Consider the following 114,337-nt stretch of genomic DNA (forward strand, 5'->3'; position numbering starts at 1 on the left):
TGTCGCCAGCGGCCAGCGCGACCTGCCCTTGTGGCGTGACGATGGTGCCCGCGTTGCTCACCTCACGACCCACCAGCATGACGTAGCCACCGCCCTGCGTGACCGACGTCGGCGTGCGCGTCACGATGTTGGCACCGGCCTGCACTTCGACCTTACCCAGCGCATCGGTGAACGTCGGCGTCGTGCCATTCGCGCCGTACAGCCCGTTGGTAGTGAACTGGGCATCGGTCATCTTCGCTGCTGCGACGACCAGATTGCGCGTATCGACTTGACTCGTGCCGCCGAAGATCACGCCGTTGCGGTTCAGAATCAGCACGGTGCCGTCGCCGTGAATCTGGCCTTGAATCTGGCTCGGACGTGCATTCGGATCGTTCACCCGGTTAAGCACCGACCAGTCGCTCTGCTGGGCGAAGTTGACCGACGTGTTGCGCCCGACGTTGAACGTCTCCCAGTTCAGGATCGCCTTGTCGGCCGTCTGCTGGATGTTGACGTTGGTCTTGCCGTTGGATGCCGATTGCGTCGGCGCGTTGGCGTTGATCCAGCCCTTCGTCAGGCTGTTCGTATCGACTTTGAGACCGCCCTCGGCAAGGCCGTCGGGGATCGTGGCATCGGTGTTGGCGGCCGCTGCGCGCGCGTTCGCCTGCGTCGCCTGCATCGCTGCGATGTTCTGCGCGGCCGAACTCAGATTCGCAATCGAGCGTTGCAGTTGCGCGTTGGCTTGTTGTTGCTGTGCCGACGGGTCCATCAGCGTCGTCACCGGCATGCCGTTCGGCAAACGACCCGTTTGCGTTGCCGTCGCCTGCGCTGCACCGCGTGCGGCGAACCATGCGCTGCTGAACGCCTGTTGTGCGTGCGCCGCCGACGAAGCAAGCAGTGTCAGCGCGGCGGCCTGAACGAGCGGTTTGCGATGAAGCGTACGGATGACACGACCGAGCCGGTGACGCTTGCGTGGCGCGTCGGCACTGGGGTTGGCAGCGGAGTCTGAAGCGGGCGAAGCGAGCGAAAGCAAAGGGTTCGGTTGCATGTCGGGTTTGCAGTGGCAATCGGCAATCGGTTAGTGACCGCTGCCATCGCATCGATGCAAGCGGCCTTCCCTTTGATGACGACGCTCATTTCCGAAACCCGCAAAGCCGCACTCGAAATTGTTGCGCCTCCGAACCCGTCCCGCGCTCCGACCTATAACTTCCGCTAGCCGACGACGACCACACCGCCCGGCAATTGCGTCACACGCGCACCGAGCACTTCCTGCATCTGCGCGAAGACTTCGTCAAGGCGATCGATACGGAATCGCCCGCTCAGACGACTCTGCGCGAGGTGGCTGTCGAACACCACCACACGCCCCGCACGATAGCGGTTGATCTCGCCAATCACGTCGGACAACGGCGTGTCGCGGAAGATCAGTACGCCGGAGCGCCACGCGGTGGCGACGGTCGTGTCGACGGTCGTTGCACGCCCAAGACGTTGGCCCTGATAGATCACTTGCTGGTGCGCGGCCAGTTGCACGCTGTTGCCGCCGAGTTCGACGCGTACGTTACCGGACACACATGTCACGCAGACAAGCGTGTCGAGATTGCGCACTTCGAAATTGGCTTGCGTGCCGATGGCGCGGCCGTCGCCCGCCGTGACGACGAACGGTGCGGCACTGCGCGAGTTGTCGACAGCAATCTCGCCATCGAGCAGATCGACGCCCCGACGCACGCCTTGCGACGACGTTGCGCCAGCGTCCCCGCCCTTGTCCGTCAGCGCGATGCTCGTGCGCGTGTTGAGATTGACGGTCACATCGCTGGCAAGCGCGATCTGTCGCTGCTCCCCCGCCGACGTGCGGTAGTCCGCATGCGCGAGCGACGTCATCGCCCCCCACAGCCCTGCGGGCGCGATCACCGCTGCACCGACGCCCGCCACGGAGGCCAGCGCACCGCCCAGGAACACGCGCCGCCCCACACGCGCGGGGCGACGTGACTCGGCACGCTCGCGCGCACGCACCACCTCGCCAGCCGGGCCGAGATCGCGCCACAGACGCCGCGCGTCGGCAAACGCCGCGGCATGCGCGGGGCTTGCGTCGCACCATTGCTGGAGCGCCTGCGCGTCGGCCACGGTGGCTTCGCCGGACGTGAGACGTCGCACCCACGCGTGGGCGTCGCGCTGCATACGCTGCGCGTCGTGCGAGGCCTGCGCCGTGCCAGCGCCGGTCGGGTTGTCGGGTGATGCCTTCATATCGGGTGTGTCTGTCGATCCTCTGCCTGCGGGAACGCTTCGCCGTGGCGCGCGCCCTGAATTCTGCCTTCGATCTCGCCCACGCATTCATGGGTTCGCGGGTCGTCCTGATTACATGACGTTTCCCATCGGCAGAATCCGCAGTTTTTTTGCCATTATTTTTTGTCGCGTCGCACAACCGTCATAAAACCGTGTCACGCGCCGCGTCACACGCTTACCGTTCGATGTGCGCTGCGCAGAATTCCTGCGCCTTCTTCAACTCCAGTTCGACCAGCCGCAGCGAGATGCCGAAACGCTCCGCGACTTCGCGCTGCGCGAGGCCGTCCAGACGCACCGCCAGCAGAATATCGCGACGGCGCTGCGGCATCTGCTCCAGCACCCGCGCGAGTTCATGCAGGTCGGAATTCGCTTCTGCGATCTGCGCGGGTCCGGGATCGGGGCTGACGAGATCGAGCATCGTCTCGATCTCGCCGACGCTCAGTCGCCGGTCCTCCGCGCGTTGTTTGTCGATGGCGGCGTGGTACGCCATCCGGTACAGATACGCGCCCGGATTGCGCACCGGTTCGATGTTCTCGGTGTTCTCCAGCCGCACCCACGTGTCTTGCAAGGCGTCGCCCGCGAGGTCGGACGACCCGAGCTTGCGCGAGAGCAGCGTCTTGAGTTGCCCGTAACGCTCGACGAGCAGTTCACGCAACGTCGCGCGGGCGCTATCGGCCATTCCGGCCTCCCGTGCGAGGCGGCTTGTCGGCGGTCACGGCCGTGGGATCGTTGGCGGAACTACAGCCCCAGCTACGTCCCGACGCCTTGGGCAGGATCACGAACGTGAACGGCTGTGCGAGCGACGACGGTACCGGCTCACCGACGCTCACGCCCTGCAACGCACCGACGGCGAGCCTGTCGACAGTGCTGTCGCCGCTCGTCCCGAGCACGCTCACCGGCCCGATCCGCCCCGACGCATCGATCCGCCCCGACGCATCGATCCATAAGCGCAGCGCGATGCGTCGCGCACCCTGTGCCAGCACCGGCTGCGCACAGAACGCATCGTGAACGCGCGCCTGCACGAGTCCGAAATAGCGACGCGCCGTATTCGCTTCGACCTGAATGTCGTCCGCGCTGTCGGGCAGACTGCGTCGCAACGGCACCAGCGCGACCGTCTTCGCTCCGGTATAGCGCGCAGCGAGGCCGCTGCCTTCGAGCAGCACGCGCAGCGCGGCACGCGCCGTCATGTCGCCCTGCACCGGTGCGGAGACGCGACCGGCGGTCAGCGAACTGTCATACAGGAGGGAGACGTCGGTGAACGCGCCGTACGATTCCAGCGCGGATTGAAGCGGTTGTGACGCGATGTCGAAGCGCAACGACGGCTCGGCAGCAAGGCCGCCCGAAGCGCCTGGCGTGGCAGAGGCGACGGATGTCGCAGCGCCGGGCGCGACATCCGTCGCCCAGGCACGGGCAGAGCAAGCGCAGTAGCAGATCATCGCGATGCACAGTAACAATATCGGCTGCGGCGTGCTTTTCGCTTTGGTTCTGAGCATGTCCGCGCTACTTGGCGCACGGCGGCTCCGGGTCGAGGCGGGTGCCGCCGGGCGCGTGCGAATGGGAAATCTGCGCGCAGGCTAGCAGTCCGATATGAATTTTTTGTTACATCCTCAATCCGTCCCGATGCGAAACCGTCTGACATCCATGCGCTGCGACCTCCGACAGATGGCGTCGATCACCGGGTGGCAGGCGGGTCGAACGACTCGAAGGTTTCGGCCGTCACCGGTCCGCCGAAGCCGTACTTTGCACGCGGTCGCAGCATGAACGCCTGCGTGCGCTGCTCCATGACGTGCGCCACCCAACCCGCCGAACGGCCGATGATCCACATCGCCGTCGACGTGCCGTCCGGCAGTCCCAGCGCACGGGCAAGCGCGACCAGTCCCGTCGCCAACCCGGCATGCGCGTTCACTTCGGTGCGCATGCGCTCGAGGAAGTCGAGCGTCAGACGTGTGTTGGTGCGCAATGCGTCGTCGATGGTGACGTCGTCCGTCTCGCGCATCAAATCGCCGGCCATCTGCATCATCAGATCCGCACGGGCATCGCCGCCCGGATACAACGGATGATTGAACCCGAGCAGGCTCGCGCCGTATTCCCGCACTCGGCCGATGCGCGAGTCGAGCGCATCGAACGGCTCGCACAGAAGCATCGTCTCGATCTTCTCGGTGCTGGTGCCGGTGGTGAAACCGATGTGCGAGCCGATGGCCGCCGCGACGCAGCCGAACAGATCCGCATTGGTGGACGCCGCCACGCGCGCCGAAAACGTCGCCGGTGCGAGCTCGTTGTCGGCCAGCACGACCAGTGCGGCATTCATCGCGCGCAGTCGTGCGGGTGTCACCGCACTGCCCGCTGAACGCAGCACATGCGACGCAACACTCTCACCGGTCTCACGCGCAACGAAGCGCTGCTGTGGCCCGAGAAACCCTACACATCCGACCATGCAATGCAGCATCGCGCGGGCCGCTTGAACGGCGGTGCCGTCAGCCAACTCGCGTGCGCCGCGTCCGTGCATGGCGAGTGCGAACGGCACCATGCCGAGCAGATTACCGATATCGGCGCTCGCCACTTCGCCGTCGTATGTCGACAGAAAGCGCAGCACGTCGGACGGCGTTTCCTGCATCGGCCATTCGGCAATGCCGTCCTGCCAGATCCCCGTCATCAGCAAATGCACGACCGACTCGAACGACGCTCCGCCGCTCGCCAGATCGATCGCCAGACGGTTGCGATAGCGCGGACCGTGCGGCGTGATCTGGGTGATGGCCGAATGCAGCACGGGATCGCCGAAGCGCATGGTGGATTCGGCCACCGCGCCGGTCGGTGCACGCCCGCGCTTGCGCGTGGCCAGACGCTCGACGTCGCGACGCAGATACAGGCTCTTGCGACCGTCCTCATGCGGACGCGCCCGGATCAATCCCCGGCTCACGTAGGCGTACAACGTCGCCGGTTTGATATCGAGCAGCGCCAGGACTTCTTCGCGTGTCATCAAGTCGGTTTGCTGCGTCATCGGTGTCTGCGGCTCCCTCGGTCGTGCTGCGTCGCCCCGTGGCAACGCGTTTGCGGGTCATCATGCCACATTCATATTGACTTTAAAAATCAATATTGATAAACAAAAAATCGCTCAGTAAAGTCGTCTCCGGAACACAGACAAAGACACTGCGAATCGGCACTCGCCGGTATTCGACAGGTCGCCCATCCGGAGACAACGCATGGCCCATGACCTTCCGCCGCGACACGCCGAGCGCATCGACGTTCGCGAAGCGCTGCAATCCGCCCCGCTAGGGGCCTTTCACTATCGGCTCGCCACCCTGCTGGCGCTGATCCTGCTGTTCGACGGCTTCGATCTCTACAACGCCGCGTATATCGTTCACGACGTCACCAAGCTGTGGCTTCTGTCGCCGAGCCAGATTGGCGTTCTGCTCTCGTGCGGGTTGGCAGGCTTTGCTGCGGGCTCGGCCGTCTCGGGACCGTTCAGCGACCGCATCGGACGCCGCCGCGTGCTGCTCACCGGCATCTGGCTGTCCGGTGTGATGAGTCTCGCCATCGCGCTCTTCGCCCACGACTTGCGCACGTTCATCGCCCTGCGCTTCGTCATGGGGATCTCGCTGGGCTTGCTGATGCCGGTGGCCGTCACGTACATCAATGAAATCGCGCCCAAGCGCAGCGCCAACGTCTTCACCATCGTGTTCTTCTCGTGCGGATGGATCGGTGGCGCGACGGCGTCGGGCTTCATCGCGGCGTGGCTGATTCCGCAGTACGGCTGGCAGAGCATGTACTACGTCGGTGCGCTGTCGGTCGTGTTGGCGCTCGCACTGCAATTCGTGCTGCCGGAGTCGGTGTCGTTTCTCGCGAGCCGTGGCCGTCAGGACGAGGTGCGCGCGCAACTGACCCGCCTGTGGCCCGCACGTGCCGCCGAGTTTGCGACGGCGACCTTCACGTCTCCCGATGCCGGTGTGAAAGCCGGTTCTGTCGCCGCGCTCTTCTCGCCCGAATTCCGCCGCCAGACGATCTGCCTCTGGTCGATGGGCGCGCTGTCGCTGTTCTCGTCGTACGGTCTGTCGGGCTGGCTGCCGACGATCATGCTCAAGCGCGGCGAGAACCTCTCGACGAGCTTCGCCTACGGGTCGTTGCTGGTCTTCGCGTCGGCGTTCGGCAGCCTGCTCACGGGCGTGGTCGCCGACCGCATCGGCAATCGTCGGCTCGCCATGTCGCTTGCGTGGCTGTGCGGTGCTGCGGCCATCGGCGTGCTCGCGACGATCACCGGCAGCTCGGTGACGTTCGTCGGCATTGTGGTGGCGGGCATGTTCGTCATCGGCACGCAGACAGTGCTCAACAACCTCGTCGCCGTGAGCTATCCGACCGAGATTCGCAGCACCGGCGTCGGGCTGTATCTCGGTATCGCCCGCGTGGGTGCCATGTGCGGCCCGGCCATCGCCGGGGTGCTTCAACAGGCGACGGGCGGCGCGGGCACGATGTTCTTCGTACTTGGCGCAGCACTCGTGACCGCAGCCGCACTCGTGTTCCTCGTCGCACGCCCCGAAAACCTGCCGAAAGCACCGGCCTTCGGTCACTGACAGTCCCTTCGGAACGTTCCATGTCCAGACTCTCGCTGTCTCTCGCCATCAACGACTACGACCACGTGCGCGATCTGCTCGACGCTCGCATCGCCGTCACCGGCATCGATCTCGTGCCGTCGGTCTTGCCGGTGGAAGAGATCTTCTATCGCACCACGCATTTTCAGGAGTGGGACCTCTCGGAGATGTCGCTTGCGAAGTACGCGTCGCTGCGCTCGCAAGGCGACGACCGGCTGATCGGCCTGCCGGTGTTTCCGTCGCGCGTCTTTCGCTTGTCGTCGCTCTACGTGAAGGCAGATGGCGGCGTGGCGTCGCCCGGCGACTTGCGCGGCAAGCGCATAGGTGTGCCGGAGTGGGCGCAGACGGCATCGGTCTACTCGCGCGGCTGGCTCGCCCACGATCAGGGCGTTGCGCTCACCGAGGTCGAGTGGGTGCAGGCCGGTGTGAATCAGGCGGGACGCCGCGAGAAAGTCGCCGTGCGCGTGCCGGAAGGCGTGCGCTATCGGCCGTCGCCCGACAAGTCGCTCACCGCCCTACTGCTCGACGGCGAGATCGACGCCATTCTCAGCGCGCGTCCGCCCGCGCCGCCAGCCGGACGCGAGCACGAGATTGTGCGTCTGCTGCCGGACTTCGAGACGGCAGAGCGCGCTTATTTCGAGCGCAGCGGCATCTTCCCGATCATGCATCTGATCGTCATGCGACGCGATGTCTTCACGGCGAATCGCTGGATCGCCAACAACCTCGTCAAAGCGTTCACGCAGGCGAAGGACGCGAGCATCGCCCGTCTCGAAGACATCACCTGCTCGCACTTCCCGCTGCCGTGGATGAGCCAGCGTGCCGCCGAAGCGAGAGCGATGTTCGGCGGTGATCCGTGGCCCTATGGCGTCGCGCCCAATTGCGTCACGCTCGACGCCTTCCTGCATTTCGCGTTCGAACAAGGCGTTTGTCATCGCCCGATGCAGGCCGACGATCTGTTTCCTCCCGAGGTGAGCGCCGCCGTGCGGGTGTGACGTCCGCCCCGCACATCGCCCCACTTTCCGACCATCGATACCCACTGCCCAACACCACTATGCAAGCCACGACCCCCTACACACCGGCGATCACCGAACACGACGCCGCATCCATCGCACAACTGCGCGAGGACCTCGCCGCTGCCAACCACATCCTCGCGCATCACGAAGTGCTCGACGGCTTCGGGCACGTAAGTGTGCGCGACCCGCGCAACGCGGCGCACTTCCTGATCGCGCAATCGATGGCACCCGAGCTGGTCACGCCGGACGACATTCTTACGCTCGACCTCGATTGCCAGCCGGTCGACGGCGACACGCGCAAGCGCTATCTGGAGACGTGGATTCACAGCGAGATCTATCGCGCGCGCCCGGACGTCAAGGCCATCGTGCACAGTCATTCGCCGTCGGTGATTCCGTTTGCCGCGTCGTCGGTGCGGCTGCGTCCCGTTTATCACATGGCCGGTTTTCTCGGCAGCGGTGCGCCGGTGTTCGACATCCGTCATTGCTTCGGCTGTACGGACATGCTCGTGCGAAACGGCGAGCAAGGTAAAGCACTGGCCGACACGCTGGGCGACGCGGACGTGGCGCTCATGCGCGGGCATGGCTTTGTGGCGACCGCCCCGACCTTACCCGCCGCCGTGTATCGCGCGATCTACACGGAATTGAACGCCGGTATGCAATCGACCGCCATCGCACTGGGCGGCGAGGTGACCTATCTCGACGAAGAGGAAGGCCGCCTCTCAACGGAAACCAATCTCGGCGTGATGGAGCGTCCTTGGACGTTGTGGAAACGTCAGGCCGCCGCCTTGCGCGGTGACTGATCAGCCTCATGGGTCTGACGCGCCCGCGTGCGCCATTGCGCGGGCGTTACGCCGACAACCTTCTTGAACACACGCTGAAACGCGGCGTCGGACTGATAGCCGACCGACTCGCCGACGTCCGCCACCGACGCCGTCGTGCTCGCGAGCTTTCGCCCCGCGATGGCCATGCGGATCTCGGCAAGGAAGTCGTGCGCCGAACAGCCAGCGGCCTCGTCGAAGCGTCTGGAAAACGTGGCGCGCGACATATGACACAGCGACGCCAGATCGGGGAGTGACCACGTCCGCTCCGGCGCATCGAACATCGCCGCGAGCGCCGGTTGCAAACGCGGCTCGCGAGCCAGCGCCAGCAGCCCGCGAGACGCCCCCTCTCCCTCGCTCGCCGCGCGCAGCGTCATCGCGAACAACGCACCGGAGAGATTGCCGACGAGGGCTTCGCATCCCGGCTCCTGCGCCATCGTCTCGTCGCGCATAAGGGCGATCAGACGCGCCAGCCGATCCCCGATGCTCCCGGGCGCGGGGGCTTCATCCCCGTGCGCCCCCAGACGGCCACCACGCACGACCATACGTGCGGGCAGATACGTCTGAAGCAAGCCGTAAGGCACCGGCCCGAAGAAGAAGCGGCCGCACAACACATCGGCGGCATCGGCCCCCGCGTCGTTGCCCTGCCGCACGATGGTGAAACCCGCGCCCGGCTCGAAGCGCGGCGGCTCAGTCGGTCCGCCCTCGCCCTCGCTCAATGAGTGCGCGTCTCCCGTCGGAAACATGACGATATCGCCCGCCGTCATGACGACCGGCGGCCCGTCGCCGGACGCGACCGTCGCTGTCCCGCTCAGCAACAGATGCCAGACGATCTGGCTGTCGGCCGAGCGCCCCTCGTCGATGCGCCAGGGCGCACCGAAGTGGCAACGGAAATCGAGCTGCCCGGTCACGGGAATCAGCGTCAGCAGACGATCCAGCAAATTCATACGACCTCGGTCACGAAGCGACATTGAGACGATTGAGCATGATACCGACAAAATCAGGCATTAAAGATATCACCAATCCTCCCTAAGATGTGATCCATGCCGTCGTCACTGTGACGCGGTATCTCAAACCCCTTAGGAGCAAGTCATGAGCCGTATCTCTGCCATCTCGCCGCAAGACGCCACCGGTCAAACTGCCGAACTGTTCGCCAAGATCAAGGCGGGCGCGGGCAAGGTGCCGAACCTGTACGCCACCATCGGCGCTCACGCCCCCGACGTGCTCGCCAGCGTTCTCGCGCTCGATGCCGTGATCGGCAAGACCAGCCTCGCGAAGAAGGACATCGAGACGATCCGTCTCGTCGTGAGCGAGGTCGGCGGTTGCGACTACTGCGTGGCAGCGCACACGCTGATCGGCAAGATGTCGGGACTCGCACCGGAAGCCATGCGTGCAGTGCGTGCGGGTGTCGTCTCGGGCGACGACCATCGCGACGCCCTCGCTCACTTCGTGCGTAATCTGGTCACCACGAACGGCACCATCGACAAGGACGAATACCAGCGCATTCGCGACGCCGGTTTCACGGAGCGTCAGGTCATCGAGATCGCGCTGGTGATGTCGGGCATTACGTTCACGAATCTGGTCAACCGCATCAACGACACGGATCTCGACTTCCCGCGTGCGGACTGATTCGTGACGGCCTGTCACGGACGGTGAAAAGACAAAGCGCCTCCCGGTCTCCCGGAGAGGCGCTTTTGCACTTGACTTGAACGCGTAACCGCCAATCGTTACGGCATGACCGGCGGGTGATACGTCAGCGTCTGCGCCAGCAACCAGAGCATTACGATGACCACCGGGAAGTGCACGAGCAATTGCGTGAACGTGTAGCCGACCACGTCACGGGCACGCAGGCCGAGCACGCCCAGCAGCGGCAACATCCAGAACGGGTTGATCAGGTTCGGCAACGCTTCGGCCGCGTTATACACCGTCACGGCCCAGCCAAGGTGCACGTGCAGATCGTTCGCGGCTTGCATGACATACGGCGCTTCGATGATCCATTTCCCGCCGCCCGACGGCACGAAGAAGCCCAGCACGGCCGAGTACACCCCCATCACACCCGGGAACGACTCCTGCGACGAGATCGCCACGAAGAAGCTCGACAGATGGTGCGAGAGCGTCTGCCCGTCAAGCCCCGGGGCCTTGGTCAGCAGGTAAGCGATGCCACCGTACAGCGGGAATTGAATCAGCACGCCCGCCACCGACGGCACCGACTTGGCGATGGCGTCGAGGAATCGGCGCGGACGCCAGTTCAGCAACATCCCCAGCATCAGGAACAGGAAGTTGTACGTGTTCAGATTCGAGATGGCGAGCAGCGGGTCCTTGGTGGTGAACTCATGCCCGATCCACAACGCACCGAGCGCCACGATCAGCACCGTCACGAGCGGGCTGTATTCGAGCCAGTCGCCGGGACGCTGCGGACGCACGTACGGCTTCGACGCATCGTCGAGCGACACGCCGAGATCGGCGGCTACCTTCGCACGTTCGTCGCGCGGCGCGGAGTAGTACGCGAGGATCACCGAGACGACCGTCAGCACGACGGCGATCGCCATCGACTGCGGCAGGAAAATCGTGTCCGAGAACGGAATGACGCCGGTGATTTCGATGAGCGCCTTGGGCAAGCTCGCCGGATTCGCCTGCAACTGCGCGGCCGACGAACTCAGACCCAGCGCCCACGTCGCGCCCATGCCCAGATACGCCGCTGCGCCACCCGCACGGTAATCCATGCGGATGTCCTCGCGTCGCGCAATCGCGCGCACCAGCAGGCCGCTGAACACGAGACTGATGGCCCAGTTGAACAAGGAGAGCACGATACTCACGAACGCCACATACGCGACAGCGCTGCGACCGCTGCGCGGCACGGCGGCCATCTTGCGAATCAGCACGGCCGCCGGCGGCGAGACCGCCACCACATAGCCCGAGATGGCGACGATGGCCATCTGCATCGTGAACGGGATCAGGCTCCAGAAGCCGTCGCCGAACGCGACACCGACCTTGACGGCGGGCACCCCGATGGCGAGCGCCCCGCCCGCGCACACGATGACGGCGAGTGCGGCGAACAGATAGGCGTCAGGAAACCAGCGCTCGGACCAGCGTGTGACCGATGCCGCCAGACGTTCGAGGAGCCCGCCGTCGTGCGGCGCCTCCGTCGTGCTCGATAGTGAAGTTCCCGGTTTCATTTCCTGCGTTCCCCTTGCTTGATGTTGCTTGAATTGGATGGGTCAGGTGCCCTGCGTCGCTCGCCAGACCAGCATGGCGGCAGCAAGGTCTTCTAGTGCGGTGCCCACGGCCTTGAATACCGTGCGCTCGTCTTGCGTGCTGCGGCGAATGCGTCCCTCGCGGCACAGATCGGCGAGCGTGCCGCGCACGTCCTCTTTCGCGAAAACACCACGCGACATCGGTCCGAGCAACTCGCCGGACTTCGCCAGCGCTTCCTCGGTGTCGACGAACAGCGTCGCACCGGCAAAGCAGGCGTCGTCCGCCTCGCGCATCTGCGGCGTGAAGCTACCGATCAGATCCAGATGCACGCCCGGCTTGAGCCATTCGGCCTGAACGACCGGCTCGGTCGCGAGCGTGGCGCAGGTCACGACGTCGGCATTCGCCACGGCCTCCTTGGCGGTTGCGCTCACCTGCGCCTCGAAACCCTGCTCACGCAGGCCGTCGACCACACGGGCAGCGGCTTGTGCATCACGATCCCACACGCTCACGTGCGTGATCGGGCGCACCGTGCGATGCGCGGGCGGCACCAGCGAGCCGACGCGTCCCGCGCCCAGCAGCGCGAGATGCGACGCGTCTTCACGTGCCAGATAGGCGGCCCCCAGCGCCGAAGCAGCCGCCGTGCGGCGCGACGTGATCTCGTTGCCGTCCATCTGCGCGAGCGGGACACCGGTCGCAGCGTCGTAAAGCAAGTAGGTCGAATGCAGTCCCGGCACGTTGCGCTGAGCGTTGGCCGGTGCGATGTTGACCGTCTTGATGCCGAGGAAACCGCCCGGCTGCCATGCGGGCATGATCAGCACGGTCACGGACGCGCCCGTCGCCGGATCGGGAATCACGTGCGTATGGCGCAGCGGCACTTCGCATCCTTCCACGAACATGGCGTTCAGCGCGTCGAGCAGCGAGCCAAACGCGAGCGCGTTGCGGGTGGCGGCGGCGTCGATGATTTTCATGGATTGCGTCCTCTTCAGAATTGGGGGGATGAAATTCGGATAAATCTGCGTTCGATCTCAGGCGTCAATCACCACGGCTTCGCGCGGTATGGCCTGACACGCCAGACACATGCCCGGCTCGTCGAGCGCAACGTCGCCCATGTGATCGACTTCGCCTTCCAGCACACGCACGGCGCAGCTTTCGCACTGTCCGACACGACATCCGCTCGGCAGCGACAGGCCCAGCGACTCGGCGAACGACAGCAGGCTGCCGTGCGACGGAGTCCACACCGCCTGACGACCCGAGCGCGCGAACGTGACGGGCCACGCCGCATCGGCATCGACGCGCGGTGCAGCCGGCGAGCGGAACGCTTCCTTGAACATGTCGAATGCCGGAACGCCGCGAGCGGCCAGACCGCCCATCACGGCCACCATCATCGGCTCGGGACCGCAAAGATAGACGCGGGCTCGGCGAGCGATCAGGTCATCGGACACCACAGCTGCCGACAATCGCTCGGACGACGCGTAGTCGCGCCCGAGCACGTCGACGTCGCGCGGTGCGTCGTAGTAGTTGACGATATGCACGTCGGGCAAGTGCTGCGCCAGCGCGGCCAGACGATCACGAAACGCGTGCGTCGCGCCGTTCCGGTTGGCGTAGTGCAGCCAGACTTCCGGCGTCTGCGTCAGTCCGCGCTCGACTTGTTCGGCCAGCGATTCCAGATAGCAGAGGAATGGCGTGATGCCGATGCCACCGGCGAAGCAGATCACCGGCTGACGGCTTTGCAGCGGCATGACGAAGCGTCCCGACGGCGCGCCGAGTTCGATCACGTCGCCCACGCGCGCGCCTGTGTTGAGCCAACTGGAGACGACACCCGCGAACGGCTCGCCGCTGGCGGTGCGCCCCTGCTGATGTCGCACGGCAATGCGATAGCCGCGTCGCGCGGACTCATTGGCGGGGCCGGTCAGCGAGTAAGCGCGTGTGACCGGTTTCGTGTGACCGGGAATGGGTAAGCGCACGGTGACGTGTTGTCCGGCGAGATAGTCCGGCAGGCCCACGTCGTCCAACGGTTCGAACGCAATGGCGCGCACACCGTCGGCGGCTGCATCGAGTTCGCTGATGCGAAAGCGCGCCAGCCCCTCCCACGGGCGACGTGCGGGATCGCTGGCGGGATCGCGCGCCACGTCGCAGCGGAATGAGCGCAACGGCGACGAGCCGCTGATCGGGTCGATGTCCTGCGTCGTCACCAGCGCGTTGTAGTTGCTCGACTGCTCGCCTGCCATCGTGAAGCCGCGACGTCCGACACTGTCGCACGCCTGCCACCAACCGTACTCGGCGAGCAGCACGTCTTCGCCGACACCCGCGTCGAATGCCGCGCGAAAACGCGCAACGCCCGCAGGCGTCGTCACGCGAACCCAGTCGCCTTCGGCGATCTGCTTGCGCTGCGCCAGCGCGGGGTGCAGATGCACCAACGGGTCCGGCGCGCGCATGCGCAGACTGGCCAGTCCGCGATGCTGGCTATGACAGTAGTAGCCGTTCTTCGTCGAGCCGAGTACCAGCGGGAAACGACGCGCTTCGTCGTCGGTGAGTGCATGCGAAGCGACGTGCACCGGCACCGGCGAATAGCCATGGCGCAGCAGACGCTCGGAATACAGTTCGACGCGACGCGTCTCGGTCGCGAAGCCGCGAACGCCGCCTGATTCACTGCGCGCGTACTTGCGTTCGTATTGCGGTTGCGGGCGCGAGATGCCTTCAGGATGCGCGCGCAGCGTCTGCACATCCAGCCCCGTCGGCGCGAGTTGATGATTCCATCCCGCTTCCAGGCTGCCGCCGAAGAATGCATCGCCCATGCCCAGCCGCACGGCGAGGTCGAACACGATGTCGTTGTCGCTGCGCGACTCGCCACGCGGCGACACCATGCGCTGGCGCAACTGAATCAGTGCGTCCGCCTGATCGTCGATCTCGAAGCCAGGACGCAGGCCCTCGCGCTCCCACGGCGTATTCACCGGCAGCACGATGTCGGCGTAGCGCGACGACGGCGTTTCGAACAGATCGCAATGGACGTGGAATTCGAGCGCTTCGAGCGCGGCGCGCGCCATCTCGTAATCGGCCTGCGACGCCAGCACGTTGGTGCCGAAGCAGAACAGCGCGCGCACGCGATACGGGTCGCCTTCGAGGATGGCGCGATAGGTGTCGCGCGCCGTGACCCAGCCGCGCGCAGGCGGCCCCAGCGGACGCTCGTCGATGCCCAGCGCCTTCGCCTGTTGTTCGGGACTGAGGAGGTCGTGCTGTGCGACGGCATTCACCGGCTGACGTGTCATCACCCGGTTGCCGCCCCGCCGGTCGAAGCTGCCGGTGAGCGCGTAGAGCACAGCGATGGCACGCTCGATCTGCGTGGCATTCGCGTGCTGAGCGACGCCCGACCACGCGTGATACGCGACGCGTTGCGTGCCGTCGAAGAGCGCAGCGGCCGCGTCGAGTTGTTCGGGCGACACGCCGCATAGTTCGCTGACGGTCGCCGGGTCGTACGGGGCAAGGCCCTCGCAGAGCAGATCGAAAGCCGGACGGCAGACGATGCGCGCGCCGTCGCGGCCATCGACGGTGAATTCGCCGCGCAGTGCCGCGCGGTTGGCGACGTCGCGCGTCAATGCATGCGTCGTGTCGTGGCGCTGTGGTGCTGCGGCGGCTTCGTCCCATATGACGAAGGCGTCCGACGATGCGCTTGGCTCGAACGTCGCCAAATCCTGCGCCCGCAGAAAGTGCCCGTTGTCGTTGCGCACGAGCAAGGGCGCGTTGGTCCAGCGACGCACGAAAGTCTCATCGAAACGGTTGTCGTCGATCAGACGACGCGCGAGCCCCAGCGCCAGCGCCGCATCCGTGCCGGGACGCACCGGCAGCCACGCATCGGCCGCAGCGGCGAGCGGTGTTTTGCGCGGATCGACGACGAGCATACGCGCGCCACGCGTGCGGCCGCGTCCGATGGCGTTGGCCTGACTCAGCCACGTGCTCGTCGGGTTATGCCCCCAGAGCATGATGACGTCCGCTTGCGAATAGTCGGCCGTCGGCATGCCGCAGCCGAACGTGAACGCGTGCGCGAAGTCCTTGTGCCAGTTACAGATTTCCGTCGCGTAGACGGTGTTGGGGCTGCCGAAGACCCGGATGAAGCGCTCGATCCAGTCGATGCTGTCCGACAGCGGCGTGCCGCTCGGTGTGGTGACGCCGAAGGCGACAGCATGCGCCCCGCTCTCGCGACGGATGTCGCCCAGACGCGCGGCAATCTCAGTCAGCGCCTCGTCCCACGAAATGCGCTCCCAGCGCGGATCGTCGGCGCCTTTGGGTGCCGTGCGGCGCAACGGCGTGGTCAGGCGATCCGGGTGATGCACCAGCTCCGGCGCGGCCTTGCCCTTGCGGCACATGGCAGCGCCGTTCGGATGCGACGGATCGGGCTCGACCGCGATCAGCGCATCGTTTTCCACGCGATTGAGTGTGCCGCAGCGGGACCTGCAAAGCGTGCAGAACCCGGGCTTGACCTCCTGAACCATGTCCCGTGCATCTCGTATATGAAGCGATGTTCCGATGCTATACAGGCGATAGTTTTATTACTAATATAAAAAATATAGTTTGCAATATTGATTTCTTAAATGAAGCCAACCCTGCGTCAGATCGAGTATTTCGTGGCGGTCGCCGAGACCGGGCAAGTGATGCGCGCCGCCGAGCGGTGCAGCGCGTCGCAGTCGTCGCTGACGATTGCCTTGCAGAATCTGGAGGTGATTGTCGGCACGCCGCTGTTCGTGCGGCACGCGAAGGGATTGCGTCCGACGGAAGCTGGCGAACGGTTCCTGCGGCACGCCTATCGCATCCTTAACGCGACGGACGACGCCCTACATGAAGCCCGCACGCTGCCCGACGACGCGGGCGGACGGCTACGACTGGCCGTCACGGAGACGATCTCAGCTTATCTGTTGCCATCGGTGGCGAGCACGTTGTCCAAGCGTTTCCCCAACGTCGAACTCACGCTGATCGAGGGCGACCGTCGCGAACTGGAAGCGGCCGTACTCGCGGGAGATGTGGATCTGGCCTTGTTGCTGGTGTCCAACGTTGTCGCCGACGGGCTCGTCTCGCACACGTTGCTGCGCTCTACGCGGCGGCTCTGGACGAACCCGGGGCATCCGCTGCTCGACAAGTCGACCGTCACGCTGGACGACGTGCGTGGGCAGCGCTTCTTGCTGCTCGACATGGACGAGCATGTGCAGACGGTCGAGCGTTACTGGCATGCGGCGCACGTCGAGCCGGTCGTGCATTTCCGCACGCGCTCGATCGAATCGATTCGCAGCATGGTGGCGCAGGGATACGGGGTGTCGATTCTGTCGGACCTCGTCTATCGGCCGTGGTCGATCGATGGCGGACGAATTCTGCGACGGGATCTCAGCACGGGTGTGCCGTCGATGGATGTGGGACTGGTGTGGGCGGAGCGACGTCCACCGCAAGGGCTGACCGAGCGTATCGTCGGCGCGCTACGCACGCTCATCCGCGAAATCAACGATCGCGGTCATATGGGCGTGGAGTGATCGAAGACGCGAGGCGCTGACAGTCGTCAACGCCCCACGCCCTCCTGATGCATCAGCCGCGACGCGTCGCCAGCTCAGCCCCCTGACGCAGCGCTTCGAGCAGACTGCCTTCGTCGGCAATGCCCTTGCCTGCGATGTCGAACGCCGTGCCGTGATCGACCGACGTGCGCACCACTTGCAGACCAACGGTGACATTCACGCCCGCCTCCAGACCCAGCACCTTGACCGGGCCGTGGCCCTGATCGTGGTACATGGCGACGACCAGATCGAAGTCGCCACGGCCAGCGCGGAAGAACAGCGTGTCGGCCGGGAGCGGGCCCTCGATGTCCCAACCGCGCTCGCGCAGCAGTTGCACGGCGGGCACGATCTTCTCTTCCTCTTCGCCGTAACCGAACAGACCGTTCTCGCCAGCATGCGGGTTGATGCCGCACACGGCGATGCGCGGATTCGCAATGCCCGCCTTCACCAACGTGGCGTGACCGCGCTCGATCGTGCGCTGCACCAGCCCCGGCTCGATCTTGCGAATCGCGTCGATGATGCCGATGTGCGTCGTCACGTGGATCACCCGCAGTTGCGGCGCGACCAGCATCATCGACACTTCTTCCACGCCCGTCAGATGCGCCAGCATTTCGGTGTGACCCGGGAACTTGTGGCCGCCCGCGTGCAGCGCTTCCTTGTTGAGCGGTGCGGTGCAGATCGCGTCGATCTCACCGGCTTCGGCCAGTTTCGCGGCATGCGCGATGTACTGGTACGCCGCGTCGCCCGCAATCGCCGACAGCTCGCCGAACGGCAGGTCTTCCGGGATCAGATCGAGGTCGATGCATTCGATCACGCCGCGTGCGAACGTCGCCTCTGCAACCGTCTTGATACGACGCACGGTGAGCGGCTGCTTTACGATGGCGATGGCTTGTTCCAGACGGCGCGCGTCGCCGATCACGACCGGACGGCACTGCTGATAAACGCTCTCGTGCGCCAGACTCTTGACGATGATTTCGGGGCCAACGCCCGCCGCATCACCCATGGTGATGCCGATAACAGGGAGGTAAGGGTTCATGGCGTTTGCGTTCATATCCGTTTTGTTGGGTTGCCCGGCGCACAGGCCGGGGCGATTTCCAGATGTTCGTTTGTGGACGGCGTCACGTCTTGCGTCAACCGACGCTCGCGTCCGCCGCCGCGCGCAAGTGGCGATAAGCGCTATGTAGCGCAGCTTCACCGCCGAATGCACCGGCCTTCGTGACAATGCGCATGGGCGCACCGTTGGCGGGACGTCCGACGGCCACGCCCGGCTCCACTTCCGACAGCAGTTCCAGCGCGCCGATGTTCGCCGCGCTCAACATGGCACGGGCCGTTTCGCCGCCCGTGACGATCAGTCCCGACAGCTTCGTGAAGTGCGGCGCGATCAGCGCCGCCAGTGCCGTCGAGAGTTGCGCGCCCTCGGCGGGATCGAACGCGTCGTCACGTCCGATACGCACGAGCAGGTCAGTGCCTTCCTCGATAGCTTCGCCGATGCGCTCGCACCACACGGCGCTCTGCGGATGCGCATCGCCTGCACGCAATACGGCAGGCGGTACAACCCACTCCACGACCGCATTGTCTTCGCACAGTCGCGCGCATTGCTGGCGCGAGACCGCCGACAGACTGCCGACGAGCGTCAACACGCGGCCGTTGCCGTTATCGGTGTCAACGTTGCTCGCAGCCTCTACTGACTGCGTAGCGCCTTCCGGCACCTCGAACAATTCCGGCAGTTCGGCCAGTTCCCGTGCGAGACCGCCCGAACCGACCCAGAAGATCTCCGTGAGCGACGTGCTGGCGCGCGCGAGCATGGCAAGATCGTCATCCGTCTGCGCGTCGACGATCAGCGCCGTCACGCCCGCCGCGCGAGCCTGCGCGACGATGCTAGCCAACGCCGATGTCACTTGCGCGAGTTCGTTGCGCAGCGTCTCGACGGACACCGTCTGCGTGACCATTCCGGCAGCGCTCAGCATGGGTGCTAGACGCGCTTCCTGCCCTTCGTGCTCCAACTGCCACGTGTCCGTCTCCGCCAGCGGTACACCGCGCACGAAGACTTCGCCGTTGCGCACGGTGCGACCCGTCGCGGGAAACGCGGGCGCTACGACTGCCAGCCCCGCAAGCGGCTGCAAGGCTGCCACTTCAGCGACCCAGTTGCCGCGTAAAGTCGAATCGATTTTCTTGTACAGACGACGGCCCGGTGCCGCCAGTCGCTGCCAGGCCGCGACCGCGCGTGCAGCCGCTTCACCCGGCGCGAGACGCCGCGTGTCGGTGTCGATGGCGACGACCTGTGCCGAGGCGCTGAAGCCGTCGACGTCGAGCGACACCACACTGCGCCGTCCGGCATTGGTAAAGCCAATGGCACAGTCGGCAGCGCCGGACAGATCGTCGGCGACAATCAGAACACTCACTGCACCGCTCCCTTACCCGAGCCCGCTGCGTTTGCCGTGTTGCGCGCCATCGCACGCTAGGCGACGGCCGCCGTCAGGATCGGCGAGACGATGGCGGTCACCACTACACACGCTGCCACGAGCAGCGTCGCGCTCTTGGCGGCTTCTTCATAGACGGGGTTCGCGGCCGCAATCAGCGCAGGCACTGCCGCCGCATTCCCCGCCGTGTTGGCAGCGGCCGTACCGGCCACGCCCGTGCCGCCCGTCAGACGGTCGACGATGTACAGCGGAATGCCGGTCACGACGACAACGGCGAAACCGAGCAGGATGCCCAGCAGACCCGCTTGCCAGACCTTGTGCAGATCGAGGCCAGCGCCGAGTGCCAGCGCGAAGAACGGAATCATGACGGGAACAGCACGGCCCAGGAAGTCGCGCATTTCGCGATCGAGGTTACCGAGCAGCATGCCTACGGCCAGCGGCAGAATGCTGCCGACCAGCGTCGGCCACGGGAACGCCGACAGACCGGCCACGCCCAGTGTGACCATCGTCAGGAACGGACCCGATTCGAGCGACATGATCGTGTACGCACCCACGTCTTCCGAACGGCCGTACTGGCCCATCAGCGCCATGTACAGGCCACCGTTGGTGTCGTTCATCGCGGCGACCACGGCCAGCGTGGAGATGCCCGCGAACATGCCCGACGTCACCGGCGCTTCGCCCAGGAAGTGACCCAGCACGATGCCCACGACAATCGCCGCGCCCACCTTGGCGGCGAACAGCGCGCCGCCCTTCTTGATGAGGTACGGCGTGGCCTTCACGTCGATGCTCGCGCCCATGCAGACGTAGAACACCGCGAGAATCGGCAGCGCCCCCGTGAACAGCGCGTTCGTGAACGAGCCGAAGAACTTCGGCATGCCCGGCATGAACGTGGCAATCAACGAGCCGATCAGCAGGGGGACAATCATCATCCCGCCCGGTACGCGTTCGATGCCGCGCTTGATACGAATTTGAGCCATTGTTGTCTCCCGACTGATATCGATATTGATTAATCGATCATTATTTTGATCGATTTGAGCAGACGGAAGTCTAATCGCTGCCAGAAAAATGTGCAAACTTTGTGACTAGGGGTTTATCCTTGGGTGAAATCGGTCAAAACGGGGGCATCAGGATCGTCAAAATGATTGAATCGATCATTTTTGATGAGCGACACGCCTCATGCCCCCTCACCCGCCCGTTGGCCAGCAACGTCACCGGTTTGCGGACGCCGCAAGCTACACTATGCGCGCCGTGCGGCGAACCCGCTGTCAGACCGACGGCATTGCGCTCGCCCGCGAGACTTCGTCATTCGTATCACTGAGCGATCCCTCCATGAAAGTTGCTAACCGCCGCGAGGCGATTTTCAAAGCTGTCCTGTCGGGCATGACCGATGTGGCTGCGCTGTGTGCGCACTTCGGCATGTCGGAGGCGACGGTGCGGCGCGACCTGCGCGCGCTGGCCGACGAGCGTCGTATCGTGCGCACTTACGGTGGCGCCGCAGCGCCCGTGCGCATGCACGAGCCGGAAGAATCTCTGGAATTGCGTCGCGAGAGTTTTCGCGAACAGAAGGACGCCATCGCGCGTGCCGCAGTCGCGCACGTCGCCGACGGCGACACGATCTTTCTCGATGGCGGCACGACGACCGAAGCAATGGCGCGTTTCCTTGCCGGGCGCGAGAGCGTTCAGGTCGTCACGAACAATTTGCTTGCCGTCGGTGCGCTTGCCGCGAACAAGGTGCCGGTGACGCTCATCGGCGGCGACGTGCGTCCGTCGAGCATGAGCGTGCTCGGACCGCTGGCGCAGCTCGCGCTCTCGCGCGTGTCCGTCGACAAGGCGTTTCTCGGCGCGGATGGCGTCGTCGCCGGACGCGGACTGTGCGAAGCCTCTGCCGAGCAGGCGTGGCTCAAGGAATGCATCATCCGCCAGTCCGCCAGCGTCTATGTATTAGTGACGGCGAACAAACTCGACCGCGCGAGTCAGCAGCACTGGACGCCGCTTGAGCGCGCATGGACGCTCGTCACCGACGCGCGCCCGGACGACGGCGCGCTCGCCAGCTTCCACAAGCATCCGGAAATCGCCGTCGAATCGGTGAACGGCTGACAACCCACTGGCGCGAGGCTTCACCCTCGCGCGCGCCTCAGTCCGCCTGACTTCTCGCCGCCGGTCCGTGAACCAGACGGGAATAAGAGACGAGCATCGAGACCAGTTCCTGCGTCGCCAGGGTGAACGGCGCCGAGCGGCGTGCCACGAGACACACGTCGCGCGGGTCGAACGCCTCGCGAATGGGAATGCTAGTCAACGCCCCGGAGAATAACGTCAGTTCCGAGAGCACACGAGGCTCGATGGTCAGATAGTCGGATTCGCAGACGATGTGCAGCGTCTCCAGCAACGACTCTGCGGTGAGCACGATCTTTGGCGCACCGAGGTTCTCGGTGTTGAACAGACTGATCAGCCGGTTCTCCGCACCACCCACAATCCCCGCAGGACGAATGCTCACCCACTCGCAATCGACCAGATCGCGAATCGATGTCACGTGCGCCTTCGGATGCCCCTTGCGGGCAATCACGCTGGGGATCGACCGGTACAGACGTTCGATGGACAGATCGACGTCGCTCACTTGCGGAGCAAGCGGCGCCAGCGCGAAATCGAGCCGCCCGTCGCGAATGCGCTCGATGAGCATCTTCGTGTAGCCGCTCGTCACATGGACCTTCACACGCGGGAAGCGCTCGACGAAGCGCTTGACGACCGGCAGCAGCAATTCCGCCAGCGGCTCTGAGGTGACGCCGAGTGTGATGTTGCCTTCCTCTTCGCCACGCGATTGCATGACGTCCTGCGAGGCAAGCTCGCAATCGCGCAGAATCGCGTTCGCACGCACGAGGAACCGCTCGCCGATGGGCGTCAGACTGATGCCCTGATGCGAGCGGTTGAGCAGCGTCACGCCCAACTCACCTTCCAATCCCTGAATCGCCTGCGTGAGCGTACTTTGCGCGATATCGAGCGTGCGGGCCGCAGCGCGGAAGCTACCCTGCTCCACCACGGCGCAGAACACGCGAAGCTGGACTAAAGTCATTGGACCTCTCATCGTCTTGACCGGCCGACGCGATGACGCGCTCACCGGGCGGCCTGCGCCGCAAACGCGTCATCCTACCTCAGGGCCCGCCTGGGCCGTGGCACCAGGTCTCAGGCAGCGCGAACCGCCGAGGGTGCCGAGGGTGCGACCAGTTGATACAGATCCTTGCAGTTGACGAGTTCGGGGATCAGGTCGATCACGCGGCCCACGCCCGAATTGCGCGCCAGATCGTACAGGCAGCGCAGCGTCGAGAAGTCTTCCAGCGCGAAGCCGACGGAATCGAACACGGTGACCTGGTCGGCCGTCTCGCGCCCGACTACCACGCCCGACAACACCTGCCAGAAGTGGATGACCGGCGAATCATCCGGCAAATGCTGGATCTCGCCTTCGATGCGCGTTTGCGGCTCGAACTCCACCATGACGCGCGCGTTCGTCACGATATCCGCGTGCAACTCGGTCTTGCCCGGGCAATCGCCACCGACCGCGTTCAGGTGCATGCCCGGCTCGATCATGTCCGGGGTGAGGATGGTGGCGTTCGCCTTGTCTGCGGTGACCGTTGTCACGATGTCGGCGCCACGCACGGCCTCCCGGGCGGAGCTTGCGCACACAAGGCGCAGGTTGGGCACATGCGACAGATTGCGCACCAGTTTAGCCGTGGCTGCGGGATCGACGTCGAACAGACGGATCTCCTGAATGCCCAGCATGGCGTGGAACGCAATCGCCTGGAATTCGCTCTGCGCGCCGTTACCGATCAGCGCCATCACGCGGCTGTCGGATCGAGCTTGCATCTTCGCTGCCAGCGCCGAGGTCGCCGCTGTGCGCAACGCGGTCATCAGCGTGAATTCGGACAGCAGCAACGGCGCGCCGGTGTGCACGTCGGCCAGCACCGAAAACGCCATCACGGTCAGCAAGTTCCGACGCGTATTGACCGGATGACCATTGACGTACTTGAAGCCGTACAGATCGCTGTCGGAGACGGGCATCAGCTCGATGACACCGTCTTTGGAGTGGTTGGCGACGCGCGCAGACTTGTCGAACTCGGGCCAGCGCAGGTAGTCGTCGCGGATGTAATCGGCCAGCGTCGCGATGAACGGCGCGACACCAGTATTTCGTAACAGCTGTTGAACGTCGTGAATGTCGATATAGCGAGTCATAAATTGCCTCGTTGTTGGAATGGGGTTCGACCTACATTGGCGGAAGCAGCCTCGGAGTTCTTGATGCGCAGAGTCAGGCACCGAGCAACATGCCGGTGCGTTGCGAACGATGGCCCGTGACGCGGCCGAGCGGGTCGCCGGCGTTGACGAATCGCACGTCGCGGCGCATGTACATCACGCCCTCGGTACGGCTCGCAAGCGTCGTCACGTCGCCGGTGATCGGGTCGACGATGTCGAAACCGGGCTGGCCGACTTCGATCAGCGCGCCCAGCGTCGCGCGGTGGACCAGCACCCCGGCGCACGGTGCGCGGAACTGTTCGCTACCGGCAAGCGGTGTGGCCGGGTACGGCAGGTCGGGCAACGGCGACACGTGCCCGTCGGCGTCGCCCGTATAGGTGAGGTATTGCATGATGGCGCTCGCATCGGCTTCGGCCTGCTCGTAAGACACGTCGCGCTGACCGCGATGCTCGATCGTCACCGATACGGGACCCGACGGCATCGGCACCGTCGCGCCGAAGTGCTGGCGCACCCGATGCCACGTGAAACTCTGCGCTTCGTCGAACGAATGCGCACCGGAATCCAGCGCCAGCAGGTTCGCCTTCGAGCCGAGGTAGCGGGCCAGCGGCTCGGCGGCGGGCCAGCATTCATCGCCGGTGTAAAGATGCATGGCCGCTTCGCGAGAGCAATGCAAATCGAGCACGATGTCCGCGTCGTGCGCCTGCAGCATCAGCAGTGATTGCAGCGCGCCGAAGGCATCGGTCACCGGGCGTGCCAGCAATGCCTCACGCCATGCAGCACGCACGCGGTCGCGGTTGCGTGCGACGTCATCCGTCAACTGGCCTTCGAGTTTGTCCCGAATCGCCTCGAACAGCATGGGGAAACCGCGGTTGTAATTGCGTCCGCTCGCCAATTCGAATCGCCCTTGCGGTGCGCCCATCAGCCATTGATTCAGGCCCAGCGGATTCGCAACGCTCAGCAACACAACCTCCGCGCGCAAACGGCCCTGCGCTTCGAGCACGAGCAGCTTCTCGCGAAGCCGTGTGGCGACGAGCATCGCGGGGATCTCGTCGGCGTGCAGGGCCGCCTGTATGTACACCTTGCGCCCACAGTTCGCTTCGCCGAAGTGGTGTGCCACGACGGATTGCGCAGTGCCGGTGCCAACGAACGGAAGGGAGTGAATTACGCTTTGCATGAATGAAATCGAATCAGGTCGAACTACGGTGTCGCATGCGGCGCGTGAGCGCCATGTCTTGTCAGTCAGTGTAGGCAGTCCGGCGTTGTTCAGGAACGCGGACACACCGATCAGGATCGCGTTTGCCAATCACCCGGGCGATCGGCAAACCGATGCACCCGGGCCGGTCATCGTGCTCAGACGGCGTCCAGCAGCGCCACCCGATGCGTGGCATCGACGCTGCCAACCACGGCCGTCAATCGCGGCATGGCCTGCGGCGCACGCTCGGGATCGAAATACGGCAACGAGGTGTCGTGCGGCCCCAGCGAGCGCGTCTGCACTGCGAAGCCTTCGTCGCGATTGCCGCGCAACTCCGGCACGGCCTGAAGCAGACGCCGCGTGTACGGATGCGCTGGCATGTCGAAAATCGCGTCGCGTGAGCCCGCTTCCACCACGTGCCCCCGGAACATCACGATGACCTGATCGGACAACTGCTCGACCACCCCCAGATCGTGCGAAATCAGCAGGCAGGCGAAACGGTAGCGCGCCTGCAGCGACACGAGCATCTCCAGCACCTGCTTCTGGACGGTGACGTCCAGCGCCGAAACCGGCTCGTCTGCAACGATGATCGCCGGGTGGCTGGCCAGCGCGCGGGCAATCGCCACCCGCTGACGCTGTCCACCGGAGAGCTGGTGCACAAAGCGAGGTCCAAAGCCGCTCAGGCCAACGTCTTCCAGCACCTGCGCCACCCGCTCACGACGCTCGACCGCCGAGAGCGAGGTGTCCAGACGAAGGGCCTCTTGTACCAACGCCTCGACGCGCATGCGAGGGTCCAGCGAGGAGTACGGGTCCTGGAACACCATCTGGATCGAGCGGCGCGCCTCGCGCAACTCACTGCGCGTGCCGTCGCCCGGAAACGCCTTGCCCAGCACTTTCACGCGCCCGTCGGCAAGCGGCAACAGGCCCATGATCGCCTTGGCTATCGTGGTCTTGCCGCTGCCGGACTCACCGACGATGGCCAGCGTCTGTCCCGCGCGCACCGAGAACGTGCACGGGAACACCGTCGGCACACGCGTCTTCCCCCAAAGGCGGGTCGGCACCAGGTAATCGATGGCCACGCCGTCGACTTCAAGCACACGATCCCCGGCGGGCATGCCGGTGTCCTGCGAGGCGTCGCGCGCCTCACGACGCGGCAGCGATTCGAGCAGGCGCTGCGTGTAATCGTTGGACGGATGCGCCAGCACGCGCTCGACCGGCCCGGTTTCCACGAGGTCGCCGCGCCGCACGACCATGACCCGCTCCGTGTACGCGGCGACGAGCGCGAGGTCGTGACTCACGAAGATCAGTGCCGTGCCCTCTTCGCGCGTGAGGCCGATCATCACGTCGAGCACTTCCTTTTGCACGACGCAATCGAGCGCGGTTGTCGGTTCGTCCGCAATCAGCAGACGTGGCTTGAGCAGCATCACCGCCGCGAGTAGGATCCGTTGACGCATGCCGCCCGAGAACTCATGCGGAAATCGGTTCATGCATCCCTTCGGATCACGAACGCGCACCCGTTCGAGCATGGCGATGGCGCGCTCGCGGGCCTGTGCCTCGGGCACGCCGCGGCGTCGCACCAGCGCTTCGACCATCTGCTCGCCAATCCGGATCGCCGGGTTGAGCGACACCATCGGCTCCTGAAACACCATGCCGATCTCGGTGCCGCGCAGCTCACGCCACGCCTGCGGTGTGAGATCGAGCAGCGATTGGCCGTCGAACCGCATCGACGTCGCCTGCACGGTCGCCGAATCGGGCAGCAGGCCCAGCAGCGCCTTGCCGATGAGTGTCTTGCCGCTGCCGGACTCGCCGACGATGGCCAGCGACTCGCCTGGGCGCAAATGCAGATCGATGGCGCGCACGACATCGCGCTGGCCGCCCTGACCGTCCGGAAACGCGATGCGCAAGCCCTCGATAGCGAGCAACGCGCCAGTCGCTTCGGCAGGAGGTGTCTGCGAGGTTTGCGGATTGTGAGAAGTCGTCGGCGTCATTTCGCCTCCTTCATACGAGGGTCCAGCAGATCGCGCACGGCGTCTCCCAGCAGGTTGATGCCGAACAACGCCAGCGAGATGGCAGTGCCGGGGAACAGCACGAGCCAGAACGCCTGTTCGATGGACGAACGGCCGTCGGCCAGCATGCCGCCCCACGTCGGTTCGGGCGCGGGCACGCCAAGGCCGAGAAAGCTCAGCGCACTTTCGGCGAGCAAGGCCGATCCGAACAGCGACGTCGAGAAGATCAGCAACGGCTGCACACAGTGCGGCAGGATGTGACGGATGAAGGTCCACACTTCCGAATTGCCCATCGTGCGCGAGGCGACCACGTAGTCGCGAGTGCGCAGCGACAGCACCGCGCCGCGCGCGATACGGCTCACGGACGGCGTATAAGCGAGTCCCAGCGCCAGCACCACGCCCCACTTCGACGGACCGAGCACAGTCATGATGCCGAGCGCCAGCAGCAGACCGGGGAACGCCATCAGCGCGTCGACGAGCATGCCCGCAATGCGGTCGAGCCAGCCTCCGACATAGCCACAGATGGCGCCGATCAGCGTGCCGCATGCGAGCGCGAGCAAAACCGAAGCCAGGCTCACTGTGATGCTCACCCCGGCACCGGCCATCAGGCGCGAGAGCACGTCGCGACCGAACGCATCGGTGCCGAACCAGTGCTGCGCGCTCGGCGCGGCGTAACGCGCATAAAGATCCACGTCGATCGGGTTGTACGGCGTGTATACGAGGTCGATGGCGGCGATCAGCACCAGCAGCCCGACCAGGAAACCGCCAATCCACAGATTGGCGCGATGGAGAGATTTCATGACGTTCAGTGTTTGAGTCGGGGATCAAACAGCGGATAGAGCAGATCCACCAGCAGATTGATGACGACGTAGATGAGCGCGATCACGAGCAGGCACCCTTGCACGACGGGGTAATCGCGCGCATAGATGCTCTCGACCAGCAGACGTCCCATGCCCGGTAGCGTGAACACAGTTTCGATAACCGCGCCGCCCGCGAGCAAGTGGCCCACGACGAGTCCAATGACCGTCAGCGCCGGTCCGAACGCGTTCGGCAGGGTGTGACGCCCCAACACGCGCGCCTCGCTGAGCCCCTTGGCACGTGCGTGGGCGATGTATTCGAGACGCAGCACGTCGATGCTGCTCGCGCGGATCATCCGGGTGACGACGGCAATCTCCCCGAGGCTCACCGCAACGACCGGCAACACGAGGTACTTGAACGAGCCCCATCCCGCTTGCGCAAACGTCTGATAGCCAAACGTCGGCAGCCAGTGCAGCTTCACGCCGAACACCCAGATCAACAGAATGCCGGACCAGAAGCTCGGAATCGACACCAGCAAAATCGTCGTCATCACGACGGCCAGATCGCTGCGATGGTTCTGACGCCACGCCGCAAACAGGCCCGCCGGAATCGCCACGAGGCACGCGATCACCGTGGCGCACAGCACGATCTGCGCCGTCACGGGGAACGCTTCGGCGATGAGCGTGGACACCGGGCGGTGACGCGCGATGGACATGCCCAGATCGCCACGCAACAGATGCTCGATCCAGTGCAGAAACTGCATGGGCAGCGATTCGTCGAGGCCGAACTCGTGGCGCAGGTGGACGAGCAAGGCGGGGTCGTGAATGTCCCCCAGCATGAGTGTGGCCGGATCGCCCGGGATGGCGCGAATCATCGCGAAGACGAGCACCGCCACGATCACCACCGTAGGGAACGCCATGGCGATGCGTTTGAACAGATACGTCGGCATGGCCTCAGTCCTTCGTCACGTTAAAGAAGCGCTTCAGACGCAGCGGCCACGTTGTCACGCCGTGCAGGCGCTCGCTGACCAGAATCAGGTCGGGCGAGTCGTAGAGCACGAGCATCGGGGCGTCGGCCAGCATGCGTTCATGCAGCTCGGCTAGCACCTTTGCGCGTACGGTCTCATTGGTTTCGCCGGAGATGCTTCGCAGCAGGGCCAGCGCGTCCGGGTCCTCCCATTGCACGAGCGGGTTGCGCGACTTATCGCCCAGCACGTCGGCAAAGATCAGCGCCGGATCGGTACGCGCCGTGTAGCCGAAGGCCATCAGTTGAAAGCGTCCGGCGCGATAGTCCGCCAGTTGCTTACCCCACTCGACCACCTGCAACTTGACGTTAATGCCCGCATGCGTCAGCAACGATTGCAAGTACACCGCCATGGTGAACATGTGCGAATAGCGGCGATTCGTCTCCAGCGTAATTGGCTGACCGTGATAACCCGCTTCCTGGAGCAGACGCTTGACCTCGGGAAGCGACTGTTTGTAGCCGCCCTTCGTGATGTCGGTGGCCAGTGCGCTGGCGTTCGGCACGAGCGACGGGTTGTAGCCCGTGCGCCCTTCCGTCACCGCGTTCGCAATGCCCGGCAGGTCGGCGGCCAGCGCAATGGCGCGGCGGATACGCACATCGGAGAGAAGCGGGTCGCGGTTCTGTATCAGCAGCGTCGCCGGATCGGCGCCCGGACCGGCCACGATGTGCCAGCGCGGGTCCTTCGGCGGCACGATCTGCTCGGACATGTTCATCGCGTCGATCTGCCCGGCCATGAGCGCCGAGAGCTGCGACGTCTCGTCCGGAATCACCACGAAACGCACATCTGCATGCGCGATCTTGCTGCCCGCGAGACCGCTCGCCTCTTCCTTGCGGGGACGGTAACCGTCGAACGGCTTGAGCAGCACGTACTGTCCGGGGCGCCAGTCGCTGAACAGATACGGCCCGGTGCCGATCGGATGCACCCACTTGCCCTTCGCGTCGACACTCTCCGGGCTGAGCACGGCCATCGGACAGCGCGGGTCGGTCATGTGATTGAGAAACAGCGCCGAGGGCTTGTCGAGCGAGAACACCACGGTGTGCCGGTCCGGCGCTTGCACGCCCAGTACCTTCGCCCCCGCGTGACCGTCATAGGCACGGCGGCAGTAGAACCCGGTGCGCGGGTTCATGTAGTACTCGTAGCTCCACTTCACGTCAGCTGCAGTGACCGGCTTGCCGTTCTGGAAGTTCACGCCGTGGCGCAGATGGAACGTGTAGGTCTTCCCGTCGGGCGAGATGTCCCACGAGTCCGCCAGCATCGGGCCGATGCTCATGTCCGCGCGCAGCGCGACGAGCGACTCGACCACGTGCGCCAGAATCGTATCGGTCGCGGTGTTGCGCAGAATGCTGCCCGGCATGGACGTGGGCGTATCGGTACTCAGCGCGAAGCGGATCTCGCGATGCGGCGGCGGCGCAGACGTGTCGGCGACCACCGCGCTGGCCGTGGGCGCAGACGCCTGCGCCATCGCCGTGCCCGAGAGTGCGGCGGCGGTCGCAAACACAGCGGCGGCCAGACACGCGCGGACGCTGCGGCGCGGGAATGTCTTAGTTGTTGTAGGGAACATCGGAAATCGGTTGGATTGGGAGAGCCTTCGCCGGGACGTCGTCTCCTTGTGACGTCCCCGGCGCACCGGAACGAACGGCGTGCGGCGTGCGAAGTTCAGCGCAGCCGGTATTCGACGAACTCGCGAGATTCGTATGGCTTGCGCGCGATCCACAGCACGCCCTCGGCGGCGTCCATCAAGGTGGTCGAGACGGTGGCCGCAATGCTGTCGAAGCTGATCTTTCGCGGCACGCGCAACACGCCGACGGGCGCACCGAAATCGTCTGCCAGTGCGGCCTTGATGACCGGCCAGTCGATCTTGCCGTGTGCGCGGCGCGCGTCTTGCAACGCCTGAGTCACGCGGCGCTGGCGGTAGATCGAGTCCGGGCTCTTGGCCAGCCCGAGGTCGCGCAGCTTGGTACGTGCCACCGGACACATCCAGTGGTTCGCGTGCACCAGCACATCGTCTTGCGGCGTGAGCCAGAAAATCTCGTCAGGTGCGCATTCGAGATCGACGGCTTCTCCCTTGGCATCGGCCAGCATCAAGTTATTCGACGCGTAACGGCGCGTGCTCCATAGCGCCTTCATGGCATCGGCCATGCTGGCCGAGTCGAGCATGCGGCGACGAATCAGCGCGAGCGGCGTGTCGGCTTCGCTGGCATTCACGTAATCGCGCTCGGACGTGAGGAAGTTGCCCGAGAGCGACAGCCCTGCGCTGTTGATGCCGTGACGGCCAAGCGTGCCCGCTTCGGTGAACACCAGCAGATCGGGACCGTCGTCGCGACGCATGCGCAGCACGATGCCCGTATCGGCACACTCGGCACGCCAGTCCCAGTTATGTGCGTGCATCAGACGGCCCGTTGCGCTGGCCTGCGGCATCACGATCAGGCCGGTACAACCGTCGTCGAGCGCTTTGCGTGCCTCTCCAATCTCCTGGTGACCGTACATCATTTCCGTGCGGCAGTTGATCAGCACGATATCTTCGATCGTCAGCCCTGCGCCTTCAGCGATGCCGCGCATTTCTTCGAGATAGGTCGCATCGAAGGCTTCGATGATGGGGATCATGCGCGCCGACAAGGCACGCTGACGCTCGTGCGACACGCCACGCTTGTCGAGCTGCGAGCGATAGAGGTCGAGGCTGCGCGCGACGCGCTCCGGCACTTGCCGACCATGCGCCAGGCCGCGCTCGAAGGGGGCGCCGCTGACATCGACCAGGGGAAAGACTTCATTGGCATTCATCGTGATTCTGCTCCGTCAAATATCACACCCAATCATCGTAAGAGGCCAAATCTCGGCCGGGAAGCACGGTCTCGGCGATCGGTATCGCTTTTGCCGATCACGGGGTCGAAGCCTGCCCGCGAAACCGGTCCTCCGAACGATTGCCCTCGCCGCGAAGGCCCACCTGCATCCCCGTGCGCACTGATCCCCAGAATGCTTCGAATCAGGGTTTTCCCGAAGACTCATCCCCTATCGGAAAAATCGATCGTGAACCACAAAACTCGGCTTCCGCGACATTTCTTTTTCTTGAAAACTCTGCCCTCGCCGCTCCCGTCACGGTCGCCGGACCCACGGTGCACACGCGAGCGGCGAACCACTCTTACAACATCCCCGACAGCGCGGCACGCTTGCAAACGCCGCGTTTTCGAGGGTTCAGGTCCCATGGAGATGTCACGATGAAGTATGGAATGCCCGCGATGGCCATCGCCGGTTGTCTGGTTTGCGGCAGCGCATTCGCACAAAGCAGCAACGTGCGGTTGTACGGCCTGATCGACAACGGATTTGTCTACAACAACAACGCGAAGGGCGCGTCGCCATCCCAACTGGCTTCCGGCAACCTGCAAGGCAGCCGCTGGGGCATCGCAGGCACGGAGGACCTCGGCGGCGGGCTGTCGGCTGTATTTCGTCTTGAGAGCGGCTACAGCATCGACACCGGGGCCATGGGTCAGGGTGGCTCGATGTTCGGCCGTCGCGCGACGATCGGGCTGGCGAATCGCTTCGGCACGCTGTCCATCGGGCGTCAGTACGATGCGCTGACCGATTACATGGCGGGTTATTCGGCCGCCGGATCTGCGCGTAACGGCGTGGTGAAGTCGTGGGCCGGTGTCTATGGCGCACACCCGGGCGACCTCGACAATCTCGGCGGCTCGAACCGCACCAACAACGTCATCAAGTTCTCAAGCGCGAGCTTCAACGGCCTTTCCGCCGAAGCGGCTTACAGCCTCGGCAACAAGGCTGGCGACTTCACCAGCAGCCAGAGCCTCAGCTTCGCTGGCGCGTACCGCAACGGGCCGCTCGATGTGGGTGCCGCCTATCAGAACGTGCGCAATCCCAACTATGCGAGCTGGGGGGTGAATCCCAGCGCCAACAACGCGACCTCGGCCAGTTCGCTCAATATGAACAGCCCGGTCTACAGCGGTTTTGCATCCGCCAAGACGATGCAGTCGATTGCCGCAGGCGCGTCATACCAGATCGGTACGGTGCGCGTGGGCGGCATCTTCACCAATGTCCAGTTCCAGCATCTGGGCGGCACGCCGGGCAACGGGCTCAATCCGCTGCAACTGAGCGGCACAGCGACGCTCAGCACGTATGAAATGAACGTGGCCTGGCGGCCGATTCCGGCGGTTCAACTCGGCCTGTCCTATGCGTTCACGCATGGCAGCTCGGTCGGCAGCGTCTCCGGCGCGAACTACGGCCAGTGGAACCTCGGTGCCGACTACGCGCTGTCCAAACGCACCGACCTGTATGCCGTGATGGTGTATCAACGTGCGACAGGCGTCGATTCGACGGGCAAGGCTGCGGTCGCGGCCATCGCCAATTTCACGGCGTCGTCCACCAATTCGCAAGTGGGTGGCACGGTCGGTATTCGTCACATTTTCTAAGACGGCTTCGCGCGATCGAAACGCCGCTTCCCATATGCAACGCTTCTCCAGAACGTCACGGACCCTCGCACTGCTCGGCGACAGCTGGGTGCGTGGCTCCGGTTTCCCTTCCACGGCGACCGGCCATGCACCGACGTATTTCGTCCCCGAACTCGCGCGCGCACTCCGTGAGCGCTTTGGCGATGCCGGCGGCGGCTGGTGCGGCCTGTCGTACACCACCGCGTCCGACCGGCGCGGTGGCGCGGCAGAGCCTGACCGGCTCAGTCAGGCAGGCACGGGCAACTGGCGTACGAACGTGCGCAATCAGCCGACGCCCGACATCTGCACCAGCATGAGCGACACGCCCGGCGACCTGATTCGCGTCACATGGCGCGGCGAGGCGACGTCGGCCGTCGTGTTGCATGCCTTTGTAGGTGGAGCGATCAACTACCGATGGAATGGCGGGCCGTGGCATGGTCTGACGCTGGGTGGCATCGCCGGACAGGCTCGCTACGGGTTGACGGACTTTCCCACGCACGGCGCGTGGGAACTGGACATTGCCGTCGCACAGGGCACGGTGACGCTCTCGGGCATCGAGCACCGTGCCGAGGTGCCTGGCAAGCCGGGCATTCGCGTGCACAATCTCGGCGCAGGGGGAAGTACCACCGCCGACTGGCTGGCTGCCATGCGTTCCGGCGCGTGGTTTGCAGGCGCGCATTCGCTGGGTCTCGACGCCGCAATTCTGCTGCTCGGCACGAACGACCAGCGCGACTTCGACGCTCGCGTCTACGGGCAAAATCTCGACGCCATCGTCGACCGGCTGCGCAGTCAGTTCCCTTCGCTGCATCTGGTACTCGCTTGCTCACCGGAAAACAGTGGCAACGAGCCCCAGCGACGCGAGCGTCCGATGACCGCCTATCAGGACGCTGCCGCGAAAGTGGCGGCACGTCACGAACTGGCAATCGTCGACTTGCAGGCAGCTTTCGGCGACGTTGCGGACTACGGCCTCGAAGGCACGCGTCCGCTGCTCGACGCGTCGCGTATTCATCCCAACGCCGCAGGCAGCGCAGTGCTGCGCGCGTGCATGATGGATGCCTGCCTCGCGCTTATCGATCGGATCTGACGATCACATGTCCCGTGTGCGCGGAATGACGACGGCCTGCCCGTGCAGCTTGCCGTCGTCGTCGATCAACTGCCACAGCGTGGCCTCTTCGATCATGAAACGCTCACCGGTCTTGGTGATGCGTACCCCTTTGTAGCCCGACTCATAGCCCAGACGCTGAACGCGTTCGAGGAACTGCTGACGCTCCTCGCGGTTCGGCGCTTCGGCCGACAGGCGCGACGGCAGACGGGTGATCTCCTCCCAGTCGTAACCAAAGCGGCGCTGCGCCATCTTGTTGCCGTACACGAACACCGGATCGGCGGCCGTGTTGTGCGCGAGCACGGCAAACGGCGCGTGCTCATAGAGCCATTCGACGGCGTCTTCGGAGGGGATGTCTTGCGGGACGAGCGGGCGGCCGAGCAGTCGTGCGCGGCTATCCGCCAGTAGTTGAAAAAACGCTGGATCGGAGTGAAGCGGCATCATCGGGGGGACTTCGACAACAAATTACGGGAGCCCTGACGATACAACATCCGCGCAATTTTCCGGGGGCAGGTCCCAGACAAAACAACGGCGTCCGAGGACGCCGTTGGCTTACCGATGGCCCCTGTTTTACTGAGTGAGCATCAGGTCCAGATTCTGAATCGCCGCCCCCGACGCGCCCTTGCCGAGGTTGTCGAGCACCGCTGCAAGCAGGATCTGGCCTTTTTCCGGGTGCGCGAAGACGCTCAATTGCAGGACGTTCGTGCCGTTCATCGCCTCCGGATCGAGCTGTTTCACAACGCCGGACGCTTCCATCGGCATCACTTGGACGAATTTTTCATCGGCGTAATGAGCCGACAAAGCGTCGTGCAACGCACGGCCGTCGACGCCCGGTGCCAGCAAGCGCGCCTGAAGCGGAATCGTCAGCACGATGCCTTGGCGGTACGAGCCGTACGACGGCAGGAACAGGGGACGGAACGCGAGGCCCGAGCGCTGCTCGATCTCCGGCGCGTGCTTGTGCGACAACTCCAGCCCGTACACGCGGTACGTCGACCGGCGCGTTGCATTCGGTCCCTCGTGCTCCTCCACCCCGGCGCGTCCGCGACCGGAATACCCCGACACGGCATTGACGTTGATCGGATAGTCGCGCGGGATCAGCCCGGCGTCGACCAACGGCCGCAGCAAACCCACCGCTCCCGTCGGATAGCAGCCGGGGTTCGACACACGCTTGGCGCTAGCCACGCGCGCCGCCTGCCCTTTCGTCATTTCGGGAAAGCCGTACACCCAGTCGGCATGCGTGCGATGTGCCGAACTCGCGTCGACTACCCGGACATGCGGATTGACGATGGACGCGGCGGCTTCGCGCGCGGCGGCGTCGGGCAGACAAAGAATGGCGATGTCGCAACTGTTGATCGCCTCGGCGCGATGCTGCGGATCCTTGCGATGGGCGTCCGGCAACGTCAGCAGTTGAATATCGGTGCGTCCACGCAGTTGCTCGTGGATCTGCAAGCCCGTGGTGCCCTGGTCACCATCGATAAAAACAAGCGGAGAAGACATATCGGATACCCCATCAGTGGATCTTGAACCTCGTCGAAGTGGTATCTTCTCGCCAGGAGTGAAATAAAAAAAGTTGAATTTCGTGAATCTGAAATTCCATTTTCCTGAACTACGATTGTCGACAAGATGGTGACGATATGAGAGAGATCAGTCTCGACCGATTGAAGACGCTGGTGGCCGTCGCCGACAGCGGCTCGTTTGCCGACGCAGCGCAAGCGCTGCACCTCTCGCCGCCGACCGTCAGCCTGCATATCTCGGATCTGGAAGCGCGCGTGGGCGCACAACTGTTGTCGCGCAAGCGCGGGCACGTCCGACCGACGTCGGTCGGCGAGGCACTTGTCGAGCGCGCTCGCCGCTTGCTGGCCGACGCGGAGCGCACGCTGGAGGACATCGAGCGGCACGCGCAGGGACTGGCGGGACGGGTGAGAATCGGCGCGTCGACAGGGGCCATCGCGCATTTGCTGCCGCAGGCGCTTGAAACGTTGCGTCTGGATCATCCGGATATCGACGTGCAGGTCGCCATCCTCACATCACAGGAGACGCTCAGCCGCCTGCATCGTGGCGCACTCGATCTCGGGCTGGTGGCGTTGCCGCAATCGCAGGTCAAAGGGTTGACGCTGCGGCAATGGCGTCGCGATCCGGTGATGGCCTTCCTGCCCGCGCATTGGGAGATGCCCAAACGCGTGACGCCGGACTGGCTCGCAGCGCAGCCGCTCATCCTGAACGACAGTACGACGCGCCTGTCGCGCCAGACGGCTGAATGGTTCGCCGCCGCCGGACATCATCCAACGCCACGCATCGAACTCAACTACAACGACGCGATCAAGAGCCTCGTAGCCGCCGGGTACGGTGCAGCGCTTCTGCCACACGAGGCCACCACGCCCCATACGGACGAGCGCATCGCCATGCGCCCGCTGCGTCCCTCACTGTGGCGCGATCTGGGCATCGCGCATCACACCGGACCGCTGGAGCGCTCAACCCAGCATGTGCTCGATGCCCTGTGGGGCCTGCGGCTGCGATAGCGCTCAGCCCCTGGCGACGGGATTAAGCACGAAGTCGTAATGCAGCGAATAGCTGCCGTCTTCACGACGAACCCACGGTGCGATCAGTGACTGACGCACGCCGAACACCGCGTCCGAATCGAGCCATTTATCGTCTTCGCGGAAGACATGCGTGACCAGCGTCTCATACCCCGGTGCTTCGATACGGAAGTGCAGATGCGCGGGACGCCACGGATGCCGCGCCGTCGCGGTCAGCAACTCGCCGACCGGGCCGTCGGTCGGGATCGGATACGCTTCGGCCAGCACCGTGTGGAAACGGTACGTGCCCTCGTCATCGGCATGGAGCACGCCGCGTCCTTGGGCGGTGTCGAGTTCGTCGCGTTGCACGTCGTACAGGCCCTGCGCGTCGGCCTGCCATACATCGATGCGCGCGCCTGAGACCGGATGGCCGTCCAGTCCACGAATGCTGCCGCTGACTTCGCACGGCTCGCCCGATGCGCCGTTCGCTACGTCGTCGCCGTTCTCGTAATGCGGTGCGCCGTCGACAAAGAACGGACCGAACACCGTCGCCTCGGTGCATTCCGGCGGCTTCGCATTATTCATCGCGACAGTGAGCATCGACAGCCCCAGCACATCGCTTAACAGGATGAATTCCTGACGCTTGTCGTCGCACTTCTGGCCGGTCGCCGTCAGGAAGGCGATCCCCTTGGCCCATTCGTCTTCCGTCAGATTCACGTCGCGTGCGAAGTCGTGCAGATGGCGAATGAGGCTGGTAAGCACCTCACGCACGCGCGGGTCCGGCGTGCCCGCCAGGCGGTCGATCGCTTCCTGCGTGATCGTGTATTGATCCAGATTGCGCATCGCGTGTCCTTGATGTCTTGGGGGCGGCCGGTTGTCTCGCACAGCGGGCCGGATATTCGGTGCAGGCATTGTTGCGCAAAACGCGGCCGAACGCCTTGCAGGCAAATGAGAACTTAAGGCGTCTTGTCGTCAAACGCTTTACGCGACGCGCGAAAATCGTCGGCGTTGTCCATCACCCAACGCCACAGCGGCACCATGCCGACGAGCAACCCGCGCCCCAGCTCGGTCAGGCGGTAGTCGACGCGCGGCGGCACTTCGTCGTAGTCGTGGCGAGCGATCAGGCCTTCGCGCTCCAACTGGCGCAGTGTGCGGGTCAGCATGCGCTGCGTCACGCCGTCGAGCCGACGCGCAATCTCGGCGTGCCGTAACGTGCCGCCCACGCCCAGTGCATGCACGACGCCCAGCGACCAGCGGTTACCGGCATGTGCCAGGATCTCGCGCTTGAGGCCGTCGTCGTCTGCGCTGAGCGCGTCGCATGCGGCTTGCGATTCCTGGAGGAGCGCTTCGAAGGAGGGGATGCCGGGAGGCAGTATCACGCGTGTACCTTCTTATCAAAGGGCCGGAACGTCCCTATTATTCGCAACTTCACAGGAGTTGCAAATGACCACTCGAAATCCCTCGGAAAACCGCGTGCTGGTGCTCGGCGCGGGAGAACTCGGCGAATGCGTGCTGCGCAAGATGAGCGCGATGCGCGACGCCGGTCGCGTCGCGTCCGTTTCCGTGCTGCTGCGGCCTGCGGCTACCGATTCGGCACAGCGCACGGCACTGCTTGCGCAGCTAAGCGATCTCCGTGTCGCCGTCGTCGAAACCGATCTCGCCACCGCCTCGGAAGAAGCGCTCGCCTCCGTCTTCCGACCTTACGACCAGATCATCTGCTGCACCGGCTTCGTCGGCGGTTCCGGGACGCAGCGCAAGATTACGGCGGCCGTACTCAAGGCCCGCGTCGCGCATTACATTCCGTGGCAGTTCGGTGTCGATTACGACGTCGTCGGCCGGTGCAGCGGTCAGGACGTCTGGGACGAACAGCTCGACGTGCGCGACATGCTCCGGGCACAGAACGACGTGCGCTGGACCATCGTCTCGACGGGCATGTTCATGAGCTTTGTCGTGCTGCCCGCCTTCGGGCTGGTGGATGTAGAGCGAGGCGTCGTGCACGCGTTGGGCAATCCCGACTTCGCGCTCACCGTCACGACGCCGGAGGACATCGGCCGTCTGACGGCGCAGATCGCCGTGTCGCGCCCGTCGTTCGACGATCAGGTCGTGCACGTGGCAGGCGACACGTTCACCTACCGCGAACTGGCGAGCACACTGGCGGCCGAACTCGGACGTCCGTTCTCGGTGGAATGCTGGGAAGTGCCGCAGTTGAAAGCCGACGCCGCAGCCCACCCGGACGACACGATGCGCAAGTACCGACTGTCCTTTGCACGCAAGGACGGCGTGGCATGGCCGAAAGACGGGACGTTCAACGCGAAGGCAGGAATCCCTGTCACCGGCCTCGCGACGTGGCTGCGTGCGTGGCGCGCAAGTGGATTCGATCAGGCGTGATGAAACGAAAAAGGCGCCACGTGCCCGGGAATGATCCCGGCATGTGGCGCCCTTATGCGACGCAAACCGCGCGCCGCGAGCACTCAGCCAACTTAGCGATTACGCCGCACTACGCAGTGCCGGGCGCGAACCCTTGCCCAGCACCAGATTGGCGACCACGGCCACGACGACGTTCAGCGCCAGCGCAATCAGGCCGGTGTACATCGCGTACTGGTCACCGCCTATCGTGAACGAGTGCACCGGTTTGATGCCGTCGGCAAACGCCATCCAGCTGCCGCACACGATCCCGACGGCCCAGCCGCACAGCAACGCACGCGCGCCGAACCAACCCACGAACAGGCCGAACACGAGCGCCGGGAACGTTTGCAGAATCCACACACCACCCAGCAATTGCAAGTCGAGTGCGAATTTCGTCGGCAGGAACAGGATGAACACCAGCGCGCCCAGCTTCACGACCAGCGACACGACCTTGGCGACCTTCGCTTCACCCTCGTTCGAAATCCCCGGGTTGACGTAAGGCTTCCAGAAGTTGCGCGTGAACAGGTTCGATGCGCCAATCGACATCACTGCCGCAGGCACCAATGCACCAATGGCAATCGCGGCGAACGCAAAGCCTGCGAACCAGCTCGGGAACAGGCCGTTGAACAACGCCGGTACGACGTCGTTGTTGGTCTGCACCTTCACACCGGCCGCGTAAGCCATGAAGCCCAGCAGCGCGATCAGGCCGAGCAGCACAGTGTAGGCGGGCAGGAAGACGGCGTTCTTGCGAATCGTGTTCGCATCCTTCGCGGCGAAAATGCCCGTGAGCGTATGCGGATACATGAACGCGGCCATCGCCGAGCCGAGCGCCAGCGTGGCGAACGGCAGGAACTGCGACGGCTTGAGCGTCAGGCCGGTCGCCCCGCCCTTGTTCGCGAACACTTCGCGCGCCGAGTCGAACACGACACCGTAGCCGCCGAGCTTCGCGGGCACGACGACCACCGCCACCAGCACCACGATGTAGATCATCAGGTCCTTGACGAAGGCGATCAGCGCCGGTGCGCGCAACCCTGCCGAGTACGTGTACAACGCGAGAATCACGAACGCGGCGAGCAGCGGCAGCTCGCCGGTCAGTCCCAGCGCCTTGATCACGACTTCCATACCGATCAGTTGCAGCGCGATGTACGGCATCGTCGCCACCACGCCGGTGAGCGCAATCGCGAACTCCAGCGGGCGTGACTGATAGCGGCCGTAGACCACATCGGCCGCCGTCACGTGTCCGGCCTTGTGCGCGGCGTGCCACAGCTTGGGCATGATCAGGAAGACGATCGGGTAGACGAGAATCGTGTACGGCAACGCGAAGAAGCCGTAGGCACCGACGGCATAGACCAGCGCCGGAACAGCGATCACGGTGTAAGCGGTGTAGAAGTCGCCGCCGACGAGGAACCACGTAATCCACGCACCGAAGTTACGGCCACCGAGGCCCCACTCGTCCAGATGCGCGCCCTTGTTGGACGGTCCCGCCATCCAGCGCGACGCCCAGAACCCCATGACGGTCACGAGGATGAAGAAAAATACGAAGACCGCTAGCGCAGTCCAATTGATACCGGCGTCCATTTATTCTTCCCCTTTCTTCAGACCGTCGCGAAACACAATCCAGATCAGCAGCGAGGTCAGCGGCACCCAGGCGAACTGGTACCAGTAAAAGAAAGGGAATCCCCAAAGGGCCGGTAGTTCTTTGTTGTAGAAAGGCACCCACAACAAGCCGATGAACGGCAGCAATAGCAATAACCGCATCTCAGCAGTCTCCTCTTGTTCTAGTTCGATAAAAGCGCATGTAAAACACGCTTAAATACACTCTAGCCGATGGAATGTGCTTTTGCCGATGCGCCGCAAAGCCCCATGAACAGTGGGGTTTCAGGGAGAAAAGAAGACGTTACGCGTATCGAAACATTTTGTCCCGATGCGCAAGTTTTACGTTCGTTTTATTCGATGAAATCGACGTACTTTTACGTTGATTTCATCGGGACTTAGGTTGAAATATCAGACACGAATAATGCCGAAGCGGAAAGCACAACGCACCCGAATCGTGGATAAAAATACGCAGGTGCGTTGAATTTTCCGCATTAAAAATCTTGACTTCGGCCAATTATCGTCTACGTGGTCCTACGTAGTAAGCCTGCGCAAGCGCAACCCAATACCGCACGCCGTCGCGAATAATGTCGTCGTTAAAGTCGTAGGCAGGATGATGCAAACCGACGCCGGTTTCGCCACGTGGTGCATTACCGATCAGCACATAAGCGCCCGGCTTCGCTTCGAGCATGAAACCGAAGTCCTCGGACGTCATGTTGGGCGGCACGCCGGCGTGCGTGGCGTCGTCCCCGAACGTCTCGCGCATCACTTGCTCGCACAGCGCGGCTTCGTTCGCCGTATTGACGGTCGCCGGGTAGTACTGGAAGAACTCGGTCTCGATCGTCGCACCATAGGCCGCTGCCAAGCCGTCGCCAATGCGGCGGATATCGTCCTGCAACTGGTTCAGCACGGCCGACGACAGCGTGCGGATCGTGCCGCGCAATTCCGCCGTGTCGGGGATCACGTTGTCCGTGTCGCCCGCGTGCATCATGCACACGGAGACGACCGCCGGGGCGACGGGATCCTTGTGACGGGCCGCCAGCGTCTGGCATTGCAGCACCATCGAGCAGGCGAGCGGAATCGGATCGAGGCCGAGATGCGGCTGCGCGGCATGCGCGCCCTTCCCCCGAATCGTGATCCGGAAACGAACGCCCGCCGCCATGATCGGCCCCGTGCGCAAACCGAACTCGCCCGCTGGCAACGTCGGCCAGTTGTGCATGCCGAACACAGCCTGCGTCGGGAAGCGCTCGAACAGGCCGTCGTCGATCATCTTCTGCGCGCCCGCACCGCCCTCCTCGCCCGGCTGGAAGACGAAGTGCACCGAACCCGGCAATTGCGGCAACTGACGCAGCACGCGGGCCGCACCGAGAAGCATCGTCGTGTGGCCGTCGTGGCCGCAGGCGTGCATCACGCCGTGATGACACGATGCATGCGAGAACGTGTTCGCTTCCTGAATCGGCAGCGCATCCATGTCGGCGCGCAACACGATGCCCCGCGACGGGTCCACCCCCGGCAGGCTCGCCACTACACCGGTGCCCGCCATGCCACGGTCGACGGTATAGCCGAGCGACGTCAGATACTCGGCGACCACATCCGCCGTGCGACGCTCTTCGAAGCGCAGTTCGGGATGGGCATGCAGGTCGCGGCGCAAGGTGCGCAGGTCGGCGTCGCCCTCGGCGAGCAATACGTCCAGATCGCTCGGAGGCGTCATGTCAGAGATTCCTTGGTTGGTGTGGGGGATACGTCATTCGCCGGGTCGGCCGGGTTGTCGAGATTCGCCAGCGCGAGCAGCATGCCGACACAGGCGTCGGCCACTTCGCGGCCCTTATGGCGCAGATGCCCGTCGAAAAAGCCGTAGTGCTCGTCGTGCGAATGGAACTGGTGCGGTGTGAGCGACATCGAGAACACCGGCACATCGGTGTCGAGCTGCACGCGCATCAGGCCGTCGACCACAGCCTGCGCCACGAACTCGTGACGATAGATCCCGCCGTTGACGACGAGTGCTGCACCGACAATGGCGTCGTACTGGCCGCTGTTCGCGAGACGTCTCGCGAACAACGGAATTTCGAACGCACCGGGCACATCGAAGTGGTGGATACGGTCGGCGGGCACGCCCAGTTCGGTCATGCGCGCCCGGAAGGCGTCGCGCGCGCCGTCAAGCAAGTCGGCATGCCAGCCAGCCTGCACGAACGCGATGCGATGAATATCGAGGGAAGTCGTCATAGCTAGGGTCTGTTGCACGAAAGCCCGGCGCCCTCTCGGGACCGCCACGGGCTTTCGTTACTTCTCTTGTGACTGGATTACGATGCGTCTGCCGAGAGCTGTGCAGCAGCAGCCGTACGGCGCGTGAGCAGCGTCACGACCACCAGCGTCGCGATGTTGAACACCAGCGCCACGATGCCGACGTTGAGGTCCTTGAGCGCGTCCGGCAGGAACGGGAAGAGTGCGGCGACCGATTTCTTCGTGAGCGACACCCACGCCACCGTCGCTTCACCGACGATGATGCTGGCGAACGCTGCCGGGCGGGTCACGAGGTTCTTGCCGATCAGGCTGGCCAGCAGCACCGGGAACAACTGCGTCACGAGCGCATAGGCCATCAGCAGCAGTGCCACGATGGTCTGACCACCGTTGAGCGTGAACAGCACCGCCAGCGCCATGACCGCCGGGGCGAGCCACTTGGCGACGCGAGCGACGTGCGCATCGCTCGACTGGGGACGCAGCGGGCGATACACGTTGTTCGCGAGCAGCGTGGCCGACGTCATCAGGATCATCGAACCCGGCACGAGTGCCGTCAGGATCCCGGCCGCACCGATCACGCCGACGAACCACGGATCGAACGTCGCGAGCGACACCTTGAACAACGCCAGATCGATGTCGCCACCCGTCAGGCCCGGTACGGCGAGCACGGCCGAAAAGCCGACGAAGAGGATGAACAACAGCATGAGCTGGTAGATCGGCAGCACGAACGCGTTGCGGCGCAGCACTTCCTCACGCTTGGCCGTGTACGTCGCCATGAACATGTGCGGCCACATATAGAAGCCCAGCGTCGACAGGATCACCGTGGAGACCATCCACACCGGGCTTTCGCCCACATCCTTGAGCGCCAGGAAGCCCGGCTTGGCTTTTTCGATTGCCGCGAACATTTCGCCCACGCCACCGTAGTAGCGATACGGCAGATAGAGACCGAGGAAGACGGCGACGAACATGACGAGCGCGTCTTTGACGACCGACGTCCATGCCGAACCGTGCACGCCGGACAGCGCCACGTACACCGCGACCACGACCGCGCCGATCAGCACGCCCTGATTCGCCGAGAGCGCCGAATACGACGACACGCTCACGATGATGCCAAGGCCCTTGAGCTGAAGCACGAGGTACGGCACCAACGCCGCGAAGCCGACGATGGCCACCAGCACGCCGAGCACCGGACTGTTGTACTTCGACGCAAAGAAGTCCGGCTGCGAGATCAGGTTGCGCTCCTTCGCATAACGCCAGATCGGCGGCAACAGGAAGTACGACAGGATGAACGGCAGGCTGCCGTAGCCGAGCAGGTAATACGCACCCGCGCCGTGGCCGTACGCATAGCCGCTACCGCCGAGGAACACGAACGTCGTGTAGATCTCGCCCGCCATCAGCAGGAAGACGATGGCCGCGCCAAAACCGCGACCGCCGACGGCCCATTGCTCCAGACTCATGTCCTTGCCGCGTCGCGCGCGGATGCCAAGGAACAGCGCCAGCGCGATGGCCAGAAAGATGAAGATCAGTGCGCTATTCATGCTCAGACTCCTTTCTGGCCGTGGTCGGCCGCCTCGAATCGCGCCCGATCCGCGTAATAGATGATCGCCATCACGATCGACGTCAGCACGAGCGCCCCCGCCAGCCATGCCAGCAGAAACGGCATGCCGAGCACATACGGCGTGACACGATTGACGAAAAACGGACCTACCAGAACCGCCAATACTGGTAGGAGTGCTAAAAGATGTATGGACCGCATGAGCGTCTCCTGGTTTTTCCCGTTGCCTTGTCGGGCCGGTCAGGGCATCGCACATTCAAAGCGCTTGAATGTGCGATAGCCGCCACCCGGCACGTCGTGTATGCGGTGAAGCGTGTCCCGTACGTTCACCGCGACAGATCCGTCGTCGGGTTACGCCGTCTCCATCAGGTGCGAGATGCTCTTGACGTGCGTGTAGCACTCAAGCCCCTCGGTGCCCCCTTCCCTGCCGTAGCCGCTGTCCTTCACGCCACCGAACGGGGTCTCGGAGACTGCCGAAACCAGATGGTTGATCGCGAGGTTGCCGACTTCGAGTTCGTCGCCAAGGCGGTAGGCATTCGCCGCTGAGCGGGTGAACGCATAACCTGCCAGCCCATAGGGCACGCTGTTGGCGCGTTCGATGGCTTCGTCGAGGCTATCGACGGGCACGATCAGCGACAGCGGGCCGAAAGGTTCTTCGAGCATTGCGCGCGCATCAGACGGCACGTCGGCCAGCGCGGTGAACGGAAACACGTAGCCGGGGCCTTCGGCGCGCACGCCGCCGCACAGCACACGTGCACCGCGCGCCACGGCGTCGTCGACCAGCGAATGCAGCGCGTCCATACGTCGCTGGTTCACCACCGGGCCGATGTCGCTCGACGATTCGAAGGCGTGACCCGCGCGGATCGCCGCGCCGTGACGCGCGAAGGCAGCCGTGAAGGCGTCGTAGACCTTGCGATGGACGAAGAAGCGCGTGGGCGCCACACACACCTGACCGGCGTTGTTGAGCTTGCCCTTGACGCACGCAAGCGCCGCCGCGTGGGGGTCGGCGTCGTCGCACACGATGACCGGTGCGTGACCGCCCAGTTCCAGAATCGCGGGCTTCATATGCTTGGCCGTCAACCCGGCGAGATGCTTGCCGACCGGCGTGGAGCCCGTGAACGTGATGCCGCGCACAACAGGGCTTGCGATCAGATGCGACGAAATCATCGCTGGGTCACCGAAGACGAGGTTGAACACACCGTCGGGCAAGCCTGCGTCCTGAAACGCCTGCGCCATCAGCACGGCACCGGCGGGCGTTTCTTCGGCCGCTTTGAGGATGATCGAGCAGCCCGCCGCGAGTGCGCCGCCGACCTTGCGGGCGGGCGAGCTCATCGGGAAATTCCACGGCGTGAAGGCCGCGATCACGCCGAGCGGTTCACGCACAACGGTATGGCGCATGCCCGGCTCGGCGGGAATGACACGACCATAAAGACGCTTGCCTTCGTTGGCGTCCCACGTCATCAGATCGCAGCCGCGCAGCACTTCGGCGCGGGCTTGCGCCAGCGTCTTGCCCTGCTCCAGCGAGATGGCAAATGCGATGCTCTCGACACGTTCCTTAAGCAACGCGATAGCACGCAGCATGATCTCGGTGCGTTGCGCAGGCGACGTGCGTCGCCAAACGCGGAAGCCGCGCTCGGCCGCTGCCAGCGCGTCGTCGAGGTCGGTGAGCGTCGCCGTCGGCACGGTGCCGATGGTCGTGCCTTCCGAAGGATTTGTCACCGGCTGGCCGGGCGCAGCGCGCCACTGACCACCGATCAGCATCTTGATGTCGGGATAGGAATACATTTCAACGTCTCGGGTTACTTGAGGTACGGAAGAAAAGAACTTCGTGCGCTATCGGGCTATCGGGCTATCGCTTGCCACCGGCCATGCGCAGCGACGCCGGGTGCTGACGCAATCGCCACATCGCCACACAGCCGAGGGCCGGTCCGATGGCGAGCACGCCCATGCCACCCTGCCAGCCGAGATGCGCCACGATCACCGGCACCAGCCGGATGCTGGCGAGCGTGAGCAGGAAGCCAGCACACGTCTGTGCGGTGAGCAGCGTGCCGACCGACGTCGGGTCCGCCAGCTCCGCGACGGCCGCCGAAAACTGCGCCGAGTCTGCGATCACAGAGAAGCCCCACACGAATGCGACACCTACGACGAGTGCTAGCGGGGCCGCGGGCAGCCAGCCGATCACTGCGGCGCACGTCGCGCTGAGCGCCATCGCGCCCATCGTGACGAGCGTTCTACCCAGACGATCCGCAAGCATGCCGCCCGCCCACGCACCGACCGCGCCGAACGCGATCACCGCGAACGTCAGCATCTCGGCCTTCTCGTGGAAGTCCGTCACGCCGTGCAAATTCAACGTGTATTGCAAGAACAGGCCGAGCCATGCCCACATGGCATACAGCTCCCACATGTGGCCGAGATAGCCCAGATTCGCCAGTCGCACCGCCGGGTCGCGCCACGCCTGCGTGACCTTCGTGAAGTCGACGCGCGCCGCCCGCTTGATGTTCGGTCCGATCTCCGCGAAGCCGATGGCCACGCCCGACGCCACCGCCAGCGTGGCTGCCGCGAGATAGACCCAGCGCCAGTCGAGATCCTGCAAGCCACCGACAAGATGCGGACTCGCGGAGCCCAGCGTGAGCGCGGCGACCAGCAAGCCGATCAGCAGACCGAGGTCGGCTTTGGCCCACGTCGCGACAAGGCGGATGCCGACCGGGTAGACACCGGCCATGCAAATGCCCGTGATCAGTCGCAGCAGAATCACCACCGGTCCCGTCGGCGGCAGCACGGCGAGCGCACCGGTCGAGAGCGCCGCCATCAGCGCCGACGCCGCGAAGATCCGGCGCAGGTCGTACCGGTCGGGCAGCGCGAGCGTGGCCGACACGACCGTGCCGATCACGAACCCGAGCTGCACCGCACCGGTGAGCATCGCCTCGTCCCCCGAGGCAATCGCCTGCGTGCGCTTGATGAGCGCGACGGCGGTCGACGACGAAAACCAGACGCCCATCGCCGCCACTTGCGCCAACAGCACAATCACCAGTGAAGCGAGCTTGCCGTCGGGTGCGCCGTGTTCTCGCAGGGTGCGCAGGGTGGATGGAGACTTCATGCGCAGTACGTCCTCAGGCGGAGACCGCTTGCGCGACCATGCCGACGCGGTGGAAGCCACGTGCGAAATAGATCAGGCCGTCGAGCGCCCCGGCCGAACGCGCCGCCTTCACTTCGCAGAAGAAGACCGTGTGCGTGCCGACTTCGGTGATCGACGACACTTCGCAGTCGAGCACGCTCACCGCGCCTTGCAACGCCGGAGCACCGGTATGCAGCGTGTCCCAGTCGCCGCTGGCGAAACGCGTTTCGATCGACAGATCCTTCGTCGCGAACTGCATGGCGATGTCGCGCTGGTCGGCCGACAGCACGTTCACACACAGGCGTGCGTTCTCGCGCATCACGGCGTTGTTGCGGCTCGCCCGGTTGATGCAGACGAGCAGCGTGGGCGGATCGTCGGTGACGGCGCATACGGCAGAGGCCGTGCATCCGGCAAGCCCGCCGGGGCCGTCGGTGGTGATGACGTTGACGGCAGCGCCCAGGCCAGCCATCGCTTCGCGGAAGATCGATTTGTCCACCGTGCTCTTGTCCATTTCCTTCACCTCGTTCGATGCTACGTGTCGGTTCGGTTTGACGGGGACGCTTACTTCGCGCCCGAGCGGTACTGCGCAGCGCTGTGCGTTTGCGGCAGACGGTCGTGACCGAAGAGCTTCTTGCGGTACGTGCCGTCGCCGTACGAGGTCTTGTACGCGCCACGCTCCTGCAGCAGCGGCACCACGAGATCGATCACGTCTTCGAAGCACTCAGGCACGACGGTGCGCGACAGATTGAAGCCATCGATCCCCGTTGCCTCGCTCCACGCCATCATCTGGTCGGCAATGGTCTGCGCCGAGCCGATCCACGGCGTCTGGCGGCTACCGAGCACCATCTGTTCGAGCAGCTTGCGGCGCGTCCATTGCGGACCGGCGGCACGCGTCATGGCCGTGACGTTCGACACGATGGCCTGGCTCTTGCCGGTATCGATCGGCTCGTCGATGTCGTACTTGGCGAAGTCGATGCCCAGCGACGCAGCCGCGTGTGCGAGCGCGCCTTCCGAACTGACATAACGACGATACTCCTCGAACTTCTCTTTTGCTTCGGCGTCGGTGCGGCCCACGATGGGCGTCGCGCCCATGAAGACTTTGACGTCGCTCGCCTGGCGGCCGTACTTCACAGCCTCTGCGCGGATCGTGTCGACGATCTCCTTCACGCCTTCCATCTTCTGGCCGTTCACGAAGACGCACTCGGCGTGAGTGGCCGCGAACTGGCAACCGCGCGGCGACGAACCGGCCTGATACAGCACCGGTGTGCGTTGCGGCGACGGCGCGCTCAGGTGCATCGCGTCGACCTTGTATTGCTTGCCGTGGTGATGAATCACGCGCACCTTCGACGGATCGGCGTAGACGCCACCGGCGCGGTCGGCCAGCACGGCGTCGTCGTCCCAACTGCCTTCCCACAGCTTGTAGACGAGCGACATGTACTCGTCTGCCAGGTCGTAGCGGTCGTCGTGTGCGATCTGTCCTTCGATGCCGATGGCGCGCGCAGCGCTATCGAGATAGCCCGTCACGATGTTCCAGCCGATGCGCCCGCCCGTCAGGTGATCGAGCGTCGACATGCGGCGCGCGAACAGGAACGGCTGTTCGTAGGTCAGGTTGGCTGTGACGCCAAAGCCAAGGTGTTGCGTGGCAGCGGCCATGGCCGGGATCAGCATCAGCGGATCGTTGACCGGGACTTGCACGGCGTTGCGCAGCGCGGCGTCGGCGTTGCCGCCATAGACGTCGTACACACCGACCACGTCGGCGAAGAACATCCCGTCGAAAAGACCCTTCTCCAGCTTCTTCGCGTAGTCGACCCAGTATTGCAACTCGCTGTAGCGCGTGGATTGATCGCGGGGGTGCGTCCACAGACCTTGCTGGATATGACCCACGCAGTTCATCTCGAAGGCGTTCAGTCGAATTTCACGGGGCATGTTGACTCCTTGTCTGCAACAAATTAGGGGCGGGACCAATGCGGTTCGATCCGTTGTTGCCGTCTACTATAGTAGACGTTTGACTACGATCAAAAATATTTCGGATGGGGGTAAACGCTAAATTTCCGGGTCGTGATAGAGGTGACTTGTATAATTTCGCAACCCGAAACCCTTGGAATCTCTGCATGACTCCCCCGATGGTGGACCCGACGCCCGCGATTTCGCATCGCATCCGTATCGAGCGCGAATCCCGCGGCTGGTCGTTGGGCGATCTGGCCGAACGCTCCGGTGTCTCGAAGGCGATGATCAGCAAGATCGAACGTGGCGCAGCCAGCCCGACGGCCGCACTGCTCGGCCGTCTCTCGGGCGCATTCGGTCTGCAACTGTCGATGTTGCTTTCGCTCGCCGAACAATCCGGCGAACGACTGAGCCGCGAAGCCGAGCAACTGGTCTGGCAGGACCCGGAAACGGGTTATCTGCGTCGTGCGGTCTCACCGCGCAATGGCGGCATGCTGGAGTTGCTGGAAGTGACGTTGCCGCCGGGCGTGAACGTGTCGTATCCGTCGTCGGCCTTCACGTTTCAGCATCAGCAGATCTGGGTGCGCAAGGGAACGCTCACGTTCGAAGAGGGTGAGCTGACGTACGAACTCAAGGAAGGCGACTGCCTTCAGCTCGGACCACCCGCCCCGTGCACTTTCCTCAACGCAGGCAAGCAGCCTTGCGTCTACGTTGTGGCGCTGGTGCGTCGTTAAGTAAATAAAGCGGAAGTCACGCCCACATCAAGCGGACATCGTCTTCACCGAACAAGGAATATTCATGCGCACTATTGGCTTGATCGGCGGCATGAGCTGGCAATCCAGCGTGGAGTACTACCGCATCGTCAACGAGGCGGTGCAGGCGAAGCTCGGCCCGCTGCGCTCTGCGCAGACCTTGATGTTCAGCGTGGATTTCGGCCCGATCGAGCGTGCCCAGCATGAGGGCCGCTGGGATGACGCCGGTGTGATGTTGCGCGAGGCGGCGAAGCGTCTGGAAGCAGGGGGCGCTGACTGTGTGGTGCTGTGCACGAACACGATGCACAAGCTGGCGAACTACATCGAAGACGCGGTCTCGATCCCGCTCATCCACGTCGCGGACCCGGTCGGACATGCGGCCAAAGCACGCGAGATTAGCTGCGTCGGCCTGCTGGGGACGGCGTTCACGATGGAGCAGGATTTCATCAAGTCACGACTGCACCAGAAGTTCGGACTCGACGTGCTCGTGCCGGACAGCGACGACCGCGCCGCCGTGCATCGTGTGATCTACGATGAGCTTTGCGTCGGCATCGTCAGCGACGCATCGCGCGCCGTCTATCTGGACGTGATGCAACGGCTCGCCGCACGCGGCGCACAAGCCATCGTCCTTGGCTGCACCGAGATTTCGCTGCTCGTGAAGCCGGAACACACTGAACTGCTGCTGTTCGACACCACCGAATTGCATGCGATGGCAGCGGTCGACTTCGCGCTCGACGGCGTCGCCTGATATTGCTTCGAAACGGGAGAGCGTCGAATCGATGTCGACGCCCTCCCGCACGCACCGTCACGCTGTCGCTTACGCGCGGCTACGTTGCGAACGAAGCCACAAGAATTGCACAATCGAGCCGAGCACGAAGATACCCAGCCACGCGCCGAGCGCGCCGCGCACGAGCGGCGAATCCGGACCGCTCGCGAGCGGATGGCTCGCAGGCAATCGCGTCAGCGTCTCGTTGATCCCCGGCACCAGCAGCAAAAAGAAGCTGAACCCGAAAGCGAACTGGGAGAGGTACGGGCGCACACGTCCCAGAAAATCGATCTTCGGGATGAGCAAACCGCCCAGCGTCGCGAGCAACGCCAGGATGCCCAGCGCATGGCCGACGTTGAATCCGCCGGTGCTCGATAGCCCGAACGACGTGAGCACCGAAATCAACATCCCGATCAGATAAAGTCGGCCGGAACGACTGGCCGGAGCGATCTTTCGATAGCGGACGAAGCTGGAGATACCCGCCGCGAACGTCACGACACTGACGGCGGTATGAAACGCGCCCAAGGTGGAAATAGGATGAGGCATGGAGGGGACTCCTTCGACCGACTAGTTGGTTGGTTTGATGCTTCAAAAAATGGGCGCGAATGCGCCCTTGCTACCTGCTCGTCCGAACGATGATTCGTCCGTCATTTCGCCACGCTCAAGCGGCTGATCGCCACCTGTGCGATCGCCTGAAACGAATCGGCGCTGCCGAGTGCCCGTGCCGTCAACATCGCCCCGTGCACCGTAGACATGAACGCCTGCGCCTCGACCAGCGCGCTGCCGTTCAACCGGAACTGCCCCTGCGCCACACCGGCTTCTAGCACCGATGCGAGCCACGTAGTCAGATCGTCGAAATAGCGTCGCACCTCGTCGGCGATTTCCGCCGGGATCATCGGCAGTTCCGCCGCCAGCATGGCGCAGATGCACATCGGCATCGAACCATCGCGAATGCACTCCGCCCAGTAGTTCGTGTAGGCGGTGAGACGTGCCGTCGGATCGGCCACGTGCTGATCGAGCGCCGCCAGCCCATCGCGCGCCTGCTCGCGATGCCGCTTGACCACCGTCAGCACCAGATCCGCTTTGCTCGGGAAATGGTGGTGAATGCTGGCCTTGCCGATGTTCACCCGCTCGGACAGATCGGCGTAGCTGAACCCGTGATAACCACCCGCCGCCAGCAGTCGCTTCGTGTGCTCTGCGATTTCGGTCGCCCGGGGAGACAGCTCGACGCTCATAGTCCTCAACTCAATAAGACGAAATGGCCCGTGAAACTCAACCTCACGCGCGGGTTTGACGCCGATGACAGCATCCAATGGCAGCCAATCTACTAGTTGGTTGGTTGTGCGTCAAGTGCCCTCCCTTCGAGGGAGACGCCTGGACGTCAGGCCGCCACCGCCGACGCGTCGGCCCGCAGTTGCTCGACCAGCGTCGCCAGAACGGGTTTGTCCAAAGCCTGCACGGCGTAGCAAAGGCCCACGCGGCGAGACATTTCGAAGCCGTCGATTGGCTGGACGGCAATTCCGGCATGCCCCCGCGCCAATGACTCGGGCGCGACGCAAGCCCCCAACCCGGCCGCGACCAGATTCAGCGCAAGCCCGAGGGTTTCCGCGTGCGCAGCCGGTGCGCCCGCCGCCGCGCCGTAGTACGGCAGCAAGCGCTGGTGTGTCGGATGCGTCGGGCAGACGATCCACGGCAGAGCATCGGCAACGCGCCCCTCGGGGATCGCCAGCACGTAGGGCTCGACGAAGAGCGGCAAGAACAGTTCGTCCTCACAGCGCGCGTCCTCGGTGGACAGGCGCGCGTCGCCCTTGCAGCCGTCGAGCAGACTGACGAACAGCGCGGGCACTGCGCGCTGCGCAAGGCCAATGAATCGCGCGACGTCCTGCGCCGCAATATCGGCTTCGATGCCGATATCGATACCCGATGCATGCCCACTTTGACGGAATTGTCTCGTCATGGAATCGGTCTGAGACAGAATCCGGCGGGCTTGCGGATAGAGAATGCGGGCGGCCTCGGTCACGGCGACGCCGCGCGCTTCGCGCAGAAAGAGTTGCGTGCCCAGCAAGTCCTCAAGACTTTTGATCGTGCCGGACAACGCGGGCTGACTAAGATGGAGACGGCGCGCGGCCCCCGTGATGTTGCGCTCTTCAAAGACGGCGATAAACGCCTTTAGCTGACGGCCATCCATAAGTTTCTCCGATTCCTGCGAAAAGAATAATGCATTTTTCGCCGTCGGTATTTGTGTCTAGACTTTGATTCAACGCTTACACATAAATCGAACCGATATCTGGAGGTCTCTCATGACTGCATCGCAAAAGCCCCTCGTCGTCATTACCGGTGGCAGTTCCGGCATTGGCGTCGCGACCGCCCGCCTCTTCTCGTCGCACGGCCATCCGCTGCTGTTGCTCGCGCGTCGGCTGGACAAGATGCAGTCGCTGGATTTGCCGAACTCGTTGGCTCGCTCGGTCGACGTCACCGACAGGAATGCACTGGACGCCGCCGTGCGCGAAGCCGAAGACCGTTTCGGCCCGGCGGACGCCATCGTCAACAACGCCGGTGTCATGCTGCTGGGCGACGTGACGCGTCAGGATCCGAAGGAATGGGACGGCATGATCGACGTGAACATCAAAGGGGTGCTCAACGGCGTGCACGCCGTCGCCTCGGGCATGGTCGCGCGCAAGCACGGCACCATCATCAACATCAGCTCGGTGGCGGGTCGCAAGACGTTCCCCAATCACGTCGCGTACGTCGGCACGAAGTTCGCCGTGCACGGGCTGTCGGAGAATCTGCGCGAGGAATTGTCGGCGCATAACGTGCGCGTCGTGACCATCGCCCCGGGGGCGGTGGACACCGACCTGCTCAGCCATACCACCGACGACGCCATCAAGACGGGTTACGAAGCGTGGAAAGCGGACATGGGCGGTAAGGTGCTGGCCGCGGAAGATGTGGCCAATGCCATCTACTTCGCGTACTCGCAGCCGGATGGCGTGTGCATCCGGGAGATCGTGCTGGCCGCGACGCGTCAGCAGGCGTGATCGCAGACATGCCGCGCGTCGCCATGCGATGCGCGGCATGTCTGACCTATGTGGCCTAAGTCAGGCACCGTGCACCAGCCGCTCGAAGAGATCCTCCCCGCCCATCTGCCCACCCTTGAGCAGAATCTCCATGCCGTCGAACGTCGACACATCGCTTTTGAGAACGCACAGCGGCGCACCCGGTGCGAGTGTCCCTGCATAGGTTAGCCCCCAGGCATCGAGCGCACGCATGCCGTGGCTGGAGGTGTCGCCTCCCGCGATGGCCATGCGCGACACCGGCACTTCGCGCAGCACTTGTGCGAGCAATCGTCCTCCGGCCTGCGCGAGACGTAGCGCGTTGATCGTGCCCTCGTTCGCCGTAGCTCCCTGAGAAGGGACGGTACAAGCCAGCGTATGACGGCCAGCCCGGAGGTGTCTCGCAATCTCCGAGGCTGCCGACGCGCAATATTGCCCGCCCGCCTCCGTCAGTCGCACGGCATCGAGGCGTACGATCTCGAACGACTTTGCTGCGGCCACTTGTGCAGCAGTCACGGGAGAAAGACTCCCCGCCAACACCAGCACCGGCCCGGAAGCCGCCGCAACACCCCCCGACTTTAGCGTTGCGCGTTGCGGCATGGCGCTCGCCATCGCCTGCGTCACGCTGCTCGGGCCGACGGCCAGTAGCGGCGCGTGTTCGGCGGCCGTCCAAAGCGCTGCCCCGATTTCAACCAAGTCGCTTTGTCGCGCAACATCCCACAACACGTACCTCGCCCCCGCCTCGCGCAACGCGAGCAACCGCGCGGACGACGAATGCTTGGCATCGGCGTCATAACTCGTCCACGGAATCAGCCCGATGCCTTCCAGCCCCTGCCCCGCCAGATGCCGCCGCAAATCCGCTTCGCTCATCGGTGTAACCGGGTGTCGACTCATCGTCGGATGGCGGTCGATCCGGAACACGTCGCCGCCTGCACCTGCCGCTGCAAAGAGATTGCCGAAAAGACAGAAGCGTTGCAGGTTCGGCTGACCGCCGACAATCGCCACCCACCGGCTGGGCATCGCCGGGGACAGCAGACGCACGGCCTCGCCGATGCTGCCGACTTCCGGCGCACTATCGAACGTCGAACAGGTCTTGTAGTGCAGCACGCGCGGCTGAAGGCGTCGCGCGAGGTCGGCCACCGGCGCGAGCTCGTCGCGCATCTGCGCAGGGGCCAGCGAGCGTGCGATGCCCGCGATGCCCAGACAGTCGATCTCGCCCAGCGCTGCCAGACGCACCTCAGTCGGCGGCGCGAGCAGCAATATGCTGCGCAGTCCGGCTTGCGCAGCGGTCGCGAGTGTGTCCGTCGCGCCCGTGAAGTCATCGCCGTAATAGAGCAGATGCGGACGATGCCGCGCGGTCGCTTTCGATTCGAGGGCCATGTCGTCCTACCGATCAGCGACCGAAGAAGCGCAATGCCGACGCGAGCGGCGACGAGTGCATCGCAGCGTCCTCAAGGCTGTGCCCCTCGCGAACGGCTCGCCATGCATCGCGCAGGCTTTGCACACCGGCCGCAGGACCGTCCGGGTGCGCCAGAATGCCGCCACCCGCCATGAACAGCAGATCGTCGCGTCCCACTGCGCGCCAGGTCGCCGGGACGGTGCCCGCCCACTGGCCCGAGGAAAACGCGGGCATGACGGTGTCCGCCTGACCAGCGGCGTTGCCCTCAGCCAACGGCCGGTAGCAGTCATGCGCCGATTCGATGACCTCTTCGTCGGCCTGCGCGAACTTGCCTTGCAGGCCGTGCACATGCATGTGATCGACGCCCGCGAGTCGCCAGAGCGTCTGGTACGCCTGAAAGCCAATGCCGAGTGACGGGTCGCGCGACATCGCGCCGTAGCCGTTGCGATGGGCGTGGATCGCGAGATCGGTGTGACGGCGCAACGTCTGCACGGCCGAAAAGCCGCACCAGTTCAGGCTCACCATCACGCAGTTACCGCCCTCTCGCTTCACAAGATCGGCATGACGACGCATCGCATCCGTCTCGTCGGTAATGTTGAACGCGACCATGACCTGCTTGCCAGTGCGCTCGCGATGTTCGCGCACGGCAGCCATCACCGCCGGTACGCGCTTCGCGAGCGGCGCATGGATCGGGTCGGCGCAGACCTCGTCGTCCTTGATGAAATCGACACCCGCCGCGCACAGGCGCGCCACCAGCGCGGCCGTGTCCTCGGCGCTCATGCCGACGTTCGGCTTGAGAATCGTGCCGACCAGCGCACCGCTCGACACGCCCGTTGCAGCGCGTGTGCCTGCGATGCCATAGCGCGGGAAATCGAACTGGTCACGGTATGTCGCAGGCAACGAAACCCGCTCCAGCCGCATGCCGGTCACTTCGCCGAGATCGTAAAGATTGCCCGCGAGCGTGGCCGCCAGCGTCGGCAGGTTCGCGCCGACGTTGTCCGTCGGAAACGCGATACGCACGCGCGCCCGGTGCCACGGGCCGCGAATGCCCTTGCGTTCAAGATAGGCGTTGGGCAGCGACGCCGTCGCGACCTCGCCCACCGTCTCCACCGTCTCCACCGACTCGACGATGGCGCGGGCGCGCTCGCGCAGCGCATCGGTCTCGCCCTCCACACGCGTGAACGTGCCGCACGACTGCTCGCCCGCCATCACTTCGGCCACCGCGCGCGGATCGAGTGGCGTCTCGATCAGATAGGTCGCATTCAGCATCGGACTCATAGCTTCGACAGGTCAGGAAAGACACGCACCGGGTCACGGCCGTCCCAATCGGCGGCGGCCTCGCGAATCATGCGAAAGAGCGTGCCTTTCGGGCCAGCCACTTCCGACAGCTCAATGGTCGTTCCCGGATGACACCCCGGGTCCGCGTCGCGATCTTCGAAGTAGACGAAGCGTCCGTTCGCGCCCACTTCGCCGCTCATGCAGACCTTGAAGCCTGCCGCCTGCGCGCGCGCCAGATCCTCGTCGAAGTTGTCCGTCCAGTACGCCACGTGCTGCGCGCCGGTGCGCCCTGCACTGAGGAAGTCGCGGTACATCGAGGGCACATCGTTGCGAATTTGCAGCAGTTCGATCTGGAGGCCACCCGCATTGGCGAGCGCGACCGAATTGTGCGGCTCGAACGACTCGCCGCGATAGGTGTAGTTGCGGATCGGCACCTTGGGGTTGTAGTACCAGGGACCGACGCCGAGGACGTCCGACCAGTAGGTCATTGCCGCCTCGATATCGGGCACGAGGTATGCCACCTGACGAATCTCGCCGAAGAATCTGCTCATGGGTCGTCCCTTGTTCTTTGCTGTGACGTTCGTAATGCGTGCGTCGCCGTGCGCGCGAGGATCTCCCTCGCTCACCGGATTCGCGATTGTGTTGAATGTGTTTTTGTGTGACAGCCGAGTGGGCTGCGCTCTCTTCTGTACTGCTGCTCAGTGCAGGAAGCCCGTCGAGATCCACGGAATCGCTGCGACGCAGATCAGCCCGATGACGAGTGCGACGAGGTAGCCCCAGATCGCGCGCATGCCCTTCGCCGGATCGACTTTGCCGATGGCACACGCTGCGTAGTACCCGACACCGAACGGCGGTGCGAACAACCCCAGCCCCATCGACAGCACGACCACCATGGCGTAGTGCACCTCGTGCACGCCGACGGCGCGCGCAATCGGGAACATCAGCGGCCCGAACAGCACGATGGCCGGAATCCCTTCGAGCACGCTGCCCAGCACGATGAACGCGACCACCGACACCGCGATAAAGCCTGCTGCGCCCCCCGGCATGCGCTCCATCGCCGACGCGAGATCCTGTGCGAAGCCCGACTGTGTCAGCCCCCAGGCCATGCCCGTCGCCGCCCCGATGATGAAGATGATGGCTCCGGAGAGCGCCGCCGTTTCGATCAGCATCGGCAACCGACGCCGCGCGTCGAACTGCCGGTAGATGAACAATCCCGCCAGCACCGAGTAGGCAATGCCGATGGTCGACACTTCGGTGGCCGTCGCCACGCCTTCGACCACCGCCGCGCGAATCACGAACGGCAATGCCACGGCTGGCAACGCGTAGACGAAGGCCTTCATCACAGCGCCCTTCTTCGCCTTTTCGACGCCCGACAGATCTTCATGGCGATAGCGCCACCAGACCACGCAGCACAGCGCCACGCCCAGCACGACACCCGGCAACAAGCCGCCCGTGAACAATGCAGAGATCGACACGCCCGTCACCGAACCGATGGTGATCAGCACAATCGACGGCGGAATGGTTTCGGTCTGTGCGCCCGTGGTCGAGAGCAACGCCACGAGATCGCCCGGATCTGCCCCACGCTTTTTCATCTCGGGGAACAACACCGGCGCGATGGCGGCCATGTCGGCAGCCTTCGAGCCGGAAATTCCCGAGACCAGGTACATTCCGCCGATCAGCACATAGCTCAGCCCGCCGCGCACGTGGCCGAGCATGCTCGCGAGGAACTGCACCATCGCGCGCGCCATGCCGGTCATCTCGATCAACAGCCCGAGAAAGACGAACAACGGCACGGCCAGCAGGATCAGATGCGACATGCCCTCGTCCATGCGACCGACGAGCACGACCAGGGGTGTAGTCGTGGTGAGCGCAAGAAAGCCGAACGTCGCCAGTGCGAACGAGAAGGCAATCGGCACGCCAGCAAACACGCATGCGCCGACAACACCCGCGAAGAAGATCACCAGATTCCAGCGACCGAGCGGTTCGAGCGACGGCCCCAGCAGCCAGAAGCCCGCACATACGAGCGCGACGACCGCCATCGCCTGTACCGTGCGCCACGCAGGCGCTGCGCGCAGCAGTCGCAGCACGCTCACGAGCAACATCAGCGCCATGCCTACGGGCAAGGCGGCTGCACGCCACGCGTTGCTGATTTCCATGGCCGGTGTGACGACGAACGCTTCCTCCGACGCGTATTCGTACGCCGGATGCACGATCAGTAGAAGGAACGCCATCGCGGCGGCGACCGCCAGCATGTCGAGAAACGCGCGCGTCCCCGGCGACGCCTTGCCGACGAACGCCGTCATGCGCATGTGTTCGCCACGCCGCAACGCTACGACCGCGCCAAGCATCGACATCCAGAGAAAAAGGATGCCAGCGAGTTCGTCCCCCCAGACGAGCGGCGCATGGAACACGTAACGCGCAATCACCCCCGCGAGCATGACGACGATGTCCGCCAGCACGAGCAGTGCCGCAGGGATCTCCGTCAGCCAGCCGATGGCGCGATCCAACCCCGACACGAACGCGCGCCAGCCGTGTGCCGGGGTATCGACGTCAGCGGCATGCAGCCCTGACGCGGCAGACGGATGCGCGGGACGCGGCGTCATCTCAGGCCACCTTGCCTGCGGTCGCTTCGAGCAACGCCCAGGCTTCTGCACCGAACTTCTTCTGCCATTCGGCGTAGTAACCCGACTTCTGCAATTGCGTGCGGAACGTTTCCGGAGACGCCGAGTTGAAGGCCAGCCCCTTGCTCGCCAGCTCGTTTTGCAGCCCGGTGTTGAGCGCGTAGACATCTTCGCGCTGCTTGATGGCGGCTTCGTTGAACGCACGTGCGACGATGGTCTTCAGGTCGTCCGGAAGGTTTTTCCACGACCGGCCGTTGACGACCAGGTGATAGCCGTCCCAACTGTGATTCGTGATGGAGCAGAACTTCTGCACTTCATAGAGCTTCGCCGTCTGCACGATGGCGAGCGGGTTTTCCTGTGCGTCCACCACGCGCGTTTGCAGTGCGGAGTAGACCTCGCTGAATTGCAGACTCGTCGGGGAGGCTTGCAGCGATTTGAACAGCGAGATGCCCATCGGGCTGACCGGCACACGGATCTTCATGCCGGAAAGATCGTTGGCCTTCGTGATCGGCTTGTTGCCGCTCGTGATCTGACGGAAGCCGTTGTCCCACATCTTCTCGAAGGTGTAGAGGCCCGTCTTCGCAAAGGCCGCGCGGATGGTGTCGCCGAGCTTGCCATCCACGGCATGCCACACCTGGTCGTAGCTGGAGAACGCAAAGCCGACGGCCGTGATGGCGCTGATCGGCGCGAGCGTCGCAATCACCATGGTGCCTGCGTTGAAGATATCGATGCCACCGTTGCGCACCTGCGCGAGCATGTCCGTGTCGCCGCCCAACTGGTTGTTGGGGAACACGCGTAGCTCCATGCGTCCTTTGCTTTCAGCGGCGATACGCGCCGCGACTTCCTGCGCACGAACGTTCAGCGGGTGGCTGACGGGCAGATTGTTGCCGTACTTGAACACGTATTGCGGCGCAGCGGCACGTGCGGTGCGCGGCAGCACACCCGTCACTCCGGCAACACCGGCCACGCCCAGTGCGGGCAGAGCAGAAAGCGCGCGCAGTACGTTGCGTCGGCCTTGTGAAGTTGAACTGGTCATCCGCATGTCTCCTGATATTGTGGTTTTCGTCTCGTCACTATTGTCGATTGCACCGCAGTCAATTGCACCGTACGTGCATGCCGCCGTCGACCAGCAGCTCTACGCCGTTGATGTAGCACGCCTCGTCGGACGCGAGGAATACGGCGGCGTTGGCGACATCCCAGCCGTCGCCCATGCGCCCGGTCGGCGAGAGGCGATTGCGCGCCTCGACCATCGCCTGTGTGTTGTCGTAGAAGCCGGAGATCTGCTGGTAGATGTGCGGCGTGTCCATCACACCGGGCAGGATGCAGTTGGCGCGAATACCCTTGGCGGCGTATTGCAACGCCACGCTTTGCGTAAGCGAATTGACCGCGCCTTTGGACGCCGCATAGGCACAGTAGGCATACCCCGTCCAGCGAACACCACCGAGCGCACCGATATTGACGATGGCGCCGCTACCCTGCGCTTCCATCGTCGGCAGCACGGCCTTGCACGTCAGGAACATGCTCTTGACGTTGACCGCCATCACGCGGTCCCAGACTTCCTCGGTGGTTTCCACCGGGCCGCCCTGCGACGTGATGCCCACGTTGTTATGAAGAATGTCGATGCGGCCGTAGGTTTCGATGGCGGCGGCGACCGCTTGCTGGACGTCCGCCCAGCGGGTGACGTCGGCGGCCACGGCGATGGCGTCGTTGCCTTCACCGGCGATGACCTCGCGCGTGATGTCGGCCGCCTGCGCCTCGCGATCGATGGCGACCACTCTGGCGCCCTGTCGCGCATAAGCCACTGCGGCGGCTTTGCCGTTGCCCCAGCCGTCGCCGACCGAACCGGCGCCGAACACCAACGCCACACGGCCCTCCAGCCGACGCGACGTCGACACGTCTGCTCCTGCCATCTCCCGTCTCCTGTTCTTTTCGTTCTCTTCGCACCGGTCTTGCGATGCGTTTCGATGCATTTCAATGCGCTATGAAGTCGTACGATAGGCGGCAAACCGGCAATCGACCAACCCGATTTCATGATGCGATTTGATGTGCTTTGATGAAGTATGCTGCGTTTGGTACGATCATCGAAACACTCAGAGGGACTCACTTCCATGCGACGAAACATGCCCAATCTGGCGGACATCGCCCGAATGGCGGGCGTCTCGACCGCCACGGTCGACCGGGTGCTGCATCGCCGGGAGGGCGTGCGTCAGACGACGGTTCAGCGCGTGTTGCTCGCCGCGAGCGAGCTGAAGTATTTGCCGGAGCAGGACCTGGAAGCAGTACGCCTGTCGCCGCCAACGCAGTTGCTGTTCGTGCTCCCCGACCGGAGCAGCAAGTTTCTGCGCATGCTCGGCGAGTGGGTGCAGTGCTCGCAAACGCAATGGGCACCGTACAACGTCAATTGCCGAGTGCAATTCATTCAGGGGTTCGATCCGGATGCGATGGCATCCGCGTTGCTGGGTCGTGGACGCGGCTGCGACGGCGTGGCCTTCATGCCGCTCGAACACCCGAAGGTGCGCGAAGCGGTCGACACGCTGGCCAACGAAGGCGTCGCGACCGTCACGCTGGTCTCCGATCTGTCGCACTCACGGCGCATCGCGTACGTGGGACTCGACAACGGCTCGGCGGGACGCACAGCGGCGTATCTGATTGCCCGGTTCGTCGGTCAGAAGCGACATGCAAAAGTGGCGTTGATTGCCGGGTCGCTCAGCTACAAAGCGCACGTAGAGCGTGAGGCCGGGTTCTTGCAGTTGTTTTCCGAGCAATACCCGCAGATGCAGGTCGTCGGGCTACGCGAAGGCTACGACGACGAGCAGGTCAATTATCGCCAGACGCGCGCGTTACTCGAACAGCACCCCGAGCTCTCCGCGATCTACAACATCGGCGGCGGATCGGAAGGTGTGGGACGCGCACTCAAGGAAGTGGGCAAGGAACACAAGGTGGTGTTCATCGGCCACGGTCTCACGCCGGATACCCGCGCCATGCTGATCGACGGCACGATGGACGCCGTCATCACCCAAAGCCCCCAGAGTGCCATCATGAACTGCGTGCGCATCTTCGCGAACCTGCGCGAAAAGCGCGACCTGTCCGCCGGTGTGGAAGCCAGCCGCAGCCAGGTGATCTTTCGGGAGAATTTGCCGTAGACAGAGGCCGAGGCGCTCACGCCCCTTACCTCTCCATCTCCGTTTGCGCGCGCACGTCGAGCATATAGCCTTCGCCGCGAATCGTACGCAGCAGGCGCGGCTCTTTGATGTCTTCGCGCAGTTTGTGCCGCAGCCTCGATATCTGGACGTCGATGCTGCGGTCGAACGCGTCGATGGACTTCCCCCGCGCCGTATCCATCAGGTACTCCCGACTGAGCACACGCCCCGGCGCGGAAAGAAACGCGTTGAGTAGCCGGAATTCCGCGTTCGAGAGCGGGATGACGGTGTTGTCCGGGGCAATGAGATGGCGGCCGATCAGGCTCAGACGCCATCCCGCAAATTTCCGCTCATCCTTCTGTTCGGTCGCCGACCTCGCCTGCGCTTTCGTGCGACGCAAGATCGTCTGGATTCGCGCCACCAGCTCACGCGGCTCGAACGGCTTCACCACATAGTCGTCTGCGCCGAGTTCAAGCCCCACGATGCGGTCGGTCATCTCACCGCGTGCCGTGAGCATGATGATCGGGATGTCCGACGTCGTGCGCAGTTCCCGGCAGAGCGTCAGGCCGTCGCTGTCCGGCAGCATCAGGTCCAGCACAACGATATCGATGTCGCTGTGCTCCAGCACCCGGTGCATCTCCTCGCCGTTGGCCGCCTGCATGCAGGTCATGCCGAAATCGGCAAGGCAATCGCAAAGCAGACTGCGGATCTGCGCGTCGTCGTCGACGACAAGTACATGCGTTGCCATGTTTATTTTCCCCTTTTAGTCTCCGGCACGTCGAGGTATCCCCCTTCCCTTCCCCTCGCCGGGCGTCTCCACACCCTGATTATCCGCGAGGAACGTGCAGGCATTCTTGCTGCATTGTTGCAGTCCTGAAACATTTGGTGGGCAAGCCCATTCGTCGACTACGCGTCGTCTTCGCATCGTCTGCGCTATGTATCAAACCCGATACAAAGTCGAGATGAACCAGAAATACCCGCGCCGTAACGTGACTCCACACAAGACATAAGCAGGCAGGAGACACGTAGTCCATGAATTACGCCCAACCCAAACCGCCCGCCCGGAGAATGCTCGGTATCGGTGTTGCACTGCTGCTGCACGCCCTGATTCTGTACGCCTTGCTCAGTGGCCTCGCCACCCGGGTCGCGACGATCATCCAGGCACCCATTGAGACACGAATCATCGAGGAGATCAAACCGCCTCCTCCGCCGCCCCCGCCACCGCCGGTGAAGAAGATCGCGCCCGCGCCGCGCCCCGTCGTTCAGCCCAAGGCTTACGTGCCGCCGCCCGAAGTGCAGGTGCAGACCGCGCCGCAGCCGAACGCCATCGCCGCGCAGGCCGACAAGCCCGTCGAGACCGCGCCGGTCGCGCCGCCCGCACCGCCCAGCAAGCCCGTGCCCGCCAATGTCGGCGTCGTCTGCCCGAACTCAGCGCAAGTGCGTGCCGCGATCCGTTATCCGCGAGAAGCCCAGCGCGACAACATCACGGGCAGCGTGCTCGTCGAATTCGTGGTCGGCACCGACGGGCAGATCAAGCAGCTTCGCGTCGCCCGTTCCGCCGCGTCAGTGCTCGACCGTGCGGCCGAGAACGCAGTGCGACAGTTCCAGTGCGTTGCACAAGGACAAGAGGTCCGTGTGCAAGTCCCGTTCGATTTCCAACTCAATTGAGGCTGTGCTCAACAGCCCATCTTCCACCCTGATTTACGTCAAGGAGACAACCATGTTTCAGTTCCAATCTCGCGTCACGTCGCGTGCACGCGGCCTCACGGTCCCGATGGCCGTGGTATCGATGATGACGGCGTTTGCGTCGCTCAGCGCGCATGCCGCCACCACGGTCACGAACCCCTATGGTCTGGAGGCCCTATGGGAAGGCGGCGACATGATCGCTCGCGGGACCCTGCTGATCCTCGTGATCATGTCGATGGGGAGCTGGTACATCATCGTCGCCAAGCTGCTCGAACAGGCCAAGGTGCTGCGCCGGGCGCGCGCAGCAGAGCAGAAGTTCTGGAGTGCGTCGTCGCTCTCGGAAGGGGTGCGCTCGCTCGATGAGGGCAGCCCGTTTCGCTTCATCGCCGAAACCGGCTTGTCGGCACGCGATCATCACCACGGCGCGCTGCTCGAACAGGTCGATCTGAATACCTGGGTCGCCACCGCTATCGAACGCTCCATGACGGGCGTCTCGAATCGCCTACAGGACGGGCTGTCGTTCCTGGGCACGGTCGGCTCGACCGCACCGTTCGTCGGGCTCTTCGGCACGGTGTGGGGCATCTATCACGCGCTCACCGCCATCGGCATTGCCGGTCAGGCGTCCATCGACAAGGTGGCGGGGCCGGTCGGCGAAGCGCTGATCATGACGGCCATCGGTCTGGCCGTGGCCGTGCCTGCGGTGCTGGGCTACAACTGGCTCGTACGTCGCAACAAGGCCGTCATGGAACGCGTGCGCGAGTTCGGCAGCGAACTGCACAACGTGCTGCTCACGGGCAAGACGACCGCGTCGGCCATCGTGGCGACGCGCACCTCGCAAGTCGCTCGCGTCGGGTGATGTCATGGCGATGACCGTATCCGAAGGGAATGGTGGCGCAGAGCACGACGAGGTCATGGCGACGATCAACACGACGCCGCTCGTCGACGTGATGCTCGTGTTGCTCATCATCTTCCTGATCACGATTCCCGTGGTCTCGCACACCGTGCCCGTCACGCTGCCGAAGGAAGCGGTTCAACCGCTGCAGACCACGCCCCAGAACGTTGTCCTCGCCGTCACCCACGATGGCGAGGTGTATTGGGACGAGCGACGCATTCCCGACGCCGCGACGCTGCTGGACAAACTCAAGGCGGTCGCCGTGCTGACCCCGCAGCCCGAAGTCCACATTCGTGGCGACCTCGATGCGCGTTATGCGGCCATTGGACGCGTTGTCCTCATGTGCCAGCGAGCAGGCATCGCCAAGGTCGACTTCATTACAGAAGCGCCGCCGCGCCAATAGCGCGAGGCGCGTACCACCCCAGGAGACTGCCATGGCCATGACCATGCCATCGGGCGCTGGCGAGAACAGCGACATCATGGTGGAGATCAACACGACGCCGCTCATCGACGTCATGCTGGTGCTGCTGATCATGCTGATCCTCACCATCCCGATCCAGACGCATGCCGTCAAACTCGACATGCCCACGCCTTCCAATGCCACGCCGCCAGCGCCGCCGCTCGTCGTGCAGGTCGACGTCGACGCAAGCGGTGTCGTGGCGTGGGACGGCTCGCCGCTTGCCGACCGCGCCCAACTGGAAACCCATCTCACCGAAGCTGCGACGTCCACGCCGCCCACCGAGCTGCACCTGCGAGCCGACGCACAAGCGCCCTACCGAGCGGTTGCGATGGTCATGGCGTCCGCGCAGAAGCTGGGCGTGACGCGCATCGGCCTCGTCGGCAACGAGCGGTTCGCACAATGACCGCCCGAGCGTTCGCCAGCGGCCTCGCGCGCTGACGCGTCAGACGCCTCACTCGCCCTACTACTGGACTACAAATGCTGGAAACGAACACCGATACACCGGGTACGCCGGGGTATGCCGCCAGGACGCGCCGCGCCCGCTACGCGGGGGTCGGCGCGTGGCTCGGGCTGCTTGCCCTCGTCGTCGTGACCTTCTTTGCCAACGTGGACCGCCAGATGCTGGTGCTTCTGGCCGAACTCATCCGCGCCGAATTCGGCCTTGCCGACATTCAGGTCGGGCTGTTACAAGGGGCGGGTATCGCGCTCTTCGCCGGTGCGGCCGCCATCCCCATCGGGTGGCTGGCGGACAGGGTGGACCGACGTGCCGTGCTGGCGCTTTGCATCCTGCTCTGGAGTGCGGCAACGGCCGCATGCGGTCTGGCGACCGGCTTCTGGACGCTCTTTATCGCCTCCATCGGTCTGGGCATCGGCGAAGCGGGACTCATGCCGATCATCTACGGCTTGCTGCCCGACCTGTTCCCTGCGCGTCAGCGCATCCTCGCCAACTCCGTCTTTGCGATGGTCAATCTGTTGAGCGCCGGCGCAGGCATGGCGCTCGGCGGGCTGCTGATTCAGGGGATCGATACGCTGCATGCCACGCTGCCCTTCGGGTTGGCAGGCACGTCTGCGTGGCGCATTGCGTTCTTCGCCGTCGCCGTCCCTGCGCCGCTGCTGGTGCTGATCGTCGCGATGATTCGTCCGCGTTACGCGCACTCGGACGTCCCCTCCCCGTCCGGGGAGGCGGCAGCGCCGGGGCTGGCGGCCGGGGAGTACTTCCGACGAGAGATGCCGATGATGCTTCGCTTTTTCGGGGCCATCGCGCTGATCAATATGGCCTTCGCCGGTATTACGAGTTGGATGCCGGTCGTTGCCGTGCGCTTCTTCGGTGCGACGCCCGCGACGGCCGGTGCCGGACTCGGCAGCGCCGCGATGGTCGGCAGCGTTATCGGGTGCGTGCTCGGCTGGCTCGTGGCGCGCCGCCTCACCACCCGACTCGGTGTGCTCGCACCGCTGCGCGTATGCGAGTGGGGCGCGCTCGGGGCCTGCGTCGTCAGCCTCGGTTATCTGATTGCGCCGTCTGTGTCGTACGTCTACCTCCTCTTCGGCGCTCAGTTCATGTGCGTCGTGGCCGGGATGATCATGTTCCCGGGTCTGATGCAGAGCATCTGTCCGCCGTATCTGCGCTCACGCGTAGCAGCCATCGGCGTGCTGACGACGGTGCTGATGCAATCCGGCAGTCCCGTCGCCATCGGCCTGATGTCGGATCACCTGCATGGCACCGCCACCGGTCTGATCTGGGCCATTGTTGCCGTATCGCTGTCCGGCTTCATCGTCGCCTGTCTTCTGATGCGCAACGCGGCCAACGCCGTGCGCCTCGCCATCGAACGCTATGCTTGAACGCCTATGACGATTCCCTGCACCCTCTCCGTTCGCATCGAACGGTGGCCGCTGGTCACGCCCTTTCACATCTCGGGCTACACGGTCGATGCGGCCGAAGTCCTGGTCGTCTCACTGAGGTCGGGACAATGCCGAGGCCGGGGGGAAGCCGCCGGTGTCTACTACCGGCGCGAGACGCCGGAGAGCATGGCCGAACAAATTGCTGCCGTGCGTGGCGACATCGAGCGCGGTATCTCCCGCGAAGACCTCATCTCGCTGTTGCCTGCTGGTGGCGCGAGAAACGCCGTCGATGCGGCGCTGTGGTCGCTGGCCGCCCAGCGCTGCGGCATGACCGTCGCACGACTGTCCGGACGCGCACGCCTGCGCCCGCTGCGCACCTCGCTCACGGTCGGTGTCGATACGGCTGATGCGATGGCCGCTGCGGCCTGTCGCTATGCGGGCGCGACCACGTTGAAGATCAAGCTGGACGGCAACGCACTCGACGTGGACCGCCTCGTTGCGATTCGCAAGGCTTGCCCCGACGTTGCACTGGCGGTGGACGCCAATCAGGGCTGGACGACAGACCACATGCACCGGATGCTGCCGGTCTTGCAGCAAGTCGGCGTCGACCTGCTCGAGCAGCCCTTGCCCGTAGGCGAGGACGCATGCCTCGAATCGATGTCGTACCCGATTCGCCTCGCGGCCGACGAATCGTTTCAGGATCTGAACGACCTTACCGACGTCGCCCGCCGGTACGACGTCGTCAACATCAAGCTCGACAAATGCGGCGGCCTCACCCGTGCGCTTTCGCTCGTCGCATCGATTCGCGATCTCGGCCTGTCGGTGATGGTCGGATGCATGCCCTGCACTTCGCTCGGTCTGGCACCGGCCTACCTCCTCGGGCAGGTCTGCGACCGCGTCGATCTCGACGGCCCCTGCTTTCTGGCCGAGGATCGCTCGCCCTCGTTCCAGTACCGGAACGGGTACGTATTCGGGCCAGACAGCCTGTGGGGCGTCGACGATGTCGAGCGGATCGCAACGTGACTCAGGAGGATTGCCGTGTCAGCACGGGTGCCATTTGACGATGCTCTCGTCGCGCTATTTGAACCGTTCAATCGAAGCGACGCGCCCGGTGTCGTCGTCGGCGCGGCCATCGACGGGAAGGTCGTGCTGCGCCGCGCCTTCGGGATGGCGAACACCGGGCTAGGCATCGCCCTCGATGCCCGAACCCGACTGCGCATCGGTTCGACGACGAAGCACATGGCCTGCCTTGCCGCCCTGCTGCTTCAGGAGGTCGGGGCGTTGGATATCGACCTCCCCATCCATCGGTATTTGCCGGAACTGACAGGCATCGCCGGTGAGCCGACGCTGCGCTCGCTCATGCACCACACCAGCGGCCAACGCTGCGCGCTCGACATCTCGCTCCTCACCAATGGATTGGCAGTGCCGCAGGCGGGCTATCTACTCGACATTCAGCGTCGGCAGACCCACGTCAACTTCCCGGCCGGGGAGCGGATGATGTACTGCAACGGCGGCTATCACCTGCTGTCGCTGGCCATCGAACGTGTCAGCGGACAATCGTTCGCGTCGTTCGTCGCGTCGGAAGTCTTCGAACCGTTGGGGATGAAAGACACGTTCTGTCTGTCCGACGATTTCCAGATTCGAAACCGCATGGCCGCATGCCATGTAAGGCGCAGCGACGGCGCATACGAGCGAGGCTTGTTCCCCTCGCGCGAAATACTCGGCGAAGGTGGTGTCGTCTCCTGCGTGGACGACATGCTGCGATGGTGTGCACACCTGCGCGGCGAGAAGATCGTCGGCAGTCGCGCCACGTGGGAAGCGATGTTCTCATCCCCAACGTTCTCCAGCGGGCTGCGCAGCGATTACATGATGGGTCTGAAGCGCACGCAGTATCGCGGATGTGAACTGATCCACCATGCGGGCGGTGTCGTAGGCGGGACGTGTCAGATGTTGTCGGTGCCCGAATACGGCGTCGACATCGTGTTGTTGAGTAACGGTGCGCTTCCTGCACCAGGAGCACTTTCGCTGCGCATGCTCGACATCTTGCTGGCCGACCGGACGCAGGCGTATCCGGTGCCAACGCCCGCGCCAATACCCTCATCTTCCGCGCTAGCGGGCATCTATCGCGAAGTGAATGGAGACGTCGTGTACGACATCGTCGAGCGCAGCGGCGCGATGACGCTCGGCGGGCCGCTCGAACCGAGCATCTCGTCACTGTACGAACTGGACGCCAAGGGTGACGGGACATTCCGGTTGCAGTGGGGCAACGATCCCTCACACCTGCGCATCACGCATTGCGGCCACACGGCAGTCTATCGCCGCGTCGAAATGACAGCGGGGATCGGCGCAGAAGACATCGAGTCTTTGAGCGGCGCTTATCTCAGCGAAGAAGCGGACGCTTGCGCGACGTTGCGCGCTTCGGCGCTGGATGAGCCGATGGACGCCAACATTAGCGTCGTCATGTCGCTGGTGATCGCGGGAAAGGCTGGGGAATGCCGCTATGACGTCTTCCCCGTCGACATCGATCTCTTCCGCTTCTCGCCGCGCGAGCCGAATGCCATGCTGTCGGGAACGATCGCCATCGTCAGGCACCCGGACACCGGGCTTGTGGCGGGGATTTCCGTCAGTACCCTCCGAACGCGAAACCTTCGATTCGAAAAGTCCTGAGCGTTGACATCAGCCGGGGAGGAGCCGAGGCCCCTCCCCACTTCATCGTTACCCGATACGAGAGAACGCCAGCCCCCGCGTGCGGGACGTGCTCAGCGAAAGCCGCGAGGCCTTGTCTTCACTGCGCTCAACCAGTACTGTGCCAGCGCTAAGCGCGGACGCATCGGCCGGTTCGAACGTCCAGACATCGCGGGTGAGCGCATTGAGGCGATAACGCACGTTACCCGTTGCACCGCGAATGGACAACGTCAGCGTTCCGTCCTCCATCGAGACGACCGCGTGTGCGTCGGCATCGTGACTGAAATACCGGCCGCACATCCCGTCGATCCCCAACGTCTCCACGGGTGGCGTGCCTTCATGGCGGCTGAGCGTAATGACGTGTCCGCTCTCGACGAAATCGATGGCGGGCACGTCGCCGGACGCCGAGCGCTCGTGAGGCACGATGCGCATCCGGGCACCGGCACCGTCGTCGATACGGTATCCGCGCTCGTCGGCAATCAACGGTTGCGGCGGGTGCGGCTGGTTGTACGGCGCCGCGTAGAACGCACCGTCCCTTTCCACGATTTCCACCAGTTGAAGCGGCTCGGTGGACAAATACTTGCCGACCAGACCAGGGTTTGCCGAAACCGGCTCCGCTGCCTGTCGCGGCGGGCCGAGCACTTCGTCGCCAAGGACGATATCGACAATCTCGGTCGCCAGCCCCACGGGATCGACCGACGCGCCGTTGCTCATCAGCACAATATCGAGCGCATGCGACGGCACCGTGAGCATCTGGCAGGTGCCGCCGAAGACGCCCCCGGCGTGATGAATCGTCTCGACGTTGCGATACGGCGTGCGCATCAACCCCAACGCATAGATACCGGTCTCGCCGCTCGAATACTTGGGCATCGTCAACATCTCACGCCACGTTTCAGGGCTTCCCAGTCGGTCAGGCCGACGCAGATGCGCAGCCCAGCGCAGCATGTCGTCGATGGTGGAGACGATGCCGCCCTCCCCCAGCACGTCGAGGCTCGGGAAGAGTCCGCGCAAATAGCCGCCTTCGCCGTCGGGCACATGCTGCGTAGCCATACGCGGACGGATACGCAGGTCGTCGCCGACGGACTCCGTATCGTTCATGTCCATCACGCGGAAGATTCGCGCATCGAGAAACTGCTCGAACGACATGCCGCTGACGCGCGCAACGATCTGCGACAGCAGGTGATAGCCCCCGTTGCAATACATCATGCGCTCGCCGGGCGGGAAATTGACGTCTTGCTGGCGCAGTTCGATTTCCAGCGGCATGCCGCGTCCGATCGCAGCGATGCCCTGTGTGATGACGGACAGGTCGAGATAGCAGCGATAGCCGCTGGTGTGCGTCATCAGTTGACGTAGCGTCGGCTCGCCCGCAGGCACCGGGACTTCCGGCAGATAGGTGCGAACCCCCGCGTCGATATCCAGCTTGCCGTCCTGCGCGAGCAGGAGCGCGGCGAGACAGGCGAAGTGTTTGCTGGTCGACCCGATTCGCATGCGGGTGGCCGGTGTGTTAGCCACCCCGTGTTCGAGGCTCGTCATGCCGAACCCCTTGCGGTACAGCGCTCGCCCGTCACGGGCGACGCCGACCACGAGCCCCGGCGCATCGCTTTTGTTGAATCGCGCCAGATGCGCGTCGAGGCGAGCGTGCAGGTCTTGTTGTTGCAAAGTCATTGGAAGGTCTCCGAGGATTAGAACGGCACCGTCAGCACGGCACCGAACGTGCGCGGACGCTCCACGCTGACCAGCGCCGGGCCACCCATCGGCATCAGGGCGGTGCCCGCGGCCAGCAGCGCGCGACGGTCGAACAGGTTGCGCAAATAGAAGTTCAGGCTCGCCTTGCCGAAGTCGATCCCCGCCAGCAGGTCGGTGACGGCGTAGCCCGGGAGCTGGTAATCGGGGCGACCTGTGCTGTTGCTGAAGCCCGAGTGACGACGGCCGACAATGCGCTCCGCAATGCCGACGTACGAGGCATACGAGCCGAGCGAGAAGTGGTACGTCCCCGTCAGCGTGGCGGAGAACTTCGCCGAGTTTGGCAGCGGGTCGCCCGACTGCGTGCCGGTCGACGCGTTGCCCTGCGTCAACTTGGCATCGATGTACGAGAAGCCGACGCCAAAATTCCAGTGTCGGTCGGGGCGGAAGCTGCTCGCCAGTTCGAAGCCCTTGATGCGCGCATTACCTGCATTGAGCACCTGATTGACACCCTCGATTGCGCCGAGCTGCTGTATGTTCTTCCACTCGATGTCGTAGACAGTGGCCGACAGCGACAGACGCTTATCGAACAGATCGGCCTTGTAGCCAGCTTCGTACGTCCAGAGCGTGTCGGGCTGGAATGTGGCGTTGCCGTTGCCGGGCAACCCGGTGATCGGGCTGACGAGCTGCGCGTTCGGTCCGCCCGGGCGATAGCCGCTGGCCGCACGGACGTAGACGTTGCTGTTCTCGGTCAGGCCATAGCTGGCCGTCAGCATGTAGGTCTTGCTGGTGTCCGACGAGGGTGCCGAAATCGTCTGCATCGGTCCGCCCAGCAGCCCGCCGGTGGTCTGTTCAAAGTTCTGGTTATTGTGAGCAATTCGCATGCCGCCAGTCAGCGCCAGTCGCGGTGTCACGTGATACGTCAGATCGCCATACGCCGCGTATTCGGTGTAGGTGCTCGGTGCCGTGAGCGACGAAAGATATCCCGACGATCCATCGGCAAACCCCGCCACGATCCCCTGATCCGACTCGCTTCGCTCACGCGTGAAGAAGAGTCCCGCAATCCATTCGAGTTGACGATTACCGGGCGACGTCAGACGAAACTCTTGCGTCACCTTGTTCGTCGACGCAATATTCGCCGCTACGACCGAGTTCAGATTCAGTCCCTGCGCGGCCAGCGCTGGCACGTAGACCACCGACAGATCCTGCGGCGCATTCGTCTTCACCGACTGATACGACGTGATCGAGTTGAAGCGCGACCATCCGAAGTCATATTCCAGGCCGAGCGAGTAAAGCTGCACGTTCTGATGGAACGGCTCGGGCGCATAGATGCGCGTGGTCAAATCGCCATCGACAGGCTTGCCGCTGTTGTCATAGGCGACGTAGTTCGGCGCGTTACGGTTGATGTTCTGGGTGATCGCGCTCAGCCGCACGGTGAACTGACTCGTGGGCGTCAGCAGCAGTGAGGCGCGCGCACCGTATGTGTCGCCCCGGTCGACCCGCGTGCCCGCCTGCGGCCCGACGGCGTCGATATATCCGGCATCGTGCTGACTGAACGCCGACACGCGCACGGCCGCCACATCGTTCTTGATGGGGATGTTGAGGACTGCGCTGGCGGTATTGCCGATGCCACCGTGCTTGGTCGTCGACAAACCCGCGCTCGCCTGCCCCGAGAACGTGTTGGTATCCGGCTCGTTGGTGACGTACTTCAGCAACCCGCCCATCGCGCCTGCGCCGTAGAGCGTGCCCTGCGGCCCGCGCAGCACTTCGATGTGGTTCAGATCCAGCAGGCTCATGTCCAGCGCAAACGTCGCGCCTTGCGAGAACAGCGTGCTTCCGCCGAAAGCGACGTCATCGACATAGACGCCCACGGTCGGTCCCGTTTGCTCGCCGGTCGTCACGCCGCGCATGCTGATCTGTCCCGCACCGCTGCCGCCCTGCGTATTGAGGTCGACGCCAGGCTCCGACGAGAGGAAATCCGACATGGTCTTTGCGCCGCTCTTCTGCAACTCCTCCGCCGAGATGACGTTGATCTGCATCGGCACTTCGCGTGCCGGTTCGCGGCGACGCGTGGCCGTCACCACGACGGTGTTGAGCGTCGCGCCGTCCTTGGCCGTGGCCGGGGTCACGGTTTGCGCTGCGCCGGGGGCGACTGCATTTGCGTCGGCCGACGGGTTGGCCGTCACGGTGGCGCTCTCCGCCTCAGCACTGACCGCCGACGCGGCACCGGGCAGCGTCACGGTCTGGGCATGGCCATAGGCCGATGCCAGCCCCAACAGTGAACCGACCAGCCAGGTGCCGCCGTTGGGTCGAAGTCTGAATCGGTGCAAAGTGCCTGCGGTCTGCCTGCGATGCTGTCTGATTGCCACTGTCGTCTCCTCCGGGGGTTTCCGCGCTTCGGTCATCGTCGATGCCTTCGCGGTATGGATCGTTTGCGCGGTGCGTCCACGCTCATCAGAGTCTTAGCTCTGGCATGAACGTTATTTGTGCGATATTTCTGGTTCATGTGGACTTTGTATCGCGCGTGAAACATAGATCCCCTGAGCGCAGCGTCTCGCCCGTCCGGGCTTCAGGCGGACGGCACGTGCCTCCGGATGTTTCCGTCCTGAAACAATCTGTTGACGAAGCCGCTACATGCGCGCGGGATAATGGCCCGCATGTTCGAGATCTCTTCTACTGCACCGGCCGCCATCCCCATGCAAAAGCCATCGTTCGATTCCGCGTTCTATCGGCTGCTGTTCGTCATGCTTGTCATGGTGGCGATGACACAGATCGGCAGCGGATTGCTGGTCTACACGTTCTACTCATCGGCGGCATTCAAACCGCCTCCGGGGATGTCGACGGGGCTACAGTGGGGGCTTTCGGCCGCCGTGCAGACCGTGCCGCTGCTCATCTCTTCGTGGATCGGCGCGCGCATGTTGTCGGTCCCGTTCCGGTCGCTCGCCGCAGGCGCGGCGGAGTTGTCGCGCAATATGGACGCGCCGCCGATTCCCGAAGCGGGTCCGATCGAAGCGCGTCAGGCAGCGCGCGTCTTCAACTCGATGCAGGCGGCAATCCGACGTCAGGTCAATGACCGCAATCGCTTTCTGGCTGCGGTGTCGCATGACTTGCGCACGCCGCTCACGCGCATGCGTCTGCGGGTACGCACGCTCGAAGGCTCGGAGTTCAACGACCGGATGATTGCCGACATCGACGAGATGACGCAGTTGCTCGACGCGACGCTCTCGTTTCTTCGTAACGAAGCCGTTACCGAAGAGTTGAGCCCCATCGATATCGATGCGCTGGTGGATGCCATTGCCGAAGATGCGCTGGAGCGCGGGCAGAAGGTCTCGGTGCACGGTGCCATCGCACCGCTGTCCGCACAGCCGCTCGCGTTAAAACGCTGCCTGACCAATCTGGTCGCGAATGCCATCCGCTATGGCGGCGAGGCGCGCATCGATCTGATCGACGGCGAGAAGGAAGTGCAGATCGATATCGTGGATCGCGGCCCCGGCATTCCGGAACGCGATCTCGAACGGGTCCTGGAACCGTTCTTCCGGCTTGAGGGATCTCGCAGTCGCGACACGGGCGGCACCGGACTCGGGCTGGCCATTGCGAACGACGTGGTCAAACGTCACGCGGGCTCGCTGACGTTGCTCAACGCGCGAGACGGCGGGCTAATCGCGCGTGTGGTGCTACCGAGGCGATAGTCGTCGCACGAGCGTGAGCGCTAGCGCCGTCGTGTGTGTCAATGTCGATACACACTGCTCACAATCAGGCAATGCGGTCCCCATAGAGTGTGTGTGAAATGGCTTGAATGGCTTTCTTCACACCTCTGGACTCGCAATGAAGATCTTCGCGGCAAACCTTTCTACCGAAACAAATACATTCGCGCCGTGCCCCACGGGATGGGGTGGATTTCAGGAGAACGGGATCTACCGGGGCGACGCCAGCATCCGCGCGTCCGATAGCGTGGGCTACATGATGGCCGAGCTGCGTCGTCTCACCGAGTCGGACGGCCACACGCTGGCCGAAGGGCTGAGTGCAGAGGCGCAGCCGTCCGGCCCGGTGATTCGGGAAGTCTACGAAACGTTGCGCGACGAAATCGTCGCCGGTGTACGAGCCGCCTTACCGCTCGACGCTGTCGTACTCATGCTGCACGGCGCGATGGTGGCGCAGAACCACGACGATTGCGAAGGCGATCTGCTCGCGTGCGTTCGCGAAGTGGTCGGCCCGGATGTCCCCATTGCCGCGACACTGGACCCGCACTGCCACTTCACCGAGCTGATGCAGTACGCGGCCAATGTTCTCATCGCGTACAAGGAATATCCCCACACCGACGGCATCGACCGACTGCATGAGGTCTATCGACTCGTGACGCAAGCCGCCGAGCGGAAAATCTCCCCCGTCACCGCAGTGCACGATTGCCGGATGGTCGGCGCATGGCACACGACGACGGAGCCGATGGCGGGCTTCGTTCGGCGGATGAAGTCGTTTGAGGGGAACGACGGCATTCTGTCCGTCTCGTTGGGTCACGGCTTTCCGTGGGGCGATGTGCCCGAGGCCGGGGCGAAGCTTTGGGTCGTGGCGGACGGCGACCCGGCGCGTGCCGCTGCGCTGGCGCATCAGTTGGGTAACGAGTTCTGGGCGTTGCGTCACGAGGTGCAGCCCAAGTGGCTCGACCTCGATCATGGACTCGATGTGGCGCTTGCCGTCGACACCGGCCCGGTGGTTGTAGCGGATGTGGCGGACAACCCGGGCGGCGGTGCGCCGGGCGACAGCACCTTCATCCTTCGAAGGATTGTCGAGCGGGACATCCCCAACGTCGCACTGGGTTGCTTCTGGGATCTCGGCGCTATTCAGATCTGTGCGGACGCCGGTGTCGGTGCCACGCTCGATCTTCGGATTGGCGGGAAGTGCGGCACTGCCTCAGGCGATCCCATCGATCTACGGGTCACGGTACGCGCTGTGCACGACACGCACTCGCAAAGCATTCGCGGCATGTCGATTCCGTTGGGACGTTCGGTCTGGGTGGAAGGCGCTAATGGGCTGGACATCGTGCTCGTTTCCGTACGAACACAAGTCATTGGCGTCGACGCGTTCACCGGTCTCGGCATTGCGATGGATGCCAAGCGTCTCGTCGTCGTGAAATCGACGCAGCACTTTCAGGCCGAATTTGCGCCTCGCGCGAAGGCCATCGTGCATCTCGCGGCACCGGGCGCACTGACGCCCGACTTCGCCGCGCTTCCCTATCGACACCGCAGCCTCAAGTACTGGCCTCGCGTCGAGAACCCGTTTGTTTGATTCGACGATTCGTCTGACGATTTGCCGGGCTTCGCCAAAACTCCGGCAAATTTTTGCCCTTCCTCGCGAAGGGCATTTTTTTGTCAGAACCTGTCGGCACGAAACGGCGTCGGGTCGACCAGTGTCCGCTCACCCGAGATCATCTCCGCGATCAGACGGCCCGTCACCGGCCCGAGCGTCAGACCGTGATGCGCGTGACCGAAAGCGAACCAAAGATCGCGATGCCGCAGCGCCGGGCCGATGATCGGCAGCATATCGGGCGTGCAAGGACGGCTGCCCATCCACGGCTGCGGTTCGACAGGCGTGCCGAGCGGGAACACGCTTCTGGCCAACGGCTCCACCGCCGCGAGTTGAACCGGTGTGCGAGGGGCGTCACGCAACGCAAGTTCAACGCCGGTCGTCAGACGAATGCCCTGATTCATCGGTGCCATTACGAAGCCACGCTCGGCATCCAATACCGTTTGGTTCAACGTTGCACCGTTCTCGGGGCGGAAATGCCGGTGATAGCCGCGCTTGGCGACTAACGGCAGTCGATAGCCCAGCGCATTCGTGACGGCATCGGACCACGGCCCCATCGCAACGACCGCGTGTCGACCTTCGATCTCGCCGACTTCCGTTTGCACGCGCCAGTGGGGCTTCAACGTGGTGGCGTCCCCCCGGACGATGCGTCCGCCGAGCGACGTGAAGTGCTGCGCATAGCGACTCACCAGTTCGCCAGGATCGCGTATCGAGCCGGAGGCCGTGTAGCGAATCGCGCCTGCCAACGTTGTCGCAAGCGACGGTTCGTCGCGTTGGAGCTGCGCGGCGTCGAGCCGCTCGAACGGTACGTCATACTCGCTTCGCCAGCGCTCGGCTTCGCGGGATGCCGCGTCGAACGCGCCTGCCGTATGGAATATCTTCAGCCAGCCGCCGTCGCGCAGCAGATCTTGCGCACCCGCACGTTCGATCAGGGCGTTGTGCTCCGTCAGACAATGCTCGATGAGGGTGCTGTAATGACGGGCGATCTGCACATGACGATGCGGCGCTGAGTGGTGCCAGTAGCGCGCGAGAAATGGCGCGATCCCCGGCAGTGCCGCCAGGTGATAGCGCACGTCCGTGGACCGATTGCGCGCATAACGAAGCAGCGTTCCGATGTCTCTGGCGAACGCATACGGATACACGCCTTCGCGCTGTATCAGCCCGGCATTCCCGTAGGACGTCTCGCGTCCGGGCGCGGCACGGTCGACGAGGACCGTGTTGAGGCCCCGACGCTGGAGATGGATCGCGGTGGAGGTGCCGACAATGCCTGCACCGAGCACAAGCACGTCGACTTTCATGCCAGCGCCGTCACGGCAATCTCTACGTCGAAACCGGCGCGCATCAGCAGCGATTGAACGCACGCACGCGTGGGGGCATGCCCGTCCGGGACCCATACGTCCCACACGCGGTTGAATTCGTCGAAATGACGCGCGTCGGACAGCCAGATGTTGGCGGTCAGGAGACGCGTCTTCTCGATCCCCGCCTCGGCCAGCAGCGCGTCGATGTGCTTGAGCACTTCGATGGTCTGATCGGTAATCGTCGCGCCCGCCGTATCCGGTACCTGACCGGCGAGATATACAACCCCGTTAGCCACAACCACCTGACTCATGCGGCCGTTGGTTTGCATGCGCGTGATGTCTTTCTTCATGGTTCGAACTCGAAAAAGAGAAGTGAATGAACGGCCGCTAACGTAGACTCGACGGATTCGCGGCGGCGCGAATTATCATATATGAGAACTAACATTCTCGTATACGAGAAAACACCGACACCGTAACGAGATCAATGACGCTGTGTTTTGTTCGGAGGATATGAACGGGACATGGTCAGTGAAGTGCTATGACGCCACCTACACGAAAGAAGACGCCGACGTCGGCTAAGCGGAATCAGGCCCGCAGGGAAGACGGACAGGTCAGTCAGATCAGCCATCAGACGGTGGGTGCACGGCTGCGCAATGCGCGTGGCGCCCTTGGACTGACACTCAAGGCACTGAGCGAGCGCTCAGGCGTGGCCGTCTCCACCATATCAAAGGCGGAGCGCGGCGACATCGCGCTGACGTACGACAAATTCGGTGCGCTGGCACGCGCGCTGAATCTGGACTATTCGGCAATCTTCGGCGACGAGGAGGCAGCACCCGGCGGCGCGATGAGTCCGTCGTTTACTGCGGCGGGAAAGCAGGCGATCTACGAGACGCCGAACTATCGTTACGGCATGATCGCCTCCGATCTGCACGACAAACGCATGGTGCCGATGCGTGCGCACATCCGCGCCCGAAAGCTGGAAGACTTTCCCGACTACATTCGTCACGCCGGTGAGGAGTTTGTTTTCGTCCTATCGGGCAACTTGCTGTTGCAGTTTGAGAACGGTACGGCGTTCCGGCTCACACCCGGCGACAGCCTCTACTTCGACAGCGGCGTGGGGCATGTGTACCTGAGCGAGCACGAGGACGGCGTCGACGCTGTCGTCTGCTGTGTGGATATGAATGTGGCGCATCCGGTGTTGTGAGTGCTCGCCACTAGCCACGTAGCGCGGAACGCGACTGGAGAATGGTGTTGGCGAATTCCACAAAACCGGCGCCCCCCGGGCCACGCGTGATCCATCGCGGAGAAACCGGTAATTGCGGCAGATAATCCGTCACCGTGCTCACGCCCACCGTGTGTTTGAAAAACTCGAACATGGGCGCGTCGTTGGTGGAGTCGCCGGAATAGGCGACTAATTCGCGGCTTGATTCGGCATCAATGCCGTATGTGTCGGCGAGAACGCGCAGTGACATCGTCAACTTGTCGTAGCCGCCAACCCAGCCGAGCACCCACAGGTTGTTTATCGTCGCATCGGCACCTGCCTGCCTCAGCGCCTTGACGATACGTGCATCGGTATCCGTCCCCGAACGGCGATAGGCGAGGCTCGTAAGCCGAAACACCTGATCGTCGGCCTGTTGTGCCTCTGGCACTGCGGCTTCGACGGCCTGTGCAATGGTCTTCAGTTGTTCGCGCACCTGTTCGACGCTATCGGGCGAATGCCAGAAATGCCGCTCGACCTGGTGCCCGTCCGGACTTCGCTGCAAGAACAAACCACCATTTTCGGCAATTACACCGTCAACGGGCCACATACGCGCCATCTGGTCGCACCACCCGGCCGGGGCCGCAGTGACCGGCACCACACGAATACCACCGGCTTCCAGTTGCGCCAGCGCGGTGTACGTTTCGGCGGGCAGGCGGCCTTGATAGGTCAACGTCTCGTCCATGTCCGTAAGCACGAATCTGACGCTCGAAAATTGATCTGCTGTTGCCAGGAAAAGGGGTTGCATGGTGAGCGGTTGGCAAAGGGAAGGCAGCAGATTATGCGGGGCCATTCGATAACGGCTTTGGCGAATTTTGAAAATGCTTATCGCTATTCGTTGTTAGCGAATGGAGATATCGAACTGCACTTTACCGGTGGTGGCCGGTATGACCGATGTGACGGTGTCTAACGACCGACGGTAGATCTCAGCGCCGCCGTCAGCGATTGAATGGCAGCTTTGGATTGCGCGTCTCTCAGATGGGTGTACAACACAACATCTCGCTCTGGCAACGCAGGCAACCCCAGACGCGCTGCCATGTCCACCGTGCCGCGCGGCGCCACCCGACGGCCCAGCGCCGCGACACCCAGACCGGCCGACACCGCCGCGCCGATGGTGTTCACGCCACCGCCGACGAATGCCTCCGTCCACGCAACGCCTGACGCTTCGAGCGATCTGAGCGCCATCGCGCGAACGCTGCACGGCTGCGGCTGTGTCGCGATACGGATCGGCTCACCGGCCCGGTGCTCGAAATCCGGCGCACCGAACCAGCCAAAGCGCTCCTGCAAGATCACTTTGCCGTCGTGACGTCGGCTGTCGTGGCGCAGAACAACCGCGACGTCAATATCGCCATCGTCGAACGCCACCAACAATTCGCGCGATGGCGCGACACGGATGTCGAGCGTCAGGCCCGGGTCGGCCCGGCCAACGTGCCGCAATAGTTGCGGCAGCTCGGCGCCCACGATGTGGTGGCTAATGCCCAACAACATTCGTCGCTGTTTGGGCGCGAACACGTCCATCGCCCCCTGGTGCGCGGCGACCAGCATCCGTGCGCCGTCAAGGAACACACCGCCGTCCGCAGACAGTCGGACGCGTCTTGGCGTACGCTCCAGCAACTTGCGTCCCAGCGCCTCTTCCAGACGCTTGATCTTCACGCTGACGGCCGATTGGGTCGTGTCGAGCACTTCGGCCGCGCGGGTGAAGCTTTGCAGATCCGCTGTCAGGACGAAGGCTTGCACCGCTTCGATGTCGAGGGATTTCATCGGATCAATCATTTCGAAACACGATCACTGAAATATAAATCATTCTATTTTTCAATGACTCGCTTTTCGCTATGGTGAGGACTCGACCTTCCCTTTTTCGGGTTCCTCCATGCTGACCGCTCACTATCTGCACCGCCTGCCCGCCGACTATGATCTGAACGCCATCCGCGCGCGCGGCAAGACGCGCGGCGCCTTATGGGACGATGCGCCCGACTTGTATTTCAAGGGCTTCCTGCTGCGCGAAGCGGGCAAGCACGGCGCGACGGAGAACAGCTATTCGTCGCTCTATCTCTGGCGCTCGGATCAAGCTTTCGCCGACTTCCTGCTGGCTGATCGCTACCGCAACGTGACTGCCAGCTTTGGCCGGGCAGCCATCGAGACCCGCGTGGTCCTCGATGCACGCAGAGGCCACGCGCCGCAGACACGGTTTGTCTTCGAGGAGACGGTCGACATTACGCGCGACGCCGATCTGGGACAGGCCTTCCTGCGTGAAGTGGAGCGCAACGCAGCGGCGGCGGTCCGGCCGGGGCGCGTCGCGTCCGTGACGGCGTTGGACACACTGAACTGGCGCGTCTCGCGATACGTTCTGGCCGAGTCCTATGACGCCAGACCCAGCGACGCCGCGATTGCGTACGAAGTGGTGCACTTGTCCAGTCCGTTGCTACACACTCTTTCGGAGGGGCGGTCGTCATGAACCGGCTTCGATATGCGATTGCGCATGTGCTGGGGTTGACGCTCGTCTGCGCGATCGTGTCCGCGTTGGCACTGGGTCTGGCGATGCTCGTTCGCCATTGGCATCTGTTTGGCTGACGACCCTCGGTGGAGATACCGAGAAGCGAAGAGCGCTGGCTGCCCAGATGTGGCAGACGAATATCCTCTGCCACACCTCATACGCTTTGCGTCCCCCAGCGCCGCACCGTCCATCGGGCGAGCGTATCGAAGACGAGATGCTCCACGAGCAGGCCGATCAGGATAACCGTCAGTAGACCAGCGAATACGCGGTCGGTGTATAGCTCGTTGCGGTTCTGATAGATGTACCAGCCCAGTCCGTCTGCGCCGGTGTTCGCCCCGAAAACGAGTTCGGCGGCGATCAGCGTACGCCACGCAAAGGCCCAGCCCACACGCAGCCCGGAAAGCACCGACGGCAGTGCTGCGGGCGTCAATATCCAGGCGACCTGCCGCAATCCCGACAGGCCGTAGTTGCGTCCGATCATGCGCAGCGTGGGTGAAACCGATTCGAACCCCGTGTAGATGCTCAGCGACAGGGGCCATAGCACGGCATGCACCAGCACGAACAGCAGGCTACCCGTACCCAGCCCGAACCAAAGCAGCGCCAGCGGCAGCAGTGCAATCGACGGAAGCGGGTTGAACATTCCTGTTAGCAACGAGAGCAGATCGCGCCCGACGGCGCTCGACATGGCCAGTGACGTCAGGGCGAATGCGCACAGCACACCTAGGCCGTAACCTCGCAGCAACATCCAGAGCGACGTGCCTGTACGCGCGAATAGCTCCCCGCTTACCGCACTCTCCCACCAGGCACGCGCGGTGGGGCTGGCGCCGGGCAGCAGCAGATCGTTGTCGACCCATCGGGCCGCGATTTCCCACAACACGAGCAGCACAACACCGATGATCAGCTTTCTCCAGACACTCGGACTCACCGCCCGCCAACGAACTTGCCTGCCCGCCGCTTCGTTGTCTTTTCCGTCAGTCGGCAGATCGGCCGCACGTACCCGCCCTTCGTCAGACGCGCGTGGCGTCCTCGGAAAAATTCTTTCGGGACGGCGCGGTGCCCGAATTGGGACCGTCTTGGGCAAAAGCGAGCTCATGCCGCCTCTCCTGTGCTTTGTGAAGGCAGTGGTTCGCCGAAAAGCAGATCGTGAATACGTGCACTCGCACGCCGGAAGTCAGGGGATGCCACCTCGTCGAGTCCGAACGTTCCGGCGTCGAGTTCGGCGCGTAGACGTCCCGGCTGACCGTCGAGCAGCACGATCCGGGTGCCGACGACAAGCGCTTCTTCGATGGAATGCGTCACGAACAGGAGCGTGACACGCGTGTCTTCCCACAAACGCAGTAGTTCCTCCTGCATGCGTGTACGGGTGAGCGCGTCGAGGGCGGCGAAGGGTTCGTCCATGAGCAACACGCGGGGTCGCACCGCCAGTGCGCGGGCAATGGCCACGCGCTGCTTCATACCGCCGGAGAGCGTGTGCGGGAATGCGTCGGCAAATCGGGAGAGTCCGACCTTTTTCCAAAGTATCGAGGGCAAGCTCACGTGCTTCGCGACGCGAAAGTCCTTTGCCGACACGCAGCGGAAACATCACGTTCTGCGCGACCGTTTTCCACGGCGCGAGTTGGTCGAACTCCTGAAAAACCACCATCCGGTCGATGCCCGGCTTGGCGACGGATTGTCCGTCGAGCACTATTTCACCGCGTGTCGGCTTGACGAAGCCGCCGATGGCCTTGAGCAAAGTCGATTTTCCGCAACCCGACGGACCAAGAAGCACCAAACGGTCGGCGTCATAGACATCGAACGATATGTTGCTCACGCCTGCGACATGGCGACCCTTCGTACGAAACTCGATATCTAGTTCGCGCACCTCGAGCACACGCTCGCCGAGGACTTCTCCGGGGGTAGAGGCAACGTCGGCGTCACCGCCCGCTTGCTGCAGGGGTTGTAGGGCGCTCCTCGCTCTCATCTCAACTACCCTGCCCCAGCGCAGGCTCGTCGAAGAAGTAGTCCTTCCAGGACGTGGGTTTGTGACGCACCGCCCCCACGCGCTGCATGAACTGCGCGAGTCCGAGCGTGTTCTGGGGCGTAATCGAGAAATTGACCTTTGGGTCGGTGATGATGCTCACCAACAGCTTCTTGTCGGTTTTCGACTGATTCACGCGCAGATAGGTATCGGCTGCGGCGTCCGGCTGCCGCTTGACGAAGTCCGCCGCACGGGCAAGCGCGAGAACGAAGGCCCGGTACGTCTTCGGGTTGTCGTTGCGAAACTTTTCCGTGGCGTAAAGCACCGTGGCTGAACTGGGGCCGCCGAGGACTTCATAGGAATCGAGCACGATATGTGCGCGCGGATTGGCCGTCAGCTCTTGTTCCTGGAACGGCGGCGTGCCGAAGTGCCCCGTAATCTCCGTGCCACCGGCAATGATCGCCGCCGCGGCATCGGGGTGCGACATCGTCTGCGTCCATTTGTCCAGTCGATCAAAGGCACTATCGCCCCACAGTCTGGCCGACGCGTACTGAAGCACCCGCGATTGCACGGAGACCCCCACGGCTGGCAGCGCAATACGGTCCCTCTCCGTAAAGTCGGCGATGGTTCGAATCTTCGGATCGTTGCTCACGAGGTAATACGGCAAGCTGCCCAGCGACGCCACACCCCGCACGTTCTGACGCCCGTAGGTCCGATCCCACACGGTAATCAGCGGTCCCACGCCAGCGCCAGCAACGTCGATGGCCCCGGAGAGCAAGGCGTCGTTGATGGCCGCACCGCCGGACAACCTCGCCCAGTCGACCTTGACGTCGACGCCCAGCTTGCGGCCTTCCTGTTCGATGAGCTGCTGATCACGTACGACATTAAGTAGCAGATACACAATGCCGAACTGTTCGGCGATCCGGATGCGCCCTTCGGCATGCGCGGCCGGTGCCGCCAATACGCAGGACAGACCCACCAACAGCACGCGTGTCAGACGCGGGGGATGGCGAAGCAATGAAGCCAGAGCAAAGCGCATGAGCGACGTCGACCTAAGAGGAACCGGAGAAACACCCAAAATAGCGGCGGCGCCCGGCGCAGGTCAACGAAGCGAATCACACAAGGTTATGGCATTGCGGCATAAGCCCGACCGACGCACCGGATCACCTTCACTCGTTGCCGATCAGCGCGAGCTTCGTCGCCCCCACGCGCTGAGCCGATGCCATGACCGCCGCCACATCGCGATACGGCACGCGACGCGCCGCATGCAAGTGGATCTCGGCCTGCACCGGGGCGCGGGCCACCGCCGTCAGTTGATTCTCCAACGCCCTCCCGTCGGGCACCGCAGCCCCGTTCCATAGCGTCACGCCGTCGTCACCGATATCGATGCGTACGACTTCAGGCGGTGCGGCGGGCGGCGCATTGCCCACCGGCAGATTCATCTTCACGGCGTGCATCTGGATCGGGATCGTGATGATGAGCATGATCAGCAGAACCAGCATGACGTCGATGAGCGGCGTCGTGTTGATGTCGACCATCACCTCCGGCTCGCCCCCGGCCTTGCCCTGCGATACGTTCATTCCCATAGGTTCATTTCCATAGGTTCATTTCCATAGGTTCATTTCCATAGCAGGTGCTTAGCCACCGCGCGCGGGCGGCTGCGTGATGAACGACACCTTGTCGATACCCGCGCGCTCACACAGCGTGATGACGCGGCCGATGAATTCGTACGGCGTCATCTGGTCGCCGCGCACATGCACGGTGGGCTGCGGCGTCTGTACCGACACACGCTTGAGCGCCGCCAGCAATTCCGGGCCATCCATAGGTGTCTCGCCCAGGAAGAAATCACCCTGCCGGTTTACCGCGATCTCGATGCTTTTGGGCTGCGTCTGCAGCGGCTGCACGGTCTCTTTGGGCAACGAGAGCGGCACGGTGTGCGTGACGACCGGAATGGTGATCAGGAAGATGATCAGCAGCACCAGCATCACGTCCACTAACGGCGTGGTGTTGATGTCTGCGATCACCTCGTCTTCGTCCTCGCGGGACTTGGTACTCATGGCCATGACAGGCTCCGTACGTTCAACCGGCCGCGCGCACGCCGTTGCGCCCGGGTCGCTTGCCGCCAGCGAGCAGCACCGTATGGAGCTGCGCACCGAAGCCGCGCACGCGCTCCATAACCGCCTTGTTGCGTCGCACGAGGAAGTTGTAGCCGAGCACGGCAGGGACCGCCACGGCCAGACCGATAGCCGTCATGATCAGCGCCTCTCCGACCGGCCCGGCCACCTTATCGATGGACGCCTGCCCGGCTACGCCGATGGCCGTGAGCGCGTGATAGATCCCCCACACCGTGCCGAACAGGCCGACGAATGGTGCCGTGGAGCCGACCGTACCGAGGAATGCGAGTCCATCCTGCAAACGATTGGAAACGTTGGTAATGGCGCGCTCGATCGACACGTCGATCCAGGTATTGCGATCGACCGCTTCGAGCAACGCCTCTTCGTGATGCTCGCTCGCCTCGATACCGGCCTCGGCGATGAAGCGAAACGGCGACGCTTCCTCCAGTTGCGCCGCACCGGCCGCCAGCGAGGGTGCGCTCCAGAGTTGCTCATCCGCACGACTGGCGCGACGGTTAGCACGGAACTGCTCGAAGAACTTGGTCACCATGATGTACCAGCTACCCATCGACATGATCACCAGCAACACGAGCACGAAGCGAGCCACGAAATCGCCTCCTTCCCACAAGGCGCTCAGGCCATAGGGATTCGTCACGTTCGTGACGGCATCAGGCGAAGGAGGAGGCACCGGCTGCGCGCTCTGCGACGCGCCGGGCAGCACGGGCTGTGCGGGCGAAGTAGCCGCAGCGCTTGCGGCCTGCGCATGTGCAGTGTCCGGTGCGATCAGCGCACCGGCGCTGGCCATCGCAATGGTCGTACTGGCCGCCAGTGCGGCAAAGAAACGCATGTTCATAGAGACTCCATGACTACCGAAAATTAACGAAATCGTTGTCTTGACGAATGTGGTCTGCCAGCGCAGTTGGTTTGACTCGCCGTCAGTTCAGGTTGAACGAGAACGGCACCTGCACACGCACCGACTGGCCTTGCGAAATGCAACTGAAGCGCCGGACGGCGTTCAGCGCAGCGCGGTCCAGCACCGGGTCCGCCGAACGCATCACCCGCTCGCCCGATACGCGCCCGTCCGTGTCGACGGAAAATTCCACGAGCACGTCCCCCGTGATGTTGTTTTCCAGTGCCTCGCGCGGGTAGCGCAGCGACGCCCGCACCTGGTCCGAGTTGGGGCACACCACGCCGACTTCCCGATTGACCGGCTTCGTGGCAGGCGCGGGTGCCGCCACTGGCGCAGGGGTCGGGTTGGTCGGGGCCACCGGCGTCGACTGGATCGAGACCGTCGACGGCGTGCTCACCACGGGCACTTCCGGCGGCGCCACGAACGGCCGCGGCGGCGGCGCGACCTTCGGCGGTGCCAGCTTCACCACCGGAGGCGGCGGTGGGGGCGGAGGTGGCTTCACGGGCGCGATGAGACGCGCCTCAATCGGTTGTTGAATGACCGCCACGACCTGCGATGCCAGACCATTCAACAACCCGTAGATCAGTGCGGCGTGCAACGCCAGCACCAAGGCAATGCCGCCGAACCGGCGCAGAGGACTTTGCGCGCGCCCACCGAAGCGACGTGGGCGGTATGAACCGTGTGCGTGGCCGGTGACGGCCCGCTCGGGAGAGAGTTCGCCAAGCATGGTTTGACTTCCGTGTGCGTGAGTGTCGGTCATGCTCAGAACGGAACGCTCACTTGCATACCGATCGTGCGAGGCTGAATGACGGAGACCAGCGCGCTGCCGCCGAGCGGCACGAAGTTCGTATTCGCCGACAGCAGACCGTTGCGGTTGAAGAGGTTGCGCACGAAGAACGACAGGCTGGCGTACCTCAGGTCGACCCCGAGCTGCAAATCGGTAACCGCGTACGACGGCAGCACGAAGTCGGGCGTGCCCGTCGATCCCGAGAAGCTCGAATGGCGCTCGCCCACGAACCGCTCGCTGATGCTCGCGGATGCCGGATTGCCCGCCAGTTGGAATCGGTATGTCGCGCCGATGGAGGCCGCGAACTTTGGCGTGTTCGGCAGCAGATCGCCCGTGCGAGAACCGACTTCCGCGCTCCCATCCGTCAGGTACGCGCGGATCGCCGCCATCGACGCATTGAACGAGAGTGCCGACGTGGCGCGCACCGCGCCGGAGAGCTCCAGCCCCTTGATGCGGGCATTACCGGCGTTGACGAGTTGTCCCACGCCGTCAATCGCCCCGTACTGCTGGATGTTGCGCCATTCGATGTCGTAGGCAGACAGCGCCACCGATAGCCGTTTGTCGAACAGATCGGCCTTGTACCCCAATTCGTAATTCCACAACGTGTCGGGTTTGAACGTGGGACTCCCCGACACGAGCGTGCCGGTCACCGCACTCACGGCCATGCTGTTCGGGCCACCCGGGCGGTACCCGCTGGCTGCGCGCGCGTAGACATTGCTCGTGGGCGTGAGCTTGTAGCTCGCGGTGAACATGTAGGTCTTGCTCGTGTCGGACGACTCGCCCGGCGACGAGAGCGGCATCGGCACAAGCAACCCTGACGTGTTCTGCCGATAGTCCTGACTGTTGTGGGCGATACGAACGCCCGCCGTCAGCGCCACGCGCGACGTCACGTTGTAGGTGATATCGCCATAACCTGCGATCTCCTGGTACGTCGTCGAATAGCCGAGGTTTTCCAGCGGCGGCGGCGTGAAGCCGCCGACCAGCGTCGCGTTGTACACCTGCTGCTGCGAGCTGCGCTCATGGTCGTAATACGCACCGGCGACCCACTCGATAGTGCGATTGCCCGGCGACGTCAGACGAAACTCCTGCGTCACCTTGTTGGTGTTGACATCCGAGCGAGCGCCCACCGTGCTCGCGTTGACGCCGCCTGCCGCGAGAATCGGCACGTAAAAAGACGTAAAGTCCGCGTTCGAGACCGTGCGCAGCGACTGATAGGCAGAGATGGCATTCAACCGTGCCCATCCGAAGTCGTACTCGGCATTGGCCGTGAAGAACTGATTGCTCTGATGGTACGGCTCGGCCTGATCGAGCTGGCGCGTGAGACGGCCGTAGACCGGCTGGCCGTTCATGTCGTAGTTCACATAGTTCTGGCCGCTCGCATTGATGTTCTGCACGGTCGCCGTCAGGCGAAACGTGAGCTTGCTGGTCGGCGTGACCAGCAGCGATGCGCGAAGGCCGGTGGTGTCGTTCTTGTTGATGCGCGAACCGCCCGCCGCCCCGACCGCGTCGACGTAACCCGCATCGTGGGTGTTGAACGCCGCAATGCGCAGCGCAGCGACGTCCGTCTTGATCGGCAGGTTGATGACTGCGTTGACCGTGTTGTTGAACCCGCCGTGCCACGTCGACGACATCGTCGTGCCGACGTTGCCCGAGAAGCTCTCCGTATCGGGTTGATTGGTGACGTACTTCAGCAGTCCGCCCATCGCACCGGCACCGTAGAGCGTCCCCTGAGGGCCGAACAACAGTTCGATGTGATTCAGATCGAGCAACGCCATGTCGAACGCCAGCGAAGCACCACCGCCGGACACGGTATTCGATCCCAGTGGAACGTCGTCGACATAGACGCCTACGGTCGGGCCGACGTCCTTGCCTGCGGTGACGCCGCGCATCGAGATGGTCGCCTGGCCCGGACCGCCTGCGCTGTTGAACCCCACGCCCGGTTCTGTGGCGATGTAGTCGCTAAGCTTGGTGGCACCGGCCTTTTGCAGCGCGTCGGCGGATAGCGAGTCGACTTTCATCGGCACTTCGCGTGCCGGTTCGCGCCGACGATTGGCCGTCACTTCGACCGAGTTGAGCGTGACCGCGCCCCCTGCCCCCGCTGCGCTCTGCTCGCCCGACGGATTGGTCTGCACCGGTGCGGCAGGTGCCGCTGGCGCGACGGGTGCCGTCTGGGCGCTCGCGCTGGCTGCGATGAAGAACAACTTCATGACCGAGGCCGCAACCCAGGTGCGTCTGACGAAAATCGATCCCGGTACGACACGGCGTCGCTTGCTTCCCATTTCCCCATCCCCTCGTGATTTTGGTTTCCCGCCGATTGACATGAATGCGCCGACGATGCGGCAACTGCGGTATGGCCGGTTGCCGTCGCACTGACACCAATGTAGGGATCCAAATTTCGGGGCGCTTTTGCTGGTCGCCGGAAAACGTTGGCTGCCGTCCTTGAGCGACGGCGTGTCACATGGCCGTTACAGCGTGGCTGCGCCGTGGCGCGTGTCGCCCTGTGGCTGGGCATGTGCCTGCATGGCACGCAGGCAAACGGCGAACAGCACTGCGCTGGCGAGCGCGGCCGGAATGCCGAGCCAGGCCGTGCCTTTCAGGAGCGCATGGGGTGTGCCGTGCAAGGCGTCAGAGACGGCGCCGACGGCCGGGACCGAGATGGCCTGGAACATGTAGGTGATGAGCGAGGACGCGCCGATCACGCGTCCGCGCAGATGTGGCGGTGCAACGTCCTGAAGCAGCGTCGGTGTGAGCGCCGCGCCGGTGATGTAGGCGGCCAGAATGCCGGTCATCACGGCGACGAGCCACGTTGTTGTTGTGGCCGCCGACAAGCAAAGCAGCAGCCCCGCACCGGTCAATGCCATCGCGCACGCCACCACCACCGGCATGCGATGCCCGAAACGAGGTCGCAGGCCGCGTGCCATCAGCGCTCCCGCAATCACCCCGATCACCGACCCACCGCCGATAGCGATGCCGCTATACACGCCAGCCTGCGCCAGGTCGACATGGAAATAGCGAATCAGCGACACAGGTGCCCAACCGAGAATGGCGCCGACATAGAACGCCGACAGCGCGTAACCGAACAGCAGGCAGGTGAGCATTCGGCCCGAGCGACGCCAGTACTGGGCTACGGTCTCCGGTGCGACGTGGCTCGTTCGGGCACCCTCGCCCCCACGCGGCGGATGCCCGATCGGCACGAACAGGGCCGCGATGACCGGACCGGGCACTGCCACGATGAGGAACGCGAGACGCCAGGTGTCCATCGACAATTCCCGCGCCAGCGGCTCCGCCAGACGGAAGATCGCGCCCGCACCGGCAATGCCGAGCCCCGCGCCGAAGAGCGACATCGCGAAGAAGATCGTGTTCGCTGTCGTGCGCAGTCGGGCCGGAAACAGATCGGGGAGCAGACTGTAGACGACCGGTCCGAGCCCCGCCTCGCCCACGGCCAGCGTGAGCGTGCACAGGAAGAGCATCCAGCTTTGCGTGACAAGCCCACAAGCCGCCGTCCCCGCGCTCCACACCAGAATGCACACCACCATCAGCCACCGTCGATCCACGCGGTCGGCCAGCCAACCGAGTAGCGGCGAGGCAATCGCGCTGAAGAGAATCGGCCCGAATCCTACGATCAGCCCCAGCTCGGTGTCGCTTAGCTGGAAGTCCTGCTTCAGCGGCTCGACGGCCAGCGTCAGCATCTGCCGGTCGGTGATACCGAGAATCGCGATCAGCGAAAGGACCACCAGCGCATACCAGGCACGCCGCAGCGACGGCGTGCCTGGTAACGGCGTGCCCCATGCTTTGTCTTGCGTCCAACGTGGCTCGTTCATATCCGATTCATCCGACATCCTGCGCATGGGGAACCTCGCTTGGCTCGTTCAGATGGCGTTCTCGTCGAACGGCCACATCGGACGGCGCAGATTGCCGTAGTCTTCGGCGCGGAAGTCGAGGTTGAGCGAACCCGGCGTCTCGCAATAAAAGATCTCGCGGGCGAACAGGCCGAACAGCGCGCGGAAGTGCTGACTGGACTTCACCGCAACGATGTCGAAACGCTTGAGATCGATGCCGAAGTCCGTGAAGCAACTCGGACTGTAGGTCTGCTGGCGCGTGGAATTCACCACGACCGTCACGCCGTCGATATCGAGCACAGCGGCAAGTCCGAGCGCCGGGCCGGGAAACCGGAAGTCGTCGTCGTGCTGCGAGAACCCGTCGTTGACGGCAACCACCCTCGCGAGCACATCCAGCGGACGACCCGAGCGCGGTCCGGTCTTACCGCCCAGACGTAAGCGCACCATCGCTCCTACACCGGCGTCGCGGGCAAAGGTGACGGCGATCGGGTCCCACAGCATGCCCACCGCAACGTTGCGCAAACCCCGTTCAAGCACCGCTTCCAGGATGAACGTCGAATCCGAGCCTGCGCCGCCGCCCGGATTGTCGGCCACGTCGGCGATGACGAACGGACCGCGACCGTTCGACGGCGGTGCTGCCTGAATGCGGTCGAGGATCTCCGGCACCGACGCGTGCAGCGCGGCCGTCTCGTCGCGCACTGCGGCGAAGCGCCGGGCAAGGTCCTGCGCGTGCACACGCACCGTTTCAGACTGGCCGTCAGTCACGATCAGCACGCCTGCGCCCGTCTCCGGAAAATCGGACCAGGGAAAGCCATGAATCAGCGACACGGACAGGATGCCGTCACGGCCCTCCCGGTCCATCGCCGACTGATTGACTTCGGCCATGCGTGGCTCCGTCGTGAAGAACATGCCGAGCATCGGCACGCGTTCGAAATGCACCACCGGACGAATCTCGCGGCGTACCGCGCGTTCGGTCAGGTTCACGAGATCGACTGCACGTTCGTCGAAGTCGATGTGCGGGTAATACTTGCAGGCGAGCAGGATGTCGCAGTTCGCGGTCATGGCTTCGGTCACGTTCGCGTGCAGGTCCAGCTCGACGCCGATCACGACGTCCGGACCCACGATGGCGCGCGTGTGAGCGAGCAGATCGCCTTCGCAGTCGTTATAGCCCTGCGCCATCTGGGCGCCGTGCAACAGGTAGAGCACCGCGTCGATCTTGCCCGCCGCGGACAGATCGCGAAGGATCTCGTCGCGCAACGTCTCGTAGTCCGCCTTGCCACAAGGCGCGCCGGGCTCGGCGAACGCAAAGAGCGAACCGACGACCTCGTGCCCCCGGGCGCGCGCTTCGCGTACAAACACGCCGTAGCCGAGCAGATCGTTCGCGCGGGCATCGGGCACACCGCCTTCCGGGCGGTAGAGAATGCGCTCCTCGAAGGAATGCAGGCTCGTCGGAATCGGGGAAAAGCTGTTGGTCTCGTGCGCCATCGAGGCGACAAAAATACGCATGATCAATCCTGATCGGTAAGAAGTTCGATTGAGAGAGAAGAGAAGACGGAAGACGGGCGAACGCGTTACGGCAGCGCCCGCTTGTGAAAGCGACCAGCGACCATGACCACCCGTAGTGTTTCGTCGCTGCGTTCGAGTACGGAGATGTCGCGCAGCGGGTTGCCCTCGACGACCAGCAAATCGGCACAAGCGCCCGGGCGAATACAGCCCAGCCGCCCTTCCTGCCGCAGCAGGCGTGCGTTCACGGTGCAAGCGGAGCGAAGGATCTCGATGGCAGGCAGCACGCGCGCACGCAGCGTGAACTCAGTCGACTGGAGATCGCACAGCGCACCCAGCAGATCCGTGCCGAAGCCCATGCTCACACCGGCGCGGTGCATGATGTCCAGTCCCTGCATGGTGGCTGCCACCACACGCTCCATCTTGGCGAGGTTCGCCTCCGGCATCCCCATGCGCCGCCCGTGCGCATGCAATGCATGCTGAATCGCCATCGTCGGCACCACGAATGCGTTGCGTTCGGCAACGAGTGCCGCCGTCGAGGCATCGATCATCGTTCCGTGCTCGATGGAGCGCACGCCCAGCTCGACGCATCGGCGAATCGCCGCCGTCGGATGACAATGTGCCGCTACGTACTTGTCCATGCGCGTCGCCTCGTCGACCGCAGCGCGCACTTCGTCGTCCGAGTATTGACTGCAATCGAGCGGATCGGTGGGCGATACGACACCGCCTGACGCCATGATCTTGATGTGCGACGCCCCGCGACGCAGTTCTTCGCGAACCGCCCGACGCACGGCGTCGGCCCCGTCTGCGAGTACCGCAAGGCCATCCATGTGGCTTGCGCAGCCACACATGGCGTGCGCCGCATCCAGATCGTGGTCACCGGGACGCATATCGCCGTGCCCGCCTGTCTGGCTAAGCACTCGCCCTCCGTAGATCAGGCGCGGGCCTTGCAACAGGCCGTCCAGCAATGCGGTGGCTAGACCCACATCGCCGCCACCAACGTCTCGCACCGTGGTGAAGCCCCGATTCAGACAGCCGCCGAGAAAGCGCGCCGCGTAGTGGGCCAGATAGGTCCCCGGACGCTTGACGGCTTTCGATACGTCGAGCCCGGCGCCGTAGACATGTACGTGGGCGTCGATCAATCCGGGCATCAGCACGCGCCCGGCGCAATCGATCACCTCGGCCCCAACTGGCACCTTCAAAGCGGTCTCGCTGACGTCACTGATTTCACCATCGACTACCAGCACGTCGCAGCCAGGTCGCAAATCTTCCGACCAACCGTCAAATACATTAGCATTCCGAAATATTATTGTCGTCATTTCCGAAAAACGCCGAGAATCAGTTAAATATCCAGGATGCCTGTCCGGCAAGTTCCGGCATCTCGCCTCACCTGCCGGAAGCGCCGCGTGTCAGTCGGCCCGGCGCATAAAGCGAAGCCGCGTGTGAGCACCGGCCGGTTGTCCTTCGGCGTCGTGGAACGACACCAATCCGATCCGGCTGTGGATGCCACACATGGCCTCATCATTGAGACCGTCCGGGAGGAACAACCCGTCGGCGATGGGCGAGAGGCCGACTTCATACAGCGAGCCGCCATCGAACGCGAAGCGTCTGTTGAACTTGTCGAGCGCCTCGCCGGTCGCGGGCCAGACGAGTGAGCGGAACATCGCTTCGTCCATCACGCGCCAATCGCCCTGTACCGAGAGTCGCTCGTTCGCGACGTTAACCACGCGTAGATGCATCGGGTAATGCAGATAGTCGCCCGCATAGTCGGACATCGGGCGAGTGAGCGGTGTTCGGCGATACGGCACGACGCGCTCATGGCCCAGATGGGCGAGCGTTTCGAGCAACACACGATCGTGAAGTGCGTTGGCGCCCGGCCCCGTTCCCCCAGCGACGACGACCAGATCCAATTCGGGGCAAACCACGAAGGTGCTGGTCGTTCCGATGGTCGTGCCGCCATGCCAGTAGACCGTGACGCCGCTGACCGGTACTTTCCACCAGCCCAGACCGACGGGAGGAACGTTGGGGGACCTCATGTCGAACGTCACCGCACGCATTGCCTCGATCTGCTCGGTCGCCAGCGCCTGCTGCCCCGACGCGGTGCGTCCGCCCGCAAGGTGCATCTCGCCGTAGCGCAGCATGTCGGCCACCGTCGACATCGGCGTCGCGCCAGCCCCGGCGAGCGACGCGGGCAACATGAACGACAACGTGGCGCGCAGCTTGCCCGTGGCCGGGTCGGGGAATGCGCCCACCGCATGCGAATGCAGAACGGCCTGCTCAACCGATGTACACGATTGCGTCATGCCGCACGGCGCGAAAAGCTCGTCTTCCAGCGCGCGATTGAACGTCTTGCCGGACATCTTCTCGATCAGCCTCGCGGCAACGACGAAGCCCGGATTCGAATAGTGGACGGCCTCGCCCGGACCGAAAAGCGTGCCGAAGTCGCGCAGCTTCTCCACATAGTCGCGTGTCGCGCCGGGACCGTTCTCGTCCATCGGGCTGAAGCATTCGGCGTCGATGCCGTTGGTGTGATTGAGCAGATGACGCACCCGCAGACGCTCGGCTGCGCCCGGCTCACGCAGGCGAAACGACGGCAAATGCGTAACGACTAGATCGTCGAGATCGAGCCGCCCCGCATCGACGTAGTTCAGTAGCAGGTGCGTGGTGAGGATCTTGGTCACCGAGCCGATGTGAAACCGGGTGTCGACGCGCATCGGCGCGCCCGTGTTCAGATTGGCCGTACCGCGCGCCAAGGCGATGCACTCGCCGCCGCGACTCACGCCAGCGACATAACCGGCCACGGCACCGCTTTGCACGGCTTTTTCAAGCAATTCGTCGAGCCGGTCCTTCAGGATTTGCATAGCAACGTTCCATCGTTGAGAGATCACCCGGCCGTTGTCGGGCCCCGGCACACGTTGTCACCACGGCGCGACGGGCAAACGGCAGCATGACATCAATGTAGTGGCGTTCGGCATCGTATCCTTTTGCCGCCGACCGGAATGCTTTTGCGCGCGTCCGGCAAACGGGGGACGCCGTTCGGCACGGGGCAACAGTCTTGCGGACGCGAGACTAAGCGCGCAAGCACGGTAGCCGGTATCGTTTTATCCCGGCTACCCACTTGCGCCGTAGCGCCACCAGCCGGGTATCCTCATCGCAACGATTGCCGCCCCGCTCGGTCGGGGCCTACACAAGGGAAAAACAGAGACATGCGCAATTGGATACCGGCGTTGTTGAGCCGCGACTGGGCGGGCGTCCCCATCGCCGCGCTGATCTTGCTCGCGGGCCTGGCATGCCGTCTTGCAGGCGCCGCCGCCGTGGGCGCAGGGCTGCTCGGCATCGGCCTGCTGCTCCTGGCCGGTGCGCTCTATCACATGGTTCGGATCGCCGGTATTCGTGCCAAATTCGCACCACCCGGCAAGCTTGTGGATGTGGGCGGCTATCGCCTGCACGTGCTCGCCGAAGGCGAGGCGAGGCACCTGCCCGCCATCGTATGGATCCCGGGGGCGCACAGCGGCGGGCTCGCCCTGCATCATCTGCACCTGACGTTTCGCGGTCGTACGCGCTCGATTCTGATCGACCGTGCGGGCACTGGCTGGAGCGACGTTGGCCCGTTCCCGCGTAGCACCGCGCTGGAGGCACAGGAGATCGTCGCCGCGCTGGAGAACGCCGGGGAACGCGGGCCGTTCGTGCTCGCCGGACATTCGTTCGGTGGACTGCTGGTCGCGAACATCGCGCGGCGGCGTCCCGACCTCGTCTGCGGGCTCGTGCTGCTCGACGCCACCCACTTCGATTTCTTCAACTACGGACCGGCCTGCATGCGCCCGACCATGATGTGCATGGTCGGCAACCTGACAGGCCTGCTGCACCTGTTCGGCATCCACGCAGACCTCTTCGCGCTGGTCGGACGCTGGCAGCCGGACGTCGCCCGGCTTTATGCATTGGTGCGTAGTCGGCTTACCGATGCGATTTCGATGGGTTTCGAAACGATCGAGTGGCGAGCCAGCGCGGGGTTCAGTTCCGCGTCGGCGCTCTCGGAGCTAAGCGTGACAGGGAGTGCGCGTGCTGGGTTCGACGCCCTCGTTCACGACGGCGAACTGGATGGGTTACCGGTCTTCGTCGTCACGCCACAGGACGCGTCGGAGATGCGACCCAGCACCGCGCAGGCAGCGCAGAAGCTGCGTTCTCGCATGGGTGTAGATGAAGCGGGGTTCGAGCGGTATCTGGCCATCATGACGGCCGTTCGCCGCCGCTATCTAGCCACGTCGACACACTCGGAGCAAATCTTCGCGCCCGCTGGCAATGGGCACAACTTCCCGTATGAATCACCGGCGTTCGTCGAAGATGTCGTCGACCGGATGCTACACGTCGCCGCGATCTCGCTCCGGCACGTCTGACACGCAGCCGACGGCGTCAGTCCGGAAAGCTCACGCCGCCACCGGCGCTGCGCGAGCGAAGTGCCCGGGGCGACAGACCGAAGCGCTTCTGAATGGCGACCGAGAAGCTGCTCGGATGCTGGTAGCCGACGGCATAGGCCACATCGGTCACCGGCACGCCCGGCTCGCGCAACAACCGTAACGCTTGCTGCATGCGCAACTCGTGCGCGTATTCGTAGATGCTCTTTCCCATCAGGGTACGAAAACCTGCGCACAAGCTGCTGCGACTCAGACCCACCTGACGCGAAAGCGTATCGAGGCACGGGGGCGTGACGAAATTCTCCTGAAGAATCACCTGCGCCTTGGATACTGCGCGCCGCGTCATGCGGCTCACCTCCGGGTGTGCGTGTTCGTCGTCCGACGGATTCGTGCCGTCGCTGATCGACGCCATCGCACGGGCGAGAATTTCCAGACTTCTGGCTTGCAGGAAAAGCGAGCGATGACGACCTTCCATCGAGCAGTCGGCCAACTGTTGTAGACAGTCGAGCATATCCGGCGCGATGGGTGCCGAGTGCATGAAGCTCTGGCGCAGCGAGCCGTCGAGAAACTGCTGGATGGGAACCGGCAGGCTCGCCTCCTCCCCGGCGTACAAGCCACGCAGCGCGTCGCGGTGGATGCACAGGCTGGTGACCTGATGGTGGCCTTGCTCGCTGACGTCGCCGGGCAACATGTTCTCCGGCTCCGCGACGATGCCGACGTTCGGACCGTCGAGGCTCAGGTGCTTGCCGTCAATCGAATAGGAACAGGCACCGCGCCGGGAAATGCGGATGCGCAGCGTGTTGCGTCCATGGGTGCGCCGTCTTACGACGTTCTTGAAGCTGACGTCGGCATAGGTCATCCACATGGCGGGAGACTGCGCGTGAAACTCGGTCCGCCCGTCTGCGTAACCGTTGCAGTATTCCAACCGGTAATGGTGTCCGTTGCCGACCTGCTCGACACGTGCGGCCGCCGAATCGGGGAACAGAAGTGTGCCGGGCGCCGCCGTGAGGTCGTCGCTCAGGTTGCCATAGTCGAGATACGGTGAATCGATATACGGCGAATACAGATTGCGCGACATGCAAATGCACTCCGGCGGCGGCTACGCGCGCGCCAGTCGGCGGCGTTGGCTCAGGGATTTCGTCGATGCGACGGTCCCGTTTTTATATCAGGACAAAATCCGCGTCGGGAAGGTGCGTTTACCCCAAGTCGGCCATGCCGCTGGCCCGTCTCGCCACGGCAGGCAACCGCCTCACGGCGATCGCCTGCCGCCTGTCTCACAGGAACTTCGTCGGCCAGATGATGGTGCGCCACATGTGCGCCGAGGCCGAACCGTCGAAGCCGAGCCCTTCCTTCGGCTGCTTGAAATGGCGCCCGATGATGTCGATGAACGGGTCCCAGCTCACCTGCGCGTTCGGGTCGAACGAGTAGATGTCGTTGAGCGTGATGAGACGGCTCGTCATGTACCACTTGTGATTACGTGCGTATTCCCAGTCGGCCGTGACGTATGGCTCCGGCGCGTAATCCGCACCGAAGTAGCGGATGTACGCTTCGGGATAGTCGTAGCCAACGGAGGCATCCGGGAAGAAGCGCAGCGCCTGGTGGTAGCGAATGGCCCAGCTCACCTCTTCGTCGACGTAGGGAGCCAGCAGTTGCGCGCCCCAGTAGCCGTGATCGGCGCGAATGAAGCCCGACACGCTGATGTCGTGCAACAGGCAGGCGAGAATCGTCTTCTCGTCGTGGCCCGCCTTGAGTGCATGCGTGGCGCTTTGCAGCAAATGGTTCGCGGGCGCGAAGCGGTGCTTGAAGAAGTCGAGCAGCGTCGGGCGCTCCGGCATCTTCTGCAGACGCGGATCGTCGCCCATGAGGAAGTGACGCGGATCGGGCTTGCCGCCCGGCGGCGGCATGATCGGTGCCGTCGGGTCGCGATCGCCCGACGTGAACAGCACCGAGCGCACGATCTTGCGGTCGAGCTCCTCGATCATGTGATGTTCGAGCGCGTCGGCGCGCGCCGACAGGCTCATGCCAGCGTGCCCCGGCATTTCCTGTGTTTTCGTGGTGGACATAAGGTCTCTCCGAAACGATTTTTAGGGGACGGATGCAATGCGCGACTCAGCGCTTCGCCGCACCGGCTGGCGGCGCCATCGGCGGGAGTACCGGCACGCTCACGGCGCGAATCTCCGTGTAATGCTTCAGCCCCTGCGCGCCATACTCACGTCCGATGCCGGACTCCTTCGTGCCGCCGAACGGCACGTCGTACTCGACGCCCACGTGGTGATTGATCCAGGCGGTGCCGACTTCGAGCCGCTGTGCGATCTCGCGGGCACGCGCCGGATCGGCGCTCCACACCGACCCCGACAGTCCGAAGCGGCTGTCGTTGGCGCGACGCACCGCGTCGTCCACATCGCTGAAGCGAATCACCGGCAGCACTGGCCCGAACGGCTCTTCGTCAACGAGACGCGTCCCTTCCGCGATATCCGCCACGATGGTCGGCGCGATGAAATAACCGGGACGCGGGAGCGCTTCGCCGCCACACAGAATGCGTGCGCTCTGGCGACGCGTATCGTCGATGAGTTCCAGCACCCGCTCATATTGCATGCGGTTCTGCACCGGCCCCATTAGCACGCCCTCTTCGAACCCCTCACCGACCTTGACCTTGTTCGCGATCTCGACAAGTGCGTCGCACAGCGCGTCGTAGACCTTCTCATGCACATACAGACGCTTGATCGCCATGCAGATCTGACCGCTGTTGCCGAAGCACGCCCAGAACAGACGCGGCGCGAGGGCCTTCACGTCGATGTCGTCGAGCACGATGGCCGCATCGTTGCCGCCGAGTTCGAGCGTCACCCGCTTGAGCGTGCTGGCCGCACTGGCCATCACCCGCTTGCCCGTGGCGACCGAACCGGTGAACGAGATCTTGTCGATGCCGGGATGGTTAGTCATCCACGCGCCGAGATCGTTGCCGCCCGCGACGACGTTCACCACGCCCGGCGGGAAGTGCTCGCGCGCGATTTCACCGATGAGCAGCGTCGTCAATGGCGTATAGGGCGACGGCTTGAGCACGATGGTATTGCCCGTGTACAGCGACTGCGTGATCTTCGGCAGTGCGAGTAGGACCGGCACGTTCCAGGGCGTAATCGCGCCCACGACGCCCAGCGGGTGGTATTGCAGCTCGACATGCCCGCGCTCGTTATCGCGCAGGAGTTCCGGCTTCAGCTCAATGGCCAGCAGGCCTTCGAGGTTGGCGAACGCCCGATTGAGTTCGTCCTGCGCGCGGGCGAACGGCTTGCCCTGCTCGCGCGTGAGCAGCGTGGCGATTTCCTTGCTGCGCGCTTTCAGTGCTTCTGCAAAGCTACGCAGCCGCTCGCGGCGGTGCGTCGGGGTCGTCTCGCGCCAGGCCGTGAATGCACGACGGGCCGCAGCCACGGCGCGATCAAGTTGATCTTGCGAGGCGTCCGGGCACACGGCGAACGGCGCGCCCGTGCCCGGATTGATGACGGCGAACGACGCATCGCTGGACTCGCCGCGACCGTCGATGGTGTGAGTGAAACCGCTTTGTTGCATGTCGTCTCCTCCAGCGCTCTGTGCCGAGCGCATTGATAGTGTTTAGGCGTGGTGCACGTGAAGCACGTGATGCACGTGACTAGAGGTCGAGCACCAGCCGGTCGCCGCGACAGCCGGAGCAGCAGATCATGACGGTGCGGCCACTGGCCCGCTCGTCCTGACTCAACACGAGGTCGCGATGCTCCGGCGTGCCGTCGAGCACTGCGACTTCGCACGTGCCGCACACACCTTCGCGACAAGAATACGGGGCGTCCACGGCAGCGTCGAGCAATGCGTCGAGCATCGTCTGCCCGGCCGCCACGTGGACCGTCTTGCCACTGCGTGCGAGGACCACGTCGTATTGCCCTGTGGAACTCTGGGGCGTGCCCACCCCGCCGAAATACTCCACATGCCCGTGGCAATCGGCGCGGCGCGCCACCGCCGCCTCGAACGCCTGCAACATCGGCACGGGTCCGCAGCAGTAGAGGTGCGTGCCCGGTGCCGCGTCATCGACGAGGCGCACGAGGTCGAGCGAGCCCCGCCCTGGCGCACTGTCGAAGTGCCACTGCACACGGCCGTGCGTGAAGGACGCAGCATCGAGACGATCGGCGAACGCCGCCGTCTGGGCGCTGCGTGCGCAGTAGTGCAGCGTCCACGGGCGGCCCAGCGTTTCGAGCCGTGCCGCCATCGACAGCAACGGCGTGATGCCAATGCCGCCCGCAACGAGCACCGTGTGTCCCGTGCGCGCCGCGCCCTCGTCGAGCGCGAAGTGATTGCGCGGCGCGCTGATCTTGAGCGCCGCGCCCGCGACGAGATGCTCGTGAACGAAGGCCGATCCGCCCCGACTCGCTGCATCAAGATGCACGCCGATGACATAGCGATGTCGCTCGGCCGGATCGTTGAGCAACGAATAGCAGCGTGACAGGCCGTCGCGCAGATACAGCTCGACGTGGGCACCCGCGGTGAAAGGCGGCAGCGGGCTGTCGTCGGGCGCGCGCAGCTCGAAGACGGCAATCGTCTGCGTCTGCTGCTCACGCCGCGCAACGTTAACGAGCAGCGTATCGGTGAAATCGGACATGTTCATGAGTCGTCACACAGTCAGGTGGACCGGTCGGGCCGTCGCTTATGCTGCCTTGGCAGGCAGACGGAAGACATGACGCGCGTTGTCTTCGAAGATCTTCTGGCGATCCTGCGCACTCAGCCAGTCGAGGTTGTCGATGAGCGAACGTACGTCGTCCATCGAGCGGCCCGTCTTCGGATTCACCGCCGAACCCACGCCCGGGCACTCGGTGCCGAAAAGGCAGCGATCCACGCCGACCGTTTTGATGAGCAGCGACAGCGCCTCTTCGGTGTAGAGCACCGTATCGAAGTACAGATTGCGCAGGCGATCGGAGAAGCGCTGGCCGTTCGGACGGCGCAGCGACGGGGCGTCGAAGCGGCCAATCTGATACGGAATCGCCCCGCCGCCGTGGCTCACCACGATCTTCAGATCCGGGAAGTCCTTGAAGACGTCGGAGTTCACGAGGCCGAACACGGCGATGGTTTCTTCGTTAATAAAGTGCAGCGAGTACGGCACGCGCTCCGAGCGCGAACCCGTGCCGTGGATGTGGGCGGGCACGTCGAGCTCGCACAGCTTTTCGTAGAGCGGATACCAGTAGCGATCACCCAGCGGCGGCGCCTCGGCCACCCCGTTCTCGAACGGGTCCGGGTTGAGCAGGCAGCCCGAGAATCCCAGTTCGTTAATGCAGCGTCCGAGTTCCGGCAACGCCTGCTCGATCGGGTCCCCGGCGGTTTGCGGCAGACCGGCGACCCCCGCGAACGTCTCGGGGAAAAGCTGCGTCTGACGATAGATGATGTTGTTGCACTCTTCCGTGAACCAATGCACCAGTTTCGACGGCTTTTCCGACTGCATCAGCTGGAACGGACGCGGCGAGACCAGTTGCAGGTCGGTGCCGTGTTCGCGAATGTAGTCGAGGTGCCCCTTGGGCCACGTTTCGGCGCGATTGGCCGCGGCGCGGATTTCGTCGTCGGACACATTGATGCGTCCGCGCCCGTGCGAGCCACGGCTGGCCAGCAGGCTGGCCTTATAGGCCCACAGTTCGGTCGGTGCGCTCACGTGGGCATGGCAATCGATGATCATGCTGGACTCCGGTTTCAGGTTGATTCGGGTTTGATGAAATGAGATGAAGACGTGCGTGGCTTTGCTGCGGTATCAGTGCATGGGTGTCGATGCGCCGCGTAGCAGCGCCGCCGCGCCGTCGAGCACCGGCGTGTCTTGCGGCAGCAGCATCGAGACGGGACGCACGTTGTAGAGCGTCGCGTCGTTCGCACAGGCAGGCACCTGCCCTTGCGCCAGATCGCGGGCGAGCTTGAGCATCAGCCGACGAAAGCGCACGATGCCGCGATCCGAAGCGCCCAGACGCTCCTGCGAGCGGTCGACGAGCGGCCCCATGCTTTCCTGCACGGCGGCGTCCTGATTCGGAATGCCCTCGATGCCGGTGAAGTTGGAGGTGCGCTGACGTGCGCGGTCGATGCCGTAGTCGTTGCCACGATGGAGCAACGGCTGATAGCCATCGTCCACCGGCCCCCAGAAGCCCTTGCGTCCGCCACGGAACGCGATCTCTTCGTCGCGATACGTGCGTGCGGGACTCGCGCTGAACGACCACGTCCACGTGGTCTCGTCGTCGATGGGCACCCACGCGTGGCCGTCGTAGGGCTCCTGACTCGATTCGTCGAAATTGCCAACGGGCGGAATCATCGTGTAGCAAGGCAGCAGGAACTGCGTGACACGCCAGTAATACGTGCCCGGTCTGGCATGACGCCGCGCCGCGATCACCAGCCCGTAATCCGCATCGCTCACCTCGAACACGGGATGACGGTCCGACGCGTGATACGGATTGCTCGGCGCACCGGCGACCGGTTCCGTGCGGCTGTGCAGGAACGAGATGTGGCTCGAATCGATGCCGCCCTCGACCGCCTGCGCCCAGTTGCAGGATTGCAGTCGCTTGGTCGCCGTGTGCTGACGCTCGGGCAGCCGCGACCATTCGAAGTCGGGCAACGCAGGCACCGATTCGCGCGGCCCCATGTAGACCCACACGACCGCGTTGCGCTCGGCAGTGAGATAAGCCTTGATGCGAACGTTATGTGTCTGCGGATTCTCGTGCGGCTCGGACGGCATCTCCAAACACTGGCCGTTCACATCGAACTTCCAGCCGTGATACACGCAGCGCAAGCCACATTCCTCATTGCGTCCAAAGAAGAGCCCGGCACGACGGTGCGCGCAGTAGGCGTCCACGATGCCGACGCGTCCCTCCGTGTCGCGAAACGCGACGAGGTCTTCGCACAGCAGGCGTAGCCTGACCGGTGCACCGTCACGCTCGGCAATCTCCTCCGAGAGCAGCGCGGGCAACCAGAAGCGGCGGAACAGATCGCCCATAGGCGTGCCCGGTCCAACGCGCGTGAGTGTTTCGTTGTCTTGCCTGGAAAGCATGCCTGCCTCCTTGCAGGTGGAGTCGGTGCGTCGTCCTCTTTGGGACGTGCGCAGCCGCTACTTCGTCGGATGCCAGAGCACGAAGCCCATAGCGTTGCCCGTGCCCGCCGCCGAGCGGTAGCACGGCACGTAGTCGACCAGTTGCATGGTCATCTGCCCGGCATTGGCCGCAGCAATGACCGGCAGCCAGTTCTTCACTTCCGAGGTGCCCGATTGCAGCAGCGACTCGTCGATCTCGCGCAGGTACGCGGTGTCGCGACGCGTCATGGCGTCGAGCAGTGCGTGGTCGAACGCCTCGTCGATGACGAAGTGACTCAATCCGCCCGAGGCGATCACGGCGACGCGCACGTCGTCGGGCCAGGCCACGAGGGCGTCGTGCAACGCCAGCCCGAGATCGACGCAACGCGTCGCGCGCGGCTGGTTGGGCGGATAGAAGGTGTTGAGCATGATCGGCACATGCGGCGGCACGTTGCCGTGCATGAGCCGCCGGTAGACGAAGCCGAACGCGTGCGGCATGCCGGTCGGACCGTCGCTACCGCGCTGCGGGACTTCGGTCGAGATCGTGATGTCATGCCCGCTGCCGGTGAACGCCGTCGCCAGATGGCGTGCGAGCGGCGCGTGCGCCGGGTACTCCGTGCGCGCCCCCGGCTTGATCGCAGCCGACGAGATCGAGATGCCCGGCGGCATCTTCGCGAGTCGCGCGGCGCTGACCGGTTCGTCGAATACCGTCTCGCCGCCGAACAGCCACAGGGCCGGGGTGATCGCAGGGCCGAACACTTCACGCTGATCGTTGCCGACGATCACGACGACGTCCGGTGCCGCGTCGGCGAGCGCTTTCGACATCACGCCGAGCGCCGCCGCGCAGCGCGCGGCATGCGCCTCACGCGCGGGCAACGTCACTTTCGCCTCGATGTCTTCGCCGGTGCGCAATGCCATCAGTTCGTCGAAACTGTAAGTCGCACCGCGATACGGATGCGCCGGTTCGGCACGGTCGGCGCGTACGCGCAGATCCCAATCGGCGGGCGGCGTCGAGAGCATCGGCCCGTGCGAGGTCCCCATGCACAACACGATCTCAGCCATGCTGCGTGCTCCCGAGCGGCGCATCCACCACGTTGCCGTGCTCGTCGATCTGCACGCCCATCGCGTCGTGGAACGCGCGCTTCACCGCTTCCGGTTGCCCGTACTGGAACGCGTATTCCTTGAGATGCTTGCCGATGATGGGATGCGCCTTGAGTTCCTCTCGCGTCAGTCCGTCGACAAAGAGACGCCGGGCGGCGACAGGCAAATCGATGCAGTCGTTCTTGGCTTCGTCACGCACCAGCCCCTTCGGATCGCGGCCTTGTGCAACGGCATCGAGCTCGTCGAAGAAGTGACGACGCAGCATGGCAATGCCACGGTCGCTCGCCCCCAGATTCTCCTGCGTGCGATCGGCAATCCGACCCTGGCCCACCCACGCGACGAAGTCCTGATTCATCACGTGGCTGGAGATCCATTGCCCCGTCGCCTCGTCCTTGACCGGGCCATACCAGGCAGGAATCGTCTCTTGCACGTAGGGCTCGCGCTCGCGCGGTACACGGTTGAATGCCCAGGTGATCGAGAGGGTGTTCTCGTCGTCGATAGGCACGCGCCATTCGAAGTGATCGCCGAGACAGAACACGTTCGGCCACAGCGCGAGACGGCCCACGGCCCACAGCGGATGCTTCTCGTCGGTGTCTTCACGCACACGCTTGTAGATCAGCCCGTACTCGAATTCCTCGAAGCCGAGTTTCGTATGCGTAGGGGCATAGGGGCCGGTGTCGCCGCGCAAGCGCACGCTCCAGTTCGAGTGCATCCACTCGAAGTGCACCGGATCGATGGAATTCTCCTGACACTGGAACCAGTTGCACGGCACGTCCGAGATGACGACCTGACGGAAACCGTTCGTCCACGTGAACGGCTCCCATGTCGGCACGAGCGGCGCAGGCAACGGGCCCATGTAGGCCCAGAGCATGCCCGCCTTGGCCTGCACCGGATACGACTTGATCTTGATCCGGTCCTTCAGGCGCACCTGCGGGTTCGCGATGTCCTCATACGGCTGCTCGGTGCATTGCCCCTTCTCGTCGTAAAGCCAGCCGTGATAGTTGCAGCGCAGTCCGCACTTCTCCACGAAGCCATACGCGAGGTCGGCACGACGGTGCGGACATTGACGATCCACCAACCCGTAGTTGCCGGACAGATCCTTGTAAAGCACCAGGTCTTCGCCGAACAGGCGCGCCGGTCGTACCGAGATCTCGTCGAACTCGCTCTCGGCACCGATCGGATGCCAATAGCGCCGCAACAACTCCCCCATCGGCGTGCCTGGTCCGACCTGCGTCAACAACTGGTTCTTTGCCTCGCTGAGCATGGATGTCTCCGTCCGTTTCTTGTGGGATGCGCACTGCTTTCGACAATGCATTTGCGCATACTGTATGCGTGTTTATTTTGCGTGTCAACGCCCTTTATCGGGCAATCGATGGTGTCTTCACACAGTCCCAGATATTCGGAAATCACCGCCAAATCCCCACCCACCAAGGGAATTGCAGCGATTTAAGCACTTTCGCCTATTGACGAGACACGCTTACAAACATACTGTATGCGCATTCTACTACGATGCGTGCGTCGCTTGATCAGCGTCAAGGTCAGCCGACAACACGTGCCCTACGCTGCGACGACCATGTTCCGAACGTCCGACTTTCTTCCCGGCACCTCGCGTACCGAATCCGACCAGCCCGCCATGACAGCGCCGCCGCCTCGCCCGCCCTGTCGCCTACCGATTACGCTCCTCACAGGATTTCTCGGAAGCGGCAAGACCACGCTGTTGCGCGCGCTGCTCGCACATCCGGGGATGAGCGATACGGCAGTGATCGTCAATGAGTTCGGGGAGGTCGGTCTCGACCATCTATTGGTGCAGTCCCTCGATGCACACACCGTGCTGCTCGAAAGTGGCTGCGTGTGCTGTGCGGTGCGCGACGAATTGAGCGAGACCCTGCTGTCGCTGCAAGCACAGCTTCATGCGGGTACGATCGCGCCGTTCTCGCGCGTGGTGATCGAGACCAGTGGCCTGGCCGATCCGAGTGCGGTTGTCGCGACGTTGTTGCGCGATCCGGCGCTCTCGGCGCGATTCACACTCGACGCCGTCATCGTGACGGTCGACGCCGCCCATGCGCAGCTACAGCTCGCACAGCAACCCGAGGCGCAGCGTCAGGTGATGCTGGCGGACCGGTTGCTGATCACCAAGGCAGACCTTGTAGACAAGGCCGCCCTCGACGACCTGCGCGCAGCGCTCGCTGCGCGTAACCCCGCAGCGACGCAGCACATGTGCGATCACGGCCGCATCTCTCCGGCGGACGTGTTCGGGCTCGGCATGCACGCGGCACAGAACGTCGCGGATGTGACGCTGCGCTGGCACCACGCCGATGAGCAGCACCCAACGCGAACGCCGCGCACGTACCGACCGATCTGCACCACGCACGGGGCGCAGGGTTGCGTCGACTGCGGGCCACTCACGTTACTGCCCGGCAATGAAACCCCTCACCGTAGTGATGTCGCCGCACATTGCATCACTTTAGAGGCGCCGCTCGAATGGGATGTCCTGAGCAGTTGGCTCGGCGCGGTGACGTTCCATCACGGCGACGATCTGCTGCGCCTGAAGGCGCTGGTGGACGTAGCCGGGGAATCCGGCCCGGTGGTCATACACGGCGTGCAGCACCGGCTGCACCCACCCGAAACACTTTCGTCATGGCCTGCGCAAGCGGCCGACGCCCATCCCGAACGATGCTCACGCTTCGTCTTCATCATGCGCAACGTGCCCCGCGACGCCTTGCTCGCGCACCTTCATGAAGCGCAGCGCGTACCCACATAGGCTATGCGCAATGTAGTATCTTGTTGCCGATTAAACGACCAGGATTCCCATGTCACGCGAAAAAGCAGAAACACCCGTCTGGAAACTCGGCCGCGCCGAATCGACCGCCATGCGCGTCGAACGTCAGATCAAGGAGGCATTGCTCGACGGGCACTTCGCCCCGGGTGATTTCCTTGGCTCGGAGAACGACCTCGCCACGCAGTTCGGCGTGAGCCGTCTGCCGATTCGCGAAGCGTTGGGGCGTCTGCAAGCGCTGGGGGTCGTCGACATTCGCACGGGTGCCGGTGGCGGCGCGCGCATCGCGCAAGGCAATCCTTCGCTCTTCTCGGAGGCGCTCGCCATTCAGCTCAAGCTGGTGGGGATGTCCGCCGAAGAGATCTTCGACGCGCAGTACACGATAGAAGTCGCCGTCGCCGGGCTGGCCGCGCAAGCCGCGACCGCCGAAGACATCGAGACGCTCGAAGTCGCGCTCGAGAACGCGCAGGCGCTGGTCGGCACGCAGCATGAATTCACGCAGGCGTCGATGGCGTTCCGCAACGCGGTGGCGCACGCGTCGCACAACCATTTCCTCGAAGCGATGATGCAGGCAATCGTGCACGTGTTGTATCGCTCGCTCACTCCGTACACGACAGAGACCGTCGCCAAGGGCGTGATCAAGCGTCACCGCGAACTGCTCAACGCCATTCGCGCGCGCAACGACGAAGCCGCACGCCAGGTCGTGTCACAAAACCTCAATGTGCTGCGCGAGAAGTATCTGGCCGCACGCGACGCCGCCGCCAAGGCTGCCACCAAGCGCTAAGGCACTACGCGGCGCAAAAAAGAACCGCGTCCCCCGACGCGGTTCGCAAAAGCCGGTCCACCCCCAAGCGGACCAGCACTGCCTCACATCGGGCGCGGTGGCGGCGCACCCGATTCGATAGCGCGTCGTCGAACCCGACGACGCACAAAATCCCTCAGCGATTCCAGCCGTAAATGTCCAGCGAGGCTTCGCCCGCCTCCAGACGCCGGATGATGTCCGCCTCCTTGGCTTCGCGTTCATGCGCGGCACCCACGACCGCGTCGAGCGACGCCTGCGGCAGCGCCACGACACCATCGGCATCGCCGACGATCACGTCACCCGGTTGAATGACGATGTCTTCGATGCGCACCGGATAGCCGATCCACCCGCGTGCCGCGAAGTCCTTGCCAGTACCGCGAATGCACAGCCCTCGCGCGAATACCGGAAAGCCGAAACGCTCCAGAATCGCGCCGTCGCGCACGCAGCCGTCGATTACCAGGCCGCCTAGCTTGCGTGCGCGACCCATCGTCGACATCACCTCGCCCCAGTAACCGGCGTCGTAATGCTCTGCGACGCGGACCACCAGCACGTCGCCCGGACGCGCAAGTGCCAGCGCCCGATGCAGCCAGAGGTTATCGGCCGGGGGTGCGTCGACCGTCAACGCAGGCCCGCAGATACGGAAGGACGGCGCCATCGGCTTAATCGCTGCGGGTAGCGCGCCGATCTTGCCTGCGGCCTCGTGCAGCGTGGCCACGGGCAGTTCGGCGACGCGCGCGAGGAGCGCCGGGTCCGGCCGCACGAAGTCGACGTCGACCGTCGGCAGTCCGGCGAATGGAAACTGCGTTGCTAGCGATGCCTTTCGGGAAGTGGCGTCCATGACTCGTCTCCTTATCGCTGACGCGTCTGCAACTGGTGATAGCCCAGATCCTTGCGCGCGTCGTCGAGGCGTTTGCCACCGCGCACGGCGTCGCGGATGTGGCGCTCAGCGGCGTCGATCGCTTCGGCAGCATCGAGCACGGCCGCTTCGTGTTCTGCGGGAATCACGATCACGCCGTCGGCATCGCCGCGCAGAATGTCGCCGGGATTCACGCGTGCATTGCCGATGTTGACCGGCACGCCCACCGACTCGACCTGCACCCGATCCTTGCCCGTGCGCATCCAGTTGCCTCGGCTGAAGAGCGGATAGCCCAATTCGAGGGCCAGCGAAACGTCGCGGCAGATGCCATCGATCACGGTGCCTGCGATGCCTCGGCGATGGGCGATTTCCGTGAGGATGTCGCCCCACACCGTGCAGTCTTCGCGGCCGCCGTTATCGAGTACGAGCACCGTGCCCGGCGGAATGTCATCGATGTAGTCGCCGACCGTGCCCGGCGGCGTGCTTGCTGGCCCGTACTGCAGGGTGTAGGCGCGCCCAGTCATGCGGTATGCGCTGTCGCGCGGCTTGACGAGATGGCATTGCCCGGCGATGCCGAGACGATCGAGGGCATCACTGAGTGTGGCGGTGTCGAGCGCGGCCGCGCGTTCGACGTTCTTATCTTGTTGTGTCATGACGTGTCTCCTGATGAATGGTTCGTTGGGTGGTGGCGGTCATGGCGCCTGTGCCCCTTATTCCGCTTATGCCGCTTATGCCGCTTATGCCGCTCATGCCGCTCATGCCGCGCCGTCGTGCAGCATGTGCTCGTAGCTCGCCCCCATGACATCGGTCACGGGCTGACCGGCGAGCAGTGCCTTCGCCATCGCGGCCTCGCGTGCGGCGATCTGCTCGGCAGCCGCCAGCACGCGCTCGATGTCGCTCGCCGCGACGAAAACCACGGCGCTGTTGTCGGCGATCACGTAGTCGCCCGGTTGGACATCCACGCCATCCACGCAAATGGGCACGTTGGTGCCCGCCTCGGCCACACGAGCGCGCGCCGTGCGTGCCGTCAGTGCCCGACAGAACACCGGCAGGTCGTAGTCGCGCGCCTCGTCGATGTCGCGCACCGGACCGTCGGCGACCACACCCGCCACGCCGCGCTGCACGGCCGCCAGCGAGAGAATGCCGCCCCAACTCCCCGCGTCGAGTCCGGTGCGTTGCTCCACGACGATGATGTCGTCCGTGCCCGCTTGCATGATCGCCGTCGTGCCCAGGTGGCGCGGTGTGCCGGTCGTCGGCGGTGCGTCGGCAGCCGCCACCAGCTTCATCGTCACCGCACGTCCGGCAATGCGGCGTGCGCCGGAGCGTTGCGGAAAATGGCAGACGGTGCTGGGTAGACCGAGTTTGTCGAGAGCATCCGATACGGCACAGGCATCGAGTTTTCGCAGTCGGGAGACGGCGTCGGCAGAAACGTTCATGGCAAGTCCCTTGCAGAGTGATGTGTGATGCGGCAATACGCGTGGCATCGAATGCGCGCTATTGCGCAGGCGCCCAGTAGGCGAACGCCATCGCGTTACCGGTTCCGGCTTCTGTGCGATAGCACGGCACGTAGTCCACGAGCGTCATGCGCCAGTCCATGTCGTGCATCGCAGCGGCGAGCGGATACCAGCTCTTGATCTCCGCGGTGTTGCCGTTGAAGTACGGCTCCGGAATGTCGGCCAGTGCCGCCTCGTCGTGTTCGGCGAAGGCATTCAGCACGTGTCGGTCGAGCGCTTCGTCGATGACGAAATGCGTCATGCCGCCAGAGGCCAGCACCGCCACGCGCAAGTCGCTCGGCAATTGCTCGATTGCAGCGCGCAAAGCATGGCCGAACGCGAGGCATCTCGCCGCGCGCGGCTGGTTGGGTGCGACACCGACGTTGAGGAAGATGGGAACGCTCGGCGGCGGCGCGTCGCGCATGATCCTGCGATATAGAAAGCCGAACGCGTGCGGTATGCCGTGCTGACGGTCTTCGCCACCGGGCAGACGGACCGATCTCGCCACGTCGAAATGCCGGTCGCACAGAGACCTGACGAGCGCGTCGGCCACATCGGGCGCGCCGGGATACGTCGCACCGTCGGGCGGGCAATGCCCCTCCTCCGCGATAGCGACGCCGGGCGGAAGACGTGCGACTTGCGCTTCGGTGAGCGGAATGTTCTCGATGCGCTCCCCCGCATAGACGGTGATCGACGGCGTGAGATCTTCCTTGAAGACTTCGCGCTGATCGTTGCCGAGCAGGATCACTACATCGGCGCGCGCCTCGTTGAAGCGCTCGGCCAACGTGTCGAGCGCGCGCTGGCAAGCGTCGAACCGCTGCTGCATGGCCTCGGGCGCGATGGCCTCGGCGAAACGCGGCGACTCGTCGGCGCGTGCCGCCAGTAACGCGTCGAAGGCCATCGCCTCGCCACGGAACCAATGCTGCGGATTCTTGCGATCTGCGCCAGCGCGCAAATGCCACATCTGGGGCGGCGTCGCGAGCATCGGCCCGTGCGAACAACCCATCGCGAAAACGATTCGCGCCATCAGCGTTTCCTCCAAATATTAAGTATTACTGTATGCGTGTTTTGACGAAGAATAGGCGTGATGCATTTCGGTTGTCAACGACCCGCCGCATTTTTTTCGTCGTGTTTGACACTCGTCATAACAGACATATAGTATGCGTGTTATGTCGCGCTGTTCTGCGGGCAGGCACCAGTTCACGAGCCGCATGTCGCGCGTAACACTCTTACGATAACGATACTGGAGGCAGGCATGACCCAACACGCGATGGACGCCCGACCGGCGAACGCGCCCCCGCACAACCCCGCATCGGACAGTCCGGCCGCTTCGCCGGAGGCGTCCGCCTCGGATACACTCGCAGCCGCCAACGAGACGCGTCGCGTCGGCATCCGCGACTGGTACATGTTGATCGTGCTCACGGCGATCTTCGTGCTGTCGTTCATCGACCGTTCGTCGCTCTCGCTCGTGGTCGTGCCGCTCAAGAAGGAGTTGGGTGTCAGCGACTTCCAGATGAGCCTGCTGCTCGGTCTCTCGTTCGTGGTGCTCTACAGTACCTTCAGCATTCCGGCCGGTTACCTGGCCGATCGCTTCAGCCGACGCGGCATCATCGGTTGGGCCGTGTTCGTCTGGTCGTCGATGACGGTGCTCTGCGGCTTCGCCACCAACTACATCCAGCTCTTCCTCGGACGGACCGGCATCGGCATCGGTGAAGGTGCGTTGCAACCGGCCGCGTACTCGATGATCCGCGATACGTTCCCACCCGACCGGCGCGGACGGGCGTTCGGCATCTATCACATGGGCCCCATGCTCGGCGTGGGCTTCTCGCTGTTCGTCGGGGGCACGTTGCTCAGTCTTTCGCAGAGCGGTGATGTGGCGCACTGGCCAATTCTCGGCGCGCTCAAGCCCTGGCAGTTCGTGATCGTCGTGCCGGGGCTCGTCGGCATTCCGCTCGCCTTGCTGATGCTGACGCTGCGCGAACCGAAGCGCGCGACTAAACAAAAGAGCGCCGACGCGCCCGGCTATCGCGACGCGCTGCGTTTCATCCGCAGCGAATGGAAGCTCTACGTGCCGCTGTGGATTGCCGCGACCCTCTACGCGATGGCGATCTCCGGCTTCAACGCGTGGCTCCCGACCGTCATCTCACGTGCCTGGGATCT

102 protein-coding genes and 1 pseudogene (2 of these 103 cut by a window edge) are annotated in these 114,337 nt (G+C 64.0%); 29 read left to right on the plus strand and 74 right to left on the minus strand.

Annotation, left to right across the window (positions count from 1 at the left end; translation table 11 throughout):
- The 5 genes from ACIQWO_RS18350 to ACIQWO_RS18370 form a co-directional block, all read right to left on the minus strand.
- A protein-coding gene (locus tag ACIQWO_RS18350; protein ID WP_402827093.1) for a filamentous haemagglutinin family protein crosses the window boundary here: on the minus strand, positions 1-1,024 show its start. It extends 11,258 nt beyond the left edge of the window; the window shows 1,024 of its 12,282 coding nt (coding positions 1-1,024); its start codon is at positions 1,022-1,024; its stop codon lies off the left edge, out of view.
- A 164-nt stretch (positions 1,025-1,188) separates the two neighbouring features.
- Positions 1,189-2,214, minus strand: a complete 1,026-nt coding sequence (locus ACIQWO_RS18355; protein WP_402827096.1) for a FecR family protein — start codon at positions 2,212-2,214, stop codon at positions 1,189-1,191.
- Between the two features lie 214 nt (positions 2,215-2,428).
- The gene (locus tag ACIQWO_RS18360) at positions 2,429-2,932 is read right to left on the minus strand and encodes an RNA polymerase sigma factor (RefSeq protein WP_402827099.1); all 504 of its coding nucleotides are present in this window, start codon (positions 2,930-2,932) and stop codon (positions 2,429-2,431) included.
- On the minus strand, positions 2,922-3,746 hold the full coding sequence (locus tag ACIQWO_RS18365; RefSeq protein ID WP_402827102.1) for a secretin and TonB N-terminal domain-containing protein: 825 nt from the start codon (positions 3,744-3,746) through the stop codon (positions 2,922-2,924). Before ACIQWO_RS18365 ends, ACIQWO_RS18360 begins: the two co-directional genes overlap by 11 nt.
- A 179-nt stretch (positions 3,747-3,925) precedes the next feature.
- Positions 3,926-5,251, minus strand: coding sequence for a citrate synthase (locus ACIQWO_RS18370; RefSeq protein ID WP_402827105.1), 1,326 nt, complete (start codon positions 5,249-5,251; stop codon positions 3,926-3,928).
- A 202-nt stretch (positions 5,252-5,453) separates the two neighbouring features.
- On the opposite strand from ACIQWO_RS18370, the gene ACIQWO_RS18375 reads away from it, so the two are divergent.
- Genes ACIQWO_RS18375 through ACIQWO_RS18385 form a run of 3 tightly spaced genes read left to right on the plus strand, consistent with a single transcriptional unit; the run spans position 5,454 to position 8,649 of the window.
- Entirely contained in the window at positions 5,454-6,818 is a 1,365-nt protein-coding gene (locus tag ACIQWO_RS18375) for an MFS transporter (RefSeq protein WP_402827108.1), read from the plus strand.
- Between the two features lie 20 nt (positions 6,819-6,838).
- On the plus strand, positions 6,839-7,828 hold the full coding sequence (locus ACIQWO_RS18380; RefSeq protein ID WP_402827111.1) for a 4,5-dihydroxyphthalate decarboxylase: 990 nt from the start codon (positions 6,839-6,841) through the stop codon (positions 7,826-7,828).
- Between the two features lie 59 nt (positions 7,829-7,887).
- Entirely contained in the window at positions 7,888-8,649 is a 762-nt protein-coding gene (locus ACIQWO_RS18385) for a class II aldolase/adducin family protein (protein ID WP_402827114.1), read from the plus strand.
- On the opposite strand, the gene ACIQWO_RS18390 is transcribed toward ACIQWO_RS18385, so the two are convergent.
- Positions 8,622-9,614, minus strand: a complete 993-nt coding sequence (locus tag ACIQWO_RS18390) for a cupin domain-containing protein (RefSeq protein WP_402827117.1) — start codon at positions 9,612-9,614, stop codon at positions 8,622-8,624. The genes ACIQWO_RS18385 and ACIQWO_RS18390 overlap by 28 nt on opposite strands.
- Positions 9,615-9,759: 145 nt before the next feature.
- Between ACIQWO_RS18390 and ACIQWO_RS18395 the strand changes: the two genes are divergently transcribed.
- Complete coding sequence (locus tag ACIQWO_RS18395; protein ID WP_402827120.1) at positions 9,760-10,296, plus strand: carboxymuconolactone decarboxylase family protein; 537 nt, start codon at positions 9,760-9,762, stop codon at positions 10,294-10,296.
- A gap of 98 nt (positions 10,297-10,394) precedes the next feature.
- Here the strand turns inward: ACIQWO_RS18395 and ACIQWO_RS18400 are convergent, their stop codons facing one another.
- The 3 genes from ACIQWO_RS18400 to ACIQWO_RS18410 are packed head-to-tail and all read right to left on the minus strand — an operon-like array spanning position 10,395 to position 16,349.
- Entirely contained in the window at positions 10,395-11,843 is a 1,449-nt protein-coding gene (locus tag ACIQWO_RS18400) for a short-chain fatty acid transporter (RefSeq protein WP_402827123.1), read from the minus strand.
- A 42-nt stretch (positions 11,844-11,885) separates the two neighbouring features.
- Positions 11,886-12,830 carry an ornithine cyclodeaminase family protein gene (locus ACIQWO_RS18405; protein ID WP_402827126.1) on the minus strand — a complete coding sequence of 315 codons (945 nt, stop codon included), beginning with the start codon at positions 12,828-12,830 and terminating at the stop codon, positions 11,886-11,888.
- A 57-nt stretch (positions 12,831-12,887) separates the two neighbouring features.
- Complete coding sequence (locus ACIQWO_RS18410; protein ID WP_402827129.1) at positions 12,888-16,349, minus strand: molybdopterin-dependent oxidoreductase; 3,462 nt, start codon at positions 16,347-16,349, stop codon at positions 12,888-12,890.
- Positions 16,350-16,448: 99 nt separating this feature from the next.
- Between ACIQWO_RS18410 and ACIQWO_RS18415 the strand changes: the two genes are divergently transcribed.
- Positions 16,449-17,375: a LysR family transcriptional regulator gene (locus tag ACIQWO_RS18415; RefSeq protein WP_402827132.1), complete on the plus strand. Its 927-nt coding sequence runs from the start codon at positions 16,449-16,451 to the stop codon at positions 17,373-17,375.
- Positions 17,376-17,427: 52 nt separating this feature from the next.
- Here the strand turns inward: ACIQWO_RS18415 and pdxA are convergent, their stop codons facing one another.
- The 3 genes from pdxA to ACIQWO_RS18430 form a co-directional block, all read right to left on the minus strand.
- On the minus strand, positions 17,428-18,429 hold the full coding sequence (gene pdxA, locus ACIQWO_RS18420; RefSeq protein WP_150665791.1) for a 4-hydroxythreonine-4-phosphate dehydrogenase PdxA: 1,002 nt from the start codon (positions 18,427-18,429) through the stop codon (positions 17,428-17,430).
- 94 nt (positions 18,430-18,523) lie between these two features.
- Positions 18,524-19,795, minus strand: coding sequence for a four-carbon acid sugar kinase family protein (locus ACIQWO_RS18425; protein ID WP_402827137.1), 1,272 nt, complete (start codon positions 19,793-19,795; stop codon positions 18,524-18,526).
- Positions 19,796-19,851: 56 nt separating this feature from the next.
- Positions 19,852-20,790, minus strand: a complete 939-nt coding sequence (locus tag ACIQWO_RS18430; RefSeq protein WP_402827143.1) for a 2-keto-3-deoxygluconate permease — start codon at positions 20,788-20,790, stop codon at positions 19,852-19,854.
- Positions 20,791-21,142: 352 nt separating this feature from the next.
- Between ACIQWO_RS18430 and ACIQWO_RS18435 the strand changes: the two genes are divergently transcribed.
- Entirely contained in the window at positions 21,143-21,910 is a 768-nt protein-coding gene (locus tag ACIQWO_RS18435) for a DeoR/GlpR family DNA-binding transcription regulator (protein WP_039399828.1), read from the plus strand.
- A 37-nt stretch (positions 21,911-21,947) separates the two neighbouring features.
- Here the strand turns inward: ACIQWO_RS18435 and ACIQWO_RS18440 are convergent, their stop codons facing one another.
- From ACIQWO_RS18440 to ACIQWO_RS18475, 8 genes are all read right to left on the minus strand, one after another.
- Positions 21,948-22,880 carry a LysR substrate-binding domain-containing protein gene (locus ACIQWO_RS18440; protein WP_402827146.1) on the minus strand — a complete coding sequence of 311 codons (933 nt, stop codon included), beginning with the start codon at positions 22,878-22,880 and terminating at the stop codon, positions 21,948-21,950.
- A gap of 110 nt (positions 22,881-22,990) precedes the next feature.
- Positions 22,991-24,034, minus strand: a complete 1,044-nt coding sequence (locus ACIQWO_RS18445) for an ornithine cyclodeaminase (protein WP_402827149.1) — start codon at positions 24,032-24,034, stop codon at positions 22,991-22,993.
- Between the two features lie 73 nt (positions 24,035-24,107).
- Complete coding sequence (locus ACIQWO_RS18450) at positions 24,108-25,226, minus strand: succinylglutamate desuccinylase/aspartoacylase family protein (RefSeq protein WP_402827152.1); 1,119 nt, start codon at positions 25,224-25,226, stop codon at positions 24,108-24,110.
- Between the two features lie 176 nt (positions 25,227-25,402).
- A complete protein-coding gene (locus ACIQWO_RS18455; RefSeq protein ID WP_402827155.1) occupies positions 25,403-27,232 on the minus strand; it encodes a dipeptide ABC transporter ATP-binding protein in 1,830 nt (609 codons plus the stop codon).
- Positions 27,229-28,050, minus strand: coding sequence for an ABC transporter permease (locus ACIQWO_RS18460; protein WP_402827158.1), 822 nt, complete (start codon positions 28,048-28,050; stop codon positions 27,229-27,231). The genes ACIQWO_RS18455 and ACIQWO_RS18460 overlap by 4 nt, the downstream gene beginning before the upstream one ends.
- Before the next feature lie 5 nt (positions 28,051-28,055).
- A complete protein-coding gene (locus tag ACIQWO_RS18465; RefSeq protein ID WP_402827161.1) occupies positions 28,056-28,997 on the minus strand; it encodes an ABC transporter permease in 942 nt (313 codons plus the stop codon).
- A gap of 4 nt (positions 28,998-29,001) precedes the next feature.
- Positions 29,002-30,633: an ABC transporter substrate-binding protein gene (locus ACIQWO_RS18470; RefSeq protein ID WP_402827164.1), complete on the minus strand. Its 1,632-nt coding sequence runs from the start codon at positions 30,631-30,633 to the stop codon at positions 29,002-29,004.
- Positions 30,634-30,728: 95 nt separating this feature from the next.
- A complete protein-coding gene (locus ACIQWO_RS18475; protein WP_402827167.1) occupies positions 30,729-31,850 on the minus strand; it encodes a C45 family autoproteolytic acyltransferase/hydolase in 1,122 nt (373 codons plus the stop codon).
- 434 nt (positions 31,851-32,284) lie between these two features.
- Between ACIQWO_RS18475 and ACIQWO_RS18480 the strand changes: the two genes are divergently transcribed.
- Both ACIQWO_RS18480 and ACIQWO_RS18485 read left to right on the plus strand, forming a co-directional pair.
- A complete protein-coding gene (locus ACIQWO_RS18480; protein WP_402827170.1) occupies positions 32,285-33,490 on the plus strand; it encodes a porin in 1,206 nt (401 codons plus the stop codon).
- A 34-nt stretch (positions 33,491-33,524) separates the two neighbouring features.
- Positions 33,525-34,592, plus strand: a complete 1,068-nt coding sequence (locus tag ACIQWO_RS18485; RefSeq protein WP_402827173.1) for an SGNH/GDSL hydrolase family protein — start codon at positions 33,525-33,527, stop codon at positions 34,590-34,592.
- A gap of 3 nt (positions 34,593-34,595) precedes the next feature.
- On the opposite strand, the gene ACIQWO_RS18490 is transcribed toward ACIQWO_RS18485, so the two are convergent.
- Both ACIQWO_RS18490 and argC read right to left on the minus strand, forming a co-directional pair.
- Positions 34,596-35,054: an MEKHLA domain-containing protein gene (locus tag ACIQWO_RS18490; RefSeq protein ID WP_402827176.1), complete on the minus strand. Its 459-nt coding sequence runs from the start codon at positions 35,052-35,054 to the stop codon at positions 34,596-34,598.
- Between the two features lie 126 nt (positions 35,055-35,180).
- Positions 35,181-36,107 (minus strand): N-acetyl-gamma-glutamyl-phosphate reductase, encoded by a 927-nt coding sequence (argC, locus tag ACIQWO_RS18495; protein ID WP_402827179.1) that lies wholly within the window; start codon positions 36,105-36,107, stop codon positions 35,181-35,183.
- 137 nt (positions 36,108-36,244) lie between these two features.
- On the opposite strand from argC, the gene ACIQWO_RS18500 reads away from it, so the two are divergent.
- The gene (locus ACIQWO_RS18500; RefSeq protein ID WP_402827182.1) at positions 36,245-37,129 is read left to right on the plus strand and encodes a LysR family transcriptional regulator; all 885 of its coding nucleotides are present in this window, start codon (positions 36,245-36,247) and stop codon (positions 37,127-37,129) included.
- A 3-nt stretch (positions 37,130-37,132) separates the two neighbouring features.
- Here the strand turns inward: ACIQWO_RS18500 and ACIQWO_RS18505 are convergent, their stop codons facing one another.
- Positions 37,133-37,969 carry an intradiol ring-cleavage dioxygenase gene (locus tag ACIQWO_RS18505; RefSeq protein ID WP_402827185.1) on the minus strand — a complete coding sequence of 279 codons (837 nt, stop codon included), beginning with the start codon at positions 37,967-37,969 and terminating at the stop codon, positions 37,133-37,135.
- A gap of 113 nt (positions 37,970-38,082) precedes the next feature.
- On the minus strand, positions 38,083-38,505 hold the full coding sequence (locus ACIQWO_RS18510; RefSeq protein WP_402827188.1) for a winged helix-turn-helix transcriptional regulator: 423 nt from the start codon (positions 38,503-38,505) through the stop codon (positions 38,083-38,085).
- 64 nt (positions 38,506-38,569) lie between these two features.
- On the opposite strand from ACIQWO_RS18510, the gene ACIQWO_RS18515 reads away from it, so the two are divergent.
- Positions 38,570-39,514, plus strand: a complete 945-nt coding sequence (locus tag ACIQWO_RS18515; protein WP_402827191.1) for an aromatic alcohol reductase — start codon at positions 38,570-38,572, stop codon at positions 39,512-39,514.
- A gap of 99 nt (positions 39,515-39,613) precedes the next feature.
- Here ACIQWO_RS18515 and mctP read toward each other — a convergent pair whose 3' ends face one another.
- From mctP to ACIQWO_RS18565, 10 genes are all read right to left on the minus strand, one after another.
- Positions 39,614-41,110, minus strand: a complete 1,497-nt coding sequence (gene mctP, locus ACIQWO_RS18520; RefSeq protein WP_402827194.1) for a monocarboxylate uptake permease MctP — start codon at positions 41,108-41,110, stop codon at positions 39,614-39,616.
- A complete protein-coding gene (locus tag ACIQWO_RS18525; RefSeq protein ID WP_039399840.1) occupies positions 41,111-41,290 on the minus strand; it encodes a DUF3311 domain-containing protein in 180 nt (59 codons plus the stop codon). It lies immediately after the preceding gene.
- 352 nt (positions 41,291-41,642) lie between these two features.
- Positions 41,643-42,836: a M20 aminoacylase family protein gene (locus ACIQWO_RS18530; RefSeq protein WP_402827198.1), complete on the minus strand. Its 1,194-nt coding sequence runs from the start codon at positions 42,834-42,836 to the stop codon at positions 41,643-41,645.
- A complete protein-coding gene (locus ACIQWO_RS18535) occupies positions 42,833-43,348 on the minus strand; it encodes a 6,7-dimethyl-8-ribityllumazine synthase (protein ID WP_402827201.1) in 516 nt (171 codons plus the stop codon). The genes ACIQWO_RS18530 and ACIQWO_RS18535 overlap by 4 nt, the downstream gene beginning before the upstream one ends.
- Positions 43,349-43,425: 77 nt before the next feature.
- Positions 43,426-44,901, minus strand: coding sequence for a sodium:solute symporter (locus ACIQWO_RS18540; RefSeq protein ID WP_402827204.1), 1,476 nt, complete (start codon positions 44,899-44,901; stop codon positions 43,426-43,428).
- Positions 44,902-44,903: 2 nt separating this feature from the next.
- Positions 44,904-45,119 (minus strand): DUF3311 domain-containing protein, encoded by a 216-nt coding sequence (locus ACIQWO_RS18545; protein WP_402827207.1) that lies wholly within the window; start codon positions 45,117-45,119, stop codon positions 44,904-44,906.
- 150 nt (positions 45,120-45,269) lie between these two features.
- A complete protein-coding gene (locus ACIQWO_RS18550) occupies positions 45,270-46,703 on the minus strand; it encodes an NAD-dependent succinate-semialdehyde dehydrogenase (protein WP_402827210.1) in 1,434 nt (477 codons plus the stop codon).
- A 64-nt stretch (positions 46,704-46,767) separates the two neighbouring features.
- Positions 46,768-48,015, minus strand: a complete 1,248-nt coding sequence (locus ACIQWO_RS18555; protein ID WP_402827213.1) for a nitrate/nitrite transporter — start codon at positions 48,013-48,015, stop codon at positions 46,768-46,770.
- A 13-nt stretch (positions 48,016-48,028) separates the two neighbouring features.
- On the minus strand, positions 48,029-48,544 hold the full coding sequence (locus tag ACIQWO_RS18560) for a flavin reductase (protein ID WP_150577400.1): 516 nt from the start codon (positions 48,542-48,544) through the stop codon (positions 48,029-48,031).
- Between the two features lie 50 nt (positions 48,545-48,594).
- Positions 48,595-49,959, minus strand: coding sequence for an LLM class flavin-dependent oxidoreductase (locus ACIQWO_RS18565; RefSeq protein WP_402827217.1), 1,365 nt, complete (start codon positions 49,957-49,959; stop codon positions 48,595-48,597).
- A gap of 185 nt (positions 49,960-50,144) precedes the next feature.
- Between ACIQWO_RS18565 and ACIQWO_RS18570 the strand changes: the two genes are divergently transcribed.
- A complete protein-coding gene (locus tag ACIQWO_RS18570) occupies positions 50,145-50,711 on the plus strand; it encodes an XRE family transcriptional regulator (protein ID WP_046291224.1) in 567 nt (188 codons plus the stop codon).
- Positions 50,712-50,775: 64 nt separating this feature from the next.
- Positions 50,776-51,477, plus strand: a complete 702-nt coding sequence (locus tag ACIQWO_RS18575; RefSeq protein WP_402827222.1) for an aspartate/glutamate racemase family protein — start codon at positions 50,776-50,778, stop codon at positions 51,475-51,477.
- Between the two features lie 69 nt (positions 51,478-51,546).
- On the opposite strand, the gene ACIQWO_RS18580 is transcribed toward ACIQWO_RS18575, so the two are convergent.
- The 3 genes from ACIQWO_RS18580 to ACIQWO_RS18590 form a co-directional block, all read right to left on the minus strand.
- Entirely contained in the window at positions 51,547-52,041 is a 495-nt protein-coding gene (locus ACIQWO_RS18580) for a hypothetical protein (RefSeq protein ID WP_402827225.1), read from the minus strand.
- 101 nt (positions 52,042-52,142) lie between these two features.
- The gene (locus ACIQWO_RS18585; RefSeq protein ID WP_402827228.1) at positions 52,143-52,730 is read right to left on the minus strand and encodes a TetR/AcrR family transcriptional regulator; all 588 of its coding nucleotides are present in this window, start codon (positions 52,728-52,730) and stop codon (positions 52,143-52,145) included.
- Positions 52,731-52,876: 146 nt separating this feature from the next.
- Positions 52,877-53,683, minus strand: coding sequence for a LysR family transcriptional regulator (locus ACIQWO_RS18590; protein ID WP_402827231.1), 807 nt, complete (start codon positions 53,681-53,683; stop codon positions 52,877-52,879).
- Between the two features lie 112 nt (positions 53,684-53,795).
- On the opposite strand from ACIQWO_RS18590, the gene ACIQWO_RS18595 reads away from it, so the two are divergent.
- Positions 53,796-54,530, plus strand: coding sequence for an SDR family oxidoreductase (locus ACIQWO_RS18595; protein WP_402827234.1), 735 nt, complete (start codon positions 53,796-53,798; stop codon positions 54,528-54,530).
- Positions 54,531-54,590: 60 nt separating this feature from the next.
- On the opposite strand, the gene ACIQWO_RS18600 is transcribed toward ACIQWO_RS18595, so the two are convergent.
- The 6 genes from ACIQWO_RS18600 to ACIQWO_RS18625 form a co-directional block, all read right to left on the minus strand.
- Positions 54,591-55,925, minus strand: a complete 1,335-nt coding sequence (locus tag ACIQWO_RS18600) for a four-carbon acid sugar kinase family protein (protein ID WP_402827237.1) — start codon at positions 55,923-55,925, stop codon at positions 54,591-54,593.
- 13 nt (positions 55,926-55,938) lie between these two features.
- Entirely contained in the window at positions 55,939-57,222 is a 1,284-nt protein-coding gene (locus ACIQWO_RS18605; RefSeq protein ID WP_402827240.1) for a ribulose-bisphosphate carboxylase large subunit family protein, read from the minus strand.
- A complete protein-coding gene (locus tag ACIQWO_RS18610; protein WP_402827243.1) occupies positions 57,219-57,773 on the minus strand; it encodes a VOC family protein in 555 nt (184 codons plus the stop codon). Before ACIQWO_RS18610 ends, ACIQWO_RS18605 begins: the two co-directional genes overlap by 4 nt.
- A 147-nt stretch (positions 57,774-57,920) precedes the next feature.
- Entirely contained in the window at positions 57,921-59,825 is a 1,905-nt protein-coding gene (locus tag ACIQWO_RS18615; RefSeq protein ID WP_402827246.1) for a TRAP transporter large permease subunit, read from the minus strand.
- A gap of 1 nt (position 59,826) precedes the next feature.
- Positions 59,827-60,879 (minus strand): TRAP transporter substrate-binding protein, encoded by a 1,053-nt coding sequence (locus ACIQWO_RS18620; protein ID WP_402827249.1) that lies wholly within the window; start codon positions 60,877-60,879, stop codon positions 59,827-59,829.
- A gap of 58 nt (positions 60,880-60,937) precedes the next feature.
- On the minus strand, positions 60,938-61,753 hold the full coding sequence (locus tag ACIQWO_RS18625; protein WP_402827252.1) for an SDR family NAD(P)-dependent oxidoreductase: 816 nt from the start codon (positions 61,751-61,753) through the stop codon (positions 60,938-60,940).
- 198 nt (positions 61,754-61,951) lie between these two features.
- Here ACIQWO_RS18625 and ACIQWO_RS18630 point away from each other — a divergent pair, with 198 nt between their 5' ends.
- Entirely contained in the window at positions 61,952-62,986 is a 1,035-nt protein-coding gene (locus ACIQWO_RS18630) for a LacI family DNA-binding transcriptional regulator (RefSeq protein WP_402827255.1), read from the plus strand.
- Between the two features lie 25 nt (positions 62,987-63,011).
- Here ACIQWO_RS18630 and ACIQWO_RS18635 read toward each other — a convergent pair whose 3' ends face one another.
- Positions 63,012-63,731, minus strand: a complete 720-nt coding sequence (locus tag ACIQWO_RS18635) for a response regulator (protein WP_402827258.1) — start codon at positions 63,729-63,731, stop codon at positions 63,012-63,014.
- A 284-nt stretch (positions 63,732-64,015) separates the two neighbouring features.
- Here ACIQWO_RS18635 and ACIQWO_RS18640 point away from each other — a divergent pair, with 284 nt between their 5' ends.
- The 7 genes from ACIQWO_RS18640 to ACIQWO_RS18670 all read left to right on the plus strand — a co-directional run bounded on the left by ACIQWO_RS18640 (position 64,016) and on the right by ACIQWO_RS18670 (position 70,527).
- Positions 64,016-64,651 carry an energy transducer TonB gene (locus ACIQWO_RS18640; RefSeq protein WP_402827261.1) on the plus strand — a complete coding sequence of 212 codons (636 nt, stop codon included), beginning with the start codon at positions 64,016-64,018 and terminating at the stop codon, positions 64,649-64,651.
- A 106-nt stretch (positions 64,652-64,757) separates the two neighbouring features.
- On the plus strand, positions 64,758-65,525 hold the full coding sequence (locus ACIQWO_RS18645; RefSeq protein ID WP_402828218.1) for a MotA/TolQ/ExbB proton channel family protein: 768 nt from the start codon (positions 64,758-64,760) through the stop codon (positions 65,523-65,525).
- Positions 65,526-65,529: 4 nt separating this feature from the next.
- On the plus strand, positions 65,530-65,964 hold the full coding sequence (locus tag ACIQWO_RS18650) for an ExbD/TolR family protein (RefSeq protein ID WP_402827264.1): 435 nt from the start codon (positions 65,530-65,532) through the stop codon (positions 65,962-65,964).
- Positions 65,965-65,995: 31 nt separating this feature from the next.
- The gene (locus ACIQWO_RS18655) at positions 65,996-66,424 is read left to right on the plus strand and encodes an ExbD/TolR family protein (protein WP_402827267.1); all 429 of its coding nucleotides are present in this window, start codon (positions 65,996-65,998) and stop codon (positions 66,422-66,424) included.
- A gap of 74 nt (positions 66,425-66,498) precedes the next feature.
- On the plus strand, positions 66,499-67,860 hold the full coding sequence (locus tag ACIQWO_RS18660; protein WP_402827270.1) for an MFS transporter: 1,362 nt from the start codon (positions 66,499-66,501) through the stop codon (positions 67,858-67,860).
- A 6-nt stretch (positions 67,861-67,866) separates the two neighbouring features.
- A complete protein-coding gene (locus ACIQWO_RS18665) occupies positions 67,867-68,883 on the plus strand; it encodes a dipeptide epimerase (RefSeq protein WP_402827273.1) in 1,017 nt (338 codons plus the stop codon).
- Positions 68,884-68,898: 15 nt separating this feature from the next.
- Positions 68,899-70,527, plus strand: a complete 1,629-nt coding sequence (locus ACIQWO_RS18670) for a serine hydrolase domain-containing protein (RefSeq protein ID WP_402827276.1) — start codon at positions 68,899-68,901, stop codon at positions 70,525-70,527.
- A gap of 48 nt (positions 70,528-70,575) precedes the next feature.
- Here the strand turns inward: ACIQWO_RS18670 and ACIQWO_RS18675 are convergent, their stop codons facing one another.
- Positions 70,576-72,210: a serine hydrolase domain-containing protein gene (locus tag ACIQWO_RS18675; protein ID WP_402827279.1), complete on the minus strand. Its 1,635-nt coding sequence runs from the start codon at positions 72,208-72,210 to the stop codon at positions 70,576-70,578.
- 17 nt (positions 72,211-72,227) lie between these two features.
- Entirely contained in the window at positions 72,228-74,597 is a 2,370-nt protein-coding gene (locus tag ACIQWO_RS18680) for a TonB-dependent receptor (RefSeq protein WP_402827282.1), read from the minus strand.
- Between the two features lie 288 nt (positions 74,598-74,885).
- Between ACIQWO_RS18680 and ACIQWO_RS18685 the strand changes: the two genes are divergently transcribed.
- Complete coding sequence (locus tag ACIQWO_RS18685) at positions 74,886-75,917, plus strand: ATP-binding protein (protein ID WP_402827285.1); 1,032 nt, start codon at positions 74,886-74,888, stop codon at positions 75,915-75,917.
- A gap of 136 nt (positions 75,918-76,053) precedes the next feature.
- Positions 76,054-77,511, plus strand: a complete 1,458-nt coding sequence (locus ACIQWO_RS18690) for a M81 family metallopeptidase (protein WP_402827288.1) — start codon at positions 76,054-76,056, stop codon at positions 77,509-77,511.
- Positions 77,512-77,594: 83 nt separating this feature from the next.
- Here ACIQWO_RS18690 and ACIQWO_RS18695 read toward each other — a convergent pair whose 3' ends face one another.
- Both ACIQWO_RS18695 and ACIQWO_RS18700 read right to left on the minus strand, forming a co-directional pair.
- The gene (locus ACIQWO_RS18695; protein WP_402827291.1) at positions 77,595-78,827 is read right to left on the minus strand and encodes an NAD(P)/FAD-dependent oxidoreductase; all 1,233 of its coding nucleotides are present in this window, start codon (positions 78,825-78,827) and stop codon (positions 77,595-77,597) included.
- Complete coding sequence (locus tag ACIQWO_RS18700) at positions 78,824-79,177, minus strand: RidA family protein (RefSeq protein WP_150665833.1); 354 nt, start codon at positions 79,175-79,177, stop codon at positions 78,824-78,826. Before ACIQWO_RS18700 ends, ACIQWO_RS18695 begins: the two co-directional genes overlap by 4 nt.
- A gap of 188 nt (positions 79,178-79,365) precedes the next feature.
- Here ACIQWO_RS18700 and ACIQWO_RS18705 point away from each other — a divergent pair, with 188 nt between their 5' ends.
- A complete protein-coding gene (locus ACIQWO_RS18705) occupies positions 79,366-80,031 on the plus strand; it encodes a helix-turn-helix domain-containing protein (protein ID WP_402827295.1) in 666 nt (221 codons plus the stop codon).
- 10 nt (positions 80,032-80,041) lie between these two features.
- Here the strand turns inward: ACIQWO_RS18705 and ACIQWO_RS18710 are convergent, their stop codons facing one another.
- Together ACIQWO_RS18710 and ACIQWO_RS18715 are read right to left on the minus strand one after the other, a co-directional pair.
- Positions 80,042-80,833: an HAD-IIB family hydrolase gene (locus ACIQWO_RS18710; protein WP_402827298.1), complete on the minus strand. Its 792-nt coding sequence runs from the start codon at positions 80,831-80,833 to the stop codon at positions 80,042-80,044.
- Positions 80,834-80,991: 158 nt separating this feature from the next.
- A complete protein-coding gene (locus tag ACIQWO_RS18715; RefSeq protein ID WP_402827301.1) occupies positions 80,992-81,846 on the minus strand; it encodes a LysR family transcriptional regulator in 855 nt (284 codons plus the stop codon).
- A 109-nt stretch (positions 81,847-81,955) separates the two neighbouring features.
- Between ACIQWO_RS18715 and ACIQWO_RS18720 the strand changes: the two genes are divergently transcribed.
- Positions 81,956-82,540, plus strand: coding sequence for a DUF4865 family protein (locus ACIQWO_RS18720; protein ID WP_402827304.1), 585 nt, complete (start codon positions 81,956-81,958; stop codon positions 82,538-82,540).
- A 193-nt stretch (positions 82,541-82,733) separates the two neighbouring features.
- Here the strand turns inward: ACIQWO_RS18720 and ACIQWO_RS18725 are convergent, their stop codons facing one another.
- The 12 genes and pseudogenes from ACIQWO_RS18725 to ACIQWO_RS18780 form a co-directional block, all read right to left on the minus strand.
- Positions 82,734-83,672 (minus strand): ABC transporter permease, encoded by a 939-nt coding sequence (locus tag ACIQWO_RS18725; RefSeq protein WP_402827307.1) that lies wholly within the window; start codon positions 83,670-83,672, stop codon positions 82,734-82,736.
- A pseudogene (locus tag ACIQWO_RS18730) lies at positions 83,669-84,539 on the minus strand (ABC transporter ATP-binding protein). The gene ACIQWO_RS18725 and the pseudogene ACIQWO_RS18730 overlap by 4 nt, the downstream one beginning before the upstream one ends.
- A 1-nt stretch (position 84,540) precedes the next feature.
- Positions 84,541-85,575, minus strand: a complete 1,035-nt coding sequence (locus ACIQWO_RS18735; protein WP_402827310.1) for an ABC transporter substrate-binding protein — start codon at positions 85,573-85,575, stop codon at positions 84,541-84,543.
- Positions 85,576-85,705: 130 nt separating this feature from the next.
- Positions 85,706-86,122: an ExbD/TolR family protein gene (locus ACIQWO_RS18740; protein ID WP_402827313.1), complete on the minus strand. Its 417-nt coding sequence runs from the start codon at positions 86,120-86,122 to the stop codon at positions 85,706-85,708.
- A 51-nt stretch (positions 86,123-86,173) separates the two neighbouring features.
- Complete coding sequence (locus tag ACIQWO_RS18745) at positions 86,174-86,599, minus strand: ExbD/TolR family protein (RefSeq protein WP_402827316.1); 426 nt, start codon at positions 86,597-86,599, stop codon at positions 86,174-86,176.
- Positions 86,600-86,615: 16 nt separating this feature from the next.
- Complete coding sequence (locus ACIQWO_RS18750) at positions 86,616-87,503, minus strand: MotA/TolQ/ExbB proton channel family protein (RefSeq protein ID WP_402827319.1); 888 nt, start codon at positions 87,501-87,503, stop codon at positions 86,616-86,618.
- Positions 87,504-87,585: 82 nt separating this feature from the next.
- A complete protein-coding gene (locus ACIQWO_RS18755) occupies positions 87,586-88,287 on the minus strand; it encodes an energy transducer TonB (RefSeq protein ID WP_402827322.1) in 702 nt (233 codons plus the stop codon).
- Between the two features lie 35 nt (positions 88,288-88,322).
- Positions 88,323-90,626 (minus strand): TonB-dependent receptor, encoded by a 2,304-nt coding sequence (locus ACIQWO_RS18760; RefSeq protein WP_402827325.1) that lies wholly within the window; start codon positions 90,624-90,626, stop codon positions 88,323-88,325.
- 186 nt (positions 90,627-90,812) lie between these two features.
- The gene (locus tag ACIQWO_RS18765) at positions 90,813-92,168 is read right to left on the minus strand and encodes an MFS transporter (RefSeq protein ID WP_402827328.1); all 1,356 of its coding nucleotides are present in this window, start codon (positions 92,166-92,168) and stop codon (positions 90,813-90,815) included.
- Between the two features lie 48 nt (positions 92,169-92,216).
- Complete coding sequence (locus ACIQWO_RS18770) at positions 92,217-93,692, minus strand: M81 family metallopeptidase (protein ID WP_402827331.1); 1,476 nt, start codon at positions 93,690-93,692, stop codon at positions 92,217-92,219.
- 65 nt (positions 93,693-93,757) lie between these two features.
- Entirely contained in the window at positions 93,758-94,885 is a 1,128-nt protein-coding gene (locus ACIQWO_RS18775; RefSeq protein WP_402828221.1) for an amidohydrolase family protein, read from the minus strand.
- Between the two features lie 213 nt (positions 94,886-95,098).
- The gene (locus tag ACIQWO_RS18780; protein WP_402827334.1) at positions 95,099-96,550 is read right to left on the minus strand and encodes a serine hydrolase domain-containing protein; all 1,452 of its coding nucleotides are present in this window, start codon (positions 96,548-96,550) and stop codon (positions 95,099-95,101) included.
- A 345-nt stretch (positions 96,551-96,895) separates the two neighbouring features.
- Here ACIQWO_RS18780 and ACIQWO_RS18785 point away from each other — a divergent pair, with 345 nt between their 5' ends.
- The gene (locus ACIQWO_RS18785; RefSeq protein ID WP_402827337.1) at positions 96,896-98,083 is read left to right on the plus strand and encodes an alpha/beta fold hydrolase; all 1,188 of its coding nucleotides are present in this window, start codon (positions 96,896-96,898) and stop codon (positions 98,081-98,083) included.
- Between the two features lie 16 nt (positions 98,084-98,099).
- Here the strand turns inward: ACIQWO_RS18785 and ACIQWO_RS18790 are convergent, their stop codons facing one another.
- From ACIQWO_RS18790 to ACIQWO_RS18825, 8 genes are all read right to left on the minus strand, one after another.
- Positions 98,100-99,179 carry a helix-turn-helix transcriptional regulator gene (locus tag ACIQWO_RS18790; protein ID WP_402827340.1) on the minus strand — a complete coding sequence of 360 codons (1,080 nt, stop codon included), beginning with the start codon at positions 99,177-99,179 and terminating at the stop codon, positions 98,100-98,102.
- Positions 99,180-99,375: 196 nt separating this feature from the next.
- Positions 99,376-100,164, minus strand: coding sequence for an HD domain-containing protein (locus ACIQWO_RS18795; protein ID WP_402827343.1), 789 nt, complete (start codon positions 100,162-100,164; stop codon positions 99,376-99,378).
- A gap of 46 nt (positions 100,165-100,210) precedes the next feature.
- Positions 100,211-101,662 carry an aldehyde dehydrogenase family protein gene (locus ACIQWO_RS18800; RefSeq protein WP_402827346.1) on the minus strand — a complete coding sequence of 484 codons (1,452 nt, stop codon included), beginning with the start codon at positions 101,660-101,662 and terminating at the stop codon, positions 100,211-100,213.
- Between the two features lie 79 nt (positions 101,663-101,741).
- Entirely contained in the window at positions 101,742-102,719 is a 978-nt protein-coding gene (locus ACIQWO_RS18805) for a PDR/VanB family oxidoreductase (protein WP_402827349.1), read from the minus strand.
- A 45-nt stretch (positions 102,720-102,764) separates the two neighbouring features.
- Positions 102,765-103,781 (minus strand): amidohydrolase family protein, encoded by a 1,017-nt coding sequence (locus ACIQWO_RS18810; protein ID WP_402827352.1) that lies wholly within the window; start codon positions 103,779-103,781, stop codon positions 102,765-102,767.
- A gap of 72 nt (positions 103,782-103,853) precedes the next feature.
- Entirely contained in the window at positions 103,854-105,131 is a 1,278-nt protein-coding gene (locus tag ACIQWO_RS18815; protein WP_402827355.1) for a Rieske 2Fe-2S domain-containing protein, read from the minus strand.
- A gap of 57 nt (positions 105,132-105,188) precedes the next feature.
- The gene (locus tag ACIQWO_RS18820; RefSeq protein WP_402827358.1) at positions 105,189-106,211 is read right to left on the minus strand and encodes a protocatechuate 3,4-dioxygenase; all 1,023 of its coding nucleotides are present in this window, start codon (positions 106,209-106,211) and stop codon (positions 105,189-105,191) included.
- On the minus strand, positions 106,204-107,514 hold the full coding sequence (locus ACIQWO_RS18825; RefSeq protein ID WP_402827361.1) for a Rieske 2Fe-2S domain-containing protein: 1,311 nt from the start codon (positions 107,512-107,514) through the stop codon (positions 106,204-106,206). Before ACIQWO_RS18825 ends, ACIQWO_RS18820 begins: the two co-directional genes overlap by 8 nt.
- Before the next feature lie 309 nt (positions 107,515-107,823).
- Between ACIQWO_RS18825 and ACIQWO_RS18830 the strand changes: the two genes are divergently transcribed.
- A complete protein-coding gene (locus tag ACIQWO_RS18830; RefSeq protein ID WP_402827364.1) occupies positions 107,824-109,011 on the plus strand; it encodes a CobW family GTP-binding protein in 1,188 nt (395 codons plus the stop codon).
- Between the two features lie 49 nt (positions 109,012-109,060).
- A complete protein-coding gene (locus ACIQWO_RS18835) occupies positions 109,061-109,810 on the plus strand; it encodes a FadR/GntR family transcriptional regulator (RefSeq protein WP_150665842.1) in 750 nt (249 codons plus the stop codon).
- 154 nt (positions 109,811-109,964) lie between these two features.
- Here ACIQWO_RS18835 and ACIQWO_RS18840 read toward each other — a convergent pair whose 3' ends face one another.
- The 4 genes from ACIQWO_RS18840 to ACIQWO_RS18855 form a co-directional block, all read right to left on the minus strand.
- Positions 109,965-110,666, minus strand: a complete 702-nt coding sequence (locus tag ACIQWO_RS18840) for an RraA family protein (protein ID WP_402827368.1) — start codon at positions 110,664-110,666, stop codon at positions 109,965-109,967.
- An 11-nt stretch (positions 110,667-110,677) separates the two neighbouring features.
- Positions 110,678-111,337 (minus strand): RraA family protein, encoded by a 660-nt coding sequence (locus tag ACIQWO_RS18845; protein ID WP_402827371.1) that lies wholly within the window; start codon positions 111,335-111,337, stop codon positions 110,678-110,680.
- Between the two features lie 102 nt (positions 111,338-111,439).
- Positions 111,440-112,120, minus strand: coding sequence for an RraA family protein (locus ACIQWO_RS18850; protein WP_402827374.1), 681 nt, complete (start codon positions 112,118-112,120; stop codon positions 111,440-111,442).
- Positions 112,121-112,178: 58 nt separating this feature from the next.
- The gene (locus ACIQWO_RS18855; RefSeq protein ID WP_402827377.1) at positions 112,179-113,204 is read right to left on the minus strand and encodes a protocatechuate 3,4-dioxygenase; all 1,026 of its coding nucleotides are present in this window, start codon (positions 113,202-113,204) and stop codon (positions 112,179-112,181) included.
- 228 nt (positions 113,205-113,432) lie between these two features.
- Here ACIQWO_RS18855 and ACIQWO_RS18860 point away from each other — a divergent pair, with 228 nt between their 5' ends.
- Positions 113,433-114,337 carry the 5' portion of an MFS transporter gene (locus ACIQWO_RS18860; protein WP_402827380.1) on the plus strand. The gene runs 505 nt beyond the window's last position, so only the first 905 of its 1,410 coding nucleotides appear in the window; its start codon is at positions 113,433-113,435; its stop codon lies beyond the right edge, outside the window.

This window comes from Pandoraea sp. NPDC090278 (genome assembly GCF_044772185.1).
GTDB lineage: Bacteria > Pseudomonadota > Gammaproteobacteria > Burkholderiales > Burkholderiaceae > Pandoraea.

What these genes read in the sequence shown, in the direction of transcription:
- ACIQWO_RS18355 (WP_402827096.1), bottom strand. Translation starts at nt 2,214, where the DNA reads ATGAAGGCATCACCCGACAACCCGACCGGCGCTGGCACGGCGCAGGCC.
- ACIQWO_RS18360 (WP_402827099.1), bottom strand. Translation starts at nt 2,932, where the DNA reads ATGGCCGATAGCGCCCGCGCGACGTTGCGTGAACTGCTCGTCGAGCGT.
- ACIQWO_RS18365 (WP_402827102.1), bottom strand. Translation starts at nt 3,746, where the DNA reads ATGCTCAGAACCAAAGCGAAAAGCACGCCGCAGCCGATATTGTTACTG.
- ACIQWO_RS18370 (WP_402827105.1), bottom strand. Translation starts at nt 5,251, where the DNA reads ATGACGCAGCAAACCGACTTGATGACACGCGAAGAAGTCCTGGCGCTG.
- ACIQWO_RS18375 (WP_402827108.1), top strand. Translation starts at nt 5,454, where the DNA reads ATGGCCCATGACCTTCCGCCGCGACACGCCGAGCGCATCGACGTTCGC.
- ACIQWO_RS18380 (WP_402827111.1), top strand. Translation starts at nt 6,839, where the DNA reads ATGTCCAGACTCTCGCTGTCTCTCGCCATCAACGACTACGACCACGTG.
- ACIQWO_RS18385 (WP_402827114.1), top strand. Translation starts at nt 7,888, where the DNA reads ATGCAAGCCACGACCCCCTACACACCGGCGATCACCGAACACGACGCC.
- ACIQWO_RS18390 (WP_402827117.1), bottom strand. Translation starts at nt 9,614, where the DNA reads ATGAATTTGCTGGATCGTCTGCTGACGCTGATTCCCGTGACCGGGCAG.
- ACIQWO_RS18395 (WP_402827120.1), top strand. Translation starts at nt 9,760, where the DNA reads ATGAGCCGTATCTCTGCCATCTCGCCGCAAGACGCCACCGGTCAAACT.
- ACIQWO_RS18400 (WP_402827123.1), bottom strand. Translation starts at nt 11,843, where the DNA reads ATGAAACCGGGAACTTCACTATCGAGCACGACGGAGGCGCCGCACGAC.
- ACIQWO_RS18405 (WP_402827126.1), bottom strand. Translation starts at nt 12,830, where the DNA reads ATGAAAATCATCGACGCCGCCGCCACCCGCAACGCGCTCGCGTTTGGC.
- ACIQWO_RS18410 (WP_402827129.1), bottom strand. Translation starts at nt 16,349, where the DNA reads ATGGTTCAGGAGGTCAAGCCCGGGTTCTGCACGCTTTGCAGGTCCCGC.
- ACIQWO_RS18415 (WP_402827132.1), top strand. Translation starts at nt 16,449, where the DNA reads ATGAAGCCAACCCTGCGTCAGATCGAGTATTTCGTGGCGGTCGCCGAG.
- pdxA (WP_150665791.1), bottom strand. Translation starts at nt 18,429, where the DNA reads ATGAACCCTTACCTCCCTGTTATCGGCATCACCATGGGTGATGCGGCG.
- ACIQWO_RS18430 (WP_402827143.1), bottom strand. Translation starts at nt 20,790, where the DNA reads ATGGCTCAAATTCGTATCAAGCGCGGCATCGAACGCGTACCGGGCGGG.
- ACIQWO_RS18435 (WP_039399828.1), top strand. Translation starts at nt 21,143, where the DNA reads ATGAAAGTTGCTAACCGCCGCGAGGCGATTTTCAAAGCTGTCCTGTCG.
- ACIQWO_RS18440 (WP_402827146.1), bottom strand. Translation starts at nt 22,880, where the DNA reads ATGACTTTAGTCCAGCTTCGCGTGTTCTGCGCCGTGGTGGAGCAGGGT.
- ACIQWO_RS18445 (WP_402827149.1), bottom strand. Translation starts at nt 24,034, where the DNA reads ATGACTCGCTATATCGACATTCACGACGTTCAACAGCTGTTACGAAAT.
- ACIQWO_RS18450 (WP_402827152.1), bottom strand. Translation starts at nt 25,226, where the DNA reads ATGCAAAGCGTAATTCACTCCCTTCCGTTCGTTGGCACCGGCACTGCG.
- ACIQWO_RS18455 (WP_402827155.1), bottom strand. Translation starts at nt 27,232, where the DNA reads ATGACGCCGACGACTTCTCACAATCCGCAAACCTCGCAGACACCTCCT.
- ACIQWO_RS18460 (WP_402827158.1), bottom strand. Translation starts at nt 28,050, where the DNA reads ATGAAATCTCTCCATCGCGCCAATCTGTGGATTGGCGGTTTCCTGGTC.
- ACIQWO_RS18465 (WP_402827161.1), bottom strand. Translation starts at nt 28,997, where the DNA reads ATGCCGACGTATCTGTTCAAACGCATCGCCATGGCGTTCCCTACGGTG.
- ACIQWO_RS18470 (WP_402827164.1), bottom strand. Translation starts at nt 30,633, where the DNA reads ATGTTCCCTACAACAACTAAGACATTCCCGCGCCGCAGCGTCCGCGCG.
- ACIQWO_RS18475 (WP_402827167.1), bottom strand. Translation starts at nt 31,850, where the DNA reads ATGAATGCCAATGAAGTCTTTCCCCTGGTCGATGTCAGCGGCGCCCCC.
- ACIQWO_RS18480 (WP_402827170.1), top strand. Translation starts at nt 32,285, where the DNA reads ATGAAGTATGGAATGCCCGCGATGGCCATCGCCGGTTGTCTGGTTTGC.
- ACIQWO_RS18485 (WP_402827173.1), top strand. Translation starts at nt 33,525, where the DNA reads ATGCAACGCTTCTCCAGAACGTCACGGACCCTCGCACTGCTCGGCGAC.
- ACIQWO_RS18490 (WP_402827176.1), bottom strand. Translation starts at nt 35,054, where the DNA reads ATGATGCCGCTTCACTCCGATCCAGCGTTTTTTCAACTACTGGCGGAT.
- argC (WP_402827179.1), bottom strand. Translation starts at nt 36,107, where the DNA reads ATGTCTTCTCCGCTTGTTTTTATCGATGGTGACCAGGGCACCACGGGC.
- ACIQWO_RS18500 (WP_402827182.1), top strand. Translation starts at nt 36,245, where the DNA reads ATGAGAGAGATCAGTCTCGACCGATTGAAGACGCTGGTGGCCGTCGCC.
- ACIQWO_RS18505 (WP_402827185.1), bottom strand. Translation starts at nt 37,969, where the DNA reads ATGCGCAATCTGGATCAATACACGATCACGCAGGAAGCGATCGACCGC.
- ACIQWO_RS18515 (WP_402827191.1), top strand. Translation starts at nt 38,570, where the DNA reads ATGACCACTCGAAATCCCTCGGAAAACCGCGTGCTGGTGCTCGGCGCG.
- mctP (WP_402827194.1), bottom strand. Translation starts at nt 41,110, where the DNA reads ATGGACGCCGGTATCAATTGGACTGCGCTAGCGGTCTTCGTATTTTTC.
- ACIQWO_RS18525 (WP_039399840.1), bottom strand. Translation starts at nt 41,290, where the DNA reads ATGCGGTTATTGCTATTGCTGCCGTTCATCGGCTTGTTGTGGGTGCCT.
- ACIQWO_RS18530 (WP_402827198.1), bottom strand. Translation starts at nt 42,836, where the DNA reads ATGACGCCTCCGAGCGATCTGGACGTATTGCTCGCCGAGGGCGACGCC.
- ACIQWO_RS18535 (WP_402827201.1), bottom strand. Translation starts at nt 43,348, where the DNA reads ATGACGACTTCCCTCGATATTCATCGCATCGCGTTCGTGCAGGCTGGC.
- ACIQWO_RS18540 (WP_402827204.1), bottom strand. Translation starts at nt 44,901, where the DNA reads ATGAATAGCGCACTGATCTTCATCTTTCTGGCCATCGCGCTGGCGCTG.
- ACIQWO_RS18545 (WP_402827207.1), bottom strand. Translation starts at nt 45,119, where the DNA reads ATGCGGTCCATACATCTTTTAGCACTCCTACCAGTATTGGCGGTTCTG.
- ACIQWO_RS18550 (WP_402827210.1), bottom strand. Translation starts at nt 46,703, where the DNA reads ATGTATTCCTATCCCGACATCAAGATGCTGATCGGTGGTCAGTGGCGC.
- ACIQWO_RS18555 (WP_402827213.1), bottom strand. Translation starts at nt 48,015, where the DNA reads ATGAAGTCTCCATCCACCCTGCGCACCCTGCGAGAACACGGCGCACCC.
- ACIQWO_RS18560 (WP_150577400.1), bottom strand. Translation starts at nt 48,544, where the DNA reads ATGGACAAGAGCACGGTGGACAAATCGATCTTCCGCGAAGCGATGGCT.
- ACIQWO_RS18565 (WP_402827217.1), bottom strand. Translation starts at nt 49,959, where the DNA reads ATGCCCCGTGAAATTCGACTGAACGCCTTCGAGATGAACTGCGTGGGT.
- ACIQWO_RS18570 (WP_046291224.1), top strand. Translation starts at nt 50,145, where the DNA reads ATGACTCCCCCGATGGTGGACCCGACGCCCGCGATTTCGCATCGCATC.
- ACIQWO_RS18575 (WP_402827222.1), top strand. Translation starts at nt 50,776, where the DNA reads ATGCGCACTATTGGCTTGATCGGCGGCATGAGCTGGCAATCCAGCGTG.
- ACIQWO_RS18580 (WP_402827225.1), bottom strand. Translation starts at nt 52,041, where the DNA reads ATGCCTCATCCTATTTCCACCTTGGGCGCGTTTCATACCGCCGTCAGT.
- ACIQWO_RS18585 (WP_402827228.1), bottom strand. Translation starts at nt 52,730, where the DNA reads ATGAGCGTCGAGCTGTCTCCCCGGGCGACCGAAATCGCAGAGCACACG.
- ACIQWO_RS18590 (WP_402827231.1), bottom strand. Translation starts at nt 53,683, where the DNA reads ATGGATGGCCGTCAGCTAAAGGCGTTTATCGCCGTCTTTGAAGAGCGC.
- ACIQWO_RS18595 (WP_402827234.1), top strand. Translation starts at nt 53,796, where the DNA reads ATGACTGCATCGCAAAAGCCCCTCGTCGTCATTACCGGTGGCAGTTCC.
- ACIQWO_RS18600 (WP_402827237.1), bottom strand. Translation starts at nt 55,925, where the DNA reads ATGGCCCTCGAATCGAAAGCGACCGCGCGGCATCGTCCGCATCTGCTC.
- ACIQWO_RS18605 (WP_402827240.1), bottom strand. Translation starts at nt 57,222, where the DNA reads ATGAGTCCGATGCTGAATGCGACCTATCTGATCGAGACGCCACTCGAT.
- ACIQWO_RS18610 (WP_402827243.1), bottom strand. Translation starts at nt 57,773, where the DNA reads ATGAGCAGATTCTTCGGCGAGATTCGTCAGGTGGCATACCTCGTGCCC.
- ACIQWO_RS18615 (WP_402827246.1), bottom strand. Translation starts at nt 59,825, where the DNA reads ATGACGCCGCGTCCCGCGCATCCGTCTGCCGCGTCAGGGCTGCATGCC.
- ACIQWO_RS18620 (WP_402827249.1), bottom strand. Translation starts at nt 60,879, where the DNA reads ATGACCAGTTCAACTTCACAAGGCCGACGCAACGTACTGCGCGCGCTT.
- ACIQWO_RS18625 (WP_402827252.1), bottom strand. Translation starts at nt 61,753, where the DNA reads ATGGCAGGAGCAGACGTGTCGACGTCGCGTCGGCTGGAGGGCCGTGTG.
- ACIQWO_RS18630 (WP_402827255.1), top strand. Translation starts at nt 61,952, where the DNA reads ATGCGACGAAACATGCCCAATCTGGCGGACATCGCCCGAATGGCGGGC.
- ACIQWO_RS18635 (WP_402827258.1), bottom strand. Translation starts at nt 63,731, where the DNA reads ATGGCAACGCATGTACTTGTCGTCGACGACGACGCGCAGATCCGCAGT.
- ACIQWO_RS18640 (WP_402827261.1), top strand. Translation starts at nt 64,016, where the DNA reads ATGAATTACGCCCAACCCAAACCGCCCGCCCGGAGAATGCTCGGTATC.
- ACIQWO_RS18645 (WP_402828218.1), top strand. Translation starts at nt 64,758, where the DNA reads ATGGCCGTGGTATCGATGATGACGGCGTTTGCGTCGCTCAGCGCGCAT.
- ACIQWO_RS18650 (WP_402827264.1), top strand. Translation starts at nt 65,530, where the DNA reads ATGGCGATGACCGTATCCGAAGGGAATGGTGGCGCAGAGCACGACGAG.
- ACIQWO_RS18655 (WP_402827267.1), top strand. Translation starts at nt 65,996, where the DNA reads ATGGCCATGACCATGCCATCGGGCGCTGGCGAGAACAGCGACATCATG.
- ACIQWO_RS18660 (WP_402827270.1), top strand. Translation starts at nt 66,499, where the DNA reads ATGCTGGAAACGAACACCGATACACCGGGTACGCCGGGGTATGCCGCC.
- ACIQWO_RS18665 (WP_402827273.1), top strand. Translation starts at nt 67,867, where the DNA reads ATGACGATTCCCTGCACCCTCTCCGTTCGCATCGAACGGTGGCCGCTG.
- ACIQWO_RS18675 (WP_402827279.1), bottom strand. Translation starts at nt 72,210, where the DNA reads ATGACTTTGCAACAACAAGACCTGCACGCTCGCCTCGACGCGCATCTG.
- ACIQWO_RS18685 (WP_402827285.1), top strand. Translation starts at nt 74,886, where the DNA reads ATGTTCGAGATCTCTTCTACTGCACCGGCCGCCATCCCCATGCAAAAG.
- ACIQWO_RS18690 (WP_402827288.1), top strand. Translation starts at nt 76,054, where the DNA reads ATGAAGATCTTCGCGGCAAACCTTTCTACCGAAACAAATACATTCGCG.
- ACIQWO_RS18695 (WP_402827291.1), bottom strand. Translation starts at nt 78,827, where the DNA reads ATGAAAGTCGACGTGCTTGTGCTCGGTGCAGGCATTGTCGGCACCTCC.
- ACIQWO_RS18700 (WP_150665833.1), bottom strand. Translation starts at nt 79,177, where the DNA reads ATGAAGAAAGACATCACGCGCATGCAAACCAACGGCCGCATGAGTCAG.
- ACIQWO_RS18705 (WP_402827295.1), top strand. Translation starts at nt 79,366, where the DNA reads ATGACGCCACCTACACGAAAGAAGACGCCGACGTCGGCTAAGCGGAAT.
- ACIQWO_RS18710 (WP_402827298.1), bottom strand. Translation starts at nt 80,833, where the DNA reads ATGCAACCCCTTTTCCTGGCAACAGCAGATCAATTTTCGAGCGTCAGA.
- ACIQWO_RS18715 (WP_402827301.1), bottom strand. Translation starts at nt 81,846, where the DNA reads ATGAAATCCCTCGACATCGAAGCGGTGCAAGCCTTCGTCCTGACAGCG.
- ACIQWO_RS18720 (WP_402827304.1), top strand. Translation starts at nt 81,956, where the DNA reads ATGCTGACCGCTCACTATCTGCACCGCCTGCCCGCCGACTATGATCTG.
- ACIQWO_RS18725 (WP_402827307.1), bottom strand. Translation starts at nt 83,672, where the DNA reads ATGAGCTCGCTTTTGCCCAAGACGGTCCCAATTCGGGCACCGCGCCGT.
- ACIQWO_RS18735 (WP_402827310.1), bottom strand. Translation starts at nt 85,575, where the DNA reads ATGCGCTTTGCTCTGGCTTCATTGCTTCGCCATCCCCCGCGTCTGACA.
- ACIQWO_RS18740 (WP_402827313.1), bottom strand. Translation starts at nt 86,122, where the DNA reads ATGGGAATGAACGTATCGCAGGGCAAGGCCGGGGGCGAGCCGGAGGTG.
- ACIQWO_RS18745 (WP_402827316.1), bottom strand. Translation starts at nt 86,599, where the DNA reads ATGGCCATGAGTACCAAGTCCCGCGAGGACGAAGACGAGGTGATCGCA.
- ACIQWO_RS18750 (WP_402827319.1), bottom strand. Translation starts at nt 87,503, where the DNA reads ATGAACATGCGTTTCTTTGCCGCACTGGCGGCCAGTACGACCATTGCG.
- ACIQWO_RS18755 (WP_402827322.1), bottom strand. Translation starts at nt 88,287, where the DNA reads ATGCTTGGCGAACTCTCTCCCGAGCGGGCCGTCACCGGCCACGCACAC.
- ACIQWO_RS18760 (WP_402827325.1), bottom strand. Translation starts at nt 90,626, where the DNA reads ATGGGAAGCAAGCGACGCCGTGTCGTACCGGGATCGATTTTCGTCAGA.
- ACIQWO_RS18765 (WP_402827328.1), bottom strand. Translation starts at nt 92,168, where the DNA reads ATGAACGAGCCACGTTGGACGCAAGACAAAGCATGGGGCACGCCGTTA.
- ACIQWO_RS18770 (WP_402827331.1), bottom strand. Translation starts at nt 93,692, where the DNA reads ATGCGTATTTTTGTCGCCTCGATGGCGCACGAGACCAACAGCTTTTCC.
- ACIQWO_RS18780 (WP_402827334.1), bottom strand. Translation starts at nt 96,550, where the DNA reads ATGCAAATCCTGAAGGACCGGCTCGACGAATTGCTTGAAAAAGCCGTG.
- ACIQWO_RS18785 (WP_402827337.1), top strand. Translation starts at nt 96,896, where the DNA reads ATGCGCAATTGGATACCGGCGTTGTTGAGCCGCGACTGGGCGGGCGTC.
- ACIQWO_RS18790 (WP_402827340.1), bottom strand. Translation starts at nt 99,179, where the DNA reads ATGTCGCGCAATCTGTATTCGCCGTATATCGATTCACCGTATCTCGAC.
- ACIQWO_RS18795 (WP_402827343.1), bottom strand. Translation starts at nt 100,164, where the DNA reads ATGTCCACCACGAAAACACAGGAAATGCCGGGGCACGCTGGCATGAGC.
- ACIQWO_RS18800 (WP_402827346.1), bottom strand. Translation starts at nt 101,662, where the DNA reads ATGCAACAAAGCGGTTTCACTCACACCATCGACGGTCGCGGCGAGTCC.
- ACIQWO_RS18805 (WP_402827349.1), bottom strand. Translation starts at nt 102,719, where the DNA reads ATGTCCGATTTCACCGATACGCTGCTCGTTAACGTTGCGCGGCGTGAG.
- ACIQWO_RS18810 (WP_402827352.1), bottom strand. Translation starts at nt 103,781, where the DNA reads ATGATCATCGATTGCCATGCCCACGTGAGCGCACCGACCGAACTGTGG.
- ACIQWO_RS18815 (WP_402827355.1), bottom strand. Translation starts at nt 105,131, where the DNA reads ATGCTTTCCAGGCAAGACAACGAAACACTCACGCGCGTTGGACCGGGC.
- ACIQWO_RS18820 (WP_402827358.1), bottom strand. Translation starts at nt 106,211, where the DNA reads ATGGCTGAGATCGTGTTGTGCATGGGGACCTCGCACGGGCCGATGCTC.
- ACIQWO_RS18825 (WP_402827361.1), bottom strand. Translation starts at nt 107,514, where the DNA reads ATGCTCAGCGAGGCAAAGAACCAGTTGTTGACGCAGGTCGGACCAGGC.
- ACIQWO_RS18830 (WP_402827364.1), top strand. Translation starts at nt 107,824, where the DNA reads ATGTTCCGAACGTCCGACTTTCTTCCCGGCACCTCGCGTACCGAATCC.
- ACIQWO_RS18835 (WP_150665842.1), top strand. Translation starts at nt 109,061, where the DNA reads ATGTCACGCGAAAAAGCAGAAACACCCGTCTGGAAACTCGGCCGCGCC.
- ACIQWO_RS18840 (WP_402827368.1), bottom strand. Translation starts at nt 110,666, where the DNA reads ATGGACGCCACTTCCCGAAAGGCATCGCTAGCAACGCAGTTTCCATTC.
- ACIQWO_RS18845 (WP_402827371.1), bottom strand. Translation starts at nt 111,337, where the DNA reads ATGACACAACAAGATAAGAACGTCGAACGCGCGGCCGCGCTCGACACC.
- ACIQWO_RS18850 (WP_402827374.1), bottom strand. Translation starts at nt 112,120, where the DNA reads ATGAACGTTTCTGCCGACGCCGTCTCCCGACTGCGAAAACTCGATGCC.
- ACIQWO_RS18855 (WP_402827377.1), bottom strand. Translation starts at nt 113,204, where the DNA reads ATGGCGCGAATCGTTTTCGCGATGGGTTGTTCGCACGGGCCGATGCTC.